Consider the following 103,379-nt stretch of genomic DNA (forward strand, 5'->3'; position numbering starts at 1 on the left):
TGTTTGGGTTGCGGGAGGTCTCGACAACCCCAGCTTCCCAAATCAGGGACGGATGAACAACCTATCGGAACGTCACAACTAGCTGGAACAGCGGCCGCTGACCGTGGCCAGATGCTTACCTGCCGACCGGCGCCGCTCAACCTTGGCGCCGGATCACAGCGATCTTCAACAGCCTGCCAGCGGCCTCAAGACCGGCCGCTCGAAGATCAAAAGGGGATCACGGTCGCTCATTGCGCGGCCGCGGTCTTGAACTCTTCAGCATTCCACCCGCCGCCAAGCGACTTGAATGCGCTCACGCTCGCTCGGGCGGCGTCCGTGCGAGCGACGGCCTGCGCGTCTGCCGCGCGAAGGAGTGACTTGTCCGCCTGCAGCAGTTCAATCTGGCTTGCGATGCCTCGCTGAAACGCAGCCTCGGTGTGTGACCTTGCCTGGCGCAGTGATGAAACGGCCGCCGTGATGGCAAGCGCCTGTTCGGCACGGCGTGTCATGGTGAAGACCGAGGTTTCCACGTCTTCCGTGGCTTTGAGTGCGGCCAGTCGGAAGGCAGCAAGTGCCTCCGCTTCTTGACCTCTTGCCTGATCGATCTGGGCGTTGATGCGGCCAAAGTCGAAGAGCCGCCAGCGCAGGCCCACGGCGGCTGCAGCTTGATTGGCGCCGCTGGAGAAGAGGTCGCCACCGCTGATGGTCGTGGCGCTGCCCACCAAGCCGTTGAGCGAGAGCTTCGGGTAGTACTCGGCGACGGCGACACCAATCCGAGCCGAAGAGGCGGCCAAGCGGCGCTCCGCCACGATCACGTCAGGGCGCCGGCGCAGCAACTCTGCCGGGGTGCCCATTGCCGACAGCGCAGGCGGTGCCGGAATGTCCCCTGCGGTGGACAGTTCGGCATGATGCGTCCCTGGCGCCGAACCCAGCGCGATGTCCATCGCGTTGAGTGCGCCCTCGAGCGCCGCTTCGAGCGCGGGTACGGATGCGAGGGCCTCGGCCACGCTCGCCTCTGCCTGGCGCACCGTCATTGCGGGCGCGAGACCCTTCAGTTGAAGAAGCGAGACCTTGGCGAGCAGGGCCTCTTCCGTTCGAACCTGATCCTTGGCGATAGCCAGTCGCGCCTGCAGGCCACGGATCTGCACATAGATGTCTGCGGTGGCCGCGGCCACCGTCAGCCGTGCGGCAGCGATGCCGGCTTCGGACGCCTGGTAGTCCGCCAACGCGGCCTCCTTGCCGCGACGCAGCCCTCCTGCGAGGTCGAGCTCCCAGCTGACGCCAAGGCTGATGTCATACGAACTGCCAGCGCGATCAAAGTTCGGGAACGTACTGAGCACTCGCCCCAGTGACGTCTCAGCAGACTGGTAGGACCTCGCGGCCTGGCCGGCCACCGCGCCGATCGGGAGCAGGGTTGCGCCAGCTGCGGCGACGCCGGCACGTGCTTGGCTTGCTCGGGCGACAGCTTGGGCGAGGTCCAGGTTCTGATTCAGGGCTTGACCCACCAGCCTCGAAAGCAGCGGATCGTGAAACCCTGCCCACCAGGTGGCCAGTTCTTTAGCGTCTACCGCCGTTGAGCGTTCTGATGCCTTTCCGTGGAAAGCGTCCGGCACCACGCCAGGCGGTCTGACGTAGTCGGGGCCGACGGCGCACCCGGCCAGGAAGAAGCTGACGGCGGCTGAAGTCGCGAGCAGAGCGTGGCGTGGCATCTCAAGGCATCCATTGGATTTGATGGTGACTATAGTACCAAATGGTCACTAGTTGTCCAGCTCTGGCCGGTGGCGTAAGCTGTCGGCATGAGCAAAACGAGTGCATATCCAGTCTCGGCACGCGGCCCTGCAGACCACGAGGTGCGCGGCCAGATCGTCACGGCCGCCACGGAACATTTCAGCCGGTACGGTTACGAGAAGACCACCGTCTCCGACCTGGCCAAGGCCATCGGCTTCTCCAAGGCTTACATCTACAAGTTCTTCGAGTCCAAGCAGGCGATCGGGGAGGTGATCTGCTCCAACTGCCTGAAGGAGATCGAGGGGGACATCAGTGCTGCGATTGCGGCTGCCGACACGCCCGCCGAGAAGTTGCGTCGCATGTTCAAGGCCAGCACAGAGTCCAGCCTGCGTCTCTTCTTCCAGGACCGCAAGCTCTACGAAATTGCGACGTCTGCCGCCACGGAGCGCTGGCAGTCAGTGGTTGCCTATGAAGAGCGTGTTCAACAGCTCATCAGCGACGTGCTCCAACTGGGGCGCCAGAGTGGCGACTTCGAGCGCAAGACACCGCTGGACGAGACGGTCATGGCCATCCATCTCGTGATGCGGCCCTATCTCAATCCCTTGCTGCTTCAGCACAGCTTCGACTACACGGCGCATGCCCCGGCGCTGCTCGCAGGCCTCGTGTTGAGAAGTCTTTCACCTTGATTGTTGTCGTGACCATTGACTAATTTGGTCACAAGTCTCAGAATGAAAGCCTCGAACTTTCATTCAAGGGACTTCCATGTCGCGGCGCCGCCTCGCAACGTCTGCTGTTCTTTCGCTGCTGCCCTGGGGGCTGGTTGCCTGTGGTGACCAGGCGCCGGCCGATCCCCGAACCGAAGCTCCGGTCGTTCGGGTCGCAACGCTTTCTCCGGCCATCCAGGATGGCCGTACGTTCACCGGCACGGTCGCCGCGCGGGTCCAGAGCGACCTCGGCTTCCGCGTCGGTGGCAAGGTGCTGGAGCGCCTGGTGGAGACCGGGCAGACGGTTCGCCGCGGGCAGCCGCTCATGCGGCTTGACCCGGTCGATCTCAAGCTGGCGGTGCTGGCGCAGCAGGAGGCCGTTGCTGCTGCCCGTGCGCGCGCGCAGCAGACGTCAGAGGATGAGGCCCGCTATCGCGACCTGAAAGGAACCGGTGCGGTGTCCGCATCGGCTTACGACCAGGCGAAGGCGGCAGCCGATGCGGCCAAGGCTCAGCTGCGCGCCGCCGAGGCGCAGGCAGATGTGGCGCGCAACGCCACTCGCTACGCTGAACTGCTTGCCGATGTTGACGGCGTGGTCGTCGACACCCTGGCCGAGCCGGGCCAGGTGGTGGCAGCCGGTCAACCGGTTGTGCGTCTGGCGCAGGCCGGGTCCCGGGAAGCGGTGGTGCAGTTGCCCGAGACGCTGCGACCGGCCGTGGGATCGATGGGGGTTGCCAGCCTCTTCGGACGCGAGGACGTGACCGTCCCAGCGAAGCTGCGGCAGCTGTCTGGTGCGGCCGACCGCCTGACACGCACTTTCGAAGCTCGCTTCCAGCTTGAGGGGGCACTCGCCAATGCCCCGCTGGGTGCGACGGTCGCGGTGAAGATCCCGGAAGGGTCTCCCAAGGTGGCGGGGCAGCTCAGTGTTCCGGTCGCTGCCCTGCTGGACAAAGGCAACGGCACCGGTGTCTGGGTGATCAGTGGCGAGCCGGCCAAGGTGTCGTGGCGGCCTGTCGTGGTCCATGGCGTCGATGACGACACCGCTCGGATCACCGGGCGTGTGCAGAGCGGCGAGAAGGTCGTTGCGCTGGGCGCTCATCTGATGACCGACGGGTCTGCCGTGCGCTTGGCAGCCAGGCCGAATGCAGCGCCGGCAGCGGAGGGGCGGCCGTGAGCGAAGGTCGATTCAACCTGTCTGCGCTCGCGGTGCGCGAGCGCGCCATCACGCTGTTCCTGATCCTGCTGATCTCGTTGGGCGGCGTGCTGTCCTTCTTCAAGCTCGGCCGCGCCGAGGATCCGGCGTTCACGATCAAGGTGATGACCATCATCACCGCGTGGCCCGGTGCAACGGCTCAGGAGATGCAGGACCAGGTCGCCGAGAAGATTGAAAAGCGCCTGCAGGAACTGCGCTGGTACGACCGGAGCGAGACCTACACGCGCCCCGGCTTGGCGTTCACGACGCTCACGCTGCTGGACAAGACACCGCCTTCAGAAGTCCAGGACGAGTTCTATCAGGCCCGCAAGAAGATCGGGGACGAAGCCCGCAACCTGCCGCCGGGCGTGATCGGGCCGTTCGTCAACGACGAGTACTCCGACGTGACCTTCGCGCTCTTCGCGTTGAAGGCCAAGGGTGAGCCGCAGCGCCTGCTGGTGCGGGATGCCGAGTCGCTGCGTCAGCGGCTGCTGCATGTGCCGGGCGTGAAGAAGGTCAACATCGTTGGCGAGCAGTCCGAGCGCATCTATGTCGAGTTCTCGCATGACCGACTGGCCACGCTCGGCGTCAGCCCGCAGGACGTCTTCGCGGCCTTGGCCAGCCAGAACGCGCTGACGCCCGCGGGCTCCATCGAAACCAAGGGCCCCGAAGTCTTCGTGCGTGTCGACGGTGCGTTCGACAACCTGCAGAAGATGCGGGACACGCCCGTCGTGGCGCAAGGGCGCACCCTCAAGCTGTCAGACGTGGCGAAGGTCACGCGTGGCTACGAAGACCCCGCCACGCTGCTGATCCGCAACGGTGGTGAGCCGGCCCTGCTGCTGGGTGTGGTGATGCGCGAAGGCTGGAACGGCCTTGACCTGGGCAAGGCGCTGGATGCGGAGCTGAAAGCCATCAACGGCGAGCTGCCGGCGGGCATCAGCCTCAGCAAGGTGACGGACCAGGCGGTGAACATCAGCGCGTCGGTCGACGAGTTCATGGTGAAGTTCTTCGCCGCGCTGCTCGTGGTGATGCTTGTCAGCTTTGTCAGCATGGGCTGGCGCGTGGGCATCGTGGTGGCGGCGGCCGTGCCGCTGACGCTGGCCGTCGTGTTCATGGTGATGCTCGCCACCGGCAAGAACTTCGACCGCATCACGCTGGGCTCGCTGATCCTGGCGCTGGGCCTGTTGGTCGACGACGCCATCATCGCCATCGAGATGATGGTGGTGAAGATGGAGGAGGGCTACAGCCGCGTTGCCGCCTCCGCCTATGCCTGGAGCCACACGGCAGCCCCCATGCTGTCCGGCACGTTGGTGACGGCCGTGGGCTTCATGCCCAACGGATTCGCACGGTCCACGGCCGGCGAGTACACGAGCAACATGTTCTGGATCGTCGGCATCGCGCTGATCGCGTCCTGGGTCGTTGCGGTCGTGTTCACGCCCTACCTTGGCGTGAAGCTGCTGCCGGAGTTCAAGAAGGTCGCGGGCGGGCATGACGCGATCTACGACACGCCTCGCTACAACCGCTTCCGGGGTGCTCTGACGAAGGTCATCGAGCGCAAGTGGCTGGTTGCCGGCACGGTCATCGGGCTGTTCGTGCTGTCCGTGGTGGGCATGTCGGCCGTGAAGAAGCAGTTCTTCCCAATCTCCGATCGACCGGAAGTGCTGGTGGAAGTGCAGATGCCCTATGGCACGGCCATCTCGGCGACGAGTGCTGCGACGGCCAAGGTCGAAGCCTGGCTGGCCAAGCAGCCGGAATCCAAGATCGTCACGGCCTATGTGGGTCAGGGCGCACCGCGCTTCTACTTCGCGATGGGGCCTGAGCTGCCGGACCCGTCATTCGCCAAGGTGGTCGTGCGCACGGACAACCAGGATGAGCGTGAGGCCCTGAAGCTGCGACTGCGCCAGGCCATCTCCGAGGGCTTGGCACCGGAGGCGCGACTGCGCGTCACCCAGCTCGTGTTCGGTCCGTACTCGCCGTACCCGGTCGCGTATCGCGTCTCCGGGCCTGACGCCGCCGTGCTGCGCAAGATCTCGGACGACGTGCTGCAGGTCATGAACGGCAGCCCCATGATGCGGACCGCCAACACGGACTCCGGTGTCCGCGCGCCGACGCTGCATTTCACGCTGCAGCAGGATCGTCTCAACGCCGTGGGCCTGACGTCGGCATCGGTTGCCCAGCAGTTGCAGTTTCTGCTGACCGGCATTCCGTTGACGACGGTTCGCGAAGACATCCGGACGGTTCAGGTCGTCGCTCGCACCGGTGGTTCGGTGCGGCTGGATCCCGCCAAGGTCGGTGATTTCACGCTGGTCGGCGCCGCTGGCCAGCGCATCCCCCTGACCCAGGTCGGCACCGTGGACGTGCGCATGGAAGAGCCGGTGGTGCGTCGCCGTGACCGCGTGCCGACGATCACCGTGCGTGGCGATATCGCGGAGGGCCTGCAGCCGCCCGACGTGTCCACCGCGATCACCAGGCAGCTCCGGCCCATCATCGACAAGCTGCCGGCGGGCTACAGCATCGTGGAAGCGGGTTCGATCGAGGAGTCCGGCAAGGCGACGGTCGCAATGCTGCCGATCTTCCCGATCATGCTGGCAGTCACGCTGCTGATCATCATCCTGCAGGTCCGTTCGATGTCGGCCATGGTGATGGTGTTCCTCACCAGCCCGCTGGGCCTGATCGGTGTCGTGCCGACGCTGCTTGCCTTCCAGCAGCCGTTCGGCATCAACGCGCTGGTCGGCCTCATCGCGCTGTCCGGCATCCTGATGCGCAACACGCTCATCCTGATTGGTCAGATCCACCAGAACGAGCAAGCCGGCCTGGACCCTTTCAAGGCCGTCGTCGAGGCCACGGTGCAGCGTGCGCGCCCGGTGATCCTGACCGCGCTCGCCGCCATCCTCGCCTTCATCCCCCTCACGCACTCGGTGTTCTGGGGAACGCTGGCCTACACGCTGATTGGTGGAACGTTTGCCGGAACGGTCCTGACGCTGATGTTCCTGCCGGCGATGTATTCGATCTGGTTCCGTATCAAGGCGACGAAGTAGCCCGTCAGCGGAACCCAACAACCCAAACCAGGAATTCCATGCAAAACGCAAAAGTCGTCATCGTCACGGGCGTGTCGTCGGGTATCGGTCAGGCGACCGCTGCACTCTTCGCCAAGCGGGGCTGCCGCGTGTTCGGCACGGTGCGCAATCTGGCCAAGAGCCAAGCCATCAATGGCGTGACGCTGATCGAGATGGACATTCGCGACGACGAGTCGGTCCGGAAGGCTATCGCGCAGATCCACTTCCATACGCAGCGAATCGATGTGCTGGTCAACAGCGCCGGCATCACGCTGGTCGGCGCCACGGAAGAGACCTCCATCGACGAAGCGAAGACCCTGTTCGACACCAACCTGTTCGGCATGCTGCGTGTGACGCAAGCGGTGCTGCCGCACATGCGCGAACAGCACGCCGGCCGCATCGTCAACGTCAGCTCGGTGCTTGGCTTCCTGCCGGCGCCGTTCATGGGCCTGTACTCGGCAAGCAAGCACGCGGTGGAAGGCATGTCCGAGACGATGGATCACGAGGTGCGCCGATTCGGCGTCCGGGTGACGCTGGTGGAGCCGTCGTTCACCCGTACCAATCTGGACCTGAACGCACCCGAGGCCGCGTCCCGCATCCCCGCCTACGACGCAGACCGTGCAGGCGTTGTGGCCGCCATTCAGAAGAGCGTCAAAGCGGCGCCTGCGCCGGATGGCGTGGCCGCAACGGTGGTTGATGCCGCCCTGGGGTCCTGGAAGATGCGCAAGACCCCGAAGGGGGAGGCCTCACTGCTCAGCAAGCTGCGCCGCTTCATGCCTGCAGCGCCGGTCGATTCCAGCCTGCGCAAGACGTTCGGCCTGTCATGAGCGAGCGTGCCGTGAACGACTGGGGCGCGCAGCACGACGAGACGCGTCGGACGCTCCTGAGCAAGGGCGGCGCCCCAGGCCTGGCGAAAGCCGAGCAGCTGGCGGGCCTCAGCGGCCTGGAGGTACTGCGGAGCATGATGCAGGGGCGGCTGCCTTACCCGCCGATGAATGACACCATGGACATCGTGCTGCTCGAGGCGGATGCCGGTCGGGTGGTGTTTCAGGGCAGGCCGGCGCTGGCGCACTACAACCCGCTGGGCACCGTGCACGGTGGCTGGTTCGCCTCGCTGCTGGACTCCGCCCTGGGCTGCGCCGTACAGACCATGCTGCCGGCCGGCCGGTCGTACACGACGGCCGAGATCAGCCTGAACATCGAGCGCCCTGCAACCCTGCGCACGGGGCCATTGCGGGCGACCGGAGTCGCCATCCACACCGGCAGGCAGATGAGCACGGCCGAAGCCCGCGTCGTTGATGAGTCGGGCAAGCTCTACGCGCACGCGACGACCACCTGCTTCGTTTTTGATATTCCATGACCGTACGCGGCCATTCAAAACGGGAAAGCTGGGCGCTGAACTTATAGGGATCCATGCGTGCACATTGAAACCCCTCGGCCGATACGGGTGCAGGGGTGGATTGTCTATTGTCTGGAGATATTTGATTGTCAGGAAATTTATTCGATCGATGAGCTGTTCGCTTGACTTTGTGTGACCAATGCCGAAAATGGTCACACGTCACGGATGCGGCTAAGAAGGGCGGCTCCTGCTGGCGCCTCCCAGTCCACAAAATCATCGAGGCATCTATGTTCACCAAGGCAATCTACGCAGTTACTGCAGTTCTCGTCCTGGCAGCGCCGCTGTGCGTTGCCCAGCAGCCAACGCAGGAAGGCAATGCCGCGGACGGCAAGCCCGCCCTTGCGACCAATGTGCAGAAAAACTGTCGCAGCATCAGCGCCGATATTCGCTCGGGCGCTCCGCTTACTCGCGAAATCGTTGTCGCTGAAATGGTGCGTGCTCGCGCTGAGGGGGAAATGGATTTCCATATCAGCTCAACGCCGCCGGCCGTGTATCGGCCGATGTGCGAGTTGCCGCCCCAATCGGCCCGCCAGCCGGCGAGCCAGAAGGCCAAGGGCTGAACTGATTTGCCAGGCGCTGGCGCGGCTTGTCGGCGGCGCTGGCTGCGCCATGAATTGCACGATCTGACCGCTTCACATCGACCGGCGGCCACTGAGCCGCCGTCTTCAGGTGGCCAGCGCGATCACCAGGCGGCCCGTCCTGGCGCGGGAGCAGCAGGGCAGGAACTGGTCGTTGGCGGCCTGTTCCTCGGGCGTCAGGTACTGGTCGCGATGCTCGGGCTCGCCGGCCACCACCCGGGTCAGGCAGGTGCCGCACACGCCTTGCTCGCAGGAGGTCAGCAGCGGCACACCCGCCGCCTGCAGCGCCTGTGCCGCCGTGCAGCCCGCCGGCACGTGGATGACCTGGCCGCTGCCGTCGAGCTCGATGTCGAAGGACTGGTCTTCGCCGTCCACCTCGCGCGGCGCGGCGGCGAACAGCTCGCGGTGCAGGTGGCTCTCGGGCCAGCCATGCCGGCGGGCGGTCGAGAGCGCGGCGTCGATGAAGCCGGCCGGGCCGCAGACGTAGAGCTCGCTCCCCGGCGGCTGGGCGGCCAGCACGGCGTCCATGTCCAGGCTGCCGTTCTCGTCGCCGATGTGCAGCTGCGTGCGGGCCGCGAGCGGGGTGTCGGCCAGCGCGTCGAGGAAGGCCATGCGCGCGCGGCTGCGCCCGGCGTAGTGCAGCGCGAAGGGCTGCCCGGCCGCGGCGAGCTGCCGGGCCATGCTCAGGATGGGCGTGATGCCGATGCCGCCAGCCAGCAGCAACTTGTGGGCCGGCGTGTTGCGCAGCGCGAAGTTGTTCTTGGGCGCACCCACGGTGAGCACCTGGCCCACCTGCAGTTGGTCGTGCACGGCGACCGAGCCGCCGCGGGACTGCGGCTCGCGCAGCACGCCCAGCACGTAACGGTTCTTCTGGCCAGGGACATCGCACAGCGAGTAGGGCCTGACCATGCCACCGGGCAGGTGCAGCTCCACATGGGCGCCAGCCTCGGCGGCGGGCAGCGCGGCACCGTCCAGCGGCTCCAGCGTCAGCTCCACGACGTCCTGCGCCGCCGGGCGCTTGGCCGCCAGTCGCAATTGCAGCAACGCGCTCATGCGCCGGCCTCCGCGGCCAGCAGCCGGTCGATGACCTTGCGCGACTGCACGCCGCCGCCGTCGATGTTCAGCATCAGCAGCTTGCGGTCGGGATAGGCCAGCAGGTTGGCCTGCTGGCGCTCCAGCATCTCCTGGTCCTCCGCAAAGATCTTGCCCTGCCCGTCGCGGATCTGCGCGGTCAGCGCGTCGTCCTGCGGCTTGAACTTGCGGGCCATGCCCCAGAAGTAATGGATGGACGTGTCGGTCTCGGGCGTGATGAAGTCCACTACCCAGCTCGCCGCCTTGAACTCGTCGGGCGCCGCGTAGCCGCCGTGGCCCTGCAGCGCCACGCCCACCTCGATCATGATGTGGCTCGGCGGCGTGAAGTGGCAGATCTGCCAGCGGTCCACCGGCTGGTCGTCGGGCAGGCCGTTCATGCGCAGGGCCAGCTTCCAGAACGGCGGCGCCTCGATGCCATTCATGAATCGCTCGGTGACGATGTGGTCGCCTTCGACGCGCGTCTGGCAGGGCACTTCGTCGATCTCCTTCTGGCCGATGCTCGTCGAATGCACATAGGTCTCGTGCGTCAGGTCCATCAGGTTGTCGATCATCAGCCGGTAGTCGCAGCCGATGCGGTAGAGCCCGCCGCCGTAGCCGAAGGCCGGGTTGCCCAGCCACTCGAAGGTGGGCAGCAGGGCCAGGTCGGCCTTGGCGGCGTCGCCGGGCCAGACCCAGATGAAGCCGTGCGCCTCGTGCACCGGAAAGCTGCGGACCGCGGGGAAGCCGCGCACGCGCTGGCAGGGCATGGACACCGTCTTGCCGTCGCAGCCCATGGCCAGCCCGTGGTAGCCGCAGACGAGCGTCTCGCCCTCCACGCGGCCCAGGCTCAGTGGCGCGCCGCGGTGCGGGCAGAAGTCCTCCACGGCGGCGATCTGGCCCGCCGCGGTGCGGAACAGGGCCATGGGCAGGTTGCAGATGCGGCGGCCCAGCGGCTTGCCCTGCGGGATCTCATCGCTGCGGGCGGCGACGTACCAGGTGTTGAGCGGGACATCGTTGTCTCCTCCATCGTGTTTCAGGGGGGCAGCGCGGGGCCATGCGCAGCGCGCCGTCCAGCCGGATGACTTCGCCGTTCAGGTGGCCGTTGGTCGCGATGTGCAAGGCCAGCGCCGCGAACTCGGCTGGGTCGCCCAGCCGCTTGGGGAAGGGGATGGACTGGGCCAGTGACTGCTGCACCGCCTCCGGCAGTTCCTTGAGCAGCGGCCTGGCGCGAGTCGGGCCGTGCCGGCCACCCGGCGCTGCCGGCCGAGAGCCGCGGGCTCGGCTGACCGATGTGCAGGCGCTGGTCATGGTCGGTGCTGTGCCTGCTGTGCCTGGCCTGGGTGGCCCCCGTCCGCGCCGCTGAGGCCGCCCTGCGCTGGTCGGTCTGGGAGGACCGCAGCGGCAACCTGACCCTGGCCGACGTGCAGGCGCGCGACGCCGAGTTCCGCCCGGCCACGCTGCGGCTGCTGAACCCGGGCTACAGCACCTCGGCCTGGTGGCTGCGGCTGGATGTCGATGTGCCTGCCGGCGACCCCTGGGTGCGCTGGGTGGTGCTGGAGTCGGCGCGGCTGCCCGAGGTGCGGCTGTGGACCCGGACGGTGCAGGGGTGGCAAAGCCAGGACGCCGGCACGACCGTGCCGCACGCGCGCTGGCCGCTCGATACGCCGACCGCGAGTTTTGCCGTCGAGCTGCCGGCCGGGCAGCCCGGCGCCATCTACCTCCGCATGGCCGGGCCCACGGCGCTGGTGCTGGGGGCGTCGGTCTGCGAGCCCCGTGACTGCCAGCGCGCGCAGGTGGGGCGGCTGGCCTTGGGCAGCGCGATCACGACCTTCCTCGGGGTGGTGGCCCTGGGTTGCCTGGCGCTGGCCTTGATGCTGCGCCAGCCCGCCGCGCTGACGGTGGCCGGCTTCTCGCTGGTCTACGGGCTCTACGAGCTGACCGAGCAGGGGCTGGCGTTCCAGTACCTGTGGCCCGAGTCGCCCGCGTGGGCCACCCGTGCATTGCTCCCGCTGATCGCCTTGACCCACATGATGCGTGCGCTGGTGCTGTATGCCCTGGTCGCAGGTGACCTGCGGCAGCGCTGGCTGAGCCGGATGTTTCCGGCGCTGATCGCCCTGTACCCGCCCATCATCGCGATGGCCTGCCTGTTCGAGCCTCGGGACGTCGGGCCGGTGGTGTTGCCGGTGATGGTGGTCGGCGTGCTGCTGGGCCCCGTGCTGGCCTGGATGGCCTGGTGGCGCGGGGCCCGCCACGGCCTGCCGGTCGCCCTGCTGCTGACACTGACGCTGCTGGCGAGCCTGACGCGCTTTGCCGAGGCGACCGAGCTGCTGCCCTCATCGCTGTTCACGCTGTATCTCGTGCCGGCGGTCAGCGTGTTCAGCGGCCTGGCGATGCTGGCCATCCTGCTGTCGCACATGCGAAAGCTTGACCGCGAAGGCGCTGCAACGCTGGTGATGCTTGAGGAGACACGCAAGAACCAGGCGCAGCGGGCGCGCCTGCTGGCCTACATCGGCCACGACCTGCGCGCGCCGCTGGTCACCACGCTGACCCATCTGCGCGATCTGGAGCCAGCGCGTGACACGCCGCAGCGGGCCGCACGCAGCAGCATTGAACGCAGCGTCGCGCACCAGCTCGAACTGATCGATGAACTGGTGGCCCACGCCCGCGGCGAGACCGATCAACTGGACCTGGTGCCGGCGGCCTGCTTTCTCCACGGGCTGCTGCAGGAGGTGGCCGAGCAGGGGCGCGGGCTGGCCGGCCTGCGCGGCAACCGCTTCGAGGCCCGCATCGCTGCCGAACTGCCGGACGTCGTGGCGGTGGATGCCAAGCGGCTGCGCCAGCTGCTGCTGAACCTGCTCTCCAACGCCGCCAAGTACACCGACGGCGGGCACATTCGCCTGTCCGCCGCCCTGGAACGCGGCCGCCCTGGCGCGTCGGACCGGCTTTGCTGCGAGGTGGTCGATGACGGCCCCGGCATCGCCGCAGCCGACCTGCCGCGCATCTTCGAGCCGTTCTGGCGCGCGCCCGACCAGGCTGGCAAGCCCGGCACCGGCCTGGGCCTGGCCATCGCGCGGCAACTGGCGCAGGCGCTGGGCGGCACGCTGGAGGTCAGCAGCCAGCCCGGCAAGGGCAGCCGCTTCCAGCTGACCCTGCCGCTCAGCCCGGCGTCGGCCAGCGAGGTGGCCTGGCCCAGCCTGGCGGCCGAAGCGCCCAGCCCGCTGGGGCGCGGCCGCATGGCCTTGCTGATCGATCCCGATGCCGGTTGCACCGAGCATCTGGCGGAGCTGTTGTATGCCGCCGAATTTGAGCTGCAGTCCAGCGCAGAGGCGGCGCAGGCGGCAGCGCTGCTTGCCGAGCTGCAGCCGCAGTTCGTGATCGTGGGCGATGTCGGGGCCGAGGCAGCCGGCAGGCTGCTGCGGGCCTGCCGGGCGCAGCCCCAGCCGCCTGCCGTCGTGCTCTACACCGGCCGCCCGCAGCCTGCGGCCCGGCCTGGTGAACCCGACTTCGCCGCGCGCTGTCTCAAGCCCATGACGGGGCCGGCGTGGTGGTCGCTGCTGGGCGATCTGATGCCGCCGCCGACTTCGGCAAGTGCTCGTGGAGGCGCGGCCCAGAGCATCCTGTAGGGAAGGTGCCTTCCCGCGCGCTCGGATGCGTCTGGACGCGAGCCAGCACGTCGCGCAGGTGGCCCCATCGATCCAGGTTGGGGATGTCTGCTCTGGCAAGCATGAGATTGGGCCGACGAGGAAGTTAGTCCCGATCAAGAGTACATATTCCAAGACGTCCCTGAACGGCTCGCCAAGGACCCTGGAAGCCCGTTCTCCCCAGTGCAGCCGGACTCGTCTCTAGACGTTCGCGGGCGTTCGTTGACAGCCCACGCTTTCTGCTGTTTGACCGAAGCTGCACGCTACTCCGGCGCGACTCCTGTCATGGGTGGCCCGCCAGTTCTCGGGCTCACACCGGACCGCGGTGGGCGGCTCGCACAGCCCACCACCTGAAGGCCTTTCGACAAGCTCGGCGCGCCGCAAGCCGCAGGTGGAAGTACAGCAGCATGCTGGCCAGCATGCTGGCGACCATGCCGTCGGCAGCCCAGGGAATCCTCGCTGCCAGCGCCAGGGCGCCGGCGGCTTCCATCAGCGCGCTCATCAGGGCCAGCATCGCGCCGAACTCGACGAGAACCCTCGCCGCCAGTCGCGCGAGCCCAGCGCCGCGCGGCGCCCGGGCGACCCCGGGCGCCGCGCGCCAGTGTTCCAGCGCCAGCGTGAACAGCATCGCCACCGCCGTCCATGGGAACCAGCGCAGGTGCGCCTCCAGCATCGCGACGCCGGCATAAGGCCATTCGCCGCTGGTGCGGCAGATGCTCGCCAGCGTCAGCGGCGACACGCCTGCCAGGTCGACGGCCATGCCGAGGCTGACCGCGGCCATGCAGGCGATCCAGCTGTCTCTCGCACACGAGCGATGCGGCGCCGCGGGCAGCGTGGCGCCCGCCAGGCCGCCCACCATCGCGCAGGCCAGGCTCCAGATGGCCTGCGGCGCTGCGCCGTGCGGCAGGCCGGGCAGCTCGCCCGCCAGCAGGCCGAGCAGGGCGAACCCGAGCGCGCGTCGGGCCGGTCCTCCGCGTGGGCGCGGAGCCGCGGTGGCGGTCGTCGCGACCGGGGGCGCATGTCGCCAGACGGGAACCATGGCCGGGCCGATGTGGCGGCAGCGCTCAGGTGCCGCGGTCCGTCATGACCGCGTACCAGGAGCAGACGACCCCGACCGGCGCCACCCCGCCGGTGCCGCTGGCGTGCGGCACGGTTCGGACGATCGATCCGGCCAGCGCCGGGCGCTGCGCGTTGCCTGCGGGCCAGGGCGGGCTGAGATACCCGACGTAGTCGTAGACCCACTCTTCGCCGCCGACCACGCCGCGCCCCTGGAAGCGCACGCCGCAGGGGTTGCCGTAGCTGATCGAGCCGTTGAGCCGCAGCTCCCAGCCCGGCCCGTAGATACGGCCTCTGAACACGCCCATGGGCGCGTCCTCGATCTCGATGTGGCCGCGGCCGAACTCCAGGTCGTTGAAGGCGGTCCCCATGTCGGGGTCGTTCAGGAGGCTGCGGTAGGTCCAGAGGCCTGCCAGGCTCCCGGTCTCGGGTGAATAGCTCATGGGTTCACTCCTCGTCGGGTGCAGGGGCTCAGGCGCGCACGGCGGTCGTGAACCTGAGCTTGGCGGGCAGGGCGGCCAGACGCCGCCCCGTAGGCGCCGACGACAGGAGGTTCACGGAGGCGCCGCCGGTCAGCTGCTTCGTGCTGCCGCGGTGCTGGATGGCGATGGTGAACTGCGCCTTGTCGACATCGGCGGCCGGCACGCCGTCCAGCGGGAAATGCGCGATGACCTCAAGATGCGTCAGGCAGTTGGCGCACTTCACGACGTTGCGCCGGCTCAGGACCGAGTGGCTGCCGAGGTAGTAGTCGGTGGCTTCACCGGCGTCCGACGTCACCTTGGCGTGGGCGCTGACGACAAAAGACCCCTCGAAGAGCGCGCGGTCGATGCCGCGCACCGTGAGCTTCCTGCCATCGGTGTCCGTGGCGCTGGCTTGCACGTGCCCATCGTCGAACGACCCGGGGCCATAGGTGTAGTGCAGCTGCGTCTCGATGTTGGTGCAGTCCATCGACGTGCAGATGCTGCCGAACTCGTCTTTGACAAACGGGTTGAGCGGCGTGGTCAGGTCCAGCGCCGTGCCGGGCGGGATGCCCGGCGTCGGCCCTTGGGAGTCGCTGGAGTTCGTGCCGGGGTAGCCGGTGATGACGCTCAGCTGATCGGTCGCGCCATGCCGCTTCTGCCAGATCCAGAACATCCGGTCGATGTTGCTGTGGTGGAAGAAGAAGATCGGGTCCAGCCCGGCCGTGTTGTTCTCGCCCATGTCGCCGTTGGCGTCGGCGATCTGCCCGGACTCGAACTGCCCGGGGAGGTCGAAGCCACCCACGGAGAGGTGGATGTCGTTGTGCGGCTGTTCGAGCGGCACCACGGTGCCCGGGTGGTCCAGCCCCCATTGCGCGGCCGAGGTCGTGTTCGAGAACACGGTGTAGTTCGGCGCCTTCAGGCAGTTGCTGAACATCGCCGCCACGCCCTTGCCCGTGGGGTTCGGATTCTTGGGCGTCGGGTTGCCGCCCTGCAGCCAGGCCACGACGTTGTCGTTCAGCAGCTGGACGTTCTTCACGGTATCGGGGAACTGCCGGTTGTGGGCCTCGGTGGCCGCCCGGGCTTCGGGCGTGCCCACGAGGCCGGACAAGGGGTAGCGCACGGTCTCGTAGCCGGCCGGCTTGACGTAGACCTGGTTGTCGCCGGGCAGGTCGTCGCTCAGCGGCTGTGGCAGGGTGAAGGAACGCAGCGGGTTCTTGATGACGACGCCGTCCAGCTCGAAGGTCTCCTGCGTCAGCACCCTGGGAATGCCGTTCTTGAGCGCATCCGCGCTGGTCTCGTCCCAGTACGGCAGGGCGACGTCCGGGACGATGGTCCGCAGGGCCTCCTCGAGCTTGTAGAGGTACATGCGGTGCCACGTCGGGAAGAGCACGTTGCCGTGGTTGCACCACCCGCCCCAGTACGTGTAGATGTCGGTCGGCGACAGTGCATCCACGGCGCTGCGGTAGTTGAAGGGTTCGCCGTGGTATCCGCCGAGGATGAAGAACGACCGCTTGTCGGTGGGTGGCAGCGCCTGGATGCCCTTCCAGGCGCGGATCACGTCTTCCAACGGCTTCTTGTTGCCGCGGTCGTACTCGTTTTGCAGGTCCAGGATGGACCGGCGGACTCTGACTGTCGGGGCGTTCGTCATGAGACTCTCCGTGTTGAGGGGACCAGGAACCGGTTTCGATGGCTTGCTTGCAGATCGGGCGCCGTCGACGGCGTGGCCGCCGGGGCGCTACGCCTGCCGGGGGCGGTGCACGTCCAGAGGGCAACTGGTCGCGCCTTGGATCACCTGATCGAAAGGTGGCTTCGGGAAGTACTGCGTGTTCATCTGGACCTGCTTGGCGATGTCTTCGCCAGCGAGGATCTCGATGACTTTCAAGGCCTCGTCCAGCCCTGAAGAGATGCCGCCGCCGGTGATGCGGTTGCCGTCGACGACCCAGCGTGGGTAGCCCTCGGCGACCTTGATCGCGGGGAAGGCCTGGAAGCAGGGGACGAAGGCCCAGTGCGTCGTCGCGCGAAAGCCATCCAGCAGCCCGGCGGCTGCCAACAGGAAGGCGCCTTCGCAGACCGAACACACATGGCCTGCCGCTCGGCTCTGCTGCTTCAGGAAGTCGATCAGCGGGCCGCCCTTCATCAGCGCGTTCAGCGCGGCGGGGTTGCCGCCGGGTACCCAGAGCAGCTGTGCCTGCCGCTTCCCGCTGCCGTAGTCGCCGAACTGGCGCTGCGGCGTCAGGATCAGGCCGTCTCGCGTCCCGAGCGGGTGCAGGTCCTGCGCCACCAGGGAGATCGTGACCGCCCGCTCAGGCCAGAGCGTGGCCATCCAGCTGAACATCTCCACGGGTGCCGCGACGTCCATCAGGTCGACGCCCTCGTAGATGGGAATGACGATGTCGAACTGCGGTGCTGCAGGTGTCATGCGGTGCTCCCGTGGGCTGCGCTGGGCACAGAACATTCGCGAGCGCCACGGTCCCCGGGATTGATCACCGCGGACGTGGCCCCTGATCGATAAAACGGGCGGCCACGTCGAAACCCGACATGCCCCTGTTGCCGCAGCGGGCTCCGATGGCCCCTGCGCGTTCAGCGAGCCCTGTCGTGACGAATTGATTGATTTCGAATCAGATCTGCTGTATTTCGATCTGATCGGTTATTTATGATCGATTCGTGCGGGTCGGGAATCGAAGTCGTTGGGGGCAATCTGTGGGCGTGCTGCTGGCACTGGCCGGTCTTTCATGGGCCGGGGCGGGGGCGGCGGGGCTTGAGCCTGCGCCGGCGCCACGGCCCGAGGCCGCGGTGCGGATGTACGTGCCGTTCAGCGCCGGTGGCGAGGCAGACGCCTCGGCGCGCAACTTCCTGCAGGCCGCCACCCGGCTGGGTGGCGGCCTGGTGTTCGAGACCGTCCACCTGACCGCCGAGTCCGGCGCCGCCGCCGGCCGCGCCGTGCGGGACGCGCCGCCGGACGGCAGCACGCTGCTGCTGGGGCGCGTGGGCAGCATCGCCATCCAGCCGGCGCTGTCGCCGCACACGGCGGTGGCGCCGGGCGAATTCACGGCGCTGGCGGTGCTGGAGCAGTCGCCGCTGGTGTGTGCAGTCCGCGCCGGCTCGGCGATCACGTCCATGCGCGAGCTGCAGGCCGCCATCGCCGCGGCGCCCGGCCGGCTGCGCTACAGCACCGCAGGCGCGGGCACGCTGCAGAACCTGGCGGTGCGCTACCTGCTGGCGCTCAGCGGGCTGCCGGGTGATGCGGCGCGGCCCGTGCATTTCGCGCAGGGCTCGCTGGCCACGCAGGCCTTGCTGGACGGCGAGGCCGATTTCAGCTGCAACAACGCCCGCAGCGTGGTGCCGCTGGTGCAGTCCGGCGTGCTGCGCGGGTTGATGACGACCGCGCAGGGGCGGCTCAAGGCCTTGCCGCAGCTGCACAACGCGGCCGAGGTCGGCCTGCGCGACATGCAGCAGCTGCAGGGCTGGTCGGCGCTGCTGGGGCCGCCGGGCATGGCAGCGCCCGCCGTGGCGCGCTGGCGCGAGCTGCTCGCGCGGGTGGCGGCCGATCCGCAGTGGCAGGCCGGCACCGAGGCGCTGTGGGCGGTGCCGCGCATCCGCGCCGTGCCCGACCCCGCCCAGTTCCTGCGTCAGCAGGCCCAGTTCTACGAGCGGCTGGTGACGATGCTGGGGGACCGGCCGTGACAGGCCCATCCCCGCACCACCCGCCGCGCCGCTGGTGGGCTGTCGTCACCGACGTCGGCCTGGTCGTGCTGCTGATGACACTGGGCCTGGCCACCACGCTGGGCGCCTACCGTGCGCTGGCGCAGAAGGCGGACGCGCAGCAGCGCGAGCTGCTGAACGCGATGGGCCAGAGCGTCGTCGGCGCGTTCGACCTGCAGCTGGTGCGCGTGGTGGAGGCGCTGCAGGTCAGCAGCCAGATGTTCTCGGCGCAGGGGCTGCCCACGCGCGAGCAGTTCGCGCGCTTCGGCGCCGGCCTGCTGGCGGAGTCGTCCACGCTCACGCTGCTGGAGTGGCAGCCGCTGGTGCCCGCCGCGCAACTGGCCGAGTTCGAGCGCAGCGCGGCACGGGAGCAGCCGGGCTACCGCGTCGTCGAGCCGGCCGCGGCCGGGCAGGGCGACGGCTTCGTGCCGGCCACGCCGCGCGAGCTGCATGTGCCGGTGCTGTACTCCTGGCCCGAATCGGGCGCGGCGCTGGGTGTGGACATGGCGTTCGACCCGCGCCGCATGCGCTCCAAGTGGGTGGCGCGGGACGCCGGCTCGCCGGTGGCGTCGGAGACCTTCGCGATGATCCGGCGCGGCCAGGGCGGGCCGGCGGCGAGCGGCTTCGCCGTGTCGGCACCGGTCTACCGCGGGCCGCGCCCGACCGGCGTGGACGCCCGGCGGGCGGCGCTGGCCGGCTTCGTCGCCGGCGTCATCGAGGTACCCGAGCTGATGCGCGAAGCCGCGCTGCGCGCCGACGCCAACGAGCTGGACCTGTTCGTGTTCGACCAGGATGGCCAGCGCCGGCTCATCTACGCGTCGGCAGGCGGCGAGTCCTTCCATGCCGACGAGCGCGACACGACGCTCAGCGTGGACGTGGGCGGCCGGCCGTGGCAGCTGCTGCTGCGGCCGCGGGCCGGCTTCGTCGGCGGCGGCCGCGACGAGGCGCCGCTGCTGGCGGCCGTGGCCGGCAGCGTGGCGACGCTGCTGGTGGCGGTGGCCGTGTCGCGCAGCCTCATCGTCCGGCGGCGGCTGGAGCGCACCGAGGCCGTGCTGGCCGAGGACCGCCAGCACCTGACCAACGTGCTGGACGGCACCGCCGCCGGCACCTGGGACTGGCACATCGACAGCGGCCGCCTGGTCGTCAACGAGCGCTGGGCGCAGATGCTGGGCCGCACGCCGGACGAGCTGGCGCCCGTCAGCATCCGCACCTGGGAGCGGCTGTGCCATGCCGGCGACCTGCAGGCGGCCAACGCCGCGCTGCAGCGCCACTTCAGCGGCGAGGACGAGCGCTACGCGGCCGAGCTGCGCGTGCGCCACGCGGCGGGCCACTGGGTGTGGATCCAGAGCACGGGCCGCGTCTTCGAGCGCGACGCCGACGGCCAGCCGCGCCGCATCGCCGGCACGCACATGGACATCTCGCGCCGCAAGGCCGACGAGCAGCGCCTGCATGACGACGCCCGCGCGCTGGAGGCGGCCAACCGCCAGCTGCGCGACCTGGCCATCGTCGACGCGCTGACCGGCGCCTTCAACCGCCGCCATTTCAACGACGTGTGCCTTGCCGCGCTGGCCGGCGCGCAGCGCGGCCAGGCCGTGGCGCTGTGCATGCTGGACGTGGATTTCTTCAAGGCCTACAACGACCACTACGGCCACCAGGCCGGTGACGCCGTGCTCAAGGCGCTGGCGCAGACGCTGCGCGACGGCCTGCGACGCTCCACCGACGCGGTGTTCCGGCTGGGCGGCGAGGAGTTCGGCGTCATCTTCTCGGCCCATTCGGCCGAGGCCGCGCAGCAGTTCGCGGGCCAGCTCGCCGCGGCGCTGCACGCGCTGGCGCTGCCACACGCGCACAGCCCGTTCGGCATCGTCACGGCCAGCTTCGGGCTGGCGTGGTGGGCGGCGCCGACGTCGCGGCTGACGCCGGAGCTGATGTACGCGATGGCGGACGAGGCCTTGTACGAGGCCAAGCGCGGCGGGCGCGACCAGGTGGCCGCGCGCTGCTTCCAGGCCGGCGAGGGTGAGCCGCCGCCGGCGGCCGACTGAACTCAGGCGTAGCGCGTCGCGCGGCCCTCGCGCACGAAGGCCCACAGCTGCAGGCCCACGCCGCGCGCGGTCGCGATGGCCAGGCTGCTGGGCGCCGACATGCAGGCCAGCAGGCCCACGCCGGCCATGGCCGCCTTGTGCACCAGCTCGTGGCTGGCGCGGCTGGACATCAGCACGAAGCCGTCGCCCGTGTCCACGCCGCGGCGGGCGAGGGCGCCGGTCAGCTTGTCCAGCGCGTTGTGGCGGCCGATGTCCTCGCGGGCCAGCAGCAGCTCGCCGTCCGGCCGGCACCAGGCCGCGCCGTGCAGGCCGCCGCAACGGGCGTTCAGCGGCTGGGCGGCCGGCAGCGCGGCCAACGCGCGGGCCAGTGCGCCATCGGCCAGTTCTGGCGCCGTGACGGCGGCGGGCCGCACGGCGCCCAGCTGGGCCAGGCTCTCCACGCCGCACAGGCCGCAGCCGGTGCGGCCCGCCAGCGTGCGGCGGCGCTGCTTCAGGCGCTGTTCGCAGCCGGCCGTCACGGTCAGCGCCAGCTCGATGCCGTCCGGCTGCGTCGTGGGCTCCACGTCCAGCAGCTCGCGCGGCGACGTGAACCAGCCCTCGGCGATGCCGAAGCCCAGCGCGAAGTCGTCCAGGTCGGCCGGCGTGGCCAGCATGACGGCCTGGGAGATGCCGTTGACCGTCAGCGCCACGGGCGTCTCGACGGCCACTTCTTCGTCTGCCGCGGCGCCGACGGGCCGCAGCCGGTACAGGGCGCTGGTGGACATGGCCGCCATGATAGGAGGCCGGCGGGCCGCCTCCGACCCTCTCAGGGCGCGGGCAGCGCCGCGGTGGCGGCGGGCGCGATGCCGACGTGGGCCCACAGGTCCTCGGCCGGCAGCAGCGTCAGCATGCCGTGGCTGGACGCCTCGGCGCCGCGCACCAGCCGCGCCCGCGTGCCGGGGCTCGGCAGGGCCAGCGCCGCCGGGATGGTGAACACCGGTCCCAGCGCGTCCACGCGCACGGCCATCCCCTGGCCGCGCTCGTTGCGGCAGATGATGACGGGGCCGTCCGGCGCCGCAGGCGCGCGGCCGTAGAGCGCCAGGCTGAGGTCCAGCACCGGCAGCATGCGGCCCTCGTGCTGCAGCATGCCCACCAGCGCGCGCGGCGCGTTGGGCAGGGCCGTCAGCCGCGGCGTCTCGACGGCCTCGACCAGCTGGCCGGCCGGCAGGCCCAGCCACTGGCCCGCCACGCTGAAGGCGGCGATGTCCAGGCTCTCGGCCGTGGGCTGGCGCGCCGGCGGCGGCGCAAAGCCGGCCTCGGCCGCGCTGGTCTGAGCCGGCAGGCGCGGCCCCAGCGGCAGCAGCAGTACGGCGGCCACGTCCTCGGGCGACGCGGCCTGGCCCCGGCGGTACTCGCGGTAGCCCTGGGACATCGCGATGCCGGCGGCGTAGACCAGGCCGTCGATCTCCAGCTCGGTGCGCAGCACGCCGCCGGCGGCGAGGCCCGCCAGCGCGGCCAGCGTGGCGGGCGGCAAGGGGGCCGCCGCGCCGGCGGGCCAGCGCGCGTCGGTGCTGCTGACGATGCGGCCGTCGCGCGCGACGAACAGGCCGGTCGCTGCGTCGCCCGACGCGGCGGGCAGCGCGTCGCGCAGCATGGCGGCGAACTGCGGCGCGCCGTCGAACACGATGGCGATGCCGCCGACGACCTGGCCCTCGTGCTGCAGCGAGGTGGCGTAGACGTAGGTGGGGCGGCCGTCGCCGTACAGCGCCGTGGCCTCGTGGGGCGAGACGACGCAGCGCTCGGGGTCGCGCAGCGCCAGCGCCGCGTTCACCCACGGGCCGCTCAGGCGCTGGCCGACCTGCGCCTCCTGGGCAGGATCGGACACGGCGACGACGCGGCCCTGCGTGTCGAACACCAGCAGCAGCGCATAGACCGTGTACAGGCCGTGGATGTGCTGCAGCACCTGCCGCGCCTCGGCGGCGGCGGCCCGGGCCTGCGGCGTGCCGGGGCCGCCCCGCTGCGCGGCCAGCGCGCGCTGCAGGCGCACGTCCAGCGCCCACCAGCGGCAGTCGTTGGCGCGCTCGTAGAGGTTGCGGTCCATGATGTCGATGGCCAGGCGGGCCTGGAACAGCGCGGCGTCGAACACGGCCGCCAGCGCGTGCGTCTGCAGCTGGGCGATGGCCTGCTCGAACACCTCGCGCAGCTGGCCGCCGGTGCGCTGCACCTCGTTGAGCAGCGTCGTCGCGAAGCCGGCGCCGCCCTGGCCGACGTCGCCCGCGTGGCTGCGCAGCTTGCCGTTCCACAGCGTGCGCGCCAGGTTGCGCTGGATGCGCCGCGCCTCCAGCGGGATGCCCTGCAGCTCGGCGTCGAACAGCTGGCGCGTGTCCAGCGTGGCGCCCAGCCGGCGCAGTTCGTCGCCGGCGGCGTGGCCCTCGGCGGCCTCGAAGGCCCACTCCAGCGGCGTCAGCACGCAGGCCTGCCAGCCCGGCGGGCCCCCGTAGCCCTCGTAGCCGCTGGCGGTGGCGCAGGCGCACAGGTAGTCGCGGCCGGCGAACACCAAGCGCTCGCCGCTCGGCGCCAGCTGCGCGCCGGGCGGCACCTGCCAGGCGTCGGAGCTCTGCAGCACGCGCCGGTCGGCATCGAGCAGGCAGATGACCGAGCGCTCGTCGGCGCCGGACAGCAGCTGGCGGAACACCGCCGCCATCTCGTCCTCCAGCCGGAACGACAGGCACAGCAGCCCCGTCACGGCGCCGGCACCGTCCGGCCCGCGCAGCGCGCGGGCGTACATCAGCCCCGCACGGCCGCCCAGCAGCGCGCTGGGGCCGTGGCGTTCAACGTAGGGCGCGTCGGACGCCAACGCGGCGGCGACCCAGGGCTCGTCGCAGTGCTGCACGTCACCGCCGCCGTTGCGGCGCGCCAGCACCTCGCCCTGCGGCGACAGCAGGAGGACGTCGTCGTAGACCGAGTACTTGGCCGTGTAGGCGGCGAAGCGGGCCTGCAGCGCGGCGCGGCTGGCGTCGCGTGCCGGGTCGGCCGGGTCCAGCGCGGCATGGGCGCACAGCGGGCCGTCCACGGCGAGGAAGCCCACGTCGGCCGTGCGCTCGAACAGGTTGCGCACGAGGATGTCGATGGCCACGCGGGCCTTGCCGTCCATGCGCTGCAGTGCGTGGTGGCGCAGGCGCCGGGCCAGGCTGTCCAGCAGCGTGGCCGTGAGCTCCTGGAAGGCGGTGCGCGTCTGCGCGATGTCGGTGGCCGTGCCGCTCATCTGGCCCAGCAGCGCCAGGCTGTCCCACACGCCCTGCAGGCGCAGCAAAGCCTCGCGGTGCTCATCCACCAGCACCATGCGGCGCAGATAGGGCACGACCTCGGGGCTGAAAGGGAGGCCTTTGTGCCAGACCTTGTTCATCGCGCCGCTCTTTGTCTGTGGGTTGGACTGGGGCGGCAGCATGCAGCAACCGTGCCGCAGGCCTGCCGGACTGACGACACCGTGCGTGAACTCGTCACGCAATTGAGATCTGCCGCGAACGTCACTCTTTGGTGCGCGATGATGCGGCTTCGTCGCCATTCACGCTCCCGACCCGCCGTGTACCTGCCCAAGCACTTTGCCTCGTCCGATCTCGACCATGCGCTGCGCCTCGCCACCGAGCACCCGCTGGCGTTGCTGGTGGGGCCGGACGCGGCCGGCGCGAGCTTCGGCAGCCATCTGCCGCTGGTGGTGGCATCCACCGACGGCGGCCTGGTGCTGGAGGGCCACATGGCCCGCGCCAACCCGCACTGGGGCTGGCTGTCGCATCAGAAATCGCTGCTGGCCGTGTTCAGCGGCCCCAGTGCCTACGTCAGCCCCAGCCACTACGAGTCGCTGCAGAACGTGCCGACGTGGAACTACGCGGCCCTGCATGCTTACGGCGACATCGAGCTGATCGACGGCGCCGCCGACAAGGACGCGCTGCTGAAGCGGCTGATCGGGCAGTTCGAGCCCGGGTACGCCGAGCAGTGGCGCGGCCTGCCCGAGGACTACCAGCACAAGCTGCTGGGCGCCATCGTCGGCTTTCGCATCCGCGTGACGCGCTGGGAGCTCAAGCTCAAGCTGAGCCAGAACCGCGCGGCCGTCGAGCGGCAGCGCATCCGCGAGGCGCTGGCGGCGTCGGAGTCGGCCGACGACCGCCTGGTGGCGGCCTGGATGGCGCGGCTGGCGGGCTGACCCGCCGCGGCAGTGCGGGCTGGGGGGTGAATATCCCCGGCCAAACGCGCAAGCGCTTGATCCGGTGTTGCAGCGCTGCGGCGCTACCGTCCGGCCGGTTTCAGGCCCGACGAGAACGCCTCATGAACGAGACAAGCCGCGCGAAGACCCCGCCCCGCCTGGTGGCCGTGGTGCTTGCCCTGGCGCTGCCCCTGCTGGCGCCGCAGGCGCTGGCCGACGGGGCCGTCACCGAGCCCGCTGTCCGCGCGCTGGCTGCGACGGGGCCGCAGTGGGGTTTCGAGATGTCCGGGCGCACGCCCGACCCGGCCGTGCGCTTTGGCCGCCTGCCCAACGGGCTGCGCTACGCCCTGCAGCACAACGACACGCCCAGGGACGGCGTGGCCATGCGCCTGCGCATCGGCTCGGGCTCGCTGCAGGAGCGTGACGAGGAGCGGGGGCTGTCCCACTTCCTGGAGCACATGGCCTTCCGGGGCAGTGCCAAGGTGGCGGACGGGGAAGTCGTCCGCATGCTGGAGCGCCAGGGCCTGCGCTTCGGGGCCGACACCAACGCCACGACCGGGCTGGACCAGACGATCTATCACTTCAACTTCCCCAAGGCCGACGCTGCCGCGCTGGACACGGGGCTGATGCTGTTCCGCGAAATCGGCGAGCGGCTGACGCTGGACCCGCAGCTCATCGAGCAGGAGAAGGGCGTCATCCTGTCCGAGGAGCGCGTACGCGACCTGCCGTCGCGGCGAGCCGGCGTGGCGCAGTTGCAGCAGCAGCTGGAGGGCACGCGGGTGGTCCAGCGCCTGCCGATCGGCCGCACCGAAACCGTCCGTGCCGCCACGGCCGAGCGCCTGCGCCGCTACTACACGGCCAACTACCGGCCGGACAACGCCACGGTGATCGTCGTGGGCAACATCGACGTGGACGCCGTGGAGCGCCAGATCCGCGAGCGCTTTGGCGACTGGCGCAACAACGCATCGCCCGACACGGCCGAGCTGGGCGTGGCCAGGCCGACGCGGCCCATCGTCGAGCTCGTGACCCCGGACGCCCCGAGCGCGCTCGCGCTCACCTGGCTGCGGCCGGTGGATGTCCGCCCGCACACGCCGGCGGTCTCTCGTGAGTTCCTGGTGCAGGGCTTGGCCGTCGGCGCACTCAACCAGCGGCTGAGGGACCGTGCGCAGCAGCCGGGCAGCCCCATGCTCGGCGCCACGGCCAGCGTGCAGGCCTCGGTGTACGGCGTGGCCGGGCTGGCGCAGCTGACGATGCAGGCCCAACCGGGGCGATGGGCCGACGCGCTCGACGCCACGGTGGCCGAGTTGCGGCAGTTGCTGGTGCATGGCCTGACCGAGGCCGACATGCAGCGCTTGTTGCCGGGCGTGCGCAGCCAGATGCAGGCGCGCCTGGCCCAGGAGTCCACGCGGCCGCATGCGGCGATTGCGGACCGGTTGGTCAACGCGGTCCACCCCCACGCTCCCTACCTGAGCGCGCAACAGGCGTTGACCGAAACCGAGCCGCTGCTGGCCAGCCTGCGGCCCGAAGAGCTGACCGCCGCGCTGCGCGACTGCTTCGGAAGCCCGCAGCCGCTGCTGTTCCGCAGCACGCAGTCCGGTGCCGTCGGTGTCGAGGCGCTGGCGCAGAAGCTGGCCGACGCGATGGCGCGGCCGGTGGCCGAGCCGGTGGCCGTTGCGCCGGCGGACTGGCCCTACACCGACTTCGGCCTGCCCAGCGCCATCGTCGCCCGCACGCAGGACGCCGAGCTGGGCACGACGAATGTCCAGTTCGCCAACGGCACGCGCCTCGTCATCAAGAGCACAGCGCTGCAGAAGGACAGCGTGAGCGTGCGCGTCCAGCTGGGCAATGGGCGGGCCGGCATCGCCCCCCGGCATTGGCATGCCATCTGGGCGCTGGGCTCTGCCGTCATCACGGGCGGCACCGGCCAGCGCTCGGCGGCGGAAATCCAGCAGTGGCGGCAGCGCAGCGGCAAGCGCATCGGGCTCGGCTTCGGCGTGGGCATGCAGGCGTTCACGCTGTCGGGCACGACCCGCCCCGCCGACCTGCTGGCCCAGCTGCAACTGCTGGCGGCCCATGCACGCGATCCCGGCTTCCGCCCCGAGTTCGGCGAGAAGCTGGCCGCGCTGGGCGGCAGCCAGGTGGGTTCGCTGGAGTCGCGGCCGGTCGCCGTCCACGATCGGGAGGTCGCGCGTGTCATGAACCGCGGCGATGCTCGACTGGGCCTGCCGATCAGCGCGGCCGACGTGAGAGCCACGCGGGCCGACGAGCTCCCGGTCATCCTGAAGCCGGCGCTGGCCAGCGCTCCGGACATCTTCATCGTCGGCGACGTGACCGAAGAAGCCGCCATCGCGGCGGTGCAGGCCACCTTCGGCGCCGGCGCCGAGCGGCCTCGCCAGCCGCGCGCCGAGCTGAAGCTCGAGCCCGTGGCAGGCGGCGGTGCTCCCCATGTGGTCTACCACCGCGGTCGGGCGGACCAGGCGGTGCTGGGCTGGTACTGGTCCATGCCCGACCACTGGACGGACCCGGCGCTGTCCTTCACCGGCCGGGTGGCCGGCGCGGTGCTGCGGGCCCGCCTGACGGACACGGTGCGGGCGACGCTGGGCATCACCTATTCGCCGCAGGCAGGGGCGGGCGGCGCGATGGACGTGCCGGGCTCGGGGCGCCTGTTCGTGACCATCGAAACGCCGCCCGAGAAGTTCGAGGTCGTCCGTGAGTTGCTGCGCACGCAGCTGCGCGAACTGGCCGACCAGCCGGTCAGCGCCGACGAGCTGGCTCGTGCCAGGCAGCCGCGCGTGGAGAGTGCGTTGAAGGGGCCCGAGAGCGCCGCCTATTGGTTGGTGTGGCTGCCGCGCATCCAGGCGGACCCGCGCATGAGAGCCGCCATGCAGGCCGAAGTCGCCGGCTTGCAGGCGGTGACCGCGGAGGGCGTGCAGGCCTATTTCCGCGACCACATCGCGGCGCGTGCGCCCATCGAGGTGGTCGCGCGCGCGGCGGAGCCGGTGGCCACGGCGAAGTAGAGCTTGGCGGGCTCAGGCCGGGACCGTCTCGCCCAGCGCCCGCCGCAGCGCCATTGCGGCATGCGGCGCGCGCTCCTTGGCGCCGCTGATGAAGAAGACGAACACGTCGCGCGGCGCGGCGGCCGGCGCGGGCGGTTCGATGCGCGGCACGCCGTCGGGTTCGCCGCCCTGCGCCCAGGTGTGCGCGGCGCGGGCCAGCGCCGGGAAGACCTCGGGCCGGCAGCCCAGCGGCTCGTCGGCCTGCGTGCGCATGATGCGGGCGTAGACGAAGTCGCCCGTGGGCTCGGCGATGGCGGGGTAGTCGTCGGACTCGGTGAACACCGTCGCCGCCCGGTATTGCCGTGCCAGCGCCAGGTACTCGGGGCACTGGAAGCTGGCGTGCCGCACGTCCAGCGCGTGGCGCAGCGGCAGGCCGTCGACGCTGGCCGGCAGCAGTTCCAGGAAGGCCGTCAGGTCGGCCGCGTCGAACCGGTGCGTCGGCGCCAGTTGCCAGACGATGGGGCCCAGCTTGTCGCCCAGCTCGGCGATGCCCGAGTCGATGAAGCGCTTGATGGAGTCGGCGCCATCGGCCAGCACGCGGCGCTGCGTCGCGAAGCGGATGGCCTTCAGCGAGAACTGGAAGCCGTCGGGCGATTCCTGGCGCCACTTGGCGAAGGTGGCCGGCTTCTGCGCGCCGTAGTAGGTGCTGTTGATCTCGATGGCCGTGAGCCGGCGGCTGGCGTATTCCAGCTCGCGGGCCTGTGGCCAGCCCTTGGGATAGAAGTTGTCGCGCCAGGGCTCGAAGTTCCAGCCGCCGATGCCGACCCTGATCTTTCCTTCGCTCACGCTGCCTCCGCGCCGATGCCTGTATGGAAAACCAGTCTATCGGCGCGCCGCGCTGCCGGCAACAAAAAAGCCGGCGTGTTGCCGGCTTCGAGTTGGGGGCTTACATGCCCGCGTAGTTGGGGCCGCCGCCGCCTTCGGGCGTGACCCAGACGATGTTCTGCGTCGGGTCCTTGATGTCGCAGGTCTTGCAGTGCACGCAGTTCTGCGCGTTGATCTGCAGGCGCTGGCCCGCGCCCGCCTCGTTCGGCACGAACTCGTAGACGCCGGCCGGGCAGTAGCGGCTCTCGGGGCCGGCGTAGGTGGCGAGGTTGACCTGCACCGGCACCGCGTCGCTCTTCAGCGTCAGGTGGGCGGGCTGGTTTTCCTCGTGGTTGGTGTTGGAGATGAACACCGACGACAGGCGGTCGAAGGTCAGCTTGCCGTCCGGCTTGGGGTAGGCGATGGGCTGGCACTGGGCTGCCGGGCGCAGCGCCTGGTGGTCGGCCTTGTGGTTGTGCAGCGTCCACGGCGGGGTGGCGACGCCCAGCTTGGGCAGCAGCCACTGCTCGATGCCGGTCATCAGCTTGCCGACGGTCTGGCCCTTCTTGAACCAGAGCTTGAAGTTGCGGCTCTGCTGCAACTCGTCGTTCAGCCAGCTCTTCTCGAAGGCCGCGGGGTAGGCCGTCAGCTCGTCCTGCGCGCGTCCGGCGTCCAGTGCCGGGGCCAGGGCCTCGGCGGCCAGCATGCCGCTCTTGATGGCTGCGTGGCTGCCCTTGATGCGGGCGGCGTTCAGGTAGCCGGCGTCGCAGCCGATCAGGCAGCCGCCGGGGAACACCGTCTTGGGCAGCGCCTGCGGCGTGCCGTTGTTGATGGCGCGCGCGCCGTAGCCGATGCGCTTGCCGCCTTCGATGTGCGCGCGGATGGCCGGGTGGGTCTTCCAGCGCTGCATCTCCTCGAACGGGCTCAGGTAGGGGTTGTCGTAGTCCAGCCCGATGACGAAGCCCAGCGTGACCTTGTTGCCGTCCAGGTGGTACAGGAAGCCGCCGCCGAAGGTGTCGCCCTCCATCGGCCAGCCGGCCGTGTGCACGACCTTGCCCGGCTGCGCCTTGTCGGCCGGGATCTCCCACAGCTCCTTGATGCCGATGGCAAAGGTCTGCGTGTCCTTGCCTTCGGTCAGCTGGTACTTGGCCAGCAACTGCTTGCCCAGGTGGCCGCGCGCACCCTCGGCGAAGACCGTGTACTTGCCCAGCAGTTCCATGCCCAGCTGGAAGTGGTCGGTGGGCTCGCCGTCCTTGCCCAGGCCCATGTTGCCCGTGGCCACACCCTTCACGCGGCCCTGCTCGTCGTACAGCACCTCGGCCGCGGCGAAGCCCGGGAAGATCTCGACGCCCAGCGCCTCGGCCTGCGTGGCGAGCCACTTAACGACGTCGCTCAGGCTGATGACGTAGCAGCCGTCGTTGTGGAAGTTGCGTGGCACCAGCGCGTCGGGCGTGCGCGTGCTGCCGGTCTCGCTGAGCAGCAGCACGTCGTCACCGGTGACGGCCTGGTTCAGCGGCGCGCCCAGCTCCTTCCAGTTCGGGAACAGCTCGGTGATGGCGCGCGGGTCCATGACGGCGCCGGACAGGATGTGCGCGCCGGGCTCCGAGCCCTTCTCCAGCACGACGATGTTGGCGTCGGGCTTGATCTGCTTGAGGCGGATGGCCGTGGCCAGGCCGCCCGGGCCGCCGCCGACGACGACCACGTCGTACTCCATGGACTCGCGCGGGCCGAACTGGGCGAGGATTTCTTCTGAGGTCATGCCAAGTCTCCGGACTTTGAATTGGGCGCGATTCTAAGGACGTGGAACCGAAAATAGAACGACCGTGCTTTTCTAGTGCCGCGCCTCTAGCCCGGTAGGATCGGCGACGCATCACGAAGAGGCAGTCCCATGAGTTACTCCATCAATCTCGAAGGCCGCGTGGCCCTCGTCACCGGCGCTTCCAGCGGGCTGGGCGCGCAGTTCGCGCGCACGCTGTCGCAGGCCGGCGCCTGCGTCGTGCTGGCCGGCCGCCGCATCGAACGGCTGAAGGATCTGCGCGCCGAGATCGAAGGCAACGGCGGCGACGCCCACGTCGTGCAGCTGGACGTCACCGACGTCGCCAGCATCAAGGCCGCCGTGGCACACGCCGAGACCGAGGTCGGCACGCTGGACATCCTCATCAACAACTCCGGCGTCAGCACCACGCAGCGCCTGACCGACGTCACCGAGAACGACTACGACTTCGTGATGGACACCAACACGCGCGGCGCGTTCTTCGTCGCGCAGGAGGTGGGCAAGCGCATGCTGGCCCGCGCGCGCGGCGCGGCGCCGGGAGCTTTTGTCGGCGGGCGCATCGTCAACGTCGCGTCGATGGCCGGCCTGCGCGTGCTGGGCCAGATCGGCGTCTACGCGATGAGCAAGGCCGCCGTCATCCACATGACGCGCGCGATGGCGCTGGAGTGGGGCAAGTACGGCATCAACGTGAACGCGATCTGCCCTGGCTACATCGACACCGAGATCAACCATCACCACTGGAGCACCGAGCAGGGCAAGAAGCTCGTCGAGCTGCTGCCGCGCAAGCGCGTGGGCCAGCCCCAGGACCTGGACACGGCGCTGCTGATGCTGTGCGCCAACGAGAGCCATTTCATCAACGGTGCCGTCATCCAGGCTGACGATGGCTTCGGAGTCTGAATGCTGAAGCGAGACCTGACCCCACTCGAAGCCCGCGTCCTCGCCGTTCTCGTCGAGAAGGAATCCACCGTGCCGGACAGCTACCCGCTGTCGGCCAACGCGCTGACCGCCGGTTGCAACCAGAAGACGGCACGTGACCCGGTCATGGACGTGTCCGAGGCCGAGGTGCTGGCCACCGTGGAGGAGCTGAAGACGCTGTCGCTGGTCAACACCGTCAGTGGCAGCCGCGTGCTGCGCTACGAGCACAACTTCGCGCGCGGCATGGGCGTGCCCGGCGCGGCAATGGCGTTGCTGACGCAGCTGATGCTGCGCGGCCCGCAGACGGCGGCCGAGCTGCGCCAGAACACCGAGCGGCTGCACCGCTTTGCCGACGTGTCGTCGGTGGAGGGCTTTCTGGAAGAGCTGGCCGAGCGCGAGCCGCCGTTCGCCATCAAGCTGCCGAAGGCGCCGGGGGCCCGCGAGGCGCGCTGGGCGCACCTGCTGTGCGGGCCGGTCGCGTCGGTGGACCATGCCGTGGCCGCCGCGCAGCCGCGCGATGAGGAGGTGGCCGTGCAGAAGGCGGAGCTGGCCGCGCTGCGCGCCGAGGTCGCGTCGCTGCGCCAGCTCGTCCACCGCATGGCCGCCGAGCTCGGCATAGCACCATGAGATACACCGTCCCGGCGGCCAAGAAGCTGACCTTCGAGTTGCGCATCCAGATGCGCTGGGGCGACATGGACGCGATGGGCCACGTCAACAACACGCTGTACTTCCGCTACCTGGAGATGGCGCGCGTGGACTGGCTGACCAGCATCGGCGCGCCGCCCAACCCGGGCGGGCAGGGGCCGGTCATCGTCAACGCGTTCTGCAACTTCTACCGGCAGCTCAAGTGCCCGGGCGAGGTGCTGGCGAAGCACTACGTCAGCGACCCCGGCCGCACCAGCTTCGAGACCTGGATCACGCTGGAACGCGTCGACGAGCCCGGTGTCATTTACGCCGAGGGCGGTGCGACGACGCTGTGGTTCGACGCGCAGACCGACAAGGCCATCGCGCTGCCGGACCGGGTGCGCGAACTCGTCAGCTGAGCGGCGCGTGGACCGGCTGCAGGCCATGGGCATCTTCGTCGCCGTGGTGGACCACGGCGGCTTCGCCAGCGCGGCGCGCCAGCTGTCGCTGTCGCCGCCCGTCGTCACGCGCGCCGTGGCCGACCTGGAGCAGCACCTCGGCCAGCGGCTGCTGACGCGCACCACGCGCGTCGTGCGCGTGACCGAGGCCGGCGAGCGCTACGCCGCGGAGTGCCGGCGCATCCTGGCCGACATCGCCCGCGCCGAAGCCGAGGCCGGCGCGCAGAACCTGCAGCCACGCGGCACGCTGAGCCTGACGGCGCCGGTGCTGTTCGGCCAGTACTACGTGACGCCGGTGCTGGTGGACTACCTGAAGCGCCACCCGGAGGTGGACGCGCAGTGCGTGTTCGTCGACCGCATCGTCAACCTCGTCGAGGAGGGGCTGGATGTGGCGGTGCGCATCGGCGAGCTGCCCGACTCGTCGCTGCAGGCGCGCCGCGTGGGCCAGGTGCGGCGCGTCGTTGTTGCATCGCCGGCCTACCTGCAGGCGCATGGCGAGCCGACCACGCCGGCCGAGCTGGACAGCCACCGGCTGATCGCGTCAACCGGTGCCAGCCCGGCCCCGGAATGGCGCTTTGCCGGCCCGCGTGGCAAGCCGCTGGTGCAGCGCATCGCGGCGCGGTTGCGCTCGACGTCGGTGGGCGCGGCCATCACCGCGGCCGAGGCCGGCCTGGGGCTGACACGGCTGCTCAGCTACCAGGCCGCACCGCTGCTGCGCGATGGCCGGCTGGTGCGTGTGCTGCAGGGCTTCGAACCCGCGCCGCTGCCCATCCACCTCGTGCACCACGAGGGCCGGCACACGACGCCCAAGCTGCGCGCGTTTATCGACCTGGCCGCTGAACGCTTCAGCGCGGACCCGGAGCTTCGCTAGTCCAGCTGCCGGTTTCGAGGCTGCGCGGCGACCAGCTCTTGAAGTCGAAGCCCAGCGGCAGCGCGTCGCGCAGCCACAGCCCCTCGTCCAGCTCGAAACGCCAGGCGCGCTCGGCGCCGTCCAGCCGCTCGACGTCGGGGCCGTCGAACACCAGCTCGACGCGGCCGGTCAGGCTCAGCAGGTCGCCACGCTCGAAGTCGATGAACAGCAGGCCGGCGCGCGGGTGGCTGACGAAGTTGCCCAGCGTCATGAAGAACAGGTTGCCGCTGAAGTCGGGCACCAGCAGCCGGCCCGGGCCGTCCACCCGCACGAAGCCGGCGCGGCCGCCGCGGTGCGACACGTCGCTGCGGCCATGCGCATGGCTGGCGACGAACAAGGTGTCGGCCCCAGCTATCAGCGCCTGCGCCTCGGCGTCCAGCGCCGCCAGCGGCTGCACGGCGCGCGGCTGCTGGTCGGCCGGGTCACGGCGCCAGGTCAGCTCGCGCTGCTGGATGTACTGCGGGCAGTTGCCGGTCGTCTCTTCCACGTCCAGCAGCCAGCCGCCGCCGTCGACGCGCGCCACATGCCCGTTGACGCGGTTGCGCCGGCGCGTGGGTAGCTCGATGCCCAGCAGGCCCACTGCCGCGCCGGGCGCGAGGTGGCGGGCCAGCGGGTCGCCGGGCATCGGCAGCGCCGTGCTGGCAAGGTGCTGCGCGTTCGGTGTGCCGAGGAAACCCGGCTCGCCCACCAGCAGCGACGCCCAGGGGCGCAGCGCGTCGTCCACCGAGCCGACGAGCACGAAGGGCAGCTGCGCGTAGAACTGGCGGTGCTGGTCGGGCATGTGGTCGCGGATGACGCGCGGGCCGATCTCGCCCATGCGCTGAGCAATGCCCAGCCGCTCGTGCATGGCCCGTTCGCCGGCGTGGAAGGCGCCCATGGCTCAGGCCGCCCGCAGGCCCACGGGGCTCTGCGCAAAGGGCACGAAGCCGGGTAGCGCCTCGATGCGGGCCAGCCAGCCCTGCAGCGCCGGGTAGCCGGCCAGGTCGACGTTGCCTTCCGGTGCGTTGGCGATGTAGCTGTACGCCGCCACGTCGGCGAAGCTGGGGCGCTCGCCGATGAGGAAGGGGTGGCGCTGCAACTCGCTCTCGACGACGGCCAGTAGCGCGTGGGCGCGCGGGATGACCTCGTCCGGGTTGAAGCGGGCCGACACGACATGGATGAGCCGCGCCGCCGACACGCCGTAGGCGATGGGGCCGGCAGCGGCCGACAGCCAGGCCTGCACGCGGGCGCGGCCCACGGCGTCGCGCGGAATCCACTGGCCGTCGGCGTCGTAGCGCTCGGCCAGGTAGACCAGGATGGCGCCGCTGTCCGGCACGATGACGCCGTCGTCGTCCAGCACCGGGATCTGGCCGAACGGGTTCATCGCGATGAACGCGGGCGTCTTGTGCGCGCGGCCGGCGAGGTCGACGTGGATCAGCTCGTGCGGCAGGCCCAGCAGGCTCAGCGCCAGTTGCGCGCGGTGGGCGTGGCCGGAGATGGGGTGGTGATACAGCTTGATCGGGCGGCGCGTTGTCATGGCGGGGCAGGGCAGTGAAGCGAGGCCTTCACTGTGCCCATGCCGCCGCGCCGCGTGAATCCGCGCGGTCCGAAAGTCAGACTTTCGTCGTGAGCAACAAACCGGGGGTCACTGCATCGTCCACCTGGCGCTGACGTAGGCGTAGCGGCCGCGCGTGTCCGTGTAGCTCGGGTCATAGCCCGAGATGAAGAAATAGGCCTGCTGCGAGAACGGCGGCGCCTTGTCGAACAGGTTCTGCACGCCGGCACGCACGGTCAGCGACTTCGTGGCCGCCCAGGCCCCGGACAGGTTCCACAGCGAATAGGCGGCTACCTTGCGGTCCGGCTTGCCGATGACGTGCTGGTCGTCGTAGCCCTTCAGATAGCTGTTGGACAGCGTGAACGATAGTGCGCCGAGGTCGTAGTCGATGCTGGCCGTGTGCCGCCAGCGCTGCACGACGCCGTCGTTGATGAAAACGCCCAGGTTGCTGACGAAGGGATCGCCGTTGCCGGTCTGCTGCTCTGACTTCAGGGTCAGCGTGCCGTTCAAGCGCAGGCCGAACTGGCCGATGCCGGTCTTGAGCTCGCTGAGCGCGACGCCAAAGTCCAGCCCTGAAATACGCTGTTTGCCGCGGTTGTCCTTGATCAGGTCGATGGCGTCGATGGTGCCGCTGGCTCGGCGATGAACCAGCGCACCGTACTTGTCCAGGTTGCCCAGGATGACGTCCACGCCCAGCGTGCTGATCAGATTGCTCTTCTCGATGTTCCAGTAGTCAACGTTGACGGTGACGCCAGGTTTGGGCTCGAACACGACCCCGGCGGAGAACTGGCGTGACTTCTCGGGCTTGAGCTTGGCGTTGCTGTAGTTCAGCGTGGTCCAGATGTCGGAGCAGTCAGTGACCGTGTTGCTCGGGTCGTCTGCCAGGCAGACCGGGTCTACCAGCGTGGCTGACGAGCCCTCGGTGACGGGCCGATAGAGGTCGGACAGGCTGGGCGCACGGAAGCCCTTGCCGACCGAAGCGCGCAGCAGCAGCTCGCGCGCCGGCGTGTACTTCAGGCCCAGCTTGGGGCTGGCGGCGCCGCCACTGACCTGGTAGTGCTCGTAGCGCAGCGCGGCCTGCAGTTCAAGCTCCTTCGTGATGGGCGCACTGATCTCGCTGAACGCCGCCGCCACCCGGCGCGACTTGCCGAAGTCGGAGTCCGGGCCTTGCGAGGTCTCGCCGAGGATGAGGTCCTGCTTGAGTGCGTCGGACTGGTGGTAGTTCTGCTTCTCGCGACGCAGCTCGCCGCCCACCGCCAGCGCCAGCTCGCCGCCTGCCAACGTTGCCAGCGCCTTGGACATCTTGAAGTCCAGGCTGTCCATGGTGCCGGTGGCGCGGCGTACTTCGCCGCGGATCTGGGCCTTTTCATACAGTGCTTGCCCCGCGGCGGCCGACGGCCCGAAGGCGTTCAGCGTGCCGGCGGCGAAGCCGTCCATGACCATTTGCTCGTTGAGGTAGCCCTGCGAGTCGCGGTCCGAGACCTTGCTGGTGCTGTGGTTCAGCGCCCATTCATAGTCCCAGCCGGCCAGCAGGCCGTTGGTGCCCAGCACATAGCGGTTGGTGGACGACACGAGCTCGCTGGTACGCAGGCCCGCCTCGGTCAGCCGCGTGCGGACGACCAGGATGCGGCGCTCGTCGCCGGCGGGGAAGGCAGCGATGCTGCTGCTCTTCAGCGCCGGCACCAGTGAGACGTCCATCTCGGCATCCACGCGGTTGGGCGTGCCGGTGTAGAAGGTGCGCGCCCGAGCCATCGAGGCCTCGGCGAAGAGCTGGTGGCCGCCGCCCAGGTTGAACACGCCGCGGGTGAACAGGCTGCTCTTCCTGGACTTCGGATACAGCTCGATGTCGCGCATGTAGTCGAAGGTGCAGCCGTCCACGCCGCCGATGCCGTCGGGCAGGTACAGGCTGCCGTTCGCCGGGTTGCAGCCGGTCGCGGCGGACGGGTTGATGCGGTAGGTGCTGATGACGTCCTTGCCGTTGGCCTTGTAGCCGTCGGCGATGAGCGCGTCACGCTGGTCGGAGTCCGGCAGGTTCTGGTCCAGCAGGATGTTGCCGGGGAAGGGCGCGCTGGACAGCAGGTCCGGCAGCCGGCCCGGGATGTCGAGGTCCTTGATGAACTTGCGGTTGCTGGCATTCAGGCTGCTGGTCTTTTGCACGTCCAGCACGGCCATTACGTTGAAGCCGTCGCGCGCGAAGCTGCCGAAGCCGCCGGCCAGCGTCGCCGAGCGCTTGTTGCCGCCGCCCTCGCTGGTGTTGCCCACCAGCGCGCTGATCTCGGCGCCGGTGAAGTCCTTGCGCGTGATGAAGTTGATGACGCCGCCGATGGCGTCCGAGCCGTACAGCGACGACGCGCCGTCCAGCAGCACCTCCACGCGCTGGATGGCGGCGGCGGGGATGCTGTTCAGGTCGACGCCGGCCGCATCGCCGGGCGAGGCGAAGTTGGCCATGCGCCGGCCGTTCAGCAGCACCAGCGTCGACGACACGCCCAGGCCGCGCAGGTTGGCGGCGTTCAGGCCCATCTGGTCGCGAAAGCCGCCGTAGCCGATGCTGCCGCCGTCCGTCAGGTTGTTGGCGCCGGCGCTGAGGCGGGCGACGATTTCCGCCGCCGTCGTCACACCGGCCTTGTCGATCTCGGCCCGCGTGATGACCTGCACCGGCAGCGCTGTCTCGCCCTCGATGCGCTTAATGGCCGTGCCCGTGACCTCCACGCGCTCCAGCTTGTCCTGGGCCTGTGCGGCCAGCGACAGGCCCAGCAGCGTGGCGGCCAGTGCGATGCGGGAGGGACAAGGCTTGTTCATCTGCGGGCTCCGGTAGGCTGTGACGTTTGGCGCGAGTCTAGGCACGGGTTCGCGCGCTGCCGGTCTCCGGGGTGAGATTCGTCTCGCGCACGCCACGCCGTTTATCGTTCGGATTAGGGGCCGACGGTCACGAACCGTCTGTCATCATGGGTGCGACCAAGCAAGGAGGATGTTGGGCATGAGGGCATGGATCTGGGCCGGGTTGGCCGCAATGGCACTGACCGCCGGCGTTCACGCGGCACCGCCGACTCCCGCCGCGCCGGCCAGCGCGGGGCAGGGGTTCCGGCTGTTCCGCCCGGCGACGCCGGCCCCCGCGCCGGCGCCGCGTGCAGTGGCGCCCAAGCCGGCGCCCGCGCCCGCCGCGGCGGCGCCGGCCCCCGTCGTCGTCGACACCGAGCCGCCCATCCGCGGCTACGCGGTGCCCATCGGCGGCGCGCTGAAGGCCGACAACGACGAGGTCTGGCAGCGCATCGTGCAGCTGGCCGGCGGCAAGGGCGCACGCTTCGTCGTTTTCGGCACCGCCAGCGAAGATCCCGAAGCCAGCGCCAAGCAGGTCGTGGACCTGCTGCAGCGCCGCGGCGCCGTGGCTGAGGCGCTGCCGGTGGCGCCCAAGTTCCTGTGGGTGGACCTGAGCAAGGTCGTGCGCGACCCGGCGCTGATCGCCAAGGTCAAGGCCGCCAAGGGCATCTTCTTCACCGGCGGCGTGCAGGAGCGCATCGTCGACGTGCTGCAGCCCAACGGGCAGAGCACGCCCATGCTGGAGGCCATCTGGGACGTCTACCGCAAGGGCGGCGTCGTCGCCGGCACGTCGGCCGGCGCGGCCATCATGAGCACCATCATGTTCCGCGACGCGCCCAGCGTCATCAACGTGCTGAAAGGCCGCTTCGCCGATGGCAAGCAGGTGGACCGCGGCCTGGGCTTCGTCGGCCCGCACCTGTTCGTGGACCAGCACTTCCTGAAGCGCGGCCGCTTCGGCCGCATGATCCCGCTGATGATGGCCAAGGGCTACAAGCTGGGCCTGGGGGTGGACGAGAACACCGCGGCCATCATCCGGGGGGACGAGATCGAGGTCATCGGCGACCGCGGCTGCCTGGTGGTGGACCTGACCGAGGCCCGCACCGACGCGACGCTGGGCGCGTTCAACGTGCAGGGCGCCCGCATCTCCTACCTGGAGCATGGCGACCGTTACCACATGCGCGCGCGCTCGACGACGCCGTCGGCGCCCAAGCTGCGCGGCGAAGTGCACGACGCCGAGTCGCCCAACTTCAAGCCCTACTACACGGACGACGTCTTCCACCTCGACATGCTGGGTGACTCGACCATCTCCGGCGCCATGAGCCGCCTCATCGACAGCGTGCGCAAGGAGGTCAAGGGCCTGGCCTTCGACGTGCTGCCGCGCACCAACGACCCGCTGGCCGAGCTGGGCTTCCTGTTCCGCGTCTACAAGGGCTCGGACTCGATGGGCTGGAGCACCGAGGAGTTCGGTGGCGAGCAATTCACCGTGACCAACCTCTACCTGGACATCAGCCCGGTGCGGCTGCCCATGCCGCTGTATGGCGGCTGGGGCGGGGCACCCAAGGTGCCGCCGCTGCCTGAGCCGGCTCAGCCGGCCTCGGCGCCGTCGGGTCAATAGGGCAAATCCTGGCGGCGTGCAGCATCCGGTCACAGGCGTTGCGTTTCGCGGAGCTTGCACGGCCGCGCCGGAGGCCGCGGGGGCTGCGATCATGACGGGTTCGTGAATCCCGTCCGCCCGGCCCGTGCACCGGGCGCCCCGCGCTCATCTTGCAGACCTCTTCCCAGCCCGGCACCGTCGTCGTCATCGGCGGTGCACTGAAAGCCGGCAGCGACGCCGTCTGGCAGCGCATCGTCGACGAGGCCGGCGGCCCGGGCGCGGCCATCGCCGTCTTCCCGACCGCGGCCTACGAGCCCGAGCGCATCGCCGCGCAGATCGTCGCTGCGCTGAGCCGCTGTGGCGCGCGGCCCGAGGTCATCCCCGTCGCGCCGCACCTGGACGGCGTGGACCTGCAGGCGCGGTTGAATGACCCGGCGCTGATCGCCCGCGTGGCCGCCTGCCGCGCGGTGTTCTTCTCGGGCGGCGCCCAGGAGTACATCGTCGACACGCTGCGGCCCGGCGGCGCGGCCACGCCGATGCTGGACGCCATCCGTGCCGTGTTCGCGGCCGGCGGCGTCATTGCTGGCACCAGTGCCGGTGCTGCCGTCATGAGCCAGTTCATGTTCCGCGACGCGATGGACAACCTGGCGGTGTTGCGCGGCCGGTGGCGCGAGGGGCAGGAGTACGACCGCGGCCTGGGCGTCCTGGCGCCGGGCCTGCTCGTCGACCAGCATTTCCTGAAGCGCGGCCGCATCGGCCGCATGCTGCCGGCGTTGCAGCGCCTGGGCTGCCGGCTGGGCCTGGGTGTGGACGAGAACGCCGCCGTCGTCATCCAGGGCACGGTGCTGGAGGTCATCGGCGGCAGCGGTGCGGTGCTGGTGGACCTCGGGCAGGCGACGCACGACCCCGCGTTGCCCGCCTTCAACCTGGCGGGGGCGCGGCTGTCCTATCTTGACCACGGCGACCGCCACGATCTCGCTACCGGCCAGACCACGCCGGCCGAACGCAAGCGCCGCGACCGCCGCATCGACCCGACCGCCGCCGGCTTTCGGCCCGGGCTGGACAGCCACCGCTACTACCTCGACATGCTGGGCGACGGCTGCCTGCTGGCCGCGCTGGCGCAGCTGCTGGACGGCCCCGCGGACGAGGTGCGCGGGCTGGCCTACCGCGCGAACGCGCAGCCGGGCGAGCTGCTGCCTGACATCGGTTTCGAGTTCCGGCTGCACCGCGGGCCGGGGCTGGCCGGCTGGCGCGATGCCGGCAACGGGAGCGACGGCTACACCGTGCTGGGTGCCCGGCTGGACGTCGTGCCGGTGCGCATGGCCAACCCGCTGTTCACGCCGCTGGCGGCCGAGCCTCGCCGCGTGGTCGAATCGTTGGCAGGGAGCCAGAAGAAGAAAACCCCAGGAGACGCATCATGAAACTGATCCCTTTGGCCCTCACGGCCCTGCTGACCGCCGGGGCGGCGCATGCCACCGACGTGGGCGTGTCCGTGCAGATCGGACAACCCGGCTTCTACGGCCGCATCGACATCGGCAACACCGCGCCGCCGCCCGTCGTGCTGCGCGAGCCGGTCTGGGTGCAGCGCCGGCCGGTGCATGTCGAGCCGGTCTACATGCGCATCCCGCCGGGCCACCAGAAGAACTGGAGCAAGCACTGCGCGCGCTACAACGCCTGCGGCATGCCCGTGTACTTCGTGCGCGAGGACTGGTACCAGGAGCGCTACGAGCGCCGCGACGGCGACCGCGGCCATGACGACGACCATGGCAAGGGCAAGCACGGCAAGGGGCATGGCCACGGCAAGGGCAAAGACCGCGACTGAGCGCGACACAATCGGGGCATGGCCGAGACCGACACCCGCCCCGAAGGCTTCCAACGCGTCAGCGCCGCGCTGCTGGCGCGGCAGCACCCCCACCCGCCGCTGTGGCTGGACGTCGCCGCACGCACCGCCCAGGAGGCCGCCGATGCGCTGGGCGTCACGCTGGGGCAGATCGCCAAGTCCGTCGTGTTCCGCCGCAAGGCCGACGAGTCTGCCGTGCTGGTCATCACCTCGGGCGACAAGCGCGTCGACGAGAGCAAGCTCAAGCCGCACGCCGGCGCGCTGGGCCGCGCTGATGCCGACTTCGTGAAGGCCCGCACCGGGTTCTCCATCGGCGGCGTGTCCCCCACCGGTTTCGCGCCCGCCGACGGCGCCGCGCCGCCCCAGCTGTTCATCGACCGCGAGCTGTTCCGCTTCGACATCATCTGGGCCGCGGCCGGGCACCCGAACGGCGTGTTCAAGCTGACGCCGGCCGACCTGGAGAAGATCACCGGCGCGCCGGTCATCGACGTGGTGCAGGCATGACGCGGACCGGGCGCCGGGTCGCCCCAAGCCGGGCCGCGATCCCCTCGGGCGAGGGGCAGGCATGAAGCCGGCCGTCAGCTCGCCCTGCGTCAACGTCTGCCAGATGGACGCCGCCAGCGGCTGGTGCCGTGGCTGCGCGCGCAGCCTCAACGAGATTGCCGGCTGGGGCGGGGCGCCCGAGGCTCGCCAACGCCACATCCTGGACCAGTTGCCTGCGCGACGCGTCGAGCTGCACCGCCACGGCCTGTGGTTGGGCCCCTGGCCGCCGAGTGAGGAACAAGACCGATGAAGCGCCTGACCTTCTACTTCGACCCCATCTCGCCCTACGCGGCGCTGGCCTTCGAGGCCTTGCCCGAGGCGCTCGCGGGGCACAGCGTGGAGGTGGTTTACCGGCCCATCCTGTTCGCCGCGCTGCTGCAGGCGCTGGGGCAGAAGGGACCGGCCGAGATCGAGGCCAAGCGGCGCTGGACCTTCCGCCAGGTGGCGTGGCTGGCGCACCGCCAGGGCGTCGTGCTGGACCCGCCCGCGCAGCATCCGTTCAACCCGCTGCCGCTGCTGCGGCTGGCCTGGGCCTGCGCGGCGCCTGAAGGCCAGCCCGGCGACACGCCGGGGCGCTGGGTCGTGGAGCAGCTGTTCCACCACGTCTGGCGCGGCGCCGGCGCCGATGCCAACGACGCGACCCGGCTGGCAGCGCTGACCGAGCGCCTCGCGCCCGCGCAGGACCCGGCCGGCGAGGCCGTCAAGCAGCGGCTGCGCAGCGAGACCGAGGCCGCGCTGGCGCTGGGTGTGTTCGGCGTGCCCACGGTCGAGCTGGATGGCCGGCTGTTCTGGGGCCAGGACGCGCTGCCCATGCTGCGCGCCGCGCTGGACGGCGACCCGTGGTTCCGCAGCGGCATCTGGGAGTCGGCCGCGCAGCCGCGGCCGGGGCTGGCGCGGCGCCACTGACGATCTCGGGACTTACCCGGGACGGGGCTTGATTCCCGCATTGAGAAACGCGAGCTGCGGGTTCCTGCGGGGTTTGTCAGCCTCGATTCAGACTGGCGTCAGAACACGGTCAGAGGCCGTGGCAATAGTCACGCCGCAAGGACCACCCCGCCGTGGGGCGGCCCGACTACACGGAGACTTTTCAACATGGCAACTGCAGCAGCATCCGCCGCGGCGCCGATGACCAAAGAGGAAAAGAAGGTCATCTTCGCTTCCTCGCTGGGCACGGTGTTCGAGTGGTACGACTTCTACCTCTACGGCTCGCTGGCCCCGATCATCGCGAAGCAGTTCTTCGCCGGCCTCGATCCGCAAGCCGCCTTCATCGCGTCGCTGATGGCGTTTGCTGCCGGCTTCATCGTGCGCCCGTTCGGCGCGCTGGTGTTCGGCCGCCTCGGCGACATGATCGGCCGCAAGTACACCTTCCTGGTCACCATCCTGATCATGGGCCTGTCGACGTTCATCGTCGGCGTGCTGCCCACCTACGCCACCATCGGCGCCGCGGCGCCGGTCATCCTGGTCGGCCTGCGGCTGCTGCAGGGCCTGGCGCTGGGCGGTGAGTACGGCGGCGCGGCCACCTATGTGGCCGAGCACGCCCCGCACGGCAAGCGCGGCGCTTACACGTCGTGGATCCAGACGACCGCGACGCTGGGCCTGTTCCTGTCGCTGATGGTCATCCTCGGCACCCGCACCGCGCTGGGCGAGAAGGACTTCGGCGACTGGGGCTGGCGCATTCCCTTCATCGTCTCCATCCTGCTGCTGGGCATCTCGGTGTGGATTCGTCTGTCGATGAACGAATCGCCCGCCTTCCAGAAGATGAAGGCCGAGGGCAAGACCTCCAAGGCACCGCTGTCCGAGTCCTTCGGCCAGTGGAAGAACCTGAAGATCGTGTTGCTGGCCCTCTTCGGCCTGGTCGCCGGCCAGGGCGTGGTCTGGTATTCGGGCCAGTTCTACGCGCTGTTCTTCCTGACGTCGGTGCTCAAGGTCGACGCCTCCAGCGCCAACATCTGGATCGCCATCTCGCTGATCCTGGGCACGCCGTTCTTCGTCGTCTTCGGCACGCTGTCGGACAAGATCGGCCGCAAGCCCATCATCATGGCCGGCCTGCTGCTCGCCGCGGTGACCTACTTCCCGCTGTTCAAGGCGCTGACCAGTGCGGCCAACCCCGACCTGGCCCGTGCGCAGGAGACCTCCAAGGTCACGCTGACCACCAACATGGCCAGCTGCTCCTTCCAGGGCAGCCCGCTGGCACGTGAGGTGGACTTCACGAGCGCGTGCGACATCGCCAAGCGTGCGCTGGCCGTGTCTTCGGCCAGCTCCGAGACCCTTGAGGCCGCCCCCGGCGCGCCGACCGTGGTCAAGGTGGGTGAGAAGGAAATCGCCGTCCCGACCGCCAGCAAGCTGACCGAGCACAAGTTCGACGAAGCCAGCACCAAGGCCATCGCCGCCTTCAAGAAGGACCTGGGCGAAGCGATGAAGGCCGCCGGCTACCCGGCCAAGGCCGACCTCGCCAAGGCCAATGTGCCGATGGTCATCGCCATCCTGTTCGTGCTGGTGCTGTACGTGACCATGGTCTACGGCCCGATCGCGGCGATGCTGGTGGAAATGTTCCCGACCCGCATCCGCTACACGTCGATGAGCCTGCCGTACCACATCGGCAATGGCTGGTTCGGTGGTCTGCTGCCCTCCATCACGTTCGCGATGGTGGCCCAGAACGGCAACATCTATCACGGCCTGTGGTACCCCATCGTCATCGCGGCGGTCACGTTCGTCATCGGCGTGCTGTTCGTGCGTGAGACGAAGGACGTGGACATCTACGCGAAGGATTGAAGCCCCTCGTCTGGTCACGCCGCGCTGAACGCGGGCGTGTCCAGCCGGTCCCCCGAGGGGACGGCGATGCTAGCGGCGTTGAGCCGCTCGCACATCGCCAGACGGGCCCGCTTGGGAGCGGCCCGGCGCTGGGCCCGCAGACCAGACGAATCCGAAGGCCGGCATCCGCCGGCCTTTTCGTTTTCCGGGAAGGTGCTGCTTGTCGATTGCACTCGCCCCTGCGACGATGCCGGCGATGCCCAAGTCCAAGGATTCCCCCGATGGCAGCGCCAGCGAACAGCGGCGACTGCAGATGGTCGACATCGCCCGGCTGGCCGGCGTGTCGGTGTCCACCGTGTCGCGTGCGCTGAACGGCAGCGAGCTCGTCAACGCCGAGACGCGCCAGCGCGTGGCCGACCTGGCCCGCTCGCTGAACTACTCGATCAACTTCGGCGCCCGCAACCTGCGGCTGCAGGAGAACAAGACCGTCGCCGTCGTCGTGCCCTACGACGCCAGTTCGCGTCAGCACATCTCCGACCCGTTCTTCCTGTCCATCGTCGGCTCCATCGCCGACGCGCTGACCGACCGCGGCTACGACATGCTGCTGTCGCGCGTGGATGCCGAGCACCTGGACCTGGCCTCGCACTGGTTCGACTCCGGCAAGGCCATCGGCGTGGTCCTCATCGGCCAGTGGCGCCACCACGACCAGCTCAACGAGATGGCCGCCCGCAAGCTGCCGCTGGTGGTGTGGGGTGGCGAGATGCCGCAGCAGCTGTACTGCAGCGTCGGCGGCGACAACGTGCTGGGCGGCACGCTGGCCACGCGCCACCTGCTGCAGCTCGGGCGGCGCCGCATCGCCTTCGTTGGCGACGCGCAGCTGCCCGAGGTCTGGCTGCGCCGCCAGGGCTATGCGCAGGCGCTGCGCGAGGCCGGGCTGGACGTGGACCCGGCGCTGGAGCTGCCAGCCCCGTTCGAGCCCGGCGTGGCCACCGGCGTGCTGCGCGACTTCTGCGCCCGCGAGCGTGGCTTCGACGCCGTCGTCTGCTGCAGCGACGTGCTGGCGCTGCTGACCATCCAGGCCTTGCGCGCCACCGGCCGCAGCGTGCCGGGCGACGTGGCCGTGATCGGCTACGACGACATGCCGCTGGCCGCCTACTGCGATCCACCGCTGACGACGGTGCACCAGCCGGTGGCCGAGGCCGGTGCACAACTGGTGGAAGCCTTGCTGGGGCAGCTGCGCGGCGAACGTGCGGGCCCGCGCACGATGCCGGTCTACCTGAAGCTGCGGGAAAGCGCGCCGGGCGCCTGACGACGGGCCGCCAGCCGCGGCGCGGCAGCCATCGTCGGCCTCGGGTGGTGTGGATTGACGATCGATTTCATTTGCGTGCCTAGCAACTCTTTTCTGAAACGACCAATCCGTGTTTCTACTGAAATGCAATCGATTGCAAAACGAAGGGGGCGGTCGCAGAATGACGGCACGGATCGACACCGCCGCTGGCGGTCCAGACCGACGTCCGCCCCGCAGAGGGCGCTCGAATACCGACAACCAGGAGACACCATGACCAGCTCTCGCGTCCTCTCTCGCCGTCCCGCCGTCCAGCCCCTGTCTGCCGCCATCGCGCTGGCCCTGTTGAGCGCCGCGGCGCATGCGCAGCAGGCCGCCGCCACCGAGACGGCCGACGGCCTCAAGCTCGACGCCGTCGTCGTCACCGGCGCGTCCACCGCCAAGTCCAAGATGCGCTCCAGCGTCGCGATCTCGACGATCGAGAGCGAGAGCGTCGGCGCCGTCACCGCGGCCAGCTCGACGGACCTGCTGCGCGGCGTGCCCGGCATCCGCGCCGAGGCCAGCGGTGGCGAGTCGAATGCCAACGTCGCCGTGCGCGGCATCCCGGTCTCGGCCGGCGGCGCGCGCTACATCCAGTTCCAGGAAGACGGCCTGCCGGTGCTGCAGTTCGGCGACATCGCGTTCGCCACGCCCGACACCTGGATGCGTGCCGACGCCGGCTTCGAGCGGCTGGAAGTGGTGCGCGGCGGTTCCGCGGCGCTGCTGGCCACCGGCGCGCCGGGCGGCATCATCAACTTCATCACCAAGACCGGCCTGGAGCAGGGCGGGTCCATCCAGCTGACAAAGGGCCTGGACTTCGACCAGACCCGTGTGGACTTCGGCTACGGCGGCCGCCTCGCGCCCAAGACGCGCTTCTTCGTCGGCGGCTTCTACCGCGTCGGCGACGGCGGCCGCAAGGGCGCCGACGGTACCGAGAACGGCGGCCAGGTGCGCGCTAACGTGACCTTCGAGCTGGAAGGCAAGAGCTTCGTGCGCTTCAGCGTCAAGCACCTGGACGACCACACGCCCACCTTCATGCCCACGCCCATCAAGTACGTGAACGGCAGCATCCAGGAGCTGCCCGGCCTGGACCCGCGCCGCGCCGCGTTTTACGACGTCGCCTGGCCGATGGACAACACGCTGACCAACACCAACGGCCGCACCACCAGCAACATCCGTGACGGCCTGTCCGCCAAGAGCGACGCCTTCGGAGTCGAGATGGACCTGGACGCGGGCGGCGGCTTCCGCCTGCAGAACAAGTTCTCGTGGAGCAAGAACTCCGGCCGCTTCATCGGCATCTTCCCGGGCGACGACGTCAGCGCGGCGCCCGCGGGCACCACCATCGCCACCGGCCCCGATGCGGGCACGGCCTACACGGGCAACCGGTTCACCGCCGTCATCTTCAACACCAAGGTCGACAACGCCGGCCTGATGGCCAACGACCTGAAGTTCTCCCGCGGTTTCGACGTCGGCAGCGGCGCCAAGCTCAATGCCGTGGCTGGCCTCTACACCTCGGTGCAGCAGCTGGACCTGACGTGGAACTTCAACCAGTACTCGCTGTCCGCCAGCGGTGAGGGCGCCCGCGTGCTGAACGTGCCCGGCGTCGTCAACGGCTCGCCCGGCTTCGGCGGCTGCTGCAGCAACACGCAGGACAGCAAGTACACGACCAACGCGCCCTACCTGGTGCTGAACTACGAGGCCGGCCCGCTGTCGGCGGACATCGGCGTGCGCCGCGACAACCAGAAGGCCAGCGGCGCCTACTACCAGTCCAATGCCGGCGTCAGCTACGACCTCACCAAGCCCAATGCCATCGACTACGACTTCGGTCGCACGTCCTACTCGCTGGGTGGCAACTACGCGCTGAGCCAGGACCTGTCCGTCTTCGCCCGCTACTCTGACGGCGCCGCCTACAACGCCGACCGCATCACCTTCTTCAACAACCCCAACCTCGTCAACGGCAAGAGCCCGACCATCCCGACCAACAAGGTCAAGCAGGCCGAGGTGGGCGTGAAGATCCGCGGCAACGGCATGAGCCTGTTCGCGACGCTGTTCCACGCCAAGACCGACGAGGTCAATGTCGACGTGACGACCCAACCCATCGTCGCCAAGGCCAACAGCTACCGCAGCAACGGCCTGGAACTGGAAGGCTCGGCCCGCTTCGGCGTCGTCAGCCTGCTGGGCGGGCTGACGTACACCAGCGCCAAGCAGGCCGACGGCCGCGCGCCGAAGCGCCAGGCCAAGGTGGTCTACCAGCTCACGCCCACGGTCAACCTGAATGATGCGCTGACCTTCGGCGTCGGCATCGTCGGCACGACCAAGAGCCTGGATGACGGCCCCGGCGGTGCGCTGACGATCACGCTGCCCGCCTACACGGTGGTCAACGCCTTCGCCAGCTATGCGCTCACGGAAAAGGCGACGCTGTCGATTGCGGCGAACAACCTGCTCAACGAGATCGCGTACACCGAGAGCAACGACGGCCGCGGCGCCGCGCGGGCCTACACGGGCCGCACGGTCAAGGCCAGCCTGCGCTACACCTTCTGAGCGCGGCCATGCCCCACCTCGTCCTTGTGCTTGGCGAGGCCCTCGTGGACGAGTTCCACGACGGTGCCGTCGCCGGCGGCGCGCCGTTCAACGTGGCGCGCTCGCTGGCAGCGTTAGGCGCGCCGGTGCGCTTCGTCAGCCGCATCAGCGCCGATGACGCTGCCGGCCGGCTGGTGCTGGACAGCGCGGCGCGCTTCGGCCTGGCGGTCGATGGCATCCAGCGCGATGCCGCCCATGCCACCGGCCGTGTCAGCGTGCATGAGGACGCGGGCGGCGGCCACCGCTTCGAGATTCACTCGAATGCAGCTTGGGACCATCTCGAAGCGCCACCGGCGGCCGGCGCCGGCCTCGTCTACTTCGGCAGCCTGGCCCAGCGCCATGCGGTGTCGCGCGCGGCCATCCGCACCGGCGTCAAGCGCGCGGCTGGCCCGCGGCTGCTGGATCTCAACCTGCGCCCCGGCACCGACACGCCCGAGCTGGCCGCCGAATCGCTGATGCTGGCCGACTGGGTCAAGATCAACGAGGACGAGCTCGACCAGCTGCTGGCCTGGTTCGAGCCCACGCTGCCTGCGCTGATGGCCCGCTTTGCGCTGCAGCGGGTGGTGCTGACACGTGGCGCCGCAGGCTACGCGTTGTACGGTGACGAGGGGCGGCTGCTGGCGAGCGGGGAGGGCGTGGCCCAGCCTGCCTTCGTCGACAGCGTGGGCGCCGGCGACAGTTTCACGGCGGTGCTGCTGGCGGGTCTGTCGCGAGGCGCCGACGTGGCAGCGACGCTGGCGCTGGCCAATCGATACGCGGCCATGATCTGCGGCGTCCGCGGCCCGGTGCCGTCCGACCCGACAGTGCTGGCGCCGTGGCGCGAGGCGCTGCACGCACTGCCGATGGAAAGCTGAGCATGCACAAGCCTCATCTGTCGTTCACGCAGATCGTGAACATGAACGTCGGCTTCCTGGGTATCCAGTTCAGCTTCGGCCTGCAGCAGGCCAACATGAGCCCGATCTACCAGATGCTGGGTGCCGATGGCAAGGACCTGCCCTATCTGTGGCTGGCCGGCCCCATCACCGGCCTGCTGGTGCAACCCTTCGTCGGCGCGATGAGCGACCGCACCACGCACCGCTGGGGCCGGCGCACGCCGTACTTTCTCATCGGCGCGCTGCTGTGCTCGCTCGGTCTGCTGGCCATGCCGTTCAGCCCGGCGCTGTGGTTCGCGGCCGGCCTGCTGTGGATCCTGGACGCGGCCAACAACGTGACGATGGAGCCCTACCGCGCCTATGTCAGCGACCGGCTGCGGCCCGAGCAGCATGCCAGCGGCTTCCTCACGCAGGCCTCGTTCACGGGCCTGGCGCAGACGCTGGCCTACCTGACGCCCAGCCTGCTGGTGTTCTTCGGCATGAACAAGGACGCGCTCGGGGCCAACGGCATCCCGGTCGTCACGACGCTGGCCTTCATCGTCGGCGCGTTGCTGTCGTTCACGACAGTCTGGTGGTCGGTGCGCAAGGTGCCCGAGCTGCCGCTGCCGGCCGAGGAGCTGGCCCGGTTGCGTGCGCTGCCACGCGGCTTTGGCCCGGCGCTGGCCGAGATCTGGAGCGCCGTGCGCGAGATGCCGCCGACGATGCGACGGCTGTGGTGGATGGCGCTGTTCCAGTGGTACGGAATGATGTGCTACTGGATCTACATCGTGCCCACGCTGGCCGCGACCGTCTTCGGCACGGACGACCCGCACAGCGCGGGCTTCCGCGACGCCGCGCTGCTGAATGGCCAGGTGGGCGGCTTCTACAACGCGGTCGCCTTCGTCGCCGCCTTCGCGATGGTGCCGTTCACGAAGCGGCTGGGTGCGAAATGGGTGCATGCGTTCGCGCTGTTCGCCGCCGCCGCTGGCATGTGGGTGCTGCCCGGCATCCGCAGCGAGGGCTGGCTGCTGTTCCTGCCCATGGTGGGGATCGGCCTGGCCTGGGGCTCCATCATGGGCAACCCGTACGTGCTGCTGGCCGGCAGCATCCCGCCCGAGCGGGCCGGGGTCTACATGGGCATCTTCAACATGTTCATCGTGATCCCGATGCTGATCCAGGCGGTCACGCTGCCGCTGATCTACGACAGCCTGCTGGGCGGTCGCCCCGAGAACGTCATCCGCCTCGCCGGCGTGCTGCTGGCGCTGGCCGCTGTGTGTGTGCTGCGCGTGCGCACGGAGAAATCGTCATGAAGAACCAAGTCCAACTCATCACCTACGTGGACCGCCTCGGCGGCCAGCGCGACGGCGCCGACCTGGTGCGGCTGAAGCGCCTGCTGTGCGAGCCCGGCGCACCGCTGGCGGGCGTTTTCGGCGGCGTGCACCTGCTGCCGTTCTTCCACGCCATCGACGGCGCCGATGCTGGCTTCGATCCCATCGACCACACGCAGGTCGACCCGCGCTTGGGGCGTTGGGATGACATCAAGGCGCTCACCGAGGGCCTGGACGTGATGGCCGACGTCATCGTCAACCACATGTCCAGCGAGTCGCCGCAGTTCCTGGACTACTCCGAGAAGGGCGATGCTTCGGCCTATGCCGGCCTGTTCCTGACGCTGGATGCCGTGTTTCCCGACGGCGCGAGCGAACAGGGCCTGCTGAGCGTCTACCGGCCGCGCCCCGGCCTGCCGCTGACCTACGCGACGCTTCAGTCCGGCGAGCGCCGCATCCTCTGGACCACCTTCACCGCGGCGCAGATCGACATCGCTGTGCACCACCCGCAGGGCCGCGCCTACCTCACCAGCATCCTGCGCACCTTTGCCGACAACGGCATCCGCATGGTGCGGCTGGACGCCGTCGGCTACGCCATCAAGAAGGCCGGCGACAGCTGCTTCATGATGCCGGAGACCTTCGACTTCATCGGCGAGTTCGCTGCCGAGGCGAAGGCGCTGGGCATCGAGGTGCTCGTCGAGATCCACAGCTACTTCCAGCGCCAGATCGAGATTGCGTCCAAGGTGGACTGGGTCTACGACTTCGCGCTGCCGCCGCTGGTGCTGCATGCGTTCAGCTTCGGCACCGCCACGGCGCTCAAGCGCTGGATCGCCATCCGCCCCGCCAACGCGCTGACCGTGCTGGACACGCACGACGGCATCGGCATCATCGACATCGGCGCCGACGCCAGCGACCGCAACGCCCACCCGGGCCTGGTGCCGCCCGAGGAGCTGGATGCGCTCGTGGACCGCATCCACGACGCCAGCCAGGGCGAAAGCCGCAAGGCCACCGGTGCCGCGGCCAGCAACCTGGACCTCTATCAGGTCAACTGCACCTTCTTCGACGCGATGGGCCGCGACGAGACGGTCTACCTGCTGGCGCGCGCGCTGCAGTTCTTCCTGCCCGGCGTGCCGCAGGTCTACTACGTCGGCCTGCTGGCCGGCCACAACGACATGGACCTGCTGGCCCGCACGCAGGTGGGCCGCGACATCAACCGCCATTTCTACGGCGAGGACGAGATCGCCCGCGACTGCGAGCGGCCCGTGGTGAGCCGCCTCATCGAGCTGATCCGGCTGCGCAACCGCCACCCGGCGTTCGGCGGCAGCTTCCACGTGGAGCCCAGCGGCGACGAGGTGCTGCAGCTGCGCTGGCAGCAGGATGCCGACTGGGCCACGCTGCGCATCGACTTCGCGACGCGCGCCCATGAGCTGAGCTACAGCGGCGCCGGTGGCGCGCAGGAGACCTTCGCCTTCAGTTGAGCGTCAGCCTGGGCCGCCAGAATGCGCCGCATTCAAACCTGGAGACCCAAGCATGTGGAAGTTGATCGTTGGCTTCATCGCCTTTGCCGCGCTGGCGCTTTTCATCCTGACCAAGAGCGGCGGCAACATCGACCTGAGCGGCGAGAAGCACGACGTGGCGGCGCACGAGCCGGCTGCCTCTGAAGCGGCATCGGCCGCCGTCACTGCGGCGGTTGATGCTGCGTCCGCGCCGGCCTCTGCGGCCTCTCAATAATCCCCGGCCCGCCTGAAGCTGATTGCGGTTCTAAGCCGCGATCGGCTTCGCCTCCTCGGTAGACCGACCCGTCTTGCCCGCGTTCAGCTGGGCAAGGCTGGGCGGGAGGCAGTCATGGATTCGCGCGCTGCGGCGCGCTGAGCGGCAATCGCATCAGCATCTGCGTGCCCTGGCCGGGCGCTGACTTCACCTCGATCTGCCCGCCCAGCACGTTGGTGACGATGCTGTGCACGATGTGCATGCCCAGGCCCGAGCCGCCGGTGCCCAGCTTGGTCGTGAAGAACGGGTCGAAGATGCGCCGCCGCACGGACTCGTCCATGCCGCGGCCGTCGTCGATGACGGTCAGTTCGGCCTCGTCATCGCCCAGGCGCGCGCAGTGCACCGTCACGCGGCCGTGCTCCGCGCCCTCGAAGCCGTGCAGCAGCGCGTTCATCAAGAGGTTGGTCAGCACCTGGCCCAGCGCACCGGGGTAGCTGTTCATCATCAGCCCGTGGCACAGCTGGGTGTCGATGATGTAGGGCGTCTTCTTGAAGCTGGGTTCCACCATGACCATCACGTCTTCGACGACCTTGCCGAGGTCGAAGTCGCGCCGCAGGTCAGCGGTCTGGTCGATGGCCACCTGCTTGAAGTCGCGCACCAGGTCGGCCGCCTTCTGCACGTTGCGCTGCAGGATGTCCTGCGCGCGCCGCGTGTCGCGGGCCAGCTCTTCCAGCGTGCTGCGGCGCAGCTGCACGGCGCCGGCCAGCATGGCCTCCAGCTGCTTGTAGCGGTCGTCCAGCGTCGACACCACCGTCAGCGCGTTGCCCAGCGGCGTGTTCAGCTCGTGGGCCACACCGGCCACCAGCCGGCCCAGTGACGCCAGCTTCTCCGACTCCACCAGCTCCCGCTGCGCGGCCTGCAACGTCTCCAGCGCCTCGGACAGCTCGGCGTTGCTGGCGGTCAGCTCGGCCGTGCGCACGGCCACCGTCTCTTCCAGATTCAGGTTGTGCTGGCGCAGCGCCTCGAAGGCCGACAGCAGCGCCTGGCGCATGCGCTCCATCGCCACGCCCACGCGGGCGATCTCGTCGGCACCGCTGACCTGCAGCGGCTGCTCCAGCCGGCCCGCGGCCAGCGCCTCGGCCGCACCGGTCAGCGCCGTCATGGGCCGCAGCACATAGCGCTGCAGCACCCACAGCATCAGCACCAGCGACAGCGTCAGCGTCAGCCCGCTGCGCCACACGGTGCGCCAGACCTCGGCGCGCTTGGCCTGCAGCAGCGGTGCGGCCGTCATCGTGATGGTGAGCTTGGCGATCTCGCGGCCGTCGCGCTGGATGGCGCGCGTCTGGCTCAGCGTCAGCGCGGCGTCGTCGGCGTCATGCCGGCGTTCGAACGACAGGAAGGGCCCCGGCGTCGCCGGCTCCACCACCTTGACGGCGACGAAGCGCGGGTCGTCCACCTGCGCCTTGACCATGGGTTCGGCCAGGTCGGGCGACACCTGCCAGACCGGCTCGGCCAGCGACAGCGACATGATCTCGCTGGTGCGTGCGAGGTCGCGCTTCAGGTCTTCCATCGCCGTCTCGCGCGTGGCCTGCACGTCGTACAGCAGCACGGCCGTGGTGGGCAGCAGCAGGCCCAGCAGCAGCGCCAGCACGACGGCGAAGGTCAGCGAATTGCGCTGCCAGCCGAACGGGCGCGGGGCCGGTGCGGGCAGGGCAAGCGGTGGTGGCGTTACGGGACGGTCCGACATGGAGGGGGCGCGCGGCGCACCGGAGTGTAGGCCGGCCAAAAGCGGTCGAAATGCGCGGCAGCGGCCGTGGAGGCTCGGGTTTTTCCTGGGGTGTCGGGGCTGCTGCGCCCCCGGGGCGAGGCCTCAAAATCCGCCGCCAGCGCGCCGCACGGGCGCAGCTACGGAGAACAACAGTGAAGCGTTGGGTTGGTCTGGCGGCCGCAGTAGCCGCTTGCATGGCGTTGGGCCCTGTGCATGCGCAGGGTGTGCTTCGCATCGGCATGGTGGCCGGGTTCACCGGCCCGGTGGCGGGCCTTGTGCAGGAGAGCGCCGACGGCGCGCGCCTGTATTTCGAATCCGTCAATGCGTCGGGCGGCATCAAGGGCCAGAACATCGAGCTGGTCACGATGGACGACAAGTACGACGACAAGACGGCCGTCGTGCAGGCCAAGTCGCTGGCCAGCCAGGGCGTGCTGGGGCTGATGCTCAGCCGCGGCACCGGCCCCACGGAGGCCATGCTGCCGGTGCTCAAGGAGAACAAGCTGCCGCTGTTCGCGCCTGCCACCGGCGCCATCAGCCTGCACGAGCCGGCCCAGCCCTACGTCTACCACCTGCGCGCCAGCTACCAGAAGGAGGCCGAGCGCGCCGTCAAGCACCTGGCCGGCATCGGCGTGAAGCGCTTCACCATCGTGCAGGTGAACGACGCGTTCGGCAACGACGCCGGCAAGGGCGCCATCAAGGGCCTGGACGACCTCAAGATGCGCGCGTTGTCGCACCTGCGCTTCGACCGCAACAAGCCCGATCTCGCGCCAACGATGCAGGCCATCGCCAAGGCCGGCATGGAAGCGGTCGTGCTGATCGGGCCGGGCTATGCCGTCGTCGAGGGCGTCAACGCGCTGCGCGCGGCGGGCTCCACGGCCCATGTCGCGACGCTGTCCAACAACGCGTCGGCCGAGTTCGTGAAGGCGCTGGGCGAGAACGCGCACGGCGTCCTCGTCACGCAGCTGTTCCCCTACGAGCGCTCCACCGCCAACCTGATGGTGCGCGAGGCGCTGAGCCTGGCCAAGTCCTCCGGCCGCAGCGAGCTGACGCCGGCACAGGTGGAAGGCTTCGCGGCGGCCAAGCTGGTCGTCGAGGCGCTCAAGCGCGTGAACGGCAAGGACATCACGCGCGACGGTCTCAACAAGGCGCTGGACGGCGCCCGGCTGGACCTCGGCGGCCTGCAGGTGCACTACACGGACAAGGACCACACGGGCCTGGAGTACACCGACGTGTCCATCGTCGGCGTGGACGGGAAGTTCAAGCGCTGAACCGTCGCGGCCGATCGCGCGATGATGTTGCGGCTTGCTGATGCAAGCCGCATTTGTTTTGGGGAGCGTGTGATGGATCTGGGATTGAAAGGCCGCTGGGCGCTGGTCTGCGCGGCAAGCAAGGGCTTGGGGCGCGGCTGTGCCGAGGCGCTGGTGGGCGAGGGCGTCAACGTCGTCATCACGGCGCGCGGCGAGGCTGACCTGCTGGCCACCGCCGCCGCGCTGAAGGCGCTGAACCCCGACGTCGAGGTCAAGGCCGTCATCGGCGACATCGCCACGCCGCAGGGCCGCGCCGACGCGCTGGCCGCCTGCCCGCAGGTGGACATCCTCATCAACAACGCCGGCGGCCCGCCGCCCGGGGACTTCCGCGACTGGGGCCGCGAGCAGTGGCTGGCGGCGCTGGAGGCCAACATGCTCACGCCCATCGAGCTCATCAAGGCGACCGTGGACGGCATGGCCGCGCGCGGCTTTGGCCGCGTCGTCAACATCACGTCGGGTGCCGTGAAGGCGCCCATCGACACGCTGGGCCTGTCCAACGGCGCGCGCTCGGGGCTGACCGGCTTCGTCGCCGGCGTGGCCCGCCAGCCGCGGCTGGCCGGCGCCAACGTGACGATCAACAACCTGCTGCCCGGTGCGTTCGACACCGACCGCCTCAAGAGCGGCTTCAAGGCCGGCGCTGCAAAGGCCGGCATCGGTGCGGATGAGCTGGCCGCCCGCCGCCGCGCGGCGATTCCCGCGCAGCGCTTCGGCACCGCGGCCGAGTTCGGCGCCATCTGCGCCATGCTGTGCAGCACGCACGCCGGCTACCTGACCGGCCAGAACATCCTGCTGGACGGCGGCAGCTACCCGGGGACGTTCTGATGGTGTGGCTCAAGCGCATCCTCGTCGGCCTGCTGGCGCTCGTGCTGCTGCTGGCACTGGCGCTGTGGCTGGCGCTGCGCGGCAGCCTGGCGCAGCTGGATGGCGACCGCACGCTGCCCGCGCTGGCGGCGCCGGCCGAGATCCAGCGCGACGCGCGCGGCTACGTCACCGTGACGGCCGAGAGCCGCGCCGACGTGGCGCGCGCGCTGGGTTTCGCACATGCGCAGGAGCGCTTCTTCCAGATGGACCTGATGCGGCGCAATGCCGCCGGCGAGCTGTCGGCGCTGGTCGGCGCCAAGGCCTTGCCGCTGGACAAGGCACGCCGGTTGCACCGCTTCCGCCACCGCGCCGAGGCCGCACTGGCCGCACTGCCGGCCGACGAGCGCGCGCTGCTGGACGCCTATGTGAGCGGCGTGAACGCGGGGCTGGCCGGCCTTTCCGCCCGCTCGCCCGAGTACCTGCTGCTGCGCCAGCAGCCCGCGCCCTGGGCCGCGGCCGACACGCTGCTGGTGGCCTACGGCATGTACCTGGACCTGCAGGGCGCGCAGGGCCGCGACGACATCGCGATGGGCGTGCTGCACGACAGCGTGCCGGCCGACTGGTACGCCTTCCTGAGCCAGCACAGCGCCGACTGGCAGGCCGCCATGGACGACAGCCGCGTCAGCGCCGTGCCGCTGCCCGCCGGCCCGCTGCCGGACGCGCTGCGCGTCGTGAAGACCGCCTGCCGCGACTGCGGCCTGCAGGACTCGCGCGACATCGGCAGCAACAACTTCGCCGTGGCCGCCGCGCACGGCCGCGACGGCCGCGCGCTGCTGGCCGACGACATGCACCTGGGCCTGCGCTCACCCGGCACCTGGTTCAAGGCACGCATGCAGTGGAAGGACGCCGCCGGCAGCCACGACATCGCCGGCGCCACGCTGGCCGGCACGCCGCTGCTGGTCGTGGGCAGCAACGGCCGCGTCGCCTGGGGCTTCACGAACACGACGTCCGACTGGGCCGACGTCGTCACGCTGCAGCTCAATGCCGCCGGCACGCATTACCTGTCGGGCGGCGTCGAGAAGCCGCTCAAGCGCAGCGTCGAGCGCATCGAGATCGCCGGCCAGCCAGCGGTGGACCACGAGGTGCTGGAGAGCGAGTGGGGGCCGGTGATGCCGCAGCAGGCCCCCAAGGGCCAGGCCTACGCGCTGCGCTGGGTGGCCCACGACCCCGAGGGCATGAACCTGCATCTGCTGAAGCTGGAGACCGCCGGCGGCGTCGACGATGCCGTGCGCGTGGCGGCCGGTGCCGGCATTCCGCACCAGAACCTGCTGCTGGCCGACAGCACCGGCCGCATCGCGTGGACCGTCATCGGTGCCATCCCGCGCCGCGTGGGCGTGGAAGACATGGACCGCCCGCAGGACTGGCGCGATGGCCGCTCGCGCTGGCAGGGCTACCTGCCCGCCGCCGAGCAGCCCCGCATCGTCGACCCCGCCGATGGCCGGCTATGGACGGCCAACTCGCGCATGGTGGGCGGCGACGCGATGAAGACCGTGGGCAACGGCGGCTGGGACCTGGGCGCCCGCGCGCAGCAGATCCGCGACGGGCTGCGCGCGCAGCAGCGCATCGACGAGGCCGGCCTGCATGCCATCCAGCTGGACCACCGCGCGCTGTTCGTGCAGCGCTGGCGGCAACTGCTGCTGGACCAGGTGCTGACGCCCGAGTTCGTTGCCGCCAACGGGCTGGCGGACTACCGGGCCGAAGTCGACCGCAGCGCCGACGCCGCGCGGCCCGACGCCGTCGGCTATCTGCTGGTGCGGGCGTTTCGCGAGCAGGCGTTGACGCAGATCTTTGCGCCGCTCGCCGGCCTGATGGAGACGCGCGGCCTGAAGCTGCGCGACCTGAAGATGGTGCCCGAGACACCTGGCTGGGCGCTCATCCAGGCCGCCCGGCCCGACACGCTGCCCGGCGCCTACAAGAGCTGGCCCGAGCTGCTGCAGCAGGCCGTGCTGGCCAGCCGCAAGGAACTGGTCGACAGGCATGGCAGCCTGGCCGCCGCGACCTGGGGCGCCGACAACCCCACCAGCATGCGCCACCCGCTGAGCCAGGCGGTGCCGGCGCTGTCCGGCTGGCTGGACCAGGCCTCGCAGGGCATGGCCGGCGACGCCCACATGCCGCGCGTGCACAACCACGGCCACGGGCAGAGCGAGCGCATGGTCGTCTCGCCGGGCCAGGAGGAGCGCGGCCTGCTCGTCATTCCGGGCGGCCAGAGCGGCCATCCGATGTCGCCGTTCTACCGCAGCGACCACGCGACCTGGCTGGCCGGCGAGGCGCTGCCCTTCCTGCCTGGCGACGCGGTGCACCGCCTCGTGCTGCGACCCTGATCCAGGCGACACCACTCGTGCGGGGTGAGGATGCCCGTGCCACGCCCCGCTGTGCACAATCGCGGGTTCGCAAGATCCGGAGGATTGACATGAACAAGACCCTGTACGCCCTGATGCTGGCCGGCCTGTCGACCGCCGTGCATGCCGAAGACGCCGCTTCCAACGTCGAGAAGTGCTCCAAGAAGCTGGGCGTCATCGCCGTGGCCGAGCCGCAGCACGGCTGGAACCACCTGTCGCAGTACGGCCTGGGTTCGCCCGCCGCGCTGCTGCGCATGATGATCCAGAACTCCGGCTGCTTCGACGTCGTCGAGCGTGGCCAGGCCATGCAGAACCTGCAGCAGGAGCGCTCGCTGGCCGCGGCCGGTGAGATGCGCCAGGAGTCCAACGTCGGCAAGGGCCAGATGCAGGCGGCCGACTTCGTCATGACGCCCAACGTGCAGGTCGGCGCCAACACCAGCGGCGGCCTGGGCGGCTTCCTGGGCGGCAAGCTCGGCATCGTCGGCGCCATCGCCGGCGGCCTGAAGTTCAAGGACGCGTCCACCAGCCTGCTCATCGCCGACGTGCGCTCGTCCATCCAGGTCGCGGCCGCAGAAGGCAAGGCCAGCAAGACCGACTTCTCCATCGGCGGCTGGGGCTTCGGCGGCGGTGCCGTGGGCGGCATGGGTGGCTACACCAGCACCGCCGAGGGCAAGCTCATCGCGGCCAGCTTCCTCGACAACTACAACAAGATCGTGCTGACCATCCGCGATCAGGCCAGCCTCGTGCGCGGCAGCAGCGCCTCCGGCGACGCCAACGCGGCCGCCTCCACGCAGGCCGGCGCGCCCATCAACGCCGGCCAGATGCTGGCGCCCAAGATCTCCAACGTGAAGGCCTACGCGACGCCGTCGCGCGACGGCAAGGTCGTCGCCACGCTGAACCGCAGCGACGAGCTGGTCGCCACCGGCGAGGTCAAGGATGGCTTCGTCAAGGTCGACTCGGCCAACTTCAGCGGCTGGGTGCAGCGCACGCTGGTCACGCCGATCGGCAACTGATGAAGGTCGCGCTGGTCACCGGCGCAGGGTCGGGCATCGGCCGCGCCGTGGCCCGCGCACTCGCGGCCGAGGGCTGGACGCTCGCGCTGATGGGCCGCCGCGAGGCGCCGCTGCGCGAGACGCTGGCCGACGCGCTGCTGCTGCCCGCCGACGTTGCCGACGAGGCGCAGGTGGACGCTGCCTTTGGCACGCTGGCCGGGCACTTCGGTCGGCTGGACCTGCTGTTCAACAACGCCGGCATCAGCGCCATCGGCGTGCCCATCGACGAGTTGCCGGTGGCGCAGTGGCGCGCGGTGGTGGACACCAACCTCACCGGCAGCTTCCTGTGCGCCCGCGCGGCCTTCCGCCTGATGAAGACGCAGCAGCCCCGCGGCGGCCGCATCATCAACAATGGCTCCATCTCGGCCCACGCGCCGCGGCCCAACTCGGCGCCGTACACGGCCACCAAGCACGCCATCAGCGGCCTGACCAAGTCGCTGAGCCTGGACGGCCGCGCGTTCGACATCGCCTGCGGCCAGCTCGACATCGGCAACGCCGCCACCGAGATGACCGAGAAGATGGCGCGCGGCATGCCGCAGGCCAACGGCCAGGTCGCCGTCGAGCCCCGCATGGACGTCGAGGACGTCGCCCGCGCCGTCGTCTACATGGCCGGCCTGCCGCTGTCGGCCAATGTGCAGACGATGACGGTCATGGCCACGCAGATGCCTTTCGTCGGGCGCGGCTGAACGTCAGCCCCTCGCCCATTCCCGCCTCGCTGAACGCGGGCAGGCCTGGTCGATCCCCCGAGGGGATGGCGATGCTTGCGGCATTGAGCCGCAAGCACATCGCCTGACGGGCCGGCTTGGGAGCGGCCCGGCGCTCGGCCCCACTCCGCCGTCTGATGGGGCTTGGAGGCGCGCTACCGCCATGACCTCTTTCCTGGCGCCAGGGACTTGATCATGCTGGCGGCACGGCCTCCCGCGTCAGCCGTCACAATCCCGCCATGTCCTTGTTCCGTCTGCTTTTCCGCTGGTTCCTGCTGCTCGTCGGCGCCGTCATCGGCCTGGGCTTCTTCCTGTTCGCCGTGCTGGCCTTCGTGCTCATCCTGCTGGCCAGCCTGTTGACGGGCCGCAAGCCCAACCTGCAGTTCCGCGTGAACCAGAATCCGTGGGCGAGGCGCCGCCCGGCGTCTCAGGCCGAGGCGGGCGATGTCGTCGACATCGAGGCCCGCGAGGTCAAGGAGCCGGCGCCCTTGCCCTTGCAGCCTCCCCGCCACTGAGGGCAGGCGCCTTCAGCTCCACCGCGCCGTACCAGGTCTTGGCCGACGCGCGGCTGTTGTCGCTGTCGGTCATGACGGCCATCGACATCAGCGGCCCCGGCTCCTCGCCGAAGGCGAGCCGGAAGTCGGCGGCCAGGTCGCGCTGGTGGTCGCGCCAGCGGCGCAGCTCGGCCGGGCCGGAGTCGACGACGATCTTGCGGATGCGGTCGCTGCGCGGGTTGATGACGACGGTACCCACCGGCAGCTTGCTGTCCCACACGTACATCAGCGTCGCGTAGGGCGGCGCCTCGCCGGTCAGCGCCTGCGCCAGATCGAACTTCATGCGCGTCTTCAGCGGCAGCCTGGCGATGTCGCCGCCGAAGCCGAAGATGACGCGGGCAACGGCGTCCTCATGGTCGACGTCGGATACGTTGGCGCCGGGGATCAGACCCTGCGCCCACCACGAGAAGCGCACCTCGCCGACCTGCTCCAGCGACGGCTCCAGCCGCTTGCGCCAGATGCTGGCCGAGCGGTCGGACGAGGCCTCCAGCGCGCGGCGGCCGTCCTTCTCGGTCCAGCGGTACAGCGTGGCCTTCTTGCCGGGCAACGCCAGCGGCTGCCAGCCCTCGGCGGTGGGTGGCGGCGGGGCGGGGGGCGTGGCGCAGGCCGTGAGCAGCAGGGCGGCGCAGAGGGTCAGAAAAGCGGTCTTCACCAGGACTTGCGTTGGAGTTCTTCGAGGATCTCGCCATATATGCGGTACCTGCTCGCGCTGATCAAGCCCTGATCGACCGCGGCGCGCACGCCGCAGCCGGGTTCGTGAATATGTGAACAGTTGGCGAAGCGGCAGTCGGCGTGCTCGCGCAGGTCGGGCATGAAGCGCCACAGGTCGGCGGCGGCGATCTGGCGCAGGCCGAATTCCTGGAAGCCGGGCGAGTCGATGAGCGCGGTCTGGCGCGTGTCATCGGTCCAGTACCACTGCGTCGTGGTGGTGGTGTGGCGGCCGGAGTTCAGCGCCTGCGAGATCTCGCCGACCTGGGCCTGCGCGTCCTTCACGAGCAAGTTGATCGCCGTGCTCTTGCCCGTGCCGCTGGGGCCCAGCACGAAGGTGCGCTGGTGGGCCAGCCACGGTTCCAGCGTGGTGCGGGAGCCCTCGCGGTCGGCCTTCAGCGCGACCTCGAACATCTTCAGGCCCATCGCGCGATAGGGGGCGAGGCGCTCGCGGGCTGAATCGGTGCCGGGCAGGTCGGTCTTGTTCAGCGCGATGGCCATGCGGATGCCGGCGGACTCGGCGGCGATCAGCGAGCGGGCCAGTTGCGATTCGCTGAAGACGGGCTCGACGGCGACGAGCACCAGCAACTGGTCCAGGTTGGCGGCGAAGCTCTTGGTCTTCCACTCGTCCTGGCGGAACAGCAGGTTGCGCCGCGGCTCGACGGCCTCGATGACGCCTTCGTCACCCGACTCGGCAAAGCGCACCTGGTCACCGACGACCGCGTCGCTCTTCTTGCCGCGCGGGTGGCAGACGAGGCGTTTGCCGTCGGTGTCCTCGACGATGTAGTGGCGGCCATGGCCGCGCACGACCAGGCCCAGGTCCAGGTTGCTGAAACGGCTCATGCAGCCGACGCTTCCGGCAGCGCGCTCACCTGCGCCGCACAGATCGCGTCGTTCAGCGTCAGCCCGCCGCGCGAATGGGTGGTGTAGCTGACGGTGCAGGCGTTGTAGCCCACCAGCATCTCCGGGTGGTGGTCCTGCGCATGGGCGATCTCGGCGACGGCGTCGACGAAGGCCATCACCTGGTAGAAGTTGTCGAAGCCGAAGCGGCGGCCGATGAGCTTGTTCTCCGCATCCGGCAGCCAGCCGGGCAGGGTGGCCAGCACGCGGGTGCGCGTGTCGGCGTCCAGCAGCGGGGCCTTGGGGTCACATTGGGCAAGCAGCAGGTCGTTCATGAGGCGAGGGCGGCCAGGCGCTCGGCGGCCGGCGGGTGGGAGTAGTAGAAGCGGGCGTAGACCGGATCGGGCGTCAGCGTGCCGGCGTTGTCCTCGTGCAGCTTCAGCAGCGCGGAGGACAGGTCGGCACCACTGGCCTGCGCGCGGGCGTAGGCATCGGCCTGGAACTCGTCGCGGCGCGAGAAGTGGCTGGCCAGCGGCGTCACGAAGAAGCCGAACACCGGCCCGGCCAGCATGAACAGCAGCAGCGCGAGCGCGTCGTTGGGCGCGCTCAAGCTCGGCTGCACGCCCAGGCCCAGGTAGAAGGCAGGCTGTTGCGCCAGCCAGCCCAGCAGCGCAAAGCCGGCCAGGCTCATCGCGAACGCCAGCGCGATGCGCTTGGTGATGTGCCGGTGCTTGAAGTGGCCCAGCTCGTGCGCGAGCACGGCCTCCACCTCGCCGCCGTTGAGTTTGGCCAGCAGCGTGTCGAAGAACACCACGCGCTTGGCCGGGCCGAAGCCGCTGAAGTAGGCGTTGCCGTGCGCCGAGCGCAGGCTGCCGTCCATGACGAACAAGCCCTTGGATGCGAAGCCGCACTTGGCCATCAGCCGCTCGACGCGTTCCTTCAGCGCCTCGTCGGCCAGCGGTTCGAACTTGTTGAACAGCGGCGCGATGACGTAGGGAAAGATCACCATCACCAGCAGCTGGAAGCCCATCCACGCGCCCCAGGCCCACAGCCACCAGCGCGGGCCCATCGCGCCCATCAGCCAGACGATGAGCGCCACGATGGGCAGGCCCAGCACCAGCGCCAGCCCCACGCCCTTGAGCAGATCGGTGACGTACAGCCGCAGCGTCATGCGGTTGAAGCCGAAGGCCTGCTCGATGCGGAAGGTGGACCACAGCTCCCACGGCAGGTCCAGCAGCGAGCTCAGCAGCGCGAACGCGGCGATCAGCCCCAGCTGGTAGCCCATGGGCTGCCAGTCGGCGGGCAGCGCGCGGCTGGCGTCCAGCACCCAGCCGTTCAGCGCGTCCAGCCCGCCCAGCAGCGTCCAGCCCAGCAGCAGCGCCGCGTTGAAGGCCAGCGACAGCAGGCCGAAGCGGGCACGGGCGACGGTGTAGTCGGCGGCTTTCTGGTGCGCCGACAGCGTGACGCTGCCCGCAAACGCCGCTGGCACCTGGCCGCGGTGCGCCGCCACATGGCGGACCTGCCGCGACGACAGCCAGAACTTGACGAGCGTGGAGGCCGCGAGCGCGAGCGCGAACGCGGCGGACAACATCAGGGGAGACATGGGCAAATTTTAGGCTGCGAGAATTCCGCGACTTTTGAAAGCCACGCCATGTCCGACACCCTCACCCCCAGCGACAACAACCTGATCTGGATCGACCTCGAAATGACGGGTCTGTACCCGGACACCGACCGCATCATCGAGATCGCCGTCGTCGTCACCGACGCCAACCTCGACAAGCGCGTCGAAGGCCCGGTCTTCGCCGTGCACCAGAGCGACGAGACGCTGGACAAGATGGACGCCTGGAACAAGGGCACCCACGGCAAGAGCGGCCTCATCGACCGCGTGAAGGCCTCCACCGTTTCCGAGGCCGAGGCCGCCGCACAGACCATCGCCTTCCTGAAGCAGTACGTCGGCAAGGGCAAGAGCCCCATGTGCGGCAACAGCATCTGCCAGGACCGCCGCTTCCTCGCCAACTACATGCCCGAGCTCGAGAGCTTCTTCCACTACCGCAACCTGGACGTGTCGACGCTGAAGGAGCTGGCCAAGCGCTGGAAGCCGTCGGCGCTGGAAGGCTTCAAGAAGGCGCAGGCGCACACGGCGCTGGCGGACATCCACGAGTCCATCGAGGAGCTGGCGCATTACCGCACGACGTTCCTGAACCTGGCCTGATCGGCCCGCAGGACGCTTGCTCCACGCCGCCTTCGACTTCCCCCGCCACCCGCTGGCCCGCGAGGACGGGGAGCGCCTGCGCGGCGGCTGGGCCACGCCGCCCGCGCGATGGCTTCGGGCGACGCGGCTCGACGAGGTTCGTGCCGTCATCGCAGAAGCCGAAGCCGCGGCGCGGGCGGGCGCCTGGGTGCTGGGCGGCCTGCGCTACGAGGCGGCGGCAGCCTTCGACGCCGTGCTGGCGACGCGTGCCGCCACTGCGCCGCTGGCCGAGTTCGCCGTCTACGACACGGCGCCCGAGCCCTGGCCTGAAGGTGAGGGCGCCTGGACCGGTCTGCTGGGCTGGGCTGATGGGGAGCCTGATGCGGCGCCGGCCATCGAGCGCATCCGCGACTACATCCGCGCCGGCGACTGCTACCAGGTCAACCTGACGACGCGGCTGCGCGCCGCGGCTCCCGATCTGGACCCGGCGCAGCTCTTCCTCGCGCTGCACGCCAGCCAGCCGGGCGGCTTCAGCCTGTTCCTGCGCGAGGCGGGCGCGGCCAGCGTGTCGCCCGAGCTGTTCTTCGACTGGCGCCCCGTGCCCGGCGCCAAGGCCAGCTGGCTGCTGGCGGCCCAGCCCATGAAAGGCACGGCGCCGCGCGGTCGCGACCGCGTCGACGACGAGGCCGCGCAGGCGCATCTGCGCACCAGCGAGAAGGAGCGGGCCGAGAACCTGATGATCGTGGACCTGCTGCGCAACGACCTCAGCCGCGTGGCGCAGCTGGGCACGGTGCGCGTGCCGCGGCTGTTCGAGCTGCATGCGCTGCCCACCGTCTGGCAGATGACGTCCACCGTCACGGCCGTCAGCCGTGCCGGGCTGACGCTGGCGGACGCGTTCGCGGCGCTGTTCCCGTGCGGCTCCGTGACCGGTGCGCCCAAGGTGCGGGCGATGCAGGTCATCCGTGAGCTGGAACCCACGGCGCGCGGCTGGTACTGCGGCGCGCTGGGGCTGATCCAGCCCGGCGGCGTGGCGACGTTCAACGTGCCCATCCGCACCGTCGAGTTCCGCGACGGCGCGCTGACCTGCGGCCTGGGCAGCGCCATCACGCTGGACAGCGAGCCGGCCGCCGAGATCGCCGAGTGGCGCGCCAAGTCGCGCTTCCTGGCCCGCGCCGAGGCGCCGGTCGAGGCGCTGGAAACACTGCGGCTGGAGAACGGCGTCCCCCTGCGCGGCGACGCGCACCTGGCCCGCATGCAGCGCACGGCGCGGCACTTCGGCCTGCGTTTCTCGCTGGCGGAGGCACGTGCCTACCTGAAGGCGGTGGCCGACGCGCAGCCCGAAGGCAGCTGGCGGCTGCGCCTGACCTGCGATGCCGAGGGCCGGCTGCAGCACGCGCTGTTCGCCTTCACGCCCACGGCCGAGCCGGTGCGCCTGGCGCTGGCCGACCGGCCCATGCCCACGCGCGGCCCGCGCGCCGAATACCTGGCCCACAAGACGACGCGCCGCGAGCTGTACGCCGTCGACAAGCCCGCCGACGCGTTCGACGTCATGCTGTGGAACGAAGCCGGCGAGCTGACCGAGTGCAGCTTCGGCAACCTCGCCGTGCAGCTCGACAGCCAGTGGCTGACGCCACCGCTGGACAGCGGCCTGCTGCCTGGCGTGCTGCGCGCCGAACTGCTGGCGCAGGGGCGCATCAAGGAGGCGCGCCTGACGCGCGACGACCTGGCCCGCGCCGAAGGCCTGGCCTTCTTCAACAGCCTGCGGGGTTGGTTGACTGCGATTTGGTGAAAACCCTGATCGGTGCTACAGTCGCGGCTTCGCCTGGGGGCAACCCAGGTGTTCCACGTCTCCTCTGACCTCGTTCGATCAATCGCATTCACGCGGGCATCGGACTCCGAACACGGATCGGTCGGCGGCGATGAAGCCGTCGCTTTGACTGACTGTTCCCCGCGCCGCACCCGGGCTGCTGTAACAAGCCCGAGCCGCACGACGCGAGCTGATCTATCTCCCAGCGACTTATGTGATTCCGAAGAGCCTGACGCTCCTCGGCGCTGCGCGTTTGCTCGTGCGGCGTGACTCTGAACGAAAGAACGAACGATGAGTTTCGAGACCCTGGGCCTGAGCCCCGCCGTGCTGCAAGCCGTCAAGGATTCCGGCTACGAGAACGCCACCGACGTGCAGGCGCAAGCCATCCCCGCCGCCATCGCGAACAAGGACCTGATGGTCTCGTCGCGCACCGGCTCGGGCAAGACCGCCGCCTTCATCCTGCCGGCGCTGGAAAAGATCCTCGCCGCCCGCGGCGACAACACCAAGCGCCGTGAGAAGGGCGTCATCTACGGCCCCAAGATCCTGGTGCTGGCCCCGACGCGTGAGCTGGCCATGCAGGTCAGCAAGGCCGCGCAGACCTACGGCCGCTTCATCCCGGGCCTGAAGGTCGCGACGGTGCTGGGTGGCATGCCTTACCCGCTGCAGATCCGCCAGCTGACCGGTCCGCTGGACATCCTCATTGCCACGCCGGGTCGCCTGATCGACCACATCAACTCCGGCAAGTGCGTGCTGAGCAATGTCGAGATGCTGGTGCTGGACGAAGCCGACCGCATGCTGGACATGGGCTTCATCGACGACATCAACATGATCGCCGGCAACACGCCCGCCGAGCGTCAGACCGTGATGTTCAGCGCCACGTTCGCCGGCCACGTGGGCCGACTGGCGCAGCAGCTGCTGAAGGAGCCGGTGCGCATCGAGGTGGCCAGCCACACCGACACGCACGAGAACATCGAGCAGCGCCTGCACTGGGCCGACAACCCCCACCACAAGGACCAGCTGCTGGAGTCCATCCTGGCTGCGCCGGAGCTGGACCAGGCGGTCGTCTTCACCAGCACGCAGCGCGACGCCGACTGGCTGGCCGAGCGCCTGGCCGAGATCGGCCATGCCGTGGCGCCTCTGCACGGCGCCATGCCGCAAGGCAAGCGCAACCGCGTGCTGATGGGCCTGCGCCGCGGTGACCTGAAGGTGCTGGTCGCCACCGACGTGGCCGCCCGCGGCATCGACGTGCCGACGATCAGCCACGTCATCAACTACGGCCTGCCGATGAAGGCGGAGGACTACGTCCACCGCATCGGCCGCACCGGCCGTGCCGGTCGCCAGGGCCTGGCGATCACGCTGGGCCTGCGCGAGGACGTGTCGATGATCCGCCGCATCCAGCAGTTCACGACGCAGACGATTCCCGTGTCGCAGATCGCCGGCCTGGAGCCCAAGACGCAGGAACCGCGCATCTTCCCGCCGCGCCCGGCAGGTTCGTTCGACGACCGTGGCCCGCGTGGCCACTTCGGCGGCGGCCGTCCCGGCTTCGGCAACAAGAGCTTCCGTCGCGACGACAACGGCCATGGCGGCCGCCCGCACCATGGTGGTGGCAAGCCCTTCGGCCATGGCGGCGGCGATCGTGGCTTCCAGCCGCGTGACGACCGGGGTTTCCAACCGCGCCAGGACGGCTTCCAGCCGCGTGGCGATGAGCGTGGCTTTGCTCCGCGTGAAGACCGTGGCTTCCAGCCCCGCGAAGACCGTGGTTTCCAGCCGCGCGGTGATTTCCAGCCCCGTGACGACCGTGGCTTCCAGCCGCGTGGTGACCGCCCCTTCCACGGTGGTGGCAAGCCGGCGTTCGGCGGCAAGCCCAGCTTCGGTGGTGGCGGTGACCGCCCGTCCTTCGGTGGCGAGCGCCGCGGCCCGGGCGGCCCGCGCAAGGGTGGCTTCGGCCGCTGATCTTTGATGAGTCGCGTGCATCTGCACGCGATGACTCCAGTCGACCTCGACGCCGTACTGGCGCTGCAACAGCGCTGCTACGGCGTCGACTTTTTGGAGCGTCGCGACGCCTTCGCCGCCAAGCTGGCCGTGACCGACGGCCTGGATTGCTGCTGGATCGCCCGTCGGGATGACGGCGAGCCGCTGGCCTACGCGGTCAGCCTGCCGGTCTGCGAAGACACGCTGCCGGCGCTGGATGCGCCGCGCTGCGAGCGGCCCGTACAACCCACGCTGCTGTACCTGCACGACATGGCCGTGGCGCCCGAGGCGCGCTCGCTGGGCCTGGCGTCACGCCTGCTGGCGCGGCTGAAGGAGCGCGCGCTGGCGCTGCACCTGCCGCAGATGGGCCTGGTGGCCGTGCAGGGTTCGGTGCCGTACTGGCAGCGCCAGGGGTTTGCCGAGCCGGCCGCGCTGGCGCCGGCGTTGCGGGCCAAGCTGGCCAGCTTCGGCGCCGATGCGCGTTTCCTGCTTCAGTCCTTCAGGTAGGGCTTGAGCCAGCGCATCTGCGGCTTGTCCTTGCCGCCTTCGGGCTCCAGCGACAGGAAGTAGTCGCCCCAGGTCGGGCCGCCGGCCCACCACAGCCAGCCGGTCCAGACGTCTGCGTTGGCCTGCAGATGCTTCAGCGCACCGGCCACGGCCTGCTCGCAGACGGCGTTGGCGCCGCCGCCCAGTTCGCCCAGCAGCGCGCGGCGCTTGTTGGCCTTCAGCCAGGCGGTGAAGCGCTGCAGCCGCTTGACGCCGATGGTGGGGCTGACGCATTCGGCGTTGGTGCCCGAGCCGTCCTTGTCGAAGTACTGGTGCACCTCGAACACCATGTTGTCGAGCGGGTCCTTCACGCGGCCCATGACGTCGGCGTTGGGCGTGCCGTACCAGGTGCTTTCAAACCAGCTCCAGGCGCCCGTGTAGCCGTTGCCCGGCAGCGTGATGAGGTTCTTCGCGCCGGTTTTGCGGATGGCGTCGACCGCGGCCTGCGCGGCGTCCGCCCACGTCTCGGTCGGCATGTTGCGCGGCTCGTTGACGAGGCCGAACTGCACGCGGGCGTTGTCCTTGAACTGCAGTGCCAGCCGGCGCCAGAAGTCGGCGAAGGCCGCGTGGGGCACCTCGGGGCGGCCGATGTGGATGTTTTTGTAGGCGGCGTAGTTGTGCGGGTCCAGCAGCACGTGCAGGCCGCGGGCGGTCGTGCCGTCGACGAACTCGCGCAGCCGGGCCAGCTCGGCCGCGTCCAGTTCGCCCATCAGCTGCGGCTGCAGGCGCTCCCAGCGGAAGCCCACGCGCATCAGGTTCATGCCCTGGGCCTGGTAGTAGGCGGTGCTGGCGACGCCGGGGTAGACGTAGTCCTTGCCGTAGACGCCGGGGAAGGGCAGCTTCTCCCCCCATTCGGCGCTTGACAGGCTGATGCCGCGCCATTCCAGCGGTGCGGTGTGGGCGGCGGCCGCAGCGGCGAGCAGTGTGGTGGCGAGCAGGCGTTTCATGCGGTGGCCTTGGGCGGAGGTTGAATGCCGAGGGCGGCCAGCACGTCCTGGCAGGCGCCCATCGTGTGGTAGTCGGTCTTGCCGGCGGGGCTCTTCTCGTCGGTGAGCTTGGCGTTGTCAGGCCCGAGGATGCGGTACCAGGCGCCGTGCTCGTGGTCGACGAAGTGCTGCCACGCGTAGGCCCAGAGCCGGTCGTACCACTGCCAGTAGCCGTCGTCGCCGGTGCGCACGGCCAGCCACGCGGCGGCGGCCAGGCTCTCGGCCTGGACCCAGAAGTACTTGTCGCCGTCGCACACGTCGCCATTCGGCGCGAAGCCGTAGACCAGGCCGCCATGCGCGGTGTCCCAGCCGCGCTGCATGGCGGTGTCGAAGAAGTGACGGGCCGTCGGCACCAGCCACTCGGGGGCGGCGTCGCCCAGGCGGCGGTCCAGCATCAGCAGCAGCTTGGCCCACTCGGTGAGGTGGCCGGTCTGGAAGCCCCAGGGCCGGAAGATGTTGGTCTTGTCGTCGCGGTTGTAGTCCCAGTCGGGCGTCCAGTCGGTGCGGTAGTGCTCCCAGACCAGGCCGCCGGCGAGCGACGCCTGGCGCTGCGCGATGGAGGTCGCCAGCGTCAGCGCACGGGCCAGGTAGCGCGCCTCGCCGGTGGCGGCGTGCGCGGCCAGCATGGCTTCGCAGGAGTGCATGTTGGCGTTCTGGCCGCGGTAAGGGCCGACCTGCCAGTCGGGCGTGGCCTCGTCGGCGTAGAGGCCGTGGGCGGGCTCCCAGAAGCGGCGCTCCATCAGCTCGAACGTGGCGGCGATGCCTTCGCGCGCGCCGGGCACGCCAGCCTCGGCCGCGTGCGCGTTGGCCAGCAGCACGAAGGCCAGGCCGTAGCAGTGGTTGGTGCCGTCGGTGACGGTGGCGCGGCCGTCGTGCCAGTCCAGCACCCAGGCGTAGCCGCCCTGGGGTTGCGCGTGCGCCGCGTTGACGAAGGCCAGCGCGTGCGCCACGTCGCCCACCGGGCCGCCGAACCAGCGCCACGCCAGCGCATGGTTGAAGACAAAGCGCGTGCTGCTGACGAGGTGGCGGGTGCGGCGGTCGTAGACGGTGCCGTCGTCCTTGAAGAACTGGAAGCAGCCGCCGGTGTCGTCCTTGACGCGCGGCGCGTAGAAGGCCAGCGTGTGGCGCATGTGGGCCCACAGCGCGTCGGGGCGGCGCATGTCGGGAACGGTCATTTCAGCACCTCGGTGTTCAGGAAACGGGTTAGCTCATCGGCCATCTGCGCATGCACGTCGATGCGCGGGTGGGCCCAGGCGAAGGCGTCGAAGCGGTAGCTCCAGACCTTGGCGTCGCCCTCGGCGCGCAGCGTCTTCACGGCCTGCGCCACGGCCTGCGGGATGGCCGGCTGCTCGCGTGGCGCGGACATGCCGCCCATCAGCAGCACGATCTTCGCGGCCGGGTAGCGGCCACGCAGCTGGCGCACGAAGGCGAGGTAGCGCGGCGCGAAGTCCGCCGCGATGGGCTGCCCCTTGGAGGCGGGGAAGCCGTGGTCGTTCTGGCCCAGGTTCAGCAGCACGACGTCCGGCGCGGGCGTCTCGGGCGGAGCTTTCGCCGCGTCCTTGCGCGGTGCGAAGCGGTCCCACACGTCGGGCATCAGCAGGTCGTGCCAGGTGGCCGTGATGCCGATGCCGCTGACGGCGATGCCGATGTAGTTGGCGCCCAGCCGCTCGGCCGTCACGGCACCGTAGGCGCGCGTGCCGTCATGGGGGTAGAGGTCCTCGTACTGGTCATCGGCGACGTCGCCGTTGCAGGCGCCGGCGGTGATGGAATCGCCGAAGAAGGCCAGCGTCAGCGGGCGTGCGGGCGGCGGGGCCAGCAGCTGGCCGCCGTCGGCCAGGCGCAGGCCGTGCAGCGACGCCTCGGCCATCGAGCCCTCGGTGCGCTTGACGAGGCGCAGCGTGTGTTCGCCGTCGGCCAGCGGCTCGCGCAGCCGCCACACCGAGAGCGTCTGGCCGGGCACGGCCAGCGGGTGAACGCGGCCATCGATCTCGACGGTGAAATGGCTGCTGCCCCAGTGCGTGGACGAGAACTCCAGGCTCAGCGCGCGGCCGGTGAAGCGCGCGCGCAGCTCGCTGCCGCTCCAGGCCATCAGCTTGGACGAGGGCAGGGCGCCCGGCCCGACGCGGCCGACCCAGCGCAGCCGGGCCTCGTCGGCCGGGATGAGGCCCATGCGGTTGGTGGGCGGCTCGCGCACGAAGTCGCTGGGCCGCAAGTCCTTGGGATAGAGGCCCGCCGTCATGACAGCCAGGAAGCTCGCCGGCCGGCCGCTGCCGGCCCATTCATCGCGCTTCACGCGCAGCTGCAGCAGGTGGGCGGTGGGCTCCAGCCCGCGGCCGACGACGCTGTAGTGCCAGCCCAGGTAGCCCTGGCGCTCCGGCACCTGGCCGCGCAGCGTGACCCAGGGGCCGTCGTCCACGCGGGCCTCGAGGTTGCGGTAGAGCGCGCTTTCGGCGTGGAAGACGGCCACCTCGCTGCCGTAGACGAGGAAGCGCGCCTCGGCGTCGTCGGCCGTCGTCGTCCAGCCGGGCTGCTGGCCGGGCCACTCGGGGTGCACCTCGCCGCCGCGCGCGAAGCCTTGCGACTGGTAGGGCTTGAGCGTGTCGCCCGTCAGCAGCCGCGTGAACTCATGGGTGCGGCCGTGGAGCGGGGCAGGCAGCGGCGTGGCGACGGCGGTGGCATGGCTGGCGCCGCGCAGCGTTTCGGCCAGTGCGAGCGCGATGCGCTGGTGGCCCGTGGCGTTGGGGTGCACGGGCTCGTCGTACAGCGTGGCCCAGCGGTCGGCGCCGGCGTCGACGCGGGCCTGCATCCAGCGGCCGAAGTCCAGCGCCGTCAGGCCGTAGTGGGCGGCGAGCTGCAACTGCAGGTCGGTGGCGTCGCGCGGCTGGTTGCCCTGCTGCGTGAGGCCCAGCACGACGACGGCGGGCGCCTTCTTCGCCGTCAGCAGCCGCCGCAGGATGGCTTCATAGCTGCTGCCGCGCACGGCGGGGTCCAGCCACTGGTCGTTGACGCCGAACTCGACGATGACGAGGTCGGGCTGCGCGTCCAGCACCTGGGCCTGCAGGCGCTGCACGGCGGCGGCCGAGTCGGTGCCGCTGACGCCGGCGTTCACCAGCTTCACCTTCGGGCCCAGCGACCTGGCCAGCAGCGCGGCCCAGCCGCGTTCGCGCGGTGGCTGGGCGGCGTAGCCCGTCGTGATGGAGCCGCCGACGGTGGCCAGCGTGATGGCGTCGCCGGCCTCCAGCCGGCGCATGACGGCCTGCAGCCGCTCGTCCGCGGCGGCCTGCCCGGCGGTGGGCAGCATCAGGGACAAAGCCAATCCGAATCCTTTCAGCCAGTTCATGTCAGCCCTTGGTTGTGCCTGCCGGGCCGCCCGCGGCAAGCCTACGCGGGCGGGCCGGTGGCTGCGTCTCGAAGTCGCCCGCGACGGCGGGGCTTGGACGGCGGGGCGGGAGCGTGGCCGGTGAGGTCACGTTGTCTCTATTTGTTTACTAAACGTTTGTGATTATGGGCGTGGTTTTACGGGTGGCGCCGCCTGTGTTGTCCATAAAACATCGGGACTATCCCCGAGTGCGGACGCAAAAGCAGAGAAACAGAATGCGCAACAAAACAATGTTTAGCTTTGCCCGTGGCGAAGCAGGAGACACGCCGCCGCCATCCGGTGCGCGGCGCAGGGGCTGGCCGGTTTGGTGGCTGCCTGGCGTCTCCCGTCGCGGGCAGGCTGTGTGAACCGAGCTTGGCGACGACGTGACATCCCAACGATTGATTGACCTGCATGACGGCTGGCAGCTGGCCGAAGCGCCCGCCGGCCTGGACGGCGCGGCGCTGACAGCGCTGCCGGCCGAGGCCTGGCTGCCCGCGGCCGTTCCCGGCACGGCGCATGGCGCCCTGCTGGCGGCCGGGCGCATCCCGGACCCGTTCTACGGCCGCAACGAGCTGGATGTGCGCTGGGTGGCCGAGCGCCGCTGGGCGTGGCGCCTGGCCTTCGATGCGGGCGAGCTGGCGCCGCGCGAGGAGCTCGTGTTCGAGGGCCTGGACACCTACTGCACCGTGTGGCTGAACGGCGAGCGGTTGCTGCAGTCCGACAACATGTTCGTGCCGCAGCGCGTGGACGTGCGCTCGCGCCTGAAGCCCGGCCACAACGAGCTGCTGCTGTGTTTTGAGCCGGCGCTGGCCGAAGCACGCAAGGTGGAGGCGGTGCACGGCAAGCGCGCGCTGTGGAACGGCGACAGCGCACGGCTGCACGCCCGCAAGGCGCAATACCACTTCGGCTGGGACTGGGGCCCCGAGCTCATCACCTGTGGCCCCTGGCGGCCGGTGCGGCGCTGCAGCGGCGCGGCGCGCATTGCCGACCTGCAGTGCCGCAGCACGGTGGACGTGGCCGCGCGCGCGGCCACGCTGCAGGTGGCTGCGCAGATCGACGGCGCGGGCACGCGCTGCGCCTTCGAGCTGCGCGATGCGCAAGGGCGCTGCGTGGCGGAGCGGGAGGTGCCGGCCACGGGCGCGGCCAGCGCGACGCTGACCGTCACCGAGGCCGACCTCTGGTGGCCGCGCGGCCTGGGCGCGCAGCCGCTGTACACGCTGGTGGCGCGGCTGCTGGACGATGCGGGCCGCGTGCTGGCCGAGGACAGCCGCCGCATCGGGCTGCGCCAGCTGCGGCTGGTGCAGGAGCCGGTGGCGGGCGAGGCGGGGCTGAGCTTCCACTTCGAGGTCAACGGCCAGGCCTTGTTCGCCGGCGGCGCGAACTGGATTCCCGATGACAACCTGCTGGAGCGCATCACGCCGGCGCGCTACCGCGAGCGCGTGGCGCAGGCCGCCGCAGCCAACATGAACATGCTGCGCGTGTGGGGCGGCGGCATCTACGAGCACGAGGCCTTCTACGAGGCCTGCGACGAGCTGGGCATCCTGGTGTGGCAGGACTTCATGTTCGCCTGCGGCATCTACCCGGCCAACGACGCGTTCCTGGCCAGCGTGCGCGCCGAGGCCGAAGCGGCCGTGAAGCGGCTGCGCCACCACGCCTGCATGGCGCTCTGGTGCGGCAACAACGAGGACTACATGATTGCCGAGTCCCAGGGCCTGGCCGGCCCGGGCGTGCCGGCGGAGCGCTTCGAGGCGCGCGCCATCTACGAGGGCCTGCTGCCCGAGGTCTGCGCCGCGCTGGACCCGGACCGCGCCTACTGGCCCGGCAGCCCGTTCACACCCGGCGCCGACACGAAGTCGTCGGACACGACGGTGGGCGACCGCCACAGCTGGGAGGTCTGGCACCAGCAGATGCTGCCCTACCAGCACTACGGCGAGGTGCAGGCCCGCTTCGTCAGCGAGTTCGGCATGCAGTCCAACCCGTCGCTGGCGCTGTTGGAGTCGGTGCTGCCCGAGGAGGAGCGGTTCCCCGAGAGCCGCACGGTGCAGTGGCACAACAAGGCCGGCTCGGCCGCGGGGCCGGACGGCCACCGCCGCCTGGCCGTCTACCTGGCCGACAACCTGCGCGTGGGCGCCACGCTGGCGGATCACGTCTACGCGACGCAGTTCGTGCAGGCCGAGGCCATGCGCGTGGCCTACCAGGACTTCCGCCGCCGCTGGCAGCACCCTGGCGCGCGCGCGGTCAGCGGCGCGCTGGTGTGGCAGCTCAACGACTGCTGGCCGGTGACGAGCTGGGCGCTGATCGATTCGGCCGGCACCGTGAAGCCGGCCTGGCATGCGGTGCGTCGCGCGCTGGCGCCGCTCGCCGTGGCCGTGCGGCTGGAGCCCGGCCAGGCGCGGCTGGCGACGATGAACGGCGGCCTGCAGCCGGTGGCGGTGACGCTGCAGCTGCGGGTGTTCGCGATGGATGGCCGGCAGCTGGCGGCGGCCAGCGTCGCACAGCCGGTGCCCGCGGGCTGCAGCGTGGAGGTCACGCAGGCGCTGCCGGTGTTCGACGAGCCCGTGGTGGCCGAGCTGTGCGCGCTGGATGCGCAGGGGCAGGAGCTGGCGCGCGACTGCGCGTGGACGGAGCCGTTCAAGTTCTACCGGCTGGGCGGCGCGGACATCGAGATCGCCGCGGACGGCCAGGCGCTGGTGCTGCGCAGCGACCGGCCGGTGAAGGGCCTGTGGCTCTCCGGCAACGGGTTGCGGCCGGCCGAAAACTTCATCGACCTGGTGCCTGGCGCGCCACGCCGGATTGCTTGTGAGATAGCGCTACCAATGCGCGTGGGTGCCATCGCCGTCGATCATGCGGCGTGGTCCATCACCATTGCTGATAGGGGAGGCGAGCTCGGGGCGAAATGAGTGAATCCCCTGTCGCTGATTGTCCCAATGTGGCGGGTCAATTGCGTTGTTACCGTTACCAATAATGGCTGAGGCCTGACAGCCTGCAGCCGCAACATCACCCCGCGAGGGGCGAATGTTTCCCACCAAAGAGGAGCCAACGAGGATGAGACATTTCAAACAGACAACCTTGTCATTGGCGGCAGCCCAGGCCTTGATGGTCCTGGCGATGCCGGCGATGGCACAAACCGCTGAGGCGCCCAAGGCGCAGCAGCTGGAGACCGTGGTGGTCTCGGGGCAGCGCGCGGCGCTGCAGTCGGCGCAGAAGCTGAAGCAGAACGCGGACGAGATCGTTGACTCGATCAACGCCGACGACGCCGGCAAGCTGCCGGACCGCTCCGTCAGCGAAGTGCTGCAGCGCATCGTCGGCGTGACGATGGACCGCGTGATGGCGCGTGGCGACCCGGGCCGTTTCTCGGTCGAAGGCTCCGGCGTGCTGATCCGCGGCCTGACCTATGTGTCGTCGAACCTGAACGGCCGCGAGAGCTTCTCGGCCAACGGCGGCCGTGGCCTGAGCTGGGAAGACGTGCCGCCTGAGCTGATGGCCGGCGTGGACGTCTACAAGAACCCGTCCGCCGAGCAGATCGAAGGCGCCATCGGCGGCCTGGTGAACCTGCGCACCGCGCTGCCGTTCGACTACGGCGGCTTCAAGGGCAACCTGGGCGTGTCCGCGACGCGCAACAAGCTGGCCGACACGACCAAGCCGACGTACTCGGGGCTGATTTCCAACACCTGGAACACCGATCTCGGCAAGTTCGGCCTGCTGGCGCACGCGGCCTTCTCGAAGAGCAACACGCGCACCGACAGCATGTTCGTCGACCCCTACTTCCTGGAAGTGGAGAAGGTCTCGAAGCCCTCGGACAACGACAACGCTTACTACACGTCCAAGACCAACCACTGGTTCCCGAAGGCGCTGGGCTGGCGCACGCTGGCCTATGACCGCACGCGCCAGGGCTCCTACTTTGCCGGGCAGTGGAAGAAGGACACGCTGGAAGTCGCGGCCACGCACTTCCGGTCCAAGTACGACTTCTACTGGGACGAGAGCTCCATCGACAGCCAGGCCGACCCGTACACCTCCAAGGTGTCGTCGGACGCTAAGTGGGGCAGCAACGGCGCGCTGCTGACGGGAACCATCACCGACCCGGGCCACAACGGCATCCCGTTCAACGCGAACACGCGCTTCTCCAAGCGCGTCTCCGAGACCCGGGAGAGCACGTTCAACGTCGTCTGGACGCCGACGCCGGCGCTGCGCATCGCCAACGACTTCCAGTTCATCGAGTCGACGACGCGCGCCATCGATTCCACGGTCGCCACCGGCATCAACATGCCCAAGGAAACCGTGGACATGACCGGCGAGCTGCCCCGGCTGGTCCTGGACGCTGCGGACCGGGCCTACCTGGCCGACCCGTCCAAGTACTACTGGGGCTTCACGATGGAGCACCTGGACAAGAGCCGTGCGACGCAGAAGGCCTGGAAGGGCGACGTCAAGTACACGTTCGACCACCCGGTGTTCCAGGACCTGCGCGTCGGCCTGCGCTTCACGGAGCGTGATGCCAACAACCAGGTCAGCAACCCCAGCTACAACTGGAAGGCCGTCACGCAGACGTGGCAGTCGGCCGAGTTCGACCAGGGCGCCATCAACCAGTCCTGGGACTGGCACCCGATCAAGAGCCTGGCCTACCTGTCTCGCTTCGGCAGCAACGACACCCAGCTCAAGGCGTTCAACAACTTCATGAACGGCAAGACCCAGGTCGCGTCGCTGGTGCTGCCCAAGATGGCCGTCGCCGCGAACTACCCGGCGTCCTACGCCACGCTGCACAGCTACTACACGCAGCTGTGCGAGGAGTACAAGGCCCAGCTCGGCACCAACCGCAACTGCGCGGCCTCCTGGCAGCCCATTCCGTTCGACGAGACCTCGCCCAACAGCAACAAGCAGCACGAGACCACCAAGACGGCCTACGCGCAGCTGCGCTTCGGCTTCGACGACTGGAACGTGCCGCTGGATGGCAACGTGGGCCTGCGCGTGGTCAACACGAAGTACGACACCACGGGCTACAAGTCGCTGAACTACACGGCGACCGACATCGGTGCGGGCACCGTCGTCGGCGGCCCCATCCCGACGTTCACGAACTTCCAGACGCCCATCGACGTCCGCAACAGCTACACCGATGTGCTGCCCACGCTGAACCTGAAGTACAAGTTCAGGGACAACCTGCAGATGCGTGTGGCGTTCGCCAAGGCCATCGCCCGCCCTGACTTCAGCACGCTGCAGCCCAACGTGCAGATGCTGGCCGGTTCGGCCACCGTGCGGACCGTGGTCGACACGACCGTGACGCCCAACACGCGCACCAACTACATCGACGACCTGAAGAACCGCGGCACGGCGCTGGGCAACCCCATCCTGAAGCCGGTCAAGTCCGACCAGTTCGATGTGTCGGGCGAGTGGTACATCGACAAGGCCAGTTCGATCACGGTGGCAGCCTTCAACAAGCAGCTCAAGGACGTGATCGTCAACCAGGTCGGCATCATGAGTGCCGCCGACACGACCGGCAAGATGTACGACTTCGCGTACTCGACGCAGGTCAACGGTGCCAAGGGCTGGGCGCGTGGCCTGGAGTTCGCCGTGCAGCACTACTTCAACGGGCTGCCGGGTCTGCTGTCAGGCCTGGGTGTGCAGGCGAATGCCACCTACGTGGACAGCAAGCAGAAGCGCTACAACTCGGTGGGTGCCGAGTGGTGCAGCGGCGTGACGGACGAGCGCAACCTCAACCTCTACGTCAACGGCTGCGACACCAACGGCCAGTCCTACGGTGACCATCCGCTGCCCAACCTGTCGCGCAAGGCCTTCAACCTGGCCATCCTGTATGACCACGGCCCGATCTCGGCGCGCGTGGCCTATGCATGGCGCGGCAAGTACCTGAACGGCGTGGCCTTCCCCGACAACACCGGCCCGAACCAGACCAACGGCTTGAACTACAACCCGAACAGCCCGCAGTACGGCCGCAACAACATGCCGCTGGGCCTGCCCATCTGGACGGACAGCTTCGGCCAGCTCGATGCCAGCATCGAGTACCAGCTCACCAACCAGCTGAAGGTCGTGCTGCAGGGCCAGAACCTGACGGACGCGGTCTATAAGCAGTTGATGGAGCAGCACATCGGCATGATGAACCGCAGCGGCTTCGTCTCGGGCCCGCGCTACACGCTGTCGGCGCGCTATCAGTTCTGACCGGACGCCGGGTTTGTCCCGGCTGAAGGAAGGCCTGGCGCTGCGGCGCCGGGCCTTTTTTTTGGGTAGTGTTCGAACACAGCAAAAACACCATGGAGACACCACGCATGCCTGATGACCAGCCCCTGCGCCGCATCGTCATCGTTGGCGGCGGCACCGCCGGCTGGATGACCGCCGCACCGCTGGGCCAGTTGATGGGGCAGGGCGAGCACGGCGCGCGCTGCGAGATCGTGCTGATCGAATCCCCCGAGATCGGCACCGTGGGCGTGGGCGAAGCCACGCTGCCCACCATCCGCTTCTACAACCGCACGCTGGAGCTCGACAGCGCCGAGTTCATCCGCAAGACCCAGGCGACGTTCAAGCTGGGCATCGAGTTCAAGGACTGGGGGCACCTGGGCAACCGCTTCTTCCACGGCTTCGGCGAGTTCGGGCCGGCCATCCAGAACCGCTCGTCCGTCATGCACTGGCTGCGCCTGCACGGCCTGGGCGGCATGGAGAGCCACGAGCACTGGTCCACCGCCACCGTCATGGCCCGGCACAACCGCTTCGTGCCGCCCGACGGCGACGTCGCCTCGGCCGCCAACGCCTACACCTACGCCTTCCATTTCGACGCCGGCCTGTACGCCGCCTACCTGCGCGACTACGCGATGGCGCGCGGCGTGCAGCGTGAGGAGGGCACCATCGTCGACGTGTCCGTGCGCCCCGGCGACGGTTTCGTCACCGCCGTCACGCTCGCCGACGGCCGGCGCATCGAAGGCGACCTGTTCATCGACTGCTCGGGCTTCCGCGCGCTGCTGATCGAAGGCGTCTGCAAGGCCGGCTACCACGACTGGACGCACTGGCTGCCTTGCGACAGCGCCCAGGCCGTGCCCTGCGCCCGCGTCGAGCCGCTGACGCCCTACACCACGTCCACCGCGCGCAGCGCCGGCTGGCAGTGGCGCATCCCGCTGCAGCACCGCACGGGCAACGGCCACGTCTACTGCAGCGGCTACACCAGCGACGACGAGGCCGGCCGCGTGCTGATGAGCCACCTCGACGGCGCCGCGCTGGGCGATCCGCGCCAGCTGCGCTTCAAGACCGGCATGCGCCGCAAGGCCTGGGACCGCAACGTCGTCGCCATCGGCCTGTCGTCGGGCTTCCTGGAGCCGCTGGAGTCCACCAGCATCCAGCTCATCATGGACGGCGTGGGCCGCCTCATCGAACTGCTGCCCGACCGCCGCTGCGACCGCCGCCTGGCCGACGAATACAACCGCCGCATGACGCAGCAGTACGAGTCCATCCGCGACTTCATCGTGCTGCACTACAAGCTGACGCAACGCGACGACAGCGAGTTCTGGCGCTACTGCGCGGCCATGCCCATCCCCGACACGCTGCACCACCAGATCGAGCTGTTCCGCCAGAGCGGCCGCGTCGCCATCCTGGACCCCGACAGCTTCGCCGAGCCGTCCTGGGTATCGCTGTTCCTGGGCCTGGGCCTGTGGCCCGAGCGGCATGACCCGCTGCTCGCGCAGATCGACGAACAGGCGCTGCGCCAGCACTTCCAGCGCCTGCGTCAGGCCATCAAGCAGACCGTGGACGGCATGCCCGACCACGGCGCCTTCATCGACCGCCACGTCAAGGCCGCCGCGATGGAGGTGGCCGCATGAGCGACGACACCCGTATCCGCCGCATCGTCATCGTCGGCGGCGGTTCCGCCGGCTGGATGTGCGCCGCGCCGCTGGCCCAGGTGTTCGGCTCGCCGCCTGGCGGCCCGAGCAACCCGGTGGGCTGCGAGATCGTGCTGGTCGAGTCCGCCGACATCGGTACCGTCGGCGTTGGCGAGGCCACGCTGCCCAGCATCCGCGCCTACAACGACGCGCTGGGCCTGGACAACGCGGACTTCATGCGCCGCACGCAGGCCAGCTTCAAGCTCGGCATCGAGTTCAAGGACTGGGGCCACGTCGGCAACCGCTTCTTCCACGGCTTCGGCGGCTTCGGCCCGGCCATCGTCAACCGCTCGTCGGTGGCGCACTGGCTGCGGCTGGCACGCGAAGGCGGCATGGCCAGCCACGAGGAATGGTCCGTCGCCACCATGATGGCCCGCCACAACCGCTTCGCGCCGCCCGAGGCCGGCCCGCCATCGGCCGCCAACGCGTTCTCCTACGCCTTCCACTTCGACGCCGGCCTGTACGCCGCTTACCTGCGCGACTACGCGGTGGCGCGCGGCGTGCAGCGCGAGGAGGGCACCATCGTCGACGTGTCCGTGCGCCCCGGCGACGGCTTCGTCACCGCCGTCACGCTGGCCGACGGCCGGCGCATCGAGGGCGACCTGTTCATCGACTGCTCGGGCTTCCGTGCGCTGCTGATCGAAGGCATATGCCGCGCCGGCTATCACGACTGGACACACTGGCTGCCCTGCGACAGCGCCCAGGCCATGCCATGCGAGAAGGTGCAGCCGCTCACGCCCTACACCACGTCCACGGCCCATTCAGCCGGCTGGCAATGGCGCATCCCGCTGCAGCACCGCACCGGCAATGGCCATGTCTACAGCAGCGCCCACATCAGCGACGAAGAGGCGAGCCGCGTGCTGATGAGCCACCTCGACGGCGCTCCGCAGGGCGAGCCGCGCCAGTTGCGCTTCAAGACCGGCCTGCGCCGCAAGGTCTGGGACCGCAACGTCGTCGCCGTGGGCCTGTCCTCGGGCTTCCTGGAGCCGCTGGAGTCCACCAGCCTGTCGCTGGTCATCCACGGCATCAGCGCGCTCGTGGAGTTGTTCCCCGACCGCCGCTGCGAGCCTCACCTGGCGGATGAGTACAACCGCCGCATGACGCGGCAGTACGAGTCCATCCGCGACTTCATCATCCTCCACTACAAGCTCACCCACCGGGACGACAGCGAGTTCTGGCGCTACTGCCGCGGCATGTCCATCCCGGACACGCTGGCCCACCAGATCGACACCTTCCGCCGCAACGGCCGCGTCGTCATCCTGGACCGCGACAGCTTCGGCGAGGACTCCTGGTACTCGCTGTTCCTGGGCCTCGGCCTGCAGCCCGAGGGGCTGGACCCGCTGCTGCGGCAGGTGGACGCGGCGCCGCTGCGGGAGCATTTCCAGCGGCTGCAGGCGGCCATCGCGCGGACGGTGGAGGGCATGCCGGACCATGGTGCGTTCCTGGAGCGGCTGGTGGCGGGCCGGATCGGCTGAGCGCGTTCGCCCTCGACGTCAGGCTTTTGCCCGCTTCAGAACGGCGACGATCTCGCGGGTCTGCCCGTGAAGCATGTTGGTGTCAAAGGTCGATACCAATTCCCAGCCATCGCGCCCGAGCTCATTCAAGGCTGCTTCAAACTTGGACTGATCGAGCACGCCGCCGGCGAACCATCCCTTGGCCTCCACCTTGACCGTCCGATATTCCCACTGCGTCATCAACTGCCTCCCTGTCCTTGAGTCATTGAAGCATGTGCCTGTGATGCACTGAACGGTGAAAATTCCTGAGGCGCAGCGTGCGTGACCAGCCCTGTAGATTTGAGGCAGTTCACGCACTCCAACATTGGCGGTTGCGCTCCGAGTTCGGGCAACTCAAGCCGCGAGGCCTTGGCAGGAGCGCCCGCCGAGGCTCACGCGCAATCCCACCCCAGCCGCACCACCCCGCAGTGCCGGCACACGAACTTGTAGAAGGCGTTGTCGCCGGCCGGCTCGTAGTCGCGCGTGGCGGCGGCCCATTGCTTGGCGGTCTTGCCGTAGCGCTGCATCCAGTCCGCCTTCACGGCGTCACTGGCGTCTTCCACGTCGTCTTCCGACGCATCGCCATGGAACTCGCAGGCGTCGTTGCAGTGCGCGAGCCACTCCTCCTGCTGCCAGCAGGAGTAGCCCGGCGTGCGCAGGCTCACCTCGTCGATGACGTCTTGCGCCACGCCGGCCTGTTGCAGCGGCGCGGGGTCGGAGAAGCTGGCGCCCAGCTTCGCGGCGGCGGAGCCGTCGGCGATGCACCAGGGGCACAGCTTCTCGTCCAGGTCCGTCGTCGCGTAGACGGGCTGCACGTAGACGAAGCCGCGCGGCTCACCGCAGCAGGCGCAGGTGATGGGGCGGGGCTCGATGGCGCCGGTGGCCAGCGGGTCGGGGTGGTAGCGGAAGGTGGGCAGGTCCATGCCGTCACGCTACCAGAGCCCGGCGGCGGTGCTCAGCGCCCGGCGCGCTCCCGCAGGAAATCGGCGTACGCCAGCGCGCTGCGCTTGAGCGTGCGCTGCTGGGTCTCGAAGTCCACATGCACGAGGCCGAAGCGACGTTCGTAGCCGAAGGCCCATTCGAAGTTGTCCATCAGCGACCAGATGAAGTAGCCGCGCACGTCCACGCCGTTGGCCATCGCCCGCGAGCAGGCCGCGAAGTGGCGCTTGATGTAGGACTGGCGCTGCAGGTCGTCCACCTCGCCGCGGGCGTTCACCTCGTCGTGGCTGGACATGCCGTTCTCGGTCACGTACAGCGGCGGCAGGTTGGGGTAGTCGCGCTTGAAGGCCTCGAACAGGTCCTGCATGCCTTGCGGGTAGACCTCCCAGTCCATCGTCGTGCGCTCGACGCCCTCGTGGCGCACCCAGTCGATGGTGTCCGCGCCCTTGGAGCGCAGCACGGCGCGGCTGTAGAAGTTGATGCCGAGGTAGTCGATGGGGCGGCGGATGATGTCCATGTCGCCGTCCAGCACCAGCGGCTCGCAGCCCTTCCACAGCCGCCACAGGTCGGCGGGGTACTCGCCCTTGAGCAGCGGGTCCAGCACCCAGCGGTTCTGGTAGGTCTCGAACAGCGAGGCGGCGTCGCGGTCCTCGGCGGTGTCGCTGTCGGCATAGCCCGGCGCGCAGTTGGCGACGATGCCGTGCAGCGCCTGCGGCGCGTTGGCGCGCAGTGCCGGCAGCGCCAGGCCGTGGCCCAGCAGCAGGTGGTGCATGGCCTGTGCGGCCCAGCGGTTGCTCTTCAGGCCCGGCGCATGGTGGCCGTCGCCGTAGCCGAGGTAGGCCGAGCACCAGGGCTCGTTGTGCGTGGTCCACGCAGCCACATCGCCATGGCCGGCCAGCTCGCGGCTCATCAGGTCGGCGTAGTCGGCGAAGCGGTAGGCGGTCTCGCGGTTCAGCCAGCCGCCCTTGTCTTCGAGGTGCTGCGGCAGGTCCCAGTGATACAGCGTGACGAAGGCCTTGATGCCGCGCTCGCCCAGGCCGTCCAGCAGGCGCTTGTAGAAATCAATGCCGCGGGCGTTGGGCTGGCCGGCGGCGTCCATCACGCGCGGCCAGGCGATGGAGAAGCGGTAGGCGTCCAGCCCCAGGCGCTGCAGGATGTCCAGGTCTTCGTCGAGGCGGTGGTAGTGGTCGCAGGCCACGTCGCCGTTCTCGCCGCGCAGCACCTTGCCGGGCGTCGCGCAGAAGCGGTCCCAGATGGATTCGAGCCGGCCGTCCGCATGGGCGGCGCCTTCGATCTGGTACGAGGACGTGCCGCAGCCGAACACGAAGTCGCTGCGGCGCATGGGCGAGTCGGCCGGCGGGGATACGAGGTCGGCGAGCGAGGCGGGAGGAGGGGTCAGGTCCATGGCAAGGTCGGTGGGTCAGGGAGAGGAGGGCAGTGCCTGCAGGGCGCTGCGCCAGGGAACGAGGGCTTGCGGGTCGGCGGGCAGGGGCCCGCGCACGCCGCAGATGAAGGACGCGAACCGGTTGGCCAGCGCCAGCGTGGCGGCCAGGTCGCGCTGCTGCGCGAGGCCGGCCAGCAGCAGCGCGGTGAAGGAGTCGCCGGCGCCGACGGTGTCGACGACGCGCGGCTGCGGCTCGCCGGGGCCCTGGGCCAGCAGCGCGCCGCCGGGGCCGTAGAAGCGCCAGCCGTCGGCGCCGCAGGTCAGCACCACGCGCTGCAGTGCGAAGCGGTCCATCAGCGCGGCCACCTGGGTGGCTTCGTCGCCGGGCGCGTCGAACCAGCCGGCCAGCCGCGCGAGCTCCTCGTCGTTGACCTTGACCCAGTCGGCCAGCATCAGCGATTCGGCGGCGAACAGCGCGTTGTCGGTGCCGGGGCGCAGGTTCAGGTCCAGGAAGCGCAGGCCGTTGAAGCCCTTGGCCAGTGCGCGGATGGCCGTGCGCGACACGGGGTGGCGCTGCGCAAGGCTACCGAAGTACAGCAGCGACGGCGCGGCGCCGGCCAGCGCGGCGCGGGCGGCGGGCAGGTCCAGGTGGTCCCACGCGGCGTCGGCGTGGATCTCGAAGCGGTGGCCGCCGCCGGGCTGCTCCCGCACGCTGACGCGGCCCGTCGCCCGGGCGGCGTCGTGCTGCAGGCCGGCGGTGCCCAGGCCGTAGCGCGCGGCGCTGTCCAGCACGAGGCGGCCGTTGGCGTCGTCGGCGCCGATGCGGCTGATGAACAGCGCCGGCGCGCCCAGCGCGGCCAGCGACCGGGCCACGTTGAACGGCGCGCCACCGGCCACCGGGCCGTCATGGAATTCGTCCACCAGGGCTTCGCCCAGGACGGCAAGGGAGCGGGAAGGCATCGATCTCGGTCGTGATGAAAATTTCAAGGCAACAATAAATGTTTAGTGAACAATCGGCAACGAGGGCGATCCCGGATCGGCGTGTTGCCGGCCATGGCCGGCCCATGTAACGGGTGTGGAACGGCATGGCCCTGGAGGCGGTGCCACAATTGCGGCGCCTTGCGAGGCACTAAACAACAGCGGGAGTTCGGGCCATGGCCGACAAGCGGGGGGTGACGATTCGGGAATTGGCCCAGGCGGCGGGGGTGTCCATCGGCACCGTGTCGCGCGCGCTGAAGGGCCAGCCGGGTCTGTCAGAGCAGACGCGCAGCCAGGTGCTGGTGGTGGCCGAGCAACTGGGCTACGACACCGCCAAGCTGCGCACCGGCAAGCCGCGCCGCCTGCTGTTCCTGTACAGCCGCCACCTGGGCTCGCTGGCCACCAACCCGTTCTATTCCTACGTGCTGCACGGCGCCGAGACGGTGTGCCGCGAGGCGGGCGTGCCGCTGAGCCTGCTGTCGGTGCAGTCGGGTGACGACATCGCCGGCCAGGTGCGCCGCCACGAGGCCGAGGCGCTGCTGGGCGCCGGCTACTTCGACCCCGACACGATGGAAGGCATCCGCCGCTGCGAGCTGCCGCTGGTGCTGGTGGACCACTTCCACCCCGGCGTGCGCTGCATCAACGACGACAACCAGCAGGGCGCCTGGCTGGCCACGCGCCACCTGCTGGACGGCGGCGCCAAGAGGGTGGCCGCCATCTTCGGCCCGCCCACGCACTACTCGGTGTCGCTGCGCGCCAAGGGCTTCCGGCGCGCGCTGTTCGAGGCCGGCCGGCTGTTCGACCCCGACTACGAGGTCACGCTGGACCCGGTGATGGAGTACCGCGCCGCCGGCCGCGACGCGATGCGCCGGCTGCTGGCGCTGCCGCAGCCGCCGGACGCCGTGTTCGCCTACAACGACTCCACCGCGATGTTCGCCATCGAGTACTGCATCGAGCAGGGCCTGCGCGTGCCGGAGGACATCCGCTTCATCGGCTACGACGACATCGAGGAGGCCGCGCACTTCAAGCCGCCGCTGTCCACCGTGAAGATGGACAAGGAGGCGCTGGGCCTGGTGGCCGCGCGCGCGCTCATCGAGGGCGACGTGGAGCCCAGCGAAGCCTCGCTGCCGGTGGAACTGGTGGTGCGCGAAAGCTCGCGCATCGCGGCCGCGCAGGAGGCGCCCGTGCGCAAGGCCAGGCGCCAGCCGGCCGCCGCAGAACGTTGATCCTTGGAACCGATTCCTAAGGTCTTTCCCGGTTTCCATTCGTGCAAACGTCGAACAAAAATCTTCTTGTTTACTAAAAACAAGTCGCTCCAGGCGACCGAGGAGACATTGACGTGCTTGCCGAGAGCGATGGCGCCGCCGCGCCGCTGACGCACCGCCCTGCCGCCGTGGCGGCCCGGGCACCCGCCCCCGCCGCGGCCCCCGCCACGCCCGAGGCCGACCGCGTGCCGGCGTCGCAGAAGATCGGCTTCGGCCTGGGTTCGTTCCTGGACATGTGGGGGCACTGGCTCTACCAGTCGCTGGTGTTCCACGTCTTCAACGTGTTCCTGGGCGTCGCGCCGGGGCTGATCTCCACGGCGCTGGGCGTCAAGATCTTTGCGGACGCGGTGTCGGACGCGCTGTTCGGCTGGCTGTCCGACAACGCCCGCACGCGCTGGGGCCGTCGGCGCCCGTTCATCCTCGTCGGCGGCGTGCTGGCGGGCATCGGCCTGCCGCTGATGTTCGCCGTCGGCCGCGGCTGGACGGACACCGAGTACTTCATCTTCATGCTGGTCTCGACCGCGCTGTACGCGCCGGTCATGAGCTGCTTCAATCTGCCGTGGAGCAGCCTGGGCGCGGAGATGACGCCCGACTACCACGAGCGCACCCGCGTCATGTCGTGGAAGAACGCGATCCAGAAGATCCCCGAGCTGGCGATGTTCGTCGCCGCGCAGTTCACGACGCTGGCCTTCTTCCATGACGCGAGCGGCAAGCCCGACATCCTGCTGGGCGCGCAGGTCTACACCAGCATCCTGGGCGGCATCATGGTGGTGGTGTCCGTCGCCATCTTCTCGCTGACGCGCGAGCGCTACTACGACAAGGTGGTGGCCCAGACCCGCCAGCGCGTGCCGTTCAAGGACACGCTGTACCGCACGCTGAAGAACAAGCCCTTCCGCCAGATGCTTGGCACCATGCTGACCTACAACCTGGCGACGGCCATGGTGGGCCTGCTGGGCTACTACGCGACGGTCTACTACGTCTGCGGTGGCAACGTCGTCGAGGCCACCAAGTGGAACTCGCTGATGGGCGTGGCCGGCCTGGTCAGCGGCCTGCTCGGCATCGTCTTCGCCGGCCGCGTGGCGCGGGCCTACGGCAAGCGCAATGCGCTGATGACGGTGCTGGTGCTGGGCATCGTCGCGTTCATCGGCGACTGGTTCTTCTACAACCCGCAACTGCCCTGGCTGCAGCTGTTCGCCAGCGGCGGCGTGGCCTTCATCGGCGCCGGTTTCTGGACGATCTATGGCTCGGCCATGGCCGACGTCGTCGACCACGATGAACTCGACAGCGGCCAGCGCCGCGAGGGTTCGTTCGCCGCCTGCGGCTCGTGGATCTCCAAGGTGGGCCTCGCCCTGGGCAACATGACCTCGGGCTGGGTGCTGATGTTCACCGGCTTCGACGCCAAGCTGCCGGCGCAGAGCGAGGAGGCCATCTTCCTGATCCGCGTGTTCCTGTCAGGCATTCCCATCGTGGGCCTGCTGATCGCGCTCTACATCGTGTCGCGCTACTTCCTGACGGAGCAGCGCATGCACGAGATCCGCGCTGCGCTGGAAGCCCGGCGCGGCACCGTCTGACCGGAGTCTTTCCACCATGACCATCACCTGGCTGCGCCACGCGCTGCTGGCCCTGTTGACCTGCGCCGCCACCGTGGCCGGCGCGCAGGCCACCGGCCACGAAACCCTCAAGCTCGACGCCCCCAAGCCCAGGCTGCTGCCCACGCCGCCGATGGGCTGGAACTCGTGGAACAAGTTCGCCTGCAACGTGTCGGAGCAGCTGATCCGCCAGCAGGCCGACGCGATGGTGGCCTCCGGCATGAAAGCCGCCGGCTACCAGTACATCGTCATCGACGACTGCTGGCAGAAGAGCCGCGACGCCGACGGCAACATCCAGCCCGATCCCGAGCGTTTTCCGTCGGGCATGAAGGCGCTGGCCGACTACGTGCACGGCAAGGGCCTGAAGTTCGGCCTGTACTCCGACGCCGGCGCGCTGACCTGTGGCGGCCGGCCCGGCAGCGCGGGACACGAGTTCCAGGACGCGCGCCAGTACGCCAAGTGGGGCGTGGACTGGCTGAAGTACGACTGGTGCTACACCGGCCCGCGCAACCCCGAGGCGGCCTACACCATCATGGCCAAGGCGCTGCGCGAGTCGGGGCGCGACATCGTGCTGTCCATCTGCGAATGGGGCAACAGCAAGCCCGGCCGCTGGGCGGCGCCCATCGGCCACCTGTGGCGCACCACGGGCGACATCTGGGATGCCTGGCAGGGCAAGAAGGAGTGGTCGCACGGCCTGCTCGACATCCTCGACATGAACGCCGAGCTGTGGGCGGACGCCGCGCCCAACGGCTGGAACGATCCCGACATGCTGGAGGTCGGCAACGGCGGCATGACGACCACCGAGTACGAGAGCCACTTCTCGCTGTGGGCCATGCTGGCTGCGCCGCTGATCGCGGGCAACGACCTGTCGAAGATGGACGCGGACACGCGGCGCATCCTGACGAATGCCGAGGTCATCCGCGTCGACCAGGACCCGCTGGGCCGCCAGGGCCGCCGGGTGTGGCGCCAGGGCGACCTGGAGATCTGGGTGCGCACGCTGGCCGGCGGCGACCGCGCCGCCGTGCTGTTCAACCGCGGCGACAAGCCGGCCGAGATGGCCGTGTCATGGGAGCAGCTCGACCTGCCTTCGAAGCTGAAGGCGGACGTGCTGGACCTGTGGTCGGGCAAGAAGACCGCCGGCGTCAGCGGCCGCCACGGCGGCACGGTGGCCCGCCATGGGGTGCTGATGTTCCGGATTTCGCCAGCGGTGCAGTGACGGTTCAGTAGCCGAGGGTGAAGCGCGCGCGGCGGTGCTGCGGCGCTTCCAGCTCGTTGACGATGGCCACGGCCAGGTCTTCCACGCTGATGTGGCTCTCGCCCTTGGCGTCGAACACCGGGTTCTCACCGCCCAGGCGGAACTGACCCGTGCGCGCGCCCGGGGCCAGGTGCATGGCGGGCGACAGGAAGGTCCAGTCCAGGCCGGTCTGGTCGGCGCGCAGGCGGTTCAGCGCCTCGCGGGCGGCCAGCGCGCCGGACTTCCATTCGGCCGGGAAGGCCGGCGAATCGACCAGCTGCTGGCCCGGCGCGATGAACAGGCTGCCCGCGCCGCCCACGACGATGAGCCGCACACCCGCCTCGCGCGCCGCGGCGGCGATGGCATCGCTGCCGCGCAGGAAGTCGTCGTGCAGGTTGGGGTTGGCCCAGCCGGCGTTGAAGGCGCTCACCACGGCGTCCACGCCGGCCAGCTCGGCTGCCAGCGATACGCCACCGCCCAGCACGTCCACCGAGCGCACCGTCAGGCCGGGGCGGGCCGCCAGCTTGGCCGCGTCGCGTTGCAGCGCGCGCACCGTGTGGCCGCGGCTCAGCAGTTCTTCCAGCACGGCCTTGCCGACAAAGCCGGTGGCGCCGATCAGGGCGATGTTCATGGTGTTCTCCAGACTCAGAGGTTGCGATGGAGTGATTGTTTCTGCTTCACAATGCGCCGATAAGCCGGCTTGAATCGCCAGGACTGTTTAGAAAAACTTCATGCTCGACCAACTCAAGCGCATGGCCGTGTTCGCCAGCGTCGTCCGCCACGGCAGCTTCGCGGCGGCGGCGCGCCAGCTGCGCACCAGCACCTCGGCCGCCAGTCAGCAGGTGAGGGCGCTGGAGGCCGACATGGGCGTCACGCTGCTGCACCGCTCCACGCGCAAGCTCAGCCTGACGCCCGCCGGCGAGCGTTTCCACGCCGGCTGCGCGGCCATGGTGGCGGCGGCCGAGGCCGCGCAGGCCCAGCTGCAGCAGTTGCGCGACGCGCCCGAGGGCGAGCTGCGCATCGCGATGACGGTGGGCTTCGGCCGCCGCCTCGGGCCCGCGCTGGCGCCGCTGCTGGCGGCCCATCCCGGGCTCACGCTGCACCTGCAGGTGGAGGACGGCTTCACCGACCTCGTCGCCCACCGCATCGACCTCGCCATCCGCTTCGGCCGTCTGCCCGACAGCCCCTGGGTGGCCCAGCGCCTCGGCAGCCTGCACACCAGCCTCTACGTGGCGCCGGCCTACCTGGCCCAGCGCGGCGTGCCGGGCACGCCGGAGGCGCTGCTGGCGGCCGACTGGCTGATGCTGCAGGACGGCACCGACCAGCCGCGCCGCCTGCCCGGCACGGAGCTCAGCGTGCGGCCGCGCTACACCAGCAACAACCAGCTGACGCTGCAGCAGCTGTGCGAGGCCGGCCTGGGCCTGGCGCCGCTGGGCGACGAGGACGTGGCCGAGTCGGTGGACGCCGGCCGCCTGCTGCGGCTGGACACCGAGCTGGCGCTGCCCGACCTGCCGGTCTGGGCGCTGACGCCGCAGCGTGACGCCCAGCCCGCCAAGGTGCGCCACGCCATCGCGGCGCTGAAGGCCCATCTCGCGGAGGTGGCCCGATGAAAGGCACGCTGACGCAGTGGGACGACGCCAAGGGCTACGGCTTCATCACGCCCGACGGCGGCGGCCCGAAGTGCTTCGTCCACATCCACGCCTTCGGCCTGCGCCCGCAGCGGCCCAGCGTCGGCGAGCGTGTCCGCTACCGCGAGGGCCTCGACGCGCAGGGCAAGCGGCGCGCGCGGGACGTGCAGGGCCTGGCCCCGAAGCCGGCGCCGCGCCCGCGCGACGGCAGCCGCGAGCTGCTGCTGATCCCGGCCTTCGCCGCCGGCGTGCTCGCCACGCACCTGCTGTGGGGCGTGCCCAACTGGTTCTGGGGCGCCTACTCGGCCATGAGCATGGCCACCTTCATCGTCTACGCGCTGGACAAGCGCGCCGCCGCGCGCGGCGACTGGCGCGTGGCCGAGAACACGCTGCACGGGCTGTCGCTGGCCTGCGGCTGGCCGGGCGCGCTGCTGGCGCAGCGGCTGCTGCGCCACAAGAATGCCAAGCCCGCCTTCCGGCGCGTGTACTGGGCGACGGTGGCGCTCAACATCGCCGCCTTCGTCGCCGTGTTCACGCCGCTGTTCAGGCGCTGGCTCTGACGCGGCTGCGATCATCCAGGTGAGTTTCTGGCCCGGGGTGGCATCGATCGCCGCGACTTCGGGTGAAATCCGCGTCGGCCCGCCGGGCCGACAGACAACCGCCGCGAGCCGCGGCTCTCTTTTTTCCTGAGCACTGCATGTCATTGAAGTTGGGCCTGGTGGGCATCGGCAAGATCGCCCGCGATCAACACATCCCGGCGATTGCAGCCGACCCGCGTCTGCAACTGGTGGCCACTGCCAGCCGCAACGCCAGCGTGGACGGCGTCGCCAGCTTCACCAGCGTCGAGGCCATGCTGGCCGCCGTGCCGGACCTGGACGCCATCTCCATCTGCACGCCGCCGCAGGCACATTTCGACGCTGCACTCGCGGCGCTGCGCGCCGGCAAGCATGTCATGCTGGAGAAGCCGCCCGCGGCGACGACGCGCCAGATCGCGCTGCTGCAGGCCGAGGCCGCCCGTCACGGCCGCACGCTGTTCCAGACCTGGCACTCGCGCTTCGCCGCCGGCGTGGACGCCGCGCGCGAATGGGTGCGTGGCCGCACGCTGACCGGCGGCCGCATCACGTGGAAGGAAGACGTGCACCACTGGCACCCGGGCCAGCAGTGGATCTTCGACGCGGGCGGCCTGGGCGTGTTCGACCCCGGCATCAACGCGCTGTCGGTGCTGACCGAGGTGCTGGCCGAGGAAGTGGTCGTGAAGCAGGCCGTGCTGGAGTTCCCGTCCAACCAGCAGGCACCCATCGCGGCGCAACTGGACCTGCGCACCGAGTCCGGCGTGGCCATCGACACCGTGTTCGACTTCCGCCAGAAGGGCGAGCAGACCTGGGACATCGAACTGGTGGCGGCCGATGGCCGGCTGCGCCTGTCGCACGGCGGCGGCATGCTTGAGATCGATGGCAAGCCGGTGGCCGCTGACGAGGCGCTGGCGGGCGAATACCCGCGCCTGTACGCGCGTTTTGCGGAGATGGTTGCGGCGGGTCGGTCGGAAGTCGACTGGCGACCGTTCCAGCTCGTCGCCGATGCCTTCCTGATCGGCGAGCGCCGCACGGTGGCGGCGCATCACGTCTGACCGCGCTCGCGCAGTCAGCCGAACCTGAAGCTCGACGCCGTCAGCCCGCCGAGGTAGTCGGTCTGGTGGTAGTTGCAGCTGCCGGCGTCGCCCTCGGCCGCACCGGCGGCCACCATCAGCGGCAGCAGGTGCTCCTCGCGGGCGTGGGCCTGCCGTGCGGCGGGCGCCTGCGCCCACGCCTTGAGCCGGTCGGCGCGACCCTCGGGTGAGGGCAGGGCGCTCTGCAGCCAGGCGTCGAAGGCGACGGAGGGTGCCTGCCCGCGGCCGTTGAACATCAGCCCCAGGTTGTGGAAGCTGAAGCCGCTGCCGAGGATGAGCACGCCCTCATCGCGCAGCGGCGCCAGGGCCCGGCCCAGCGCCAGATGCTCGGCCGGGTCCAGCCCCTGGCGCAGCGAGAGCTGCACGACGGGGATCTGCGCGTCCGGGTACATCGGCGCCAGCGTACAGAAGGCGCCATGGTCGAAACCACGCTGCGCGTCCCGCGCGGCGGGCAGCCCGGCGGCCTCGATCAGTGCGACGACGCGCTCCGCCAGTGCCGGGTCGCCCGGCGCGGGGTACACCACCTCGTAGGTGTGCGCCGGGAAACCGCCGTAGTCGTACAGCATGCCCGGCGCGGGGGACGTCATCACCGTGAAGGCAGGTGCTTCCCAGTGTGCCGAGATCATCAGGATGGCCTTCGGCGCGGCCGGCAGCGAGGCCGGCAGCGCTTGCAGCGACGCTTCCAGCTGGGCATGGCCCTGGCGGAAGTCGCCATCCATGAACGGCCACGGGCCGCCGCCGTGGGAGAGGAAGAAGGTGGGCTGTCTCATGATGGCACCCAGTGTGGGCTGCCGTCGCCCGTCCGGGGTTCAAACCGGCCGGTGGCAGCGCTCAAAGCGACTGAATGCCGCCGACGATAATCCGCGCCCCATGTCCCAAGCCACGCCCCTGCCAGAAACCGACGACGCCCTGCGCGTCGAGGACTATTTCCGCGACGGCACCGTCCCCGAGGAGGCGCTGCTGTGGTGGCAGCTGGAGCGCCAGGACGCGCTGCTGGCGGCCCAGCGGGCGCTGTTCGGCGGGCCCGCGCCGCTGGTGCGGCTGCGCGTGTGGGTGTTCTTCGAGCTGATGGCGCTGCGCGAGTCGCGCCTCACGCGCGAGGCGCTGAACCAGGCCTTCCACGTGCTGCGCGACGAGGCGCTGGACAGCGTGCTGAAGCGCCTGCGCGATGCCGACTTGCTGGCCTGGGACGCCACGGCCCAGACCTACGCCGTCACGCCGCTGGCCCAGCAACTCGTGGGCCTGCTGCAGCCGCTGACGCAGGAGCAGTCGCCCGACGGCGACCTGGCCTCGCTGCTGGCCGGCGTGGCCGGCGCGCACCAGCTGGGCACGCTGCAGCCGGCCCAGCTGCAGCATCTGTTGGCGCAACTGTCCCGCCTGTACGACGAGTTTGCCGACGCCATCGCCAGCGGCAGCGAGTTCGCGCTGCGCCGTGCGCGCACCCGCTTCGAGAAGGCGCTGACGCTGGTGGACCGCGCCGGCGAGGCGCTGGGCGCCATCATTGCGCAGGCCGAGTCGGCCGGCGAGGCGCGGCTGGAGCGGCTCGCCCGTGAGCTGGGCCTGGCCCAGGCGCGGCTGCTGGCGATGGCCAGCCAGTTCAACCGCGCGCTGCAGCAGGCCGACCGCCAGCGCGTGACGCTGGGCTCCACCGGCATCACGACGACCGACGTGCGCCGCTGGCTGCAGAGCCAGGGCGACCTGGCGGCGCTGCTGAACGGCGCGTGGGAGCGGCCCGTGCATCCGGTGCTGGTGGCGCAGCGTGACCTCATCGACACCGCCGAGGCCGAGTTCGAGCGTGACCGCCCGAAGCCCGCGGAGACCGCCGCGCTGCCGCAGGGCCAGGCCGCGCCGACGGGTGAGCTGGCCGTCATGCAGCTGCCGCCCGACATGGACCAGATGCAGGCGCTGCTGGCCGCCTGGTCCGCCGAACCCATCGAGCGCGACCTGACGCCAGCCATCCTCGGCGGCAGCTACGCCCGCGCCGCCTACCGCGCCCAGCTGCTGCCGCTGCTGGGCGACGCGCAGGCCCGCCACCTGAAGGGCGCCACCGGCGACATGGCCCGCCAGCCGTGGTCGGTGCGCTGGTCCGCCGAACAAGGCCCCGTGGACGACGAGTTCGTCAAATGGATGAGCCGCGGCGTCCTCACCCCTGATTCAACTGCGACATGAGCCCTCTCGACGACTCCCAGCAACTCGCCGCGCAACTGCTGGCCCGCCGCTGGCTGCCGCGCAGCCACCCGCTCGTGAAGCGCGCGCTGATCGACACCGAGCTGTGGAACCAGCTCGGCACGCGCCTGGCCGGCGTCGGCCTGCAGCTGGTGGACAACGTGCACGCCGACCACATCTCGGTGGCGCTGATGCGCCCGGCCGAGAGCGCCGTGTTCGGCGAGACGGGCCTGGCCGCCAACAACAACCTCGACATCCCGCGCGACGGCGTGGCGCTGCTGGTGGTGCTGTGGAGCCTCATCGTGCTGCCCAAGCGCCAGCGCCAGGTGGCCCGCAGCGATGCCATCCACGCCGGCCAGGGCGAGTTCTTCGCCACTGACAAGCCCATGCCGCAGGCCGCCAGCGTCGCGCCGCTGATCAGCTACCGCAGCCTGCTGGCCGACTTCGGCGACCAGCTCGGCAAGAAGCTGCGGCTGGACACCAACCTCAAGCTGCTGGAGCGCCACGGCTTCGTCACGCGCCGTGGCGAGGACATCGCCGAAGGCCCGCTGCTGGACCTGCTGATCGACTACGACCTGCTGGCGCCGCGCATCCTCGACGGCGCGCTGGGCGACGTGCTGGCCCGCGCCGGCCATCCCGTCTCGCGTCCCGAAGAAGCCGAACAACAAGACATTGACGACTGATGTTCCACCTGCAATCGCTTGAACTGCTGCACTGGGACTACTGCCAGCGCGTCACGCTGCCGCTGGACGGCGCCATCATCACCATCGCCGGCCCCAACGGCTCGGGCAAGACCACGCTGCTGGACGCGATGCGCACGTTGCTGGGGCTGGAGTGCTCCGGCGGCCGCACGTACAAGACCTACGCCCGCCACGCCAACGCCGAGACGGCCTGGCTGCGCGCGCTGGTGGACAACCGCCCGCGCTCGCGCCAGAACAGCAGCCGGCCGTTCGCCAGCTCGCTGCTGTATGCCGACCAGGTGACGCTGGCCTGCCGCATCGAGCGCCACGGCGGCGACTGGGTGCGCCGCTACGTCATCCTCGACGGCGTGCACGAGATCGAGCAGCTCGTCGAGAAGGGCGACCGTGACTGGCTGGGCATCGAGGCGTGGAAGAAGCGCCTGGAGGCCGCCGGCCTCACGCGCGCCATCGGCCGCGTGCTGGCGCTGGAGCAGGGCCAGACCGACCGGCTCTGCGAGCTGAGCCCGAAGGAACTGCTGCGCCTCGTCTTCGAGGTGTTCGGCGACCAGGAGGTGCTGGACCGCTACGAGCAGGCGCGCAGCCACCAGCAGCACCTGGGCAAGGAAGTGGAGCAGGCCGGCGCCGAGCTGGCCCACACGCAGGCCCAGCTCAGCGACCTGGCCAACCGCGTCAACAGCCATCGCCAGTACCAGCTCAAGGTCCAGGAGCGCGAGCGCCTGGCGACAGAAGTGCTGCCCGTGCTGCGCTGGAGCGAGGCCCGCGAGCGCATCACCCGCGATGCGCGCGAGCTGCACCGCCAGCGGCTGTTTGCGTCCGGCGACGTGAAGGCGCTCAGCGACAAGCGCGCGGCGCTGCACAGCCTGTTCACCGCGCAGGAAGCCGCCAAGGAGCGGCTGAAGGCGCTGGACGGCGAACGCCGCGAGGCCCGCGCCGCGTTCGACTCGGCCCGTGAAGCCGAGCGCCCCGCCGAGGCGCTGGTCAAGCGCGAGGACGAGCTGAAGGCGCTGGCCGACGTGGAGGCCGACGCCGCCGCGCTGACGGCCAGGATGCAGGAGCTGGCCACCGAGCGCGACCGCCTGCGCGCCGACTACACGCGCGCCAGCGACAAGGCCGCCAAGGCGCAAACCGCGCTGGGCGAACTCAGCGGCAAGCGCCTGCCCCCGCCGCCGCCCGAGGTCGCGCCGATGAAGCGCGCGCTGGACGACGCCGGCATCGCCCACTACCTTGTCGCCGACAGCATCGACATCGCCGACGAAACCTGGCGCGCCGCCGCCGAAGGCCTGCTGCGCCCGTCGCGCTGGGTCGTCGTGCTGAAGCACCGCAGCGACGAAGGCCGCGCCTTCGACATCGCGGCCAAGCAGCGCTACCGCCACTACGTCGTGTCCGACACCTCGGCCGTGGGCCAGGCGCCGGCCGGCTCGCTGCTGGCCGCGCTGAACGTCAGCGCGCCGCTGCCGACCTGGCTGGTGCGCCAGCTGGGCGCCATCCGCTGCGTCACGTCCACGGAAGAGGGCGCCAAGACCAGCGGCGAGTGGATCACCGCCGACGCCTACTACCGCGACGGCCGAGGCGGCCGCAGCGTGTTCGTCGAGCCGCGCGACCACCAGTTCGGCGCCTCGGCGGTCGACTCGCGCCGCGCCGCGCTGGAAGCCGAGCTGGCTCGCTGGGACGGCGAGCTGAGCCGCATCGCCAAGGCGCAGGCCGAGGTGGAGCGCCAGTTCAAGGACGTGCAGCGCGCGGCCGTGGGCCACAAGGCGGCGCAGGAGCTCTCCGAGCGCGCCGATGAGTTCGCCGAAGCCCGCGTGCGCCTGCCGGTGCTGCGCCAGGCCCGCGCCGAGGCCGCCTCGCGCATGAGCGCGCTGGACAGCGAGCATGAGCGCGTCGTGCGCGAGTCCACGCGCAGCGAGCAGGCCTATGAAGGCGCGCAGATCGCGCTGAAAGATGGCGAGGGCTCCGCGGCCAGCCGGCTGCGCGAGCACGAGGCGAAGCGCGAGGCGCTGCGCAAGGCGTCGCAGGAGTCGCGCAAGCAGAAAGCCCAGTTCCCGAAGGCCTGGGTCACGCCCGCGGCGCTGGCTGCCGTGCGCGACGAGTTCGAGAACGCCCGCCAGGCCGAGATCCGCGCCCACCATGTGGACCAGGAGTTGCAGACCGGCCACTGGGAGGTGGACGCCAGCGTCGTCGAGCGCCACGCGCGCATGGCCGCGCAGGTGCACGAGCAGGACACCCAGCTCAGCGACCGCCGCGCCAGCAACGAGCTGGCCCGCATCGCCGCCTTCAACGCCCGCGAGCGCTACATCGACGTGATGCGCGCCACCATCCGCCGCTACAAGAAGAACGTCGCCGAGCTGGGCGAGCTGGCCGGCGTGACCGCCGAGGCCGTGCCGCCGCACCTGGACAACGACGACACGGTGCTGGCCCAGGCCGGCCTGCACGTGAAGTTCAACTTCGACGGCAAGGGCGAGGTGGGCCTGAACGACGGCGAGGCCTCCGGCGGCCAGCAGGTGCTGAAAAGCCTGATCCTGCTCGTGGGCCTGATGAAGGACGACGAGACGCCCGGCGGCTTCGTGTTCATCGACGAGCCCTTCGCCCACCTGGACGTGCGCAACATCCAGCTCGTCGGCCACTTCCTGCGCAGCACGCGCGCGCAGTACCTGCTGACGACGCCCATCACGCACAACGTCGAGGTCTTCGAGCCCAGCGAGATCACGCTGGTGACCAGCAAGAAGCCGCGCGGCGAACGCTGGGCGCCGCCCATTGCGGTGCTGGCGCGCCGGCCCGAAGTCTCGGCCTATGACTGACTGGGACCGCCCGTCGCCGTTCACGCTGGCGCTCGCGCCCGCGGCGGAACACATCGACGGGCTGGGCCATACCAACAACGCCGTCTACGTGCAGTGGTGCGAGCAGGCGGGCTGGGCACACTCCGAGGCGCTGGGCCTCACGCTTGACGACTACCGCCGGCTGGACCGCGCGATGGCCATCCGCGAGGGGCACTACGACTACCTGCTGCCGTCGTTCGCAGGCGAGGCGCTGGTGCTGGGCACCTGGCTGACGGCAAGCGACGGCAAGCTGACGATGGAGCGTTGCTTCCAGCTGCGCCGGGCCGGCGACGGCGTGACGCTGCTGCGCGGGCGCTGGGCGCTGGTCTGCATCGAGATCAGCAGCGGCCGCCCCCGGCGCATGCCGGCGGAGTTCCTGTCCATCTACGAGGCCGCCGTCGTGGCCTGAGGCGCTCCGTGGGCTGCCGCCTCAGATGAAATCGATTGAAGATTTCACAGCACGATCAGTTTTAGCAATTTGGAGGTGGACGGCACCCGGGGTGCTCACCGCACACTGGCGCGGTGAATGCAATCCATGCCATCTGCCGTTGCCGCATCGCGTGGCGGGCCCGCTTCGCTGCGGCCCTGGCGCTGCTGGCCTGTGCCGCGGCGCAGGCCGGCCGGCCGCTGGTGACCGAGGACGCGGCGGTGTTGGGCGACGGGGAGTGCACGGTCGAGACCTTCTGGGGGCGCTTTGGCGCGGACGAGGCCCCCACCGCGCGCGTGCTGTCGTCGCAGTTCGGCTGCGACGTGGGCCACCGGACGCAGCTGTCCATCGCCGCGGTGCGCCTGCGCGCCGTTGACGGCCACGGCGATGCGCTCACCGCGGCCGGCAAGACCTTGTTCGCCGGCGGGCAGGGCGCGGTTGCGGAATGGAGCCTCGCCTACGGTGCCGTGGCCCGGCGCACAAGCGGCCTGCGGATGGAGATGGACCAGCTCTACGCGACGCTGGTCTCCACGGTGGCGCTGGGCCGCGCCACGTCCGCCCACCTCAACGTCGGCTGGACCGGCGGCCGCCACCCGCGTGACGACAGCACGCGCTGGGCGGTGGCCGTCGAGACGGCCGTCAGCGACGACCTGCACCTGGTGGCCGAGACGTTCGCGGACGACCGCAACCCGGCCCCCTGGCTGCAGGCCGGCTTCTGGGTCGCGCTCAACCCGCGGCTGTCGCTCAACGGCAGCTATGGCCTCAAGACCGGCAGCGGCGCCGCACGCGCCGTGACGCTGGGCCTCACAGCCAGCTTCTGACCCGCCGCCGGCGCTGCGGCTGGGTTTATATGGTTTGTATATGAATCGTATATAGTCCCGGCATGGGAATCGTCAAAATCTCCGATCCACTGCATGAGAGCCTGCGCGTTGCCAGCCAGGCCTTGTCGCGCTCCATCAACGCCCAGGCCGAGCACTGGATGCGCATCGGCCTGCTGGCTGAACTGCACCCGCAGCTCAACCACAGCGAGCTGTGCCAGCTGCTGATCCGCGCCGAGCAGGAAGGCGGGCTGGACCTGGCCCGCGTCGCCGGCTGGGTTCAGCCCGCCAAGGTCAAGGGAGCCCGCGCATGAAGAGCCTCAAGTTGCGCAGCCCCGAGGAAATCGCCAAGGCCCGCACGGCCGGCCACCTCATCGCCGAGGTGCTGGCCATGCTCAAGCCCCACGTCGTGCCGGGCGTGTCGACCGAGGAGCTGGATGCCCTCTGCCACGACTACATCGTCGACACGCTGAAGTGCATCCCGTCCAACGTCGGCTACCACGGCTTCCCGAAGACGGCCTGCATCTCGCCCAACCACGTCGTCTGCCACGGCATCCCGAGCAAGGACAAGAAGCTCAAGAAGGGCGACATCGTCAACGTGGACGTCACGCTGACCAAGGACGGCTGGTTCGGCGACAGCAGCCGCATGTTCATCGTCGGCGAGGCCAATGTGCTGGCGCGCCGGCTGGTGATGACCACCTACGAAGCGCTGCGCGCCGGCATCCGCCAGGTGCGCCCCGGCGCGACGCTGGGCGATGTGGGCCACGCCATCCAGAAGGTGGCGCATGCGGCCGGTTTCAGCGTCGTGCGCGAGTACGGTGGGCATGGCATTGGCGACGTCTATCACGACGAACCGCATGTCAACCACTTCGGCCGGCCGGGCGAAGGCCTGAAGCTGCAGGAGGGCATGATCTTCACGATCGAGCCCATGATCAACGCTGGCGGCGCCGCCATCCGCGAACTGAACGACGGCTGGACGGTGGTGACGCGCGACCACTCGCTGTCGGCGCAGTGGGAGCACATGGTGGCTGTCACCAAGGACGGCTTCGAGATCCTGACGCCGTGGCCGGATGGGCTGGGCGAGTACCCGGCCATCGACTGATTCAGCGCGCGCGCAGGCGCGGCAGCGGTTGGTAGATCTCGGCGATCCGTGGGATGAAGCGCTGCGGGTTGGCGCCCACCAGATTGGTCAGCACCACCACGGCCAAGCCCTGGTCGGCATAGACGATGAACGCCGCCCGGGCGCCGCCGATGCCGGCGACCTGCAGATCCGGCGCGGCCTTCAACACGGGCCAGCCGGCGGCCCAGTCGCCATCGGCGCCGCTGTTCAGCTTCTCCGGTGCCCACATCTGCTGAAGACGCGGCTTGCCGATCAGGCGACCGGTGGACAGCGCCGCCAGCCAGCGCGCGACATCGCTCGCCGTCGTCAGGATGCCGCCACCGGCCCAGAGGCTGTAGGGCATGTCATAGAACCAATGCGTCAGGCGGTTCGCATCGTCCCGCGCCAGCGTGCCGCGCGGGAGGTAGCTGTACATCGTGGCGGCGTCGGGCGTCAGGTCGTAGCTGTCGCCGAAGGTCGAGGAGGCCATGCCGGCCGCGGCGAATTGCCGCGTGGCGATGTATCGCTCATAGGGCTGGTTCGTCTGCCTGGCGATGATCTGCGCCAGCAGGCCGTAGTTGGTCTGGTTGTACGCAAAGCGCTCGCCGGCGGGCGCTTCGACCGGCAAGGCTTTCACCGCCTTCCAGGCATCCGCCTCGTTGGCGCCACCGATCAGGCCCGACGGGCCGTTGATGTCCGGCAGCCCCGACGTGTGGGCCAGCAACTGGCGCACGCGCACGCCGCGCCAGGCCTCGGGCAGATCGTCCAGATAGCGAGACACCGGCGCCTCCAGATCCACGATCCCGGCCTCGGCCAACTGCATCATCGCGACGCCGGTGAAGGCCTTGGTCGCGGAGTTGATCGGGAACCGCGTGGTGGGCTTGGCCGCCACGCGGTTCTCGACGTTGGCCAGGCCGTAGGCCTCGGACAGCACGATGCGCCCGTCCCGCACGACGGCGATCTGCAGCGCGGGGATGCGCTGTTCCTTCATCGTCTGCTGGATCTGCTGCCTGGCCTGCCGGTTGGCCTCCGCCAGGCTGCTGGCCGGCGCGGCCAGGACAGGCAGCGACAGCAGGGCCGCCGCGAATACGGTGATGACGTGACGCATGGATCGCTGTCGGGCGAGATTGCCGCGGGTTCGGGAGGCGGCAGTCTATGGACCGTGGCGTTCGCACCATGGGCGCGCGCGACGAATCGCCGGAAATTGGGTGCGATCTGCTGCGCTGGCTGAGCGGCCCAGTCGTCTGGCGGTTCAGCGTTCTCGCTCAGCGGACGGCGAAGCCGCCCGCCGCAGCAAATGGTTAAGTGCCATGGTTGCCAATAGTGCGCTCCATGCCCGGTACAACGACCCCGAGGTAAACGCCAAGATCCTCTGCTGCACTTGCAGCGTGACCGCGCACAAACTCGTGCTCATCGAGTAGTGCAGCGGTGATAACGGGCAGCACCGCCACCGTGTTCAGAGCGCGGCAAGTACGGGCGATGTGGCCGAAGCCAAGAACCGCATTTCCGCGGACATTGAAATGTGGATGCTTGGCAAGGCCGAGGCAGATTTCCTCTGCCCACTTGCGATCACAGTCGTTCGCATTCATTCCGACGATGATTGGGACATACAGCAGTTAATTAGGGTCGGCCCGTGCAACCACTGCTTCAACATCTGCTTCGGTCCAACCGGATACGAATGGCCCCATGACACTCAACGTGCGAGCTCAGCGGATGGCGAAGACGTCCGCTGCGGAGAATGGTTAGGCATTGCCTCTGGATTGATGGTTTGCCGATTCATTGGAATTCTTCCAGACTGCCGCCACAACTGCGGCAGTTCTTTGAACGAAATGAGTCAATGACAGCAAAGAAAGAGCTTCCTATCGGCGGAGCCACGGGAGAGCCACAACTCCTGCAAGCCGGAAGACGCATTAGCCAGCTCCAAAATAGAACGTTCGCGAAGAACGGAACAACGAATGTCTCGTTCCAGTAAATGGCCAGCAGGCCCCACGCGAGACCAGTAGCCAGGAACGCAGCAAAGTAGCCGCGGTACTTTGCTGACCCTGTCCCAGGTTTCCGTACCGTTCGGTAACAGAATGGACCGGCATGAAGAGGCCCAGGAAGGGGCCAGGAGT

Annotated in this window: 84 protein-coding genes and 2 pseudogenes; 55 read left to right on the forward strand and 31 right to left on the reverse strand. The window is 69.8% G+C overall.

Annotated elements, in window-relative coordinates; genetic code table 11:
- Positions 1 to 227: 227 nt before the first annotated feature.
- Complete coding sequence (locus tag AC1Q7O_RS23835; protein ID WP_492661487.1) at positions 228 to 1,688, reverse strand: efflux transporter outer membrane subunit; 1,461 nt, start codon at positions 1,686 to 1,688, stop codon at positions 228 to 230.
- 87 nt (positions 1,689 to 1,775) lie between these two features.
- Between AC1Q7O_RS23835 and AC1Q7O_RS23840 the strand changes: the two genes are divergently transcribed.
- The 6 genes and pseudogenes from AC1Q7O_RS23840 (at position 1,776) to AC1Q7O_RS23865 (ending at position 8,618) form a co-directional block, all read left to right on the forward strand.
- Positions 1,776 to 2,393 (forward strand): TetR/AcrR family transcriptional regulator, encoded by a 618-nt coding sequence (locus AC1Q7O_RS23840; RefSeq protein ID WP_492661486.1) that lies wholly within the window; start codon positions 1,776 to 1,778, stop codon positions 2,391 to 2,393.
- A 76-nt stretch (positions 2,394 to 2,469) separates the two neighbouring features.
- On the forward strand, positions 2,470 to 3,585 hold the full coding sequence (locus AC1Q7O_RS23845; RefSeq protein ID WP_492661485.1) for an efflux RND transporter periplasmic adaptor subunit: 1,116 nt from the start codon (positions 2,470 to 2,472) through the stop codon (positions 3,583 to 3,585).
- A pseudogene (locus tag AC1Q7O_RS23850) lies at positions 3,582 to 6,629 on the forward strand (efflux RND transporter permease subunit); the annotation flags it as partial. The gene AC1Q7O_RS23845 and the pseudogene AC1Q7O_RS23850, both read left to right, overlap by 4 nt.
- Before the next feature lie 50 nt (positions 6,630 to 6,679).
- Positions 6,680 to 7,486, forward strand: a complete 807-nt coding sequence (locus AC1Q7O_RS23855) for an oxidoreductase (protein ID WP_492661484.1) — start codon at positions 6,680 to 6,682, stop codon at positions 7,484 to 7,486.
- Positions 7,483 to 8,019 (forward strand): PaaI family thioesterase, encoded by a 537-nt coding sequence (locus tag AC1Q7O_RS23860; RefSeq protein ID WP_492661483.1) that lies wholly within the window; start codon positions 7,483 to 7,485, stop codon positions 8,017 to 8,019. Before AC1Q7O_RS23855 ends, AC1Q7O_RS23860 begins: the two co-directional genes overlap by 4 nt.
- A gap of 266 nt (positions 8,020 to 8,285) precedes the next feature.
- Positions 8,286 to 8,618: a hypothetical protein gene (locus tag AC1Q7O_RS23865; RefSeq protein ID WP_492661482.1), complete on the forward strand. Its 333-nt coding sequence runs from the start codon at positions 8,286 to 8,288 to the stop codon at positions 8,616 to 8,618.
- Between the two features lie 105 nt (positions 8,619 to 8,723).
- On the opposite strand, the gene AC1Q7O_RS23870 is transcribed toward AC1Q7O_RS23865, so the two are convergent.
- The 3 genes and pseudogenes from AC1Q7O_RS23870 to AC1Q7O_RS23880 all read right to left on the reverse strand — a co-directional run.
- On the reverse strand, positions 8,724 to 9,689 hold the full coding sequence (locus tag AC1Q7O_RS23870; protein WP_492661481.1) for a PDR/VanB family oxidoreductase: 966 nt from the start codon (positions 9,687 to 9,689) through the stop codon (positions 8,724 to 8,726).
- Positions 9,686 to 10,744, reverse strand: a complete 1,059-nt coding sequence (locus AC1Q7O_RS23875; protein ID WP_492661491.1) for an aromatic ring-hydroxylating dioxygenase subunit alpha — start codon at positions 10,742 to 10,744, stop codon at positions 9,686 to 9,688. The genes AC1Q7O_RS23870 and AC1Q7O_RS23875 overlap by 4 nt, the downstream gene beginning before the upstream one ends.
- Before the next feature lie 7 nt (positions 10,745 to 10,751).
- Positions 10,752 to 10,934: pseudogene (locus tag AC1Q7O_RS23880) on the reverse strand (3-hydroxyacyl-CoA dehydrogenase); the annotation flags it as partial.
- Between the two features lie 62 nt (positions 10,935 to 10,996).
- Here AC1Q7O_RS23880 and AC1Q7O_RS23885 point away from each other — a divergent pair.
- A complete protein-coding gene (locus tag AC1Q7O_RS23885; RefSeq protein ID WP_492661480.1) occupies positions 10,997 to 13,330 on the forward strand; it encodes a sensor histidine kinase in 2,334 nt (777 codons plus the stop codon).
- A gap of 328 nt (positions 13,331 to 13,658) precedes the next feature.
- Here the strand turns inward: AC1Q7O_RS23885 and AC1Q7O_RS23890 are convergent, their stop codons facing one another.
- From AC1Q7O_RS23890 to AC1Q7O_RS23905, 4 genes are all read right to left on the reverse strand, one after another.
- Positions 13,659 to 14,387, reverse strand: a complete 729-nt coding sequence (locus tag AC1Q7O_RS23890; RefSeq protein ID WP_492661479.1) for a hypothetical protein — start codon at positions 14,385 to 14,387, stop codon at positions 13,659 to 13,661.
- 25 nt (positions 14,388 to 14,412) lie between these two features.
- Positions 14,413 to 14,847 (reverse strand): hypothetical protein, encoded by a 435-nt coding sequence (locus tag AC1Q7O_RS23895; protein WP_492661478.1) that lies wholly within the window; start codon positions 14,845 to 14,847, stop codon positions 14,413 to 14,415.
- 28 nt (positions 14,848 to 14,875) lie between these two features.
- Positions 14,876 to 16,513 carry a tyrosinase family protein gene (locus AC1Q7O_RS23900; RefSeq protein WP_492661477.1) on the reverse strand — a complete coding sequence of 546 codons (1,638 nt, stop codon included), beginning with the start codon at positions 16,511 to 16,513 and terminating at the stop codon, positions 14,876 to 14,878.
- An 87-nt stretch (positions 16,514 to 16,600) separates the two neighbouring features.
- Complete coding sequence (locus AC1Q7O_RS23905) at positions 16,601 to 17,284, reverse strand: DJ-1/PfpI family protein (protein WP_492661476.1); 684 nt, start codon at positions 17,282 to 17,284, stop codon at positions 16,601 to 16,603.
- 380 nt (positions 17,285 to 17,664) lie between these two features.
- Here AC1Q7O_RS23905 and AC1Q7O_RS23910 point away from each other — a divergent pair, with 380 nt between their 5' ends.
- Both AC1Q7O_RS23910 and AC1Q7O_RS23915 read left to right on the forward strand, forming a co-directional pair.
- Entirely contained in the window at positions 17,665 to 18,549 is an 885-nt protein-coding gene (locus AC1Q7O_RS23910; RefSeq protein WP_492661490.1) for a tripartite tricarboxylate transporter substrate binding protein, read from the forward strand.
- Positions 18,546 to 20,606, forward strand: a complete 2,061-nt coding sequence (locus tag AC1Q7O_RS23915; RefSeq protein WP_492661475.1) for a diguanylate cyclase domain-containing protein — start codon at positions 18,546 to 18,548, stop codon at positions 20,604 to 20,606. Before AC1Q7O_RS23910 ends, AC1Q7O_RS23915 begins: the two co-directional genes overlap by 4 nt.
- Positions 20,607 to 20,608: 2 nt before the next feature.
- Here the strand turns inward: AC1Q7O_RS23915 and fdhD are convergent, their stop codons facing one another.
- Together fdhD and AC1Q7O_RS23925 are read right to left on the reverse strand one after the other, a co-directional pair.
- Positions 20,609 to 21,370 (reverse strand): formate dehydrogenase accessory sulfurtransferase FdhD, encoded by a 762-nt coding sequence (gene fdhD / locus AC1Q7O_RS23920; protein ID WP_492661474.1) that lies wholly within the window; start codon positions 21,368 to 21,370, stop codon positions 20,609 to 20,611.
- A 41-nt stretch (positions 21,371 to 21,411) separates the two neighbouring features.
- Positions 21,412 to 23,991 (reverse strand): chemotaxis protein CheW, encoded by a 2,580-nt coding sequence (locus AC1Q7O_RS23925; RefSeq protein WP_492661473.1) that lies wholly within the window; start codon positions 23,989 to 23,991, stop codon positions 21,412 to 21,414.
- Between the two features lie 177 nt (positions 23,992 to 24,168).
- Here AC1Q7O_RS23925 and AC1Q7O_RS23930 point away from each other — a divergent pair, with 177 nt between their 5' ends.
- Together AC1Q7O_RS23930 and AC1Q7O_RS23935 are read left to right on the forward strand one after the other, a co-directional pair.
- Positions 24,169 to 24,786: an FMN-binding negative transcriptional regulator gene (locus AC1Q7O_RS23930; protein ID WP_492661472.1), complete on the forward strand. Its 618-nt coding sequence runs from the start codon at positions 24,169 to 24,171 to the stop codon at positions 24,784 to 24,786.
- 122 nt (positions 24,787 to 24,908) lie between these two features.
- Positions 24,909 to 27,803: a M16 family metallopeptidase gene (locus AC1Q7O_RS23935; protein WP_492661471.1), complete on the forward strand. Its 2,895-nt coding sequence runs from the start codon at positions 24,909 to 24,911 to the stop codon at positions 27,801 to 27,803.
- Positions 27,804 to 27,815: 12 nt separating this feature from the next.
- On the opposite strand, the gene AC1Q7O_RS23940 is transcribed toward AC1Q7O_RS23935, so the two are convergent.
- Complete coding sequence (locus tag AC1Q7O_RS23940) at positions 27,816 to 28,628, reverse strand: DUF72 domain-containing protein (protein ID WP_492661470.1); 813 nt, start codon at positions 28,626 to 28,628, stop codon at positions 27,816 to 27,818.
- Positions 28,629 to 28,728: 100 nt separating this feature from the next.
- Complete coding sequence (locus tag AC1Q7O_RS23945; RefSeq protein WP_492661469.1) at positions 28,729 to 30,405, reverse strand: electron transfer flavoprotein-ubiquinone oxidoreductase; 1,677 nt, start codon at positions 30,403 to 30,405, stop codon at positions 28,729 to 28,731.
- Positions 30,406 to 30,534: 129 nt separating this feature from the next.
- On the opposite strand from AC1Q7O_RS23945, the gene AC1Q7O_RS23950 reads away from it, so the two are divergent.
- From AC1Q7O_RS23950 to AC1Q7O_RS23965, 4 genes are read left to right on the forward strand one after another with little or no spacing between them, the layout of a single operon-like run.
- Complete coding sequence (locus AC1Q7O_RS23950) at positions 30,535 to 31,317, forward strand: SDR family oxidoreductase (protein ID WP_492661468.1); 783 nt, start codon at positions 30,535 to 30,537, stop codon at positions 31,315 to 31,317.
- Positions 31,318 to 31,962, forward strand: a complete 645-nt coding sequence (locus AC1Q7O_RS23955; RefSeq protein ID WP_492661467.1) for a YceH family protein — start codon at positions 31,318 to 31,320, stop codon at positions 31,960 to 31,962.
- Positions 31,959 to 32,378, forward strand: coding sequence for an acyl-CoA thioesterase (locus tag AC1Q7O_RS23960; RefSeq protein WP_492661466.1), 420 nt, complete (start codon positions 31,959 to 31,961; stop codon positions 32,376 to 32,378). Before AC1Q7O_RS23955 ends, AC1Q7O_RS23960 begins: the two co-directional genes overlap by 4 nt.
- Before the next feature lie 7 nt (positions 32,379 to 32,385).
- A complete protein-coding gene (locus tag AC1Q7O_RS23965) occupies positions 32,386 to 33,288 on the forward strand; it encodes a LysR family transcriptional regulator (protein ID WP_492661465.1) in 903 nt (300 codons plus the stop codon).
- Here the strand turns inward: AC1Q7O_RS23965 and AC1Q7O_RS23970 are convergent.
- The 3 genes from AC1Q7O_RS23970 to AC1Q7O_RS23980 form a co-directional block, all read right to left on the reverse strand.
- The gene (locus tag AC1Q7O_RS23970) at positions 33,263 to 34,204 is read right to left on the reverse strand and encodes a flavin-nucleotide-binding protein (protein WP_492661464.1); all 942 of its coding nucleotides are present in this window, start codon (positions 34,202 to 34,204) and stop codon (positions 33,263 to 33,265) included. The two genes, AC1Q7O_RS23965 and AC1Q7O_RS23970, sit on opposite strands and share 26 nt — an antisense overlap.
- Before the next feature lie 3 nt (positions 34,205 to 34,207).
- Positions 34,208 to 34,825 carry a glutathione S-transferase family protein gene (locus tag AC1Q7O_RS23975; RefSeq protein ID WP_492661489.1) on the reverse strand — a complete coding sequence of 206 codons (618 nt, stop codon included), beginning with the start codon at positions 34,823 to 34,825 and terminating at the stop codon, positions 34,208 to 34,210.
- A gap of 126 nt (positions 34,826 to 34,951) precedes the next feature.
- The gene (locus tag AC1Q7O_RS23980; protein WP_492661463.1) at positions 34,952 to 37,660 is read right to left on the reverse strand and encodes a TonB-dependent receptor; all 2,709 of its coding nucleotides are present in this window, start codon (positions 37,658 to 37,660) and stop codon (positions 34,952 to 34,954) included.
- Between the two features lie 178 nt (positions 37,661 to 37,838).
- On the opposite strand from AC1Q7O_RS23980, the gene AC1Q7O_RS23985 reads away from it, so the two are divergent.
- The 13 genes from AC1Q7O_RS23985 (at position 37,839) to AC1Q7O_RS24045 (ending at position 52,217) form a co-directional block, all read left to right on the forward strand.
- On the forward strand, positions 37,839 to 39,293 hold the full coding sequence (locus tag AC1Q7O_RS23985; RefSeq protein WP_492661462.1) for a cyanophycinase: 1,455 nt from the start codon (positions 37,839 to 37,841) through the stop codon (positions 39,291 to 39,293).
- A 149-nt stretch (positions 39,294 to 39,442) separates the two neighbouring features.
- Positions 39,443 to 40,693 (forward strand): cyanophycinase, encoded by a 1,251-nt coding sequence (locus tag AC1Q7O_RS23990; RefSeq protein WP_492661461.1) that lies wholly within the window; start codon positions 39,443 to 39,445, stop codon positions 40,691 to 40,693.
- Positions 40,690 to 41,094, forward strand: a complete 405-nt coding sequence (locus tag AC1Q7O_RS23995) for a hypothetical protein (protein WP_492661460.1) — start codon at positions 40,690 to 40,692, stop codon at positions 41,092 to 41,094. The genes AC1Q7O_RS23990 and AC1Q7O_RS23995 overlap by 4 nt, the downstream gene beginning before the upstream one ends.
- An 18-nt stretch (positions 41,095 to 41,112) precedes the next feature.
- The gene (locus AC1Q7O_RS24000; protein WP_492661459.1) at positions 41,113 to 41,616 is read left to right on the forward strand and encodes a YbaK/EbsC family protein; all 504 of its coding nucleotides are present in this window, start codon (positions 41,113 to 41,115) and stop codon (positions 41,614 to 41,616) included.
- A gap of 61 nt (positions 41,617 to 41,677) precedes the next feature.
- Positions 41,678 to 41,905, forward strand: coding sequence for a DUF1289 domain-containing protein (locus AC1Q7O_RS24005; protein WP_492661458.1), 228 nt, complete (start codon positions 41,678 to 41,680; stop codon positions 41,903 to 41,905).
- The gene (locus AC1Q7O_RS24010) at positions 41,902 to 42,561 is read left to right on the forward strand and encodes a 2-hydroxychromene-2-carboxylate isomerase (RefSeq protein WP_492661457.1); all 660 of its coding nucleotides are present in this window, start codon (positions 41,902 to 41,904) and stop codon (positions 42,559 to 42,561) included. The genes AC1Q7O_RS24005 and AC1Q7O_RS24010 overlap by 4 nt, the downstream gene beginning before the upstream one ends.
- A 186-nt stretch (positions 42,562 to 42,747) precedes the next feature.
- The gene (locus AC1Q7O_RS24015; protein ID WP_492661456.1) at positions 42,748 to 44,427 is read left to right on the forward strand and encodes an MFS transporter; all 1,680 of its coding nucleotides are present in this window, start codon (positions 42,748 to 42,750) and stop codon (positions 44,425 to 44,427) included.
- A 235-nt stretch (positions 44,428 to 44,662) separates the two neighbouring features.
- Positions 44,663 to 45,715, forward strand: a complete 1,053-nt coding sequence (locus AC1Q7O_RS24020; RefSeq protein ID WP_492661455.1) for a LacI family DNA-binding transcriptional regulator — start codon at positions 44,663 to 44,665, stop codon at positions 45,713 to 45,715.
- A 249-nt stretch (positions 45,716 to 45,964) separates the two neighbouring features.
- On the forward strand, positions 45,965 to 48,271 hold the full coding sequence (locus AC1Q7O_RS24025) for a TonB-dependent receptor (protein WP_492661454.1): 2,307 nt from the start codon (positions 45,965 to 45,967) through the stop codon (positions 48,269 to 48,271).
- 8 nt (positions 48,272 to 48,279) lie between these two features.
- Positions 48,280 to 49,164, forward strand: coding sequence for a PfkB family carbohydrate kinase (locus AC1Q7O_RS24030; RefSeq protein WP_492661453.1), 885 nt, complete (start codon positions 48,280 to 48,282; stop codon positions 49,162 to 49,164).
- 2 nt (positions 49,165 to 49,166) lie between these two features.
- On the forward strand, positions 49,167 to 50,471 hold the full coding sequence (locus AC1Q7O_RS24035; RefSeq protein WP_492661452.1) for an MFS transporter: 1,305 nt from the start codon (positions 49,167 to 49,169) through the stop codon (positions 50,469 to 50,471).
- Complete coding sequence (gtfA, locus tag AC1Q7O_RS24040) at positions 50,468 to 51,964, forward strand: sucrose phosphorylase (protein WP_492661451.1); 1,497 nt, start codon at positions 50,468 to 50,470, stop codon at positions 51,962 to 51,964. Before AC1Q7O_RS24035 ends, gtfA begins: the two co-directional genes overlap by 4 nt.
- A gap of 52 nt (positions 51,965 to 52,016) precedes the next feature.
- The gene (locus AC1Q7O_RS24045; RefSeq protein WP_394513040.1) at positions 52,017 to 52,217 is read left to right on the forward strand and encodes a hypothetical protein; all 201 of its coding nucleotides are present in this window, start codon (positions 52,017 to 52,019) and stop codon (positions 52,215 to 52,217) included.
- Between the two features lie 112 nt (positions 52,218 to 52,329).
- Here the strand turns inward: AC1Q7O_RS24045 and AC1Q7O_RS24050 are convergent, their stop codons facing one another.
- Positions 52,330 to 53,943: a sensor histidine kinase gene (locus AC1Q7O_RS24050; RefSeq protein ID WP_492661450.1), complete on the reverse strand. Its 1,614-nt coding sequence runs from the start codon at positions 53,941 to 53,943 to the stop codon at positions 52,330 to 52,332.
- Positions 53,944 to 54,158: 215 nt separating this feature from the next.
- Between AC1Q7O_RS24050 and AC1Q7O_RS24055 the strand changes: the two genes are divergently transcribed.
- The 6 genes from AC1Q7O_RS24055 (at position 54,159) to AC1Q7O_RS24080 (ending at position 60,742) form a co-directional block, all read left to right on the forward strand.
- On the forward strand, positions 54,159 to 55,232 hold the full coding sequence (locus tag AC1Q7O_RS24055) for an ABC transporter substrate-binding protein (protein WP_492661449.1): 1,074 nt from the start codon (positions 54,159 to 54,161) through the stop codon (positions 55,230 to 55,232).
- A 72-nt stretch (positions 55,233 to 55,304) separates the two neighbouring features.
- Entirely contained in the window at positions 55,305 to 56,093 is a 789-nt protein-coding gene (locus tag AC1Q7O_RS24060) for an SDR family oxidoreductase (RefSeq protein WP_492661448.1), read from the forward strand.
- Positions 56,093 to 58,453, forward strand: coding sequence for a penicillin acylase family protein (locus AC1Q7O_RS24065; protein ID WP_492661447.1), 2,361 nt, complete (start codon positions 56,093 to 56,095; stop codon positions 58,451 to 58,453). Before AC1Q7O_RS24060 ends, AC1Q7O_RS24065 begins: the two co-directional genes overlap by 1 nt.
- Positions 58,454 to 58,542: 89 nt before the next feature.
- Positions 58,543 to 59,484, forward strand: coding sequence for a CsgG/HfaB family protein (locus AC1Q7O_RS24070; protein ID WP_492661446.1), 942 nt, complete (start codon positions 58,543 to 58,545; stop codon positions 59,482 to 59,484).
- Positions 59,484 to 60,209 carry an SDR family oxidoreductase gene (locus AC1Q7O_RS24075; protein WP_492661445.1) on the forward strand — a complete coding sequence of 242 codons (726 nt, stop codon included), beginning with the start codon at positions 59,484 to 59,486 and terminating at the stop codon, positions 60,207 to 60,209. The genes AC1Q7O_RS24070 and AC1Q7O_RS24075 overlap by 1 nt, the downstream gene beginning before the upstream one ends.
- Positions 60,210 to 60,466: 257 nt before the next feature.
- Positions 60,467 to 60,742 carry a hypothetical protein gene (locus AC1Q7O_RS24080; RefSeq protein ID WP_492661444.1) on the forward strand — a complete coding sequence of 92 codons (276 nt, stop codon included), beginning with the start codon at positions 60,467 to 60,469 and terminating at the stop codon, positions 60,740 to 60,742.
- Here the strand turns inward: AC1Q7O_RS24080 and AC1Q7O_RS24085 are convergent.
- Genes AC1Q7O_RS24085 through AC1Q7O_RS24100 form a run of 4 tightly spaced genes read right to left on the reverse strand, consistent with a single transcriptional unit; the run spans position 60,699 to position 63,932 of the window.
- Positions 60,699 to 61,433, reverse strand: coding sequence for a DUF3047 domain-containing protein (locus AC1Q7O_RS24085; RefSeq protein WP_492661443.1), 735 nt, complete (start codon positions 61,431 to 61,433; stop codon positions 60,699 to 60,701). The genes AC1Q7O_RS24080 and AC1Q7O_RS24085 overlap by 44 nt on opposite strands.
- Positions 61,430 to 62,374 (reverse strand): ribosome small subunit-dependent GTPase A, encoded by a 945-nt coding sequence (rsgA, locus tag AC1Q7O_RS24090; RefSeq protein ID WP_492661488.1) that lies wholly within the window; start codon positions 62,372 to 62,374, stop codon positions 61,430 to 61,432. The genes AC1Q7O_RS24085 and rsgA overlap by 4 nt, the downstream gene beginning before the upstream one ends.
- Complete coding sequence (locus AC1Q7O_RS24095) at positions 62,329 to 62,664, reverse strand: 4a-hydroxytetrahydrobiopterin dehydratase (RefSeq protein WP_492661442.1); 336 nt, start codon at positions 62,662 to 62,664, stop codon at positions 62,329 to 62,331. The genes rsgA and AC1Q7O_RS24095 overlap by 46 nt, the downstream gene beginning before the upstream one ends.
- Positions 62,661 to 63,932: a M48 family metallopeptidase gene (locus AC1Q7O_RS24100; RefSeq protein WP_492661441.1), complete on the reverse strand. Its 1,272-nt coding sequence runs from the start codon at positions 63,930 to 63,932 to the stop codon at positions 62,661 to 62,663. The genes AC1Q7O_RS24095 and AC1Q7O_RS24100 overlap by 4 nt, the downstream gene beginning before the upstream one ends.
- Before the next feature lie 48 nt (positions 63,933 to 63,980).
- On the opposite strand from AC1Q7O_RS24100, the gene orn reads away from it, so the two are divergent.
- From orn to AC1Q7O_RS24120, 4 genes are all read left to right on the forward strand, one after another.
- Complete coding sequence (orn, locus tag AC1Q7O_RS24105) at positions 63,981 to 64,541, forward strand: oligoribonuclease (protein WP_492661440.1); 561 nt, start codon at positions 63,981 to 63,983, stop codon at positions 64,539 to 64,541.
- 16 nt (positions 64,542 to 64,557) lie between these two features.
- Positions 64,558 to 66,309 (forward strand): bifunctional chorismate-binding protein/class IV aminotransferase, encoded by a 1,752-nt coding sequence (locus tag AC1Q7O_RS24110; protein WP_492661439.1) that lies wholly within the window; start codon positions 64,558 to 64,560, stop codon positions 66,307 to 66,309.
- Positions 66,310 to 66,618: 309 nt separating this feature from the next.
- On the forward strand, positions 66,619 to 68,280 hold the full coding sequence (locus tag AC1Q7O_RS24115; RefSeq protein WP_492661438.1) for a DEAD/DEAH box helicase: 1,662 nt from the start codon (positions 66,619 to 66,621) through the stop codon (positions 68,278 to 68,280).
- 30 nt (positions 68,281 to 68,310) lie between these two features.
- On the forward strand, positions 68,311 to 68,805 hold the full coding sequence (locus AC1Q7O_RS24120) for a GNAT family N-acetyltransferase (protein ID WP_492661437.1): 495 nt from the start codon (positions 68,311 to 68,313) through the stop codon (positions 68,803 to 68,805).
- Here AC1Q7O_RS24120 and AC1Q7O_RS24125 read toward each other — a convergent pair.
- The 3 genes from AC1Q7O_RS24125 to AC1Q7O_RS24135 are packed head-to-tail and all read right to left on the reverse strand — an operon-like array spanning position 68,790 to position 73,146.
- Positions 68,790 to 69,791 (reverse strand): glycoside hydrolase family 5 protein, encoded by a 1,002-nt coding sequence (locus AC1Q7O_RS24125; RefSeq protein WP_492661436.1) that lies wholly within the window; start codon positions 69,789 to 69,791, stop codon positions 68,790 to 68,792. The two genes, AC1Q7O_RS24120 and AC1Q7O_RS24125, sit on opposite strands and share 16 nt — an antisense overlap.
- Positions 69,788 to 71,005 (reverse strand): AGE family epimerase/isomerase, encoded by a 1,218-nt coding sequence (locus AC1Q7O_RS24130; protein ID WP_492661435.1) that lies wholly within the window; start codon positions 71,003 to 71,005, stop codon positions 69,788 to 69,790. The genes AC1Q7O_RS24125 and AC1Q7O_RS24130 overlap by 4 nt, the downstream gene beginning before the upstream one ends.
- A complete protein-coding gene (locus AC1Q7O_RS24135) occupies positions 71,002 to 73,146 on the reverse strand; it encodes a GDSL-type esterase/lipase family protein (protein ID WP_492662756.1) in 2,145 nt (714 codons plus the stop codon). Before AC1Q7O_RS24135 ends, AC1Q7O_RS24130 begins: the two co-directional genes overlap by 4 nt.
- Before the next feature lie 443 nt (positions 73,147 to 73,589).
- Between AC1Q7O_RS24135 and AC1Q7O_RS24140 the strand changes: the two genes are divergently transcribed.
- The 4 genes from AC1Q7O_RS24140 (at position 73,590) to AC1Q7O_RS24155 (ending at position 82,537) form a co-directional block, all read left to right on the forward strand.
- Positions 73,590 to 76,091, forward strand: a complete 2,502-nt coding sequence (locus tag AC1Q7O_RS24140; RefSeq protein ID WP_492661433.1) for a beta-mannosidase — start codon at positions 73,590 to 73,592, stop codon at positions 76,089 to 76,091.
- 217 nt (positions 76,092 to 76,308) lie between these two features.
- Entirely contained in the window at positions 76,309 to 79,356 is a 3,048-nt protein-coding gene (locus tag AC1Q7O_RS24145) for a TonB-dependent receptor (RefSeq protein ID WP_492661432.1), read from the forward strand.
- A gap of 107 nt (positions 79,357 to 79,463) precedes the next feature.
- Positions 79,464 to 81,002 carry a tryptophan halogenase family protein gene (locus tag AC1Q7O_RS24150; protein ID WP_492661431.1) on the forward strand — a complete coding sequence of 513 codons (1,539 nt, stop codon included), beginning with the start codon at positions 79,464 to 79,466 and terminating at the stop codon, positions 81,000 to 81,002.
- Entirely contained in the window at positions 80,999 to 82,537 is a 1,539-nt protein-coding gene (locus AC1Q7O_RS24155; RefSeq protein WP_492661430.1) for a tryptophan halogenase family protein, read from the forward strand. The genes AC1Q7O_RS24150 and AC1Q7O_RS24155 overlap by 4 nt, the downstream gene beginning before the upstream one ends.
- An 18-nt stretch (positions 82,538 to 82,555) precedes the next feature.
- On the opposite strand, the gene AC1Q7O_RS24160 is transcribed toward AC1Q7O_RS24155, so the two are convergent.
- The 4 genes from AC1Q7O_RS24160 to AC1Q7O_RS24175 form a co-directional block, all read right to left on the reverse strand.
- A complete protein-coding gene (locus AC1Q7O_RS24160) occupies positions 82,556 to 82,756 on the reverse strand; it encodes a DUF4177 domain-containing protein (RefSeq protein WP_492661429.1) in 201 nt (66 codons plus the stop codon).
- Between the two features lie 191 nt (positions 82,757 to 82,947).
- The gene (locus tag AC1Q7O_RS24165; RefSeq protein WP_492661428.1) at positions 82,948 to 83,478 is read right to left on the reverse strand and encodes a CbrC family protein; all 531 of its coding nucleotides are present in this window, start codon (positions 83,476 to 83,478) and stop codon (positions 82,948 to 82,950) included.
- 32 nt (positions 83,479 to 83,510) lie between these two features.
- Positions 83,511 to 84,899, reverse strand: a complete 1,389-nt coding sequence (locus tag AC1Q7O_RS24170; protein WP_492661427.1) for a GH1 family beta-glucosidase — start codon at positions 84,897 to 84,899, stop codon at positions 83,511 to 83,513.
- Positions 84,900 to 84,914: 15 nt separating this feature from the next.
- On the reverse strand, positions 84,915 to 85,838 hold the full coding sequence (locus tag AC1Q7O_RS24175) for a PfkB family carbohydrate kinase (protein ID WP_492661426.1): 924 nt from the start codon (positions 85,836 to 85,838) through the stop codon (positions 84,915 to 84,917).
- A gap of 194 nt (positions 85,839 to 86,032) precedes the next feature.
- On the opposite strand from AC1Q7O_RS24175, the gene AC1Q7O_RS24180 reads away from it, so the two are divergent.
- The 3 genes from AC1Q7O_RS24180 to AC1Q7O_RS24190 all read left to right on the forward strand — a co-directional run bounded on the left by AC1Q7O_RS24180 (position 86,033) and on the right by AC1Q7O_RS24190 (position 89,926).
- Positions 86,033 to 87,082, forward strand: a complete 1,050-nt coding sequence (locus tag AC1Q7O_RS24180; RefSeq protein WP_492661425.1) for a LacI family DNA-binding transcriptional regulator — start codon at positions 86,033 to 86,035, stop codon at positions 87,080 to 87,082.
- A gap of 113 nt (positions 87,083 to 87,195) precedes the next feature.
- Entirely contained in the window at positions 87,196 to 88,692 is a 1,497-nt protein-coding gene (locus tag AC1Q7O_RS24185; protein WP_492661424.1) for an MFS transporter, read from the forward strand.
- Positions 88,693 to 88,708: 16 nt separating this feature from the next.
- Positions 88,709 to 89,926 carry a glycoside hydrolase family 27 protein gene (locus AC1Q7O_RS24190; protein ID WP_492661423.1) on the forward strand — a complete coding sequence of 406 codons (1,218 nt, stop codon included), beginning with the start codon at positions 88,709 to 88,711 and terminating at the stop codon, positions 89,924 to 89,926.
- Positions 89,927 to 89,930: 4 nt separating this feature from the next.
- Here the strand turns inward: AC1Q7O_RS24190 and AC1Q7O_RS24195 are convergent, their stop codons facing one another.
- On the reverse strand, positions 89,931 to 90,575 hold the full coding sequence (locus AC1Q7O_RS24195) for an NAD(P)-dependent oxidoreductase (RefSeq protein WP_492661422.1): 645 nt from the start codon (positions 90,573 to 90,575) through the stop codon (positions 89,931 to 89,933).
- 100 nt (positions 90,576 to 90,675) lie between these two features.
- Here AC1Q7O_RS24195 and AC1Q7O_RS24200 point away from each other — a divergent pair, with 100 nt between their 5' ends.
- The 3 genes from AC1Q7O_RS24200 to AC1Q7O_RS24210 all read left to right on the forward strand — a co-directional run bounded on the left by AC1Q7O_RS24200 (position 90,676) and on the right by AC1Q7O_RS24210 (position 93,199).
- Positions 90,676 to 91,554, forward strand: coding sequence for a LysR family transcriptional regulator (locus AC1Q7O_RS24200; RefSeq protein WP_492661421.1), 879 nt, complete (start codon positions 90,676 to 90,678; stop codon positions 91,552 to 91,554).
- Entirely contained in the window at positions 91,551 to 92,132 is a 582-nt protein-coding gene (locus AC1Q7O_RS24205; RefSeq protein WP_492661420.1) for a DUF1294 domain-containing protein, read from the forward strand. The genes AC1Q7O_RS24200 and AC1Q7O_RS24205 overlap by 4 nt, the downstream gene beginning before the upstream one ends.
- Before the next feature lie 137 nt (positions 92,133 to 92,269).
- Positions 92,270 to 93,199 (forward strand): Gfo/Idh/MocA family protein, encoded by a 930-nt coding sequence (locus AC1Q7O_RS24210; protein WP_492661419.1) that lies wholly within the window; start codon positions 92,270 to 92,272, stop codon positions 93,197 to 93,199.
- Positions 93,200 to 93,213: 14 nt separating this feature from the next.
- On the opposite strand, the gene AC1Q7O_RS24215 is transcribed toward AC1Q7O_RS24210, so the two are convergent.
- Complete coding sequence (locus AC1Q7O_RS24215) at positions 93,214 to 94,008, reverse strand: DODA-type extradiol aromatic ring-opening family dioxygenase (protein ID WP_492661418.1); 795 nt, start codon at positions 94,006 to 94,008, stop codon at positions 93,214 to 93,216.
- A 100-nt stretch (positions 94,009 to 94,108) separates the two neighbouring features.
- Between AC1Q7O_RS24215 and AC1Q7O_RS24220 the strand changes: the two genes are divergently transcribed.
- The 7 genes from AC1Q7O_RS24220 to map all read left to right on the forward strand — a co-directional run bounded on the left by AC1Q7O_RS24220 (position 94,109) and on the right by map (position 101,268).
- Positions 94,109 to 95,407, forward strand: coding sequence for a hypothetical protein (locus tag AC1Q7O_RS24220; protein WP_492661417.1), 1,299 nt, complete (start codon positions 94,109 to 94,111; stop codon positions 95,405 to 95,407).
- Positions 95,404 to 96,087 carry a hypothetical protein gene (locus AC1Q7O_RS24225; RefSeq protein WP_492661416.1) on the forward strand — a complete coding sequence of 228 codons (684 nt, stop codon included), beginning with the start codon at positions 95,404 to 95,406 and terminating at the stop codon, positions 96,085 to 96,087. Before AC1Q7O_RS24220 ends, AC1Q7O_RS24225 begins: the two co-directional genes overlap by 4 nt.
- Positions 96,087 to 98,903 carry an ATP-binding protein gene (locus AC1Q7O_RS24230; RefSeq protein ID WP_492661415.1) on the forward strand — a complete coding sequence of 939 codons (2,817 nt, stop codon included), beginning with the start codon at positions 96,087 to 96,089 and terminating at the stop codon, positions 98,901 to 98,903. The genes AC1Q7O_RS24225 and AC1Q7O_RS24230 overlap by 1 nt, the downstream gene beginning before the upstream one ends.
- Positions 98,896 to 99,330: an acyl-CoA thioesterase gene (locus tag AC1Q7O_RS24235; RefSeq protein WP_492661414.1), complete on the forward strand. Its 435-nt coding sequence runs from the start codon at positions 98,896 to 98,898 to the stop codon at positions 99,328 to 99,330. Before AC1Q7O_RS24230 ends, AC1Q7O_RS24235 begins: the two co-directional genes overlap by 8 nt.
- 113 nt (positions 99,331 to 99,443) lie before the next feature.
- A complete protein-coding gene (locus AC1Q7O_RS24240) occupies positions 99,444 to 100,169 on the forward strand; it encodes a PA4824 family protein (RefSeq protein WP_492661413.1) in 726 nt (241 codons plus the stop codon).
- A gap of 62 nt (positions 100,170 to 100,231) precedes the next feature.
- Positions 100,232 to 100,480 carry a ParD-like family protein gene (locus AC1Q7O_RS24245; RefSeq protein ID WP_492661412.1) on the forward strand — a complete coding sequence of 83 codons (249 nt, stop codon included), beginning with the start codon at positions 100,232 to 100,234 and terminating at the stop codon, positions 100,478 to 100,480.
- Positions 100,477 to 101,268, forward strand: a complete 792-nt coding sequence (gene map, locus AC1Q7O_RS24250; RefSeq protein ID WP_492661411.1) for a type I methionyl aminopeptidase — start codon at positions 100,477 to 100,479, stop codon at positions 101,266 to 101,268. The genes AC1Q7O_RS24245 and map overlap by 4 nt, the downstream gene beginning before the upstream one ends.
- Before the next feature lies 1 nt (position 101,269).
- Here the strand turns inward: map and AC1Q7O_RS24255 are convergent, their stop codons facing one another.
- Both AC1Q7O_RS24255 and AC1Q7O_RS24260 read right to left on the reverse strand, forming a co-directional pair.
- Positions 101,270 to 102,373 carry a serine hydrolase domain-containing protein gene (locus AC1Q7O_RS24255; protein WP_492661410.1) on the reverse strand — a complete coding sequence of 368 codons (1,104 nt, stop codon included), beginning with the start codon at positions 102,371 to 102,373 and terminating at the stop codon, positions 101,270 to 101,272.
- 193 nt (positions 102,374 to 102,566) lie between these two features.
- Positions 102,567 to 102,854: a hypothetical protein gene (locus tag AC1Q7O_RS24260; protein WP_492661409.1), complete on the reverse strand. Its 288-nt coding sequence runs from the start codon at positions 102,852 to 102,854 to the stop codon at positions 102,567 to 102,569.
- Positions 102,855 to 103,379: the final 525 nt, after the last annotated feature.

It is taken from the genome of Roseateles sp. GW823-FHT07B05, assembly GCF_058794515.1.

Excerpts from the sequence above, each read along its gene's own strand:
- AC1Q7O_RS23905 (WP_492661476.1), bottom strand. The coding sequence starts at position 17,284 with ATGACACCTGCAGCACCGCAGTTCGACATCGTCATTCCCATCTACGAG.
- AC1Q7O_RS23885 (WP_492661480.1), top strand. The coding sequence starts at position 10,997 with ATGTGCAGGCGCTGGTCATGGTCGGTGCTGTGCCTGCTGTGCCTGGCC.
- AC1Q7O_RS24125 (WP_492661436.1), bottom strand. The coding sequence starts at position 69,791 with ATGAAACGCCTGCTCGCCACCACACTGCTCGCCGCTGCGGCCGCCGCC.
- AC1Q7O_RS24195 (WP_492661422.1), bottom strand. The coding sequence starts at position 90,575 with ATGAACATCGCCCTGATCGGCGCCACCGGCTTTGTCGGCAAGGCCGTG.
- AC1Q7O_RS23925 (WP_492661473.1), bottom strand. The coding sequence starts at position 23,991 with ATGAACAAGGTCTGGCACAAAGGCCTCCCTTTCAGCCCCGAGGTCGTG.
- map (WP_492661411.1), top strand. The coding sequence starts at position 100,477 with ATGAAGAGCCTCAAGTTGCGCAGCCCCGAGGAAATCGCCAAGGCCCGC.
- AC1Q7O_RS23845 (WP_492661485.1), top strand. The coding sequence starts at position 2,470 with ATGTCGCGGCGCCGCCTCGCAACGTCTGCTGTTCTTTCGCTGCTGCCC.
- AC1Q7O_RS23995 (WP_492661460.1), top strand. The coding sequence starts at position 40,690 with ATGAAACTGATCCCTTTGGCCCTCACGGCCCTGCTGACCGCCGGGGCG.
- AC1Q7O_RS23865 (WP_492661482.1), top strand. The coding sequence starts at position 8,286 with ATGTTCACCAAGGCAATCTACGCAGTTACTGCAGTTCTCGTCCTGGCA.
- AC1Q7O_RS23960 (WP_492661466.1), top strand. The coding sequence starts at position 31,959 with ATGAGATACACCGTCCCGGCGGCCAAGAAGCTGACCTTCGAGTTGCGC.
- AC1Q7O_RS24050 (WP_492661450.1), bottom strand. The coding sequence starts at position 53,943 with ATGTCGGACCGTCCCGTAACGCCACCACCGCTTGCCCTGCCCGCACCG.
- AC1Q7O_RS24130 (WP_492661435.1), bottom strand. The coding sequence starts at position 71,005 with ATGACCGTTCCCGACATGCGCCGCCCCGACGCGCTGTGGGCCCACATG.
- AC1Q7O_RS24220 (WP_492661417.1), top strand. The coding sequence starts at position 94,109 with ATGTCCCAAGCCACGCCCCTGCCAGAAACCGACGACGCCCTGCGCGTC.
- AC1Q7O_RS24060 (WP_492661448.1), top strand. The coding sequence starts at position 55,305 with ATGGATCTGGGATTGAAAGGCCGCTGGGCGCTGGTCTGCGCGGCAAGC.
- AC1Q7O_RS23835 (WP_492661487.1), bottom strand. The coding sequence starts at position 1,688 with ATGCCACGCCACGCTCTGCTCGCGACTTCAGCCGCCGTCAGCTTCTTC.
- AC1Q7O_RS23890 (WP_492661479.1), bottom strand. The coding sequence starts at position 14,387 with ATGGTTCCCGTCTGGCGACATGCGCCCCCGGTCGCGACGACCGCCACC.
- gtfA (WP_492661451.1), top strand. The coding sequence starts at position 50,468 with ATGAAGAACCAAGTCCAACTCATCACCTACGTGGACCGCCTCGGCGGC.
- orn (WP_492661440.1), top strand. The coding sequence starts at position 63,981 with ATGTCCGACACCCTCACCCCCAGCGACAACAACCTGATCTGGATCGAC.
- AC1Q7O_RS24175 (WP_492661426.1), bottom strand. The coding sequence starts at position 85,838 with ATGCCTTCCCGCTCCCTTGCCGTCCTGGGCGAAGCCCTGGTGGACGAA.
- AC1Q7O_RS24190 (WP_492661423.1), top strand. The coding sequence starts at position 88,709 with ATGACCATCACCTGGCTGCGCCACGCGCTGCTGGCCCTGTTGACCTGC.
- AC1Q7O_RS24000 (WP_492661459.1), top strand. The coding sequence starts at position 41,113 with ATGGCCGAGACCGACACCCGCCCCGAAGGCTTCCAACGCGTCAGCGCC.
- AC1Q7O_RS23900 (WP_492661477.1), bottom strand. The coding sequence starts at position 16,513 with ATGACGAACGCCCCGACAGTCAGAGTCCGCCGGTCCATCCTGGACCTG.
- AC1Q7O_RS24145 (WP_492661432.1), top strand. The coding sequence starts at position 76,309 with ATGGCACAAACCGCTGAGGCGCCCAAGGCGCAGCAGCTGGAGACCGTG.
- AC1Q7O_RS23840 (WP_492661486.1), top strand. The coding sequence starts at position 1,776 with ATGAGCAAAACGAGTGCATATCCAGTCTCGGCACGCGGCCCTGCAGAC.
- AC1Q7O_RS24180 (WP_492661425.1), top strand. The coding sequence starts at position 86,033 with ATGGCCGACAAGCGGGGGGTGACGATTCGGGAATTGGCCCAGGCGGCG.
- AC1Q7O_RS24245 (WP_492661412.1), top strand. The coding sequence starts at position 100,232 with ATGGGAATCGTCAAAATCTCCGATCCACTGCATGAGAGCCTGCGCGTT.
- AC1Q7O_RS23855 (WP_492661484.1), top strand. The coding sequence starts at position 6,680 with ATGCAAAACGCAAAAGTCGTCATCGTCACGGGCGTGTCGTCGGGTATC.
- AC1Q7O_RS24005 (WP_492661458.1), top strand. The coding sequence starts at position 41,678 with ATGAAGCCGGCCGTCAGCTCGCCCTGCGTCAACGTCTGCCAGATGGAC.
- AC1Q7O_RS23950 (WP_492661468.1), top strand. The coding sequence starts at position 30,535 with ATGAGTTACTCCATCAATCTCGAAGGCCGCGTGGCCCTCGTCACCGGC.
- AC1Q7O_RS24055 (WP_492661449.1), top strand. The coding sequence starts at position 54,159 with ATGGCGTTGGGCCCTGTGCATGCGCAGGGTGTGCTTCGCATCGGCATG.
- AC1Q7O_RS24205 (WP_492661420.1), top strand. The coding sequence starts at position 91,551 with ATGAAAGGCACGCTGACGCAGTGGGACGACGCCAAGGGCTACGGCTTC.
- AC1Q7O_RS24080 (WP_492661444.1), top strand. The coding sequence starts at position 60,467 with ATGTCCTTGTTCCGTCTGCTTTTCCGCTGGTTCCTGCTGCTCGTCGGC.
- AC1Q7O_RS24100 (WP_492661441.1), bottom strand. The coding sequence starts at position 63,932 with ATGTCTCCCCTGATGTTGTCCGCCGCGTTCGCGCTCGCGCTCGCGGCC.
- AC1Q7O_RS24210 (WP_492661419.1), top strand. The coding sequence starts at position 92,270 with ATGTCATTGAAGTTGGGCCTGGTGGGCATCGGCAAGATCGCCCGCGAT.
- AC1Q7O_RS24030 (WP_492661453.1), top strand. The coding sequence starts at position 48,280 with ATGCCCCACCTCGTCCTTGTGCTTGGCGAGGCCCTCGTGGACGAGTTC.
- AC1Q7O_RS23860 (WP_492661483.1), top strand. The coding sequence starts at position 7,483 with ATGAGCGAGCGTGCCGTGAACGACTGGGGCGCGCAGCACGACGAGACG.
- AC1Q7O_RS24255 (WP_492661410.1), bottom strand. The coding sequence starts at position 102,373 with ATGCGTCACGTCATCACCGTATTCGCGGCGGCCCTGCTGTCGCTGCCT.
- AC1Q7O_RS24155 (WP_492661430.1), top strand. The coding sequence starts at position 80,999 with ATGAGCGACGACACCCGTATCCGCCGCATCGTCATCGTCGGCGGCGGT.
- AC1Q7O_RS24165 (WP_492661428.1), bottom strand. The coding sequence starts at position 83,478 with ATGGACCTGCCCACCTTCCGCTACCACCCCGACCCGCTGGCCACCGGC.
- AC1Q7O_RS24215 (WP_492661418.1), bottom strand. The coding sequence starts at position 94,008 with ATGAGACAGCCCACCTTCTTCCTCTCCCACGGCGGCGGCCCGTGGCCG.
- AC1Q7O_RS23935 (WP_492661471.1), top strand. The coding sequence starts at position 24,909 with ATGAACGAGACAAGCCGCGCGAAGACCCCGCCCCGCCTGGTGGCCGTG.
- AC1Q7O_RS24015 (WP_492661456.1), top strand. The coding sequence starts at position 42,748 with ATGGCAACTGCAGCAGCATCCGCCGCGGCGCCGATGACCAAAGAGGAA.
- AC1Q7O_RS23945 (WP_492661469.1), bottom strand. The coding sequence starts at position 30,405 with ATGACCTCAGAAGAAATCCTCGCCCAGTTCGGCCCGCGCGAGTCCATG.
- AC1Q7O_RS24020 (WP_492661455.1), top strand. The coding sequence starts at position 44,663 with ATGCCCAAGTCCAAGGATTCCCCCGATGGCAGCGCCAGCGAACAGCGG.
- AC1Q7O_RS24160 (WP_492661429.1), bottom strand. The coding sequence starts at position 82,756 with ATGACGCAGTGGGAATATCGGACGGTCAAGGTGGAGGCCAAGGGATGG.
- AC1Q7O_RS24070 (WP_492661446.1), top strand. The coding sequence starts at position 58,543 with ATGAACAAGACCCTGTACGCCCTGATGCTGGCCGGCCTGTCGACCGCC.
- AC1Q7O_RS24065 (WP_492661447.1), top strand. The coding sequence starts at position 56,093 with ATGGTGTGGCTCAAGCGCATCCTCGTCGGCCTGCTGGCGCTCGTGCTG.
- AC1Q7O_RS24025 (WP_492661454.1), top strand. The coding sequence starts at position 45,965 with ATGACCAGCTCTCGCGTCCTCTCTCGCCGTCCCGCCGTCCAGCCCCTG.
- AC1Q7O_RS24150 (WP_492661431.1), top strand. The coding sequence starts at position 79,464 with ATGCCTGATGACCAGCCCCTGCGCCGCATCGTCATCGTTGGCGGCGGC.
- AC1Q7O_RS24010 (WP_492661457.1), top strand. The coding sequence starts at position 41,902 with ATGAAGCGCCTGACCTTCTACTTCGACCCCATCTCGCCCTACGCGGCG.
- AC1Q7O_RS23985 (WP_492661462.1), top strand. The coding sequence starts at position 37,839 with ATGAGGGCATGGATCTGGGCCGGGTTGGCCGCAATGGCACTGACCGCC.
- AC1Q7O_RS24045 (WP_394513040.1), top strand. The coding sequence starts at position 52,017 with ATGTGGAAGTTGATCGTTGGCTTCATCGCCTTTGCCGCGCTGGCGCTT.
- AC1Q7O_RS24095 (WP_492661442.1), bottom strand. The coding sequence starts at position 62,664 with ATGAACGACCTGCTGCTTGCCCAATGTGACCCCAAGGCCCCGCTGCTG.
- AC1Q7O_RS24235 (WP_492661414.1), top strand. The coding sequence starts at position 98,896 with ATGACTGACTGGGACCGCCCGTCGCCGTTCACGCTGGCGCTCGCGCCC.
- AC1Q7O_RS24075 (WP_492661445.1), top strand. The coding sequence starts at position 59,484 with ATGAAGGTCGCGCTGGTCACCGGCGCAGGGTCGGGCATCGGCCGCGCC.
- AC1Q7O_RS24260 (WP_492661409.1), bottom strand. The coding sequence starts at position 102,854 with ATGAATGCGAACGACTGTGATCGCAAGTGGGCAGAGGAAATCTGCCTC.
- AC1Q7O_RS23980 (WP_492661463.1), bottom strand. The coding sequence starts at position 37,660 with ATGAACAAGCCTTGTCCCTCCCGCATCGCACTGGCCGCCACGCTGCTG.
- AC1Q7O_RS24230 (WP_492661415.1), top strand. The coding sequence starts at position 96,087 with ATGTTCCACCTGCAATCGCTTGAACTGCTGCACTGGGACTACTGCCAG.
- AC1Q7O_RS24115 (WP_492661438.1), top strand. The coding sequence starts at position 66,619 with ATGAGTTTCGAGACCCTGGGCCTGAGCCCCGCCGTGCTGCAAGCCGTC.
- AC1Q7O_RS24120 (WP_492661437.1), top strand. The coding sequence starts at position 68,311 with ATGACTCCAGTCGACCTCGACGCCGTACTGGCGCTGCAACAGCGCTGC.
- AC1Q7O_RS23895 (WP_492661478.1), bottom strand. The coding sequence starts at position 14,847 with ATGAGCTATTCACCCGAGACCGGGAGCCTGGCAGGCCTCTGGACCTAC.
- AC1Q7O_RS23970 (WP_492661464.1), bottom strand. The coding sequence starts at position 34,204 with ATGGGCGCCTTCCACGCCGGCGAACGGGCCATGCACGAGCGGCTGGGC.
- AC1Q7O_RS23955 (WP_492661467.1), top strand. The coding sequence starts at position 31,318 with ATGCTGAAGCGAGACCTGACCCCACTCGAAGCCCGCGTCCTCGCCGTT.
- AC1Q7O_RS24035 (WP_492661452.1), top strand. The coding sequence starts at position 49,167 with ATGCACAAGCCTCATCTGTCGTTCACGCAGATCGTGAACATGAACGTC.
- AC1Q7O_RS24170 (WP_492661427.1), bottom strand. The coding sequence starts at position 84,899 with ATGGACCTGACCCCTCCTCCCGCCTCGCTCGCCGACCTCGTATCCCCG.
- AC1Q7O_RS23910 (WP_492661490.1), top strand. The coding sequence starts at position 17,665 with ATGTACGTGCCGTTCAGCGCCGGTGGCGAGGCAGACGCCTCGGCGCGC.
- AC1Q7O_RS24200 (WP_492661421.1), top strand. The coding sequence starts at position 90,676 with ATGCTCGACCAACTCAAGCGCATGGCCGTGTTCGCCAGCGTCGTCCGC.
- fdhD (WP_492661474.1), bottom strand. The coding sequence starts at position 21,370 with ATGTCCACCAGCGCCCTGTACCGGCTGCGGCCCGTCGGCGCCGCGGCA.
- AC1Q7O_RS23870 (WP_492661481.1), bottom strand. The coding sequence starts at position 9,689 with ATGAGCGCGTTGCTGCAATTGCGACTGGCGGCCAAGCGCCCGGCGGCG.
- AC1Q7O_RS24225 (WP_492661416.1), top strand. The coding sequence starts at position 95,404 with ATGAGCCCTCTCGACGACTCCCAGCAACTCGCCGCGCAACTGCTGGCC.